102 protein-coding genes, 5 tRNA genes and 6 pseudogenes (1 of these 113 running past the window's edge) are annotated in these 113,270 nt (G+C 61.3%); 41 read left to right on the forward strand and 72 right to left on the reverse strand.

The features are described 5' to 3' along the window. Positions 1-815 precede the first annotated feature (815 nt). Positions 816-7,085, reverse strand: coding sequence for an amino acid adenylation domain-containing protein (locus ACP7B3_RS04360; RefSeq protein WP_426178116.1), 6,270 nt, complete (start codon positions 7,083-7,085; stop codon positions 816-818). Between the two features lie 490 nt (positions 7,086-7,575). Here ACP7B3_RS04360 and ACP7B3_RS04365 point away from each other — a divergent pair, with 490 nt between their 5' ends. Together ACP7B3_RS04365 and adeC are read left to right on the forward strand one after the other, a co-directional pair. Further along, a complete protein-coding gene (locus tag ACP7B3_RS04365) occupies positions 7,576-8,370 on the forward strand; it encodes a helix-turn-helix transcriptional regulator (protein ID WP_106578919.1) in 795 nt (264 codons plus the stop codon). Beyond that, positions 8,370-9,794: an AdeC/AdeK/OprM family multidrug efflux complex outer membrane factor gene (gene adeC / locus ACP7B3_RS04370; protein ID WP_426178118.1), complete on the forward strand. Its 1,425-nt coding sequence runs from the start codon at positions 8,370-8,372 to the stop codon at positions 9,792-9,794. The genes ACP7B3_RS04365 and adeC overlap by 1 nt, the downstream gene beginning before the upstream one ends. Before the next feature lie 42 nt (positions 9,795-9,836). Here adeC and ACP7B3_RS04375 read toward each other — a convergent pair. The 6 genes and pseudogenes from ACP7B3_RS04375 to ACP7B3_RS04400 all read right to left on the reverse strand — a co-directional run. After that, positions 9,837-10,457 (reverse strand): annotated as a pseudogene (locus tag ACP7B3_RS04375) (sorbosone dehydrogenase family protein); the annotation flags it as partial. After that, positions 10,355-11,290: a pyridoxamine 5'-phosphate oxidase family protein gene (locus tag ACP7B3_RS04380; RefSeq protein WP_426178120.1), complete on the reverse strand. Its 936-nt coding sequence runs from the start codon at positions 11,288-11,290 to the stop codon at positions 10,355-10,357. The gene ACP7B3_RS04380 and the pseudogene ACP7B3_RS04375, both read right to left, overlap by 103 nt. An 80-nt stretch (positions 11,291-11,370) precedes the next feature. Continuing rightward, complete coding sequence (locus tag ACP7B3_RS04385; protein ID WP_426178122.1) at positions 11,371-12,255, reverse strand: LysR family transcriptional regulator; 885 nt, start codon at positions 12,253-12,255, stop codon at positions 11,371-11,373. Next, positions 12,255-13,175: a LysR family transcriptional regulator gene (locus ACP7B3_RS04390; RefSeq protein WP_426178124.1), complete on the reverse strand. Its 921-nt coding sequence runs from the start codon at positions 13,173-13,175 to the stop codon at positions 12,255-12,257. The genes ACP7B3_RS04385 and ACP7B3_RS04390 overlap by 1 nt, the downstream gene beginning before the upstream one ends. A gap of 29 nt (positions 13,176-13,204) precedes the next feature. Then, the gene (locus ACP7B3_RS04395; RefSeq protein WP_426178126.1) at positions 13,205-13,837 is read right to left on the reverse strand and encodes a glutathione S-transferase family protein; all 633 of its coding nucleotides are present in this window, start codon (positions 13,835-13,837) and stop codon (positions 13,205-13,207) included. Between the two features lie 104 nt (positions 13,838-13,941). After that, positions 13,942-14,169 (reverse strand): annotated as a pseudogene (locus ACP7B3_RS04400) (LysR family transcriptional regulator); the annotation flags it as partial. Here ACP7B3_RS04400 and ACP7B3_RS04405 point away from each other — a divergent pair. Next, complete coding sequence (locus tag ACP7B3_RS04405) at positions 14,144-14,281, forward strand: hypothetical protein (RefSeq protein ID WP_426178653.1); 138 nt, start codon at positions 14,144-14,146, stop codon at positions 14,279-14,281. The pseudogene ACP7B3_RS04400 and the gene ACP7B3_RS04405 sit on opposite strands and share 26 nt — an antisense overlap. A 141-nt stretch (positions 14,282-14,422) precedes the next feature. On the opposite strand, the gene ACP7B3_RS04410 is transcribed toward ACP7B3_RS04405, so the two are convergent. Beyond that, entirely contained in the window at positions 14,423-15,214 is a 792-nt protein-coding gene (locus ACP7B3_RS04410) for an ABC transporter permease (protein WP_145165900.1), read from the reverse strand. Then, complete coding sequence (locus tag ACP7B3_RS04415) at positions 15,211-15,888, reverse strand: ABC transporter ATP-binding protein (RefSeq protein WP_426178128.1); 678 nt, start codon at positions 15,886-15,888, stop codon at positions 15,211-15,213. Before ACP7B3_RS04415 ends, ACP7B3_RS04410 begins: the two co-directional genes overlap by 4 nt. A 131-nt stretch (positions 15,889-16,019) precedes the next feature. On the opposite strand from ACP7B3_RS04415, the gene ACP7B3_RS04420 reads away from it, so the two are divergent. Together ACP7B3_RS04420 and ACP7B3_RS04425 are read left to right on the forward strand one after the other, a co-directional pair. Continuing rightward, on the forward strand, positions 16,020-17,096 hold the full coding sequence (locus ACP7B3_RS04420; RefSeq protein WP_242199235.1) for an aldo/keto reductase: 1,077 nt from the start codon (positions 16,020-16,022) through the stop codon (positions 17,094-17,096). A 266-nt stretch (positions 17,097-17,362) separates the two neighbouring features. Next, positions 17,363-18,568 carry a DUF1835 domain-containing protein gene (locus ACP7B3_RS04425; protein WP_426178131.1) on the forward strand — a complete coding sequence of 402 codons (1,206 nt, stop codon included), beginning with the start codon at positions 17,363-17,365 and terminating at the stop codon, positions 18,566-18,568. On the opposite strand, the gene ACP7B3_RS04430 is transcribed toward ACP7B3_RS04425, so the two are convergent. Continuing rightward, a complete protein-coding gene (locus ACP7B3_RS04430) occupies positions 18,554-19,669 on the reverse strand; it encodes a catalase family protein (protein WP_404488452.1) in 1,116 nt (371 codons plus the stop codon). The two genes, ACP7B3_RS04425 and ACP7B3_RS04430, sit on opposite strands and share 15 nt — an antisense overlap. Positions 19,670-19,903: 234 nt before the next feature. Between ACP7B3_RS04430 and ACP7B3_RS04435 the strand changes: the two genes are divergently transcribed. Then, the gene (locus tag ACP7B3_RS04435) at positions 19,904-22,261 is read left to right on the forward strand and encodes an FdhF/YdeP family oxidoreductase (RefSeq protein ID WP_426178133.1); all 2,358 of its coding nucleotides are present in this window, start codon (positions 19,904-19,906) and stop codon (positions 22,259-22,261) included. On the opposite strand, the gene ACP7B3_RS04440 is transcribed toward ACP7B3_RS04435, so the two are convergent. After that, positions 22,204-22,725, reverse strand: coding sequence for a chemotaxis protein CheY (locus ACP7B3_RS04440; RefSeq protein ID WP_145165906.1), 522 nt, complete (start codon positions 22,723-22,725; stop codon positions 22,204-22,206). The genes ACP7B3_RS04435 and ACP7B3_RS04440 overlap by 58 nt on opposite strands. A 220-nt stretch (positions 22,726-22,945) precedes the next feature. Here ACP7B3_RS04440 and ACP7B3_RS04445 point away from each other — a divergent pair, with 220 nt between their 5' ends. From ACP7B3_RS04445 to ACP7B3_RS04495, 11 genes are all read left to right on the forward strand, one after another. Continuing rightward, entirely contained in the window at positions 22,946-23,617 is a 672-nt protein-coding gene (locus tag ACP7B3_RS04445; RefSeq protein ID WP_369300975.1) for a fimbrial biogenesis chaperone, read from the forward strand. Positions 23,618-23,667: 50 nt separating this feature from the next. Continuing rightward, a complete protein-coding gene (locus tag ACP7B3_RS04450) occupies positions 23,668-24,624 on the forward strand; it encodes a fimbrial protein (RefSeq protein ID WP_256676528.1) in 957 nt (318 codons plus the stop codon). Positions 24,625-24,681: 57 nt separating this feature from the next. After that, positions 24,682-27,480 (forward strand): ATP-binding protein, encoded by a 2,799-nt coding sequence (locus ACP7B3_RS04455; protein ID WP_404483579.1) that lies wholly within the window; start codon positions 24,682-24,684, stop codon positions 27,478-27,480. Continuing rightward, the gene (locus tag ACP7B3_RS04460) at positions 27,467-28,660 is read left to right on the forward strand and encodes an EAL domain-containing response regulator (RefSeq protein WP_106578938.1); all 1,194 of its coding nucleotides are present in this window, start codon (positions 27,467-27,469) and stop codon (positions 28,658-28,660) included. The genes ACP7B3_RS04455 and ACP7B3_RS04460 overlap by 14 nt, the downstream gene beginning before the upstream one ends. An 83-nt stretch (positions 28,661-28,743) precedes the next feature. Next, entirely contained in the window at positions 28,744-31,917 is a 3,174-nt protein-coding gene (locus ACP7B3_RS04465) for a response regulator (protein ID WP_426178137.1), read from the forward strand. 23 nt (positions 31,918-31,940) lie between these two features. Continuing rightward, on the forward strand, positions 31,941-32,588 hold the full coding sequence (locus ACP7B3_RS04470) for a response regulator (protein WP_053257033.1): 648 nt from the start codon (positions 31,941-31,943) through the stop codon (positions 32,586-32,588). Positions 32,589-32,782: 194 nt separating this feature from the next. Next, positions 32,783-33,385: a fimbrial protein gene (locus ACP7B3_RS04475; RefSeq protein ID WP_145165911.1), complete on the forward strand. Its 603-nt coding sequence runs from the start codon at positions 32,783-32,785 to the stop codon at positions 33,383-33,385. 76 nt (positions 33,386-33,461) lie between these two features. Continuing rightward, positions 33,462-34,193 (forward strand): fimbrial biogenesis chaperone, encoded by a 732-nt coding sequence (locus ACP7B3_RS04480; protein WP_426178140.1) that lies wholly within the window; start codon positions 33,462-33,464, stop codon positions 34,191-34,193. Positions 34,194-34,278: 85 nt separating this feature from the next. Then, on the forward strand, positions 34,279-36,789 hold the full coding sequence (locus ACP7B3_RS04485) for a fimbria/pilus outer membrane usher protein (protein ID WP_426178142.1): 2,511 nt from the start codon (positions 34,279-34,281) through the stop codon (positions 36,787-36,789). A 191-nt stretch (positions 36,790-36,980) separates the two neighbouring features. Then, entirely contained in the window at positions 36,981-37,817 is an 837-nt protein-coding gene (locus tag ACP7B3_RS04490) for a 5'-nucleotidase, lipoprotein e(P4) family (RefSeq protein WP_416363046.1), read from the forward strand. A gap of 160 nt (positions 37,818-37,977) precedes the next feature. Then, positions 37,978-39,117: a hypothetical protein gene (locus ACP7B3_RS04495; RefSeq protein WP_416363045.1), complete on the forward strand. Its 1,140-nt coding sequence runs from the start codon at positions 37,978-37,980 to the stop codon at positions 39,115-39,117. 268 nt (positions 39,118-39,385) lie between these two features. On the opposite strand, the gene ACP7B3_RS04500 is transcribed toward ACP7B3_RS04495, so the two are convergent. The 18 genes from ACP7B3_RS04500 to ACP7B3_RS04585 form a co-directional block, all read right to left on the reverse strand. Continuing rightward, a complete protein-coding gene (locus tag ACP7B3_RS04500) occupies positions 39,386-39,820 on the reverse strand; it encodes a RidA family protein (protein ID WP_426178144.1) in 435 nt (144 codons plus the stop codon). A gap of 11 nt (positions 39,821-39,831) precedes the next feature. Next, positions 39,832-41,415, reverse strand: a complete 1,584-nt coding sequence (locus ACP7B3_RS04505) for a flavin monoamine oxidase family protein (RefSeq protein ID WP_426178146.1) — start codon at positions 41,413-41,415, stop codon at positions 39,832-39,834. 11 nt (positions 41,416-41,426) lie between these two features. Further along, positions 41,427-42,350: an ABC transporter substrate-binding protein gene (locus tag ACP7B3_RS04510; protein ID WP_426178148.1), complete on the reverse strand. Its 924-nt coding sequence runs from the start codon at positions 42,348-42,350 to the stop codon at positions 41,427-41,429. A 17-nt stretch (positions 42,351-42,367) separates the two neighbouring features. Beyond that, positions 42,368-43,141: an amino acid ABC transporter ATP-binding protein gene (locus ACP7B3_RS04515; protein ID WP_426178150.1), complete on the reverse strand. Its 774-nt coding sequence runs from the start codon at positions 43,139-43,141 to the stop codon at positions 42,368-42,370. After that, a complete protein-coding gene (locus ACP7B3_RS04520) occupies positions 43,134-44,105 on the reverse strand; it encodes an amino acid ABC transporter permease (protein ID WP_426178152.1) in 972 nt (323 codons plus the stop codon). The genes ACP7B3_RS04515 and ACP7B3_RS04520 overlap by 8 nt, the downstream gene beginning before the upstream one ends. Before the next feature lie 25 nt (positions 44,106-44,130). Then, positions 44,131-46,524, reverse strand: a complete 2,394-nt coding sequence (locus ACP7B3_RS04525) for a TonB-dependent receptor plug domain-containing protein (RefSeq protein ID WP_426178154.1) — start codon at positions 46,522-46,524, stop codon at positions 44,131-44,133. A gap of 851 nt (positions 46,525-47,375) precedes the next feature. Next, on the reverse strand, positions 47,376-49,499 hold the full coding sequence (gspD, locus tag ACP7B3_RS04530; protein ID WP_426178156.1) for a type II secretion system secretin GspD: 2,124 nt from the start codon (positions 49,497-49,499) through the stop codon (positions 47,376-47,378). Positions 49,500-49,504: 5 nt separating this feature from the next. Continuing rightward, entirely contained in the window at positions 49,505-50,023 is a 519-nt protein-coding gene (locus tag ACP7B3_RS04535) for a hypothetical protein (protein WP_426178158.1), read from the reverse strand. Further along, the gene (gspM, locus tag ACP7B3_RS04540; protein WP_242151007.1) at positions 50,020-50,619 is read right to left on the reverse strand and encodes a type II secretion system protein GspM; all 600 of its coding nucleotides are present in this window, start codon (positions 50,617-50,619) and stop codon (positions 50,020-50,022) included. Before gspM ends, ACP7B3_RS04535 begins: the two co-directional genes overlap by 4 nt. Further along, positions 50,594-51,586, reverse strand: a complete 993-nt coding sequence (locus ACP7B3_RS04545) for a type II secretion system protein GspL (protein ID WP_262210295.1) — start codon at positions 51,584-51,586, stop codon at positions 50,594-50,596. The genes gspM and ACP7B3_RS04545 overlap by 26 nt, the downstream gene beginning before the upstream one ends. Next, positions 51,583-52,284, reverse strand: coding sequence for a type II secretion system minor pseudopilin GspK (locus tag ACP7B3_RS04550; protein WP_426178161.1), 702 nt, complete (start codon positions 52,282-52,284; stop codon positions 51,583-51,585). The genes ACP7B3_RS04545 and ACP7B3_RS04550 overlap by 4 nt, the downstream gene beginning before the upstream one ends. Continuing rightward, positions 52,281-52,889 (reverse strand): prepilin-type N-terminal cleavage/methylation domain-containing protein, encoded by a 609-nt coding sequence (locus tag ACP7B3_RS04555; RefSeq protein ID WP_426178163.1) that lies wholly within the window; start codon positions 52,887-52,889, stop codon positions 52,281-52,283. The genes ACP7B3_RS04550 and ACP7B3_RS04555 overlap by 4 nt, the downstream gene beginning before the upstream one ends. Continuing rightward, a complete protein-coding gene (locus tag ACP7B3_RS04560) occupies positions 52,886-53,218 on the reverse strand; it encodes a type II secretion system protein (protein WP_426178165.1) in 333 nt (110 codons plus the stop codon). Before ACP7B3_RS04560 ends, ACP7B3_RS04555 begins: the two co-directional genes overlap by 4 nt. Then, positions 53,215-53,640 (reverse strand): prepilin-type N-terminal cleavage/methylation domain-containing protein, encoded by a 426-nt coding sequence (locus ACP7B3_RS04565; RefSeq protein WP_426178167.1) that lies wholly within the window; start codon positions 53,638-53,640, stop codon positions 53,215-53,217. Before ACP7B3_RS04565 ends, ACP7B3_RS04560 begins: the two co-directional genes overlap by 4 nt. Positions 53,641-53,647: 7 nt before the next feature. Continuing rightward, positions 53,648-54,097, reverse strand: a complete 450-nt coding sequence (gene gspG / locus ACP7B3_RS04570) for a type II secretion system major pseudopilin GspG (RefSeq protein WP_145165883.1) — start codon at positions 54,095-54,097, stop codon at positions 53,648-53,650. Beyond that, on the reverse strand, positions 54,094-55,290 hold the full coding sequence (gene gspF, locus ACP7B3_RS04575) for a type II secretion system inner membrane protein GspF (protein ID WP_426178169.1): 1,197 nt from the start codon (positions 55,288-55,290) through the stop codon (positions 54,094-54,096). The genes gspG and gspF overlap by 4 nt, the downstream gene beginning before the upstream one ends. After that, positions 55,287-56,984 carry a type II secretion system ATPase GspE gene (gene gspE, locus ACP7B3_RS04580; protein WP_426178171.1) on the reverse strand — a complete coding sequence of 566 codons (1,698 nt, stop codon included), beginning with the start codon at positions 56,982-56,984 and terminating at the stop codon, positions 55,287-55,289. The genes gspF and gspE overlap by 4 nt, the downstream gene beginning before the upstream one ends. Before the next feature lie 264 nt (positions 56,985-57,248). Then, a complete protein-coding gene (locus tag ACP7B3_RS04585) occupies positions 57,249-58,289 on the reverse strand; it encodes a LacI family DNA-binding transcriptional regulator (RefSeq protein WP_426178173.1) in 1,041 nt (346 codons plus the stop codon). Between the two features lie 205 nt (positions 58,290-58,494). Between ACP7B3_RS04585 and ACP7B3_RS04590 the strand changes: the two are divergent. The 3 genes and pseudogenes from ACP7B3_RS04590 (at position 58,495) to ACP7B3_RS04600 (ending at position 62,949) form a co-directional block, all read left to right on the forward strand. Continuing rightward, positions 58,495-60,686, forward strand: a pseudogene (locus tag ACP7B3_RS04590) (TonB-dependent receptor). A gap of 2 nt (positions 60,687-60,688) precedes the next feature. Next, positions 60,689-62,020, forward strand: coding sequence for an LLM class flavin-dependent oxidoreductase (locus ACP7B3_RS04595; protein ID WP_426178175.1), 1,332 nt, complete (start codon positions 60,689-60,691; stop codon positions 62,018-62,020). After that, positions 62,017-62,949, forward strand: coding sequence for a sulfonate ABC transporter substrate-binding protein (locus ACP7B3_RS04600; RefSeq protein ID WP_426178177.1), 933 nt, complete (start codon positions 62,017-62,019; stop codon positions 62,947-62,949). Before ACP7B3_RS04595 ends, ACP7B3_RS04600 begins: the two co-directional genes overlap by 4 nt. A gap of 163 nt (positions 62,950-63,112) precedes the next feature. Here the strand turns inward: ACP7B3_RS04600 and fecE are convergent, their stop codons facing one another. The 6 genes from fecE to ACP7B3_RS04630 all read right to left on the reverse strand — a co-directional run bounded on the left by fecE (position 63,113) and on the right by ACP7B3_RS04630 (position 69,781). Further along, positions 63,113-63,904, reverse strand: a complete 792-nt coding sequence (gene fecE / locus ACP7B3_RS04605; protein ID WP_416363029.1) for a Fe(3+) dicitrate ABC transporter ATP-binding protein FecE — start codon at positions 63,902-63,904, stop codon at positions 63,113-63,115. Between the two features lie 4 nt (positions 63,905-63,908). Continuing rightward, complete coding sequence (locus ACP7B3_RS04610; protein ID WP_145165875.1) at positions 63,909-64,877, reverse strand: FecCD family ABC transporter permease; 969 nt, start codon at positions 64,875-64,877, stop codon at positions 63,909-63,911. Beyond that, positions 64,874-65,863, reverse strand: a complete 990-nt coding sequence (fecC, locus tag ACP7B3_RS04615) for an iron-dicitrate ABC transporter permease FecC (protein ID WP_416363028.1) — start codon at positions 65,861-65,863, stop codon at positions 64,874-64,876. Before fecC ends, ACP7B3_RS04610 begins: the two co-directional genes overlap by 4 nt. A gap of 2 nt (positions 65,864-65,865) precedes the next feature. Then, the gene (locus ACP7B3_RS04620) at positions 65,866-66,780 is read right to left on the reverse strand and encodes a Fe(3+) dicitrate ABC transporter substrate-binding protein FecB (RefSeq protein ID WP_426178639.1); all 915 of its coding nucleotides are present in this window, start codon (positions 66,778-66,780) and stop codon (positions 65,866-65,868) included. 375 nt (positions 66,781-67,155) lie between these two features. Further along, complete coding sequence (locus ACP7B3_RS04625) at positions 67,156-69,561, reverse strand: TonB-dependent siderophore receptor (RefSeq protein ID WP_426178180.1); 2,406 nt, start codon at positions 69,559-69,561, stop codon at positions 67,156-67,158. Between the two features lie 97 nt (positions 69,562-69,658). Further along, positions 69,659-69,781: a hypothetical protein gene (locus tag ACP7B3_RS04630; RefSeq protein WP_426178182.1), complete on the reverse strand. Its 123-nt coding sequence runs from the start codon at positions 69,779-69,781 to the stop codon at positions 69,659-69,661. Between the two features lie 252 nt (positions 69,782-70,033). Between ACP7B3_RS04630 and ACP7B3_RS04635 the strand changes: the two genes are divergently transcribed. Continuing rightward, on the forward strand, positions 70,034-70,660 hold the full coding sequence (locus tag ACP7B3_RS04635) for a CatB-related O-acetyltransferase (RefSeq protein WP_145165871.1): 627 nt from the start codon (positions 70,034-70,036) through the stop codon (positions 70,658-70,660). 98 nt (positions 70,661-70,758) lie between these two features. On the opposite strand, the gene ACP7B3_RS04640 is transcribed toward ACP7B3_RS04635, so the two are convergent. Together ACP7B3_RS04640 and ACP7B3_RS04645 are read right to left on the reverse strand one after the other, a co-directional pair. Beyond that, positions 70,759-72,381, reverse strand: a complete 1,623-nt coding sequence (locus tag ACP7B3_RS04640; RefSeq protein ID WP_426178184.1) for a methyl-accepting chemotaxis protein — start codon at positions 72,379-72,381, stop codon at positions 70,759-70,761. A 494-nt stretch (positions 72,382-72,875) separates the two neighbouring features. Further along, positions 72,876-73,442 (reverse strand): lysis protein, encoded by a 567-nt coding sequence (locus tag ACP7B3_RS04645; RefSeq protein ID WP_426178186.1) that lies wholly within the window; start codon positions 73,440-73,442, stop codon positions 72,876-72,878. A gap of 223 nt (positions 73,443-73,665) precedes the next feature. On the opposite strand from ACP7B3_RS04645, the gene ACP7B3_RS04650 reads away from it, so the two are divergent. Continuing rightward, entirely contained in the window at positions 73,666-74,199 is a 534-nt protein-coding gene (locus ACP7B3_RS04650; RefSeq protein WP_426178188.1) for a hypothetical protein, read from the forward strand. Between the two features lie 34 nt (positions 74,200-74,233). On the opposite strand, the gene ACP7B3_RS04655 is transcribed toward ACP7B3_RS04650, so the two are convergent. From ACP7B3_RS04655 to ACP7B3_RS04670, 4 genes and pseudogenes are all read right to left on the reverse strand, one after another. After that, positions 74,234-74,422 (reverse strand): hypothetical protein, encoded by a 189-nt coding sequence (locus ACP7B3_RS04655; RefSeq protein WP_262210325.1) that lies wholly within the window; start codon positions 74,420-74,422, stop codon positions 74,234-74,236. Further along, on the reverse strand, positions 74,422-74,652 hold the full coding sequence (locus tag ACP7B3_RS04660) for a DUF7681 family protein (RefSeq protein WP_426178190.1): 231 nt from the start codon (positions 74,650-74,652) through the stop codon (positions 74,422-74,424). Before ACP7B3_RS04660 ends, ACP7B3_RS04655 begins: the two co-directional genes overlap by 1 nt. Before the next feature lie 57 nt (positions 74,653-74,709). After that, positions 74,710-75,048 carry a hypothetical protein gene (locus ACP7B3_RS04665; RefSeq protein ID WP_426178192.1) on the reverse strand — a complete coding sequence of 113 codons (339 nt, stop codon included), beginning with the start codon at positions 75,046-75,048 and terminating at the stop codon, positions 74,710-74,712. Continuing rightward, positions 75,048-75,176 (reverse strand): annotated as a pseudogene (locus ACP7B3_RS04670) (chemotaxis protein); the annotation flags it as partial. The gene ACP7B3_RS04665 and the pseudogene ACP7B3_RS04670, both read right to left, overlap by 1 nt. Here ACP7B3_RS04670 and ACP7B3_RS04675 point away from each other — a divergent pair. Then, positions 75,170-75,952, forward strand: a pseudogene (locus ACP7B3_RS04675) (tyrosine-type recombinase/integrase); the annotation flags it as partial. The pseudogenes ACP7B3_RS04670 and ACP7B3_RS04675 sit on opposite strands and share 7 nt — an antisense overlap. A gap of 69 nt (positions 75,953-76,021) precedes the next feature. Here the strand turns inward: ACP7B3_RS04675 and ACP7B3_RS04680 are convergent. The 9 genes from ACP7B3_RS04680 to thrS all read right to left on the reverse strand — a co-directional run bounded on the left by ACP7B3_RS04680 (position 76,022) and on the right by thrS (position 83,478). Then, positions 76,022-76,098, reverse strand: a tRNA-Pro gene (locus tag ACP7B3_RS04680). Between the two features lie 90 nt (positions 76,099-76,188). Beyond that, positions 76,189-76,545, reverse strand: coding sequence for a MerR family transcriptional regulator (locus ACP7B3_RS04685; RefSeq protein ID WP_003174972.1), 357 nt, complete (start codon positions 76,543-76,545; stop codon positions 76,189-76,191). Further along, entirely contained in the window at positions 76,526-76,828 is a 303-nt protein-coding gene (gene ihfA, locus ACP7B3_RS04690; protein WP_002553164.1) for an integration host factor subunit alpha, read from the reverse strand. Before ihfA ends, ACP7B3_RS04685 begins: the two co-directional genes overlap by 20 nt. A 3-nt stretch (positions 76,829-76,831) precedes the next feature. Then, positions 76,832-79,210, reverse strand: coding sequence for a phenylalanine--tRNA ligase subunit beta (gene pheT, locus ACP7B3_RS04695; RefSeq protein ID WP_426178194.1), 2,379 nt, complete (start codon positions 79,208-79,210; stop codon positions 76,832-76,834). 26 nt (positions 79,211-79,236) lie between these two features. Continuing rightward, positions 79,237-80,253 (reverse strand): phenylalanine--tRNA ligase subunit alpha, encoded by a 1,017-nt coding sequence (pheS, locus tag ACP7B3_RS04700; RefSeq protein WP_057721572.1) that lies wholly within the window; start codon positions 80,251-80,253, stop codon positions 79,237-79,239. 109 nt (positions 80,254-80,362) lie between these two features. After that, positions 80,363-80,719 (reverse strand): 50S ribosomal protein L20, encoded by a 357-nt coding sequence (gene rplT, locus ACP7B3_RS04705; protein ID WP_053257052.1) that lies wholly within the window; start codon positions 80,717-80,719, stop codon positions 80,363-80,365. A gap of 30 nt (positions 80,720-80,749) precedes the next feature. Continuing rightward, the gene (gene rpmI, locus ACP7B3_RS04710; protein ID WP_002553160.1) at positions 80,750-80,944 is read right to left on the reverse strand and encodes a 50S ribosomal protein L35; all 195 of its coding nucleotides are present in this window, start codon (positions 80,942-80,944) and stop codon (positions 80,750-80,752) included. Positions 80,945-81,004: 60 nt separating this feature from the next. Further along, positions 81,005-81,556, reverse strand: a complete 552-nt coding sequence (gene infC, locus ACP7B3_RS04715) for a translation initiation factor IF-3 (RefSeq protein WP_015884933.1) — start codon at positions 81,554-81,556, stop codon at positions 81,005-81,007. After that, entirely contained in the window at positions 81,556-83,478 is a 1,923-nt protein-coding gene (gene thrS / locus ACP7B3_RS04720; protein ID WP_119742672.1) for a threonine--tRNA ligase, read from the reverse strand. The genes infC and thrS overlap by 1 nt, the downstream gene beginning before the upstream one ends. Before the next feature lie 368 nt (positions 83,479-83,846). On the opposite strand from thrS, the gene ACP7B3_RS04725 reads away from it, so the two are divergent. Beyond that, positions 83,847-84,158: a hypothetical protein gene (locus ACP7B3_RS04725; protein WP_106580537.1), complete on the forward strand. Its 312-nt coding sequence runs from the start codon at positions 83,847-83,849 to the stop codon at positions 84,156-84,158. Between the two features lie 292 nt (positions 84,159-84,450). Further along, on the forward strand, positions 84,451-84,663 hold the full coding sequence (locus tag ACP7B3_RS04730; protein WP_003234260.1) for a cold-shock protein: 213 nt from the start codon (positions 84,451-84,453) through the stop codon (positions 84,661-84,663). Positions 84,664-84,737: 74 nt separating this feature from the next. On the opposite strand, the gene ACP7B3_RS04735 is transcribed toward ACP7B3_RS04730, so the two are convergent. Together ACP7B3_RS04735 and ACP7B3_RS04740 are read right to left on the reverse strand one after the other, a co-directional pair. Then, positions 84,738-85,058 carry an I78 family peptidase inhibitor gene (locus tag ACP7B3_RS04735; RefSeq protein ID WP_106580536.1) on the reverse strand — a complete coding sequence of 107 codons (321 nt, stop codon included), beginning with the start codon at positions 85,056-85,058 and terminating at the stop codon, positions 84,738-84,740. Positions 85,059-85,201: 143 nt separating this feature from the next. Further along, the gene (locus tag ACP7B3_RS04740; RefSeq protein ID WP_145165847.1) at positions 85,202-85,507 is read right to left on the reverse strand and encodes a hypothetical protein; all 306 of its coding nucleotides are present in this window, start codon (positions 85,505-85,507) and stop codon (positions 85,202-85,204) included. 157 nt (positions 85,508-85,664) lie between these two features. Here ACP7B3_RS04740 and ACP7B3_RS04745 point away from each other — a divergent pair, with 157 nt between their 5' ends. Continuing rightward, a complete protein-coding gene (locus ACP7B3_RS04745; RefSeq protein WP_032886978.1) occupies positions 85,665-85,877 on the forward strand; it encodes a hypothetical protein in 213 nt (70 codons plus the stop codon). 33 nt (positions 85,878-85,910) lie between these two features. Here ACP7B3_RS04745 and ACP7B3_RS04750 read toward each other — a convergent pair whose 3' ends face one another. From ACP7B3_RS04750 to ACP7B3_RS04780, 7 genes are read right to left on the reverse strand one after another with little or no spacing between them, the layout of a single operon-like run. Then, positions 85,911-86,939: a nucleoside hydrolase gene (locus tag ACP7B3_RS04750; protein WP_106580533.1), complete on the reverse strand. Its 1,029-nt coding sequence runs from the start codon at positions 86,937-86,939 to the stop codon at positions 85,911-85,913. A gap of 26 nt (positions 86,940-86,965) precedes the next feature. Further along, on the reverse strand, positions 86,966-87,370 hold the full coding sequence (gene rbsD, locus ACP7B3_RS04755) for a D-ribose pyranase (RefSeq protein ID WP_145165845.1): 405 nt from the start codon (positions 87,368-87,370) through the stop codon (positions 86,966-86,968). After that, positions 87,367-88,284, reverse strand: coding sequence for a ribokinase (rbsK, locus tag ACP7B3_RS04760; protein ID WP_426178199.1), 918 nt, complete (start codon positions 88,282-88,284; stop codon positions 87,367-87,369). Before rbsK ends, rbsD begins: the two co-directional genes overlap by 4 nt. A gap of 23 nt (positions 88,285-88,307) precedes the next feature. Next, positions 88,308-89,330, reverse strand: coding sequence for a LacI family DNA-binding transcriptional regulator (locus ACP7B3_RS04765; protein ID WP_426178201.1), 1,023 nt, complete (start codon positions 89,328-89,330; stop codon positions 88,308-88,310). 3 nt (positions 89,331-89,333) lie between these two features. After that, complete coding sequence (locus ACP7B3_RS04770) at positions 89,334-90,311, reverse strand: ABC transporter permease (protein WP_145165842.1); 978 nt, start codon at positions 90,309-90,311, stop codon at positions 89,334-89,336. Beyond that, entirely contained in the window at positions 90,308-91,861 is a 1,554-nt protein-coding gene (locus ACP7B3_RS04775) for a sugar ABC transporter ATP-binding protein (protein WP_145165841.1), read from the reverse strand. Before ACP7B3_RS04775 ends, ACP7B3_RS04770 begins: the two co-directional genes overlap by 4 nt. A 57-nt stretch (positions 91,862-91,918) precedes the next feature. After that, a complete protein-coding gene (locus ACP7B3_RS04780) occupies positions 91,919-92,878 on the reverse strand; it encodes a sugar ABC transporter substrate-binding protein (protein ID WP_145165840.1) in 960 nt (319 codons plus the stop codon). Between the two features lie 496 nt (positions 92,879-93,374). Here ACP7B3_RS04780 and ACP7B3_RS04785 point away from each other — a divergent pair, with 496 nt between their 5' ends. The 3 genes from ACP7B3_RS04785 to ACP7B3_RS04795 all read left to right on the forward strand — a co-directional run bounded on the left by ACP7B3_RS04785 (position 93,375) and on the right by ACP7B3_RS04795 (position 95,564). Next, a complete protein-coding gene (locus ACP7B3_RS04785; RefSeq protein WP_106580526.1) occupies positions 93,375-94,463 on the forward strand; it encodes an asparaginase in 1,089 nt (362 codons plus the stop codon). A gap of 155 nt (positions 94,464-94,618) precedes the next feature. Beyond that, a complete protein-coding gene (locus ACP7B3_RS04790; protein WP_369301012.1) occupies positions 94,619-94,870 on the forward strand; it encodes a DUF1654 domain-containing protein in 252 nt (83 codons plus the stop codon). Between the two features lie 4 nt (positions 94,871-94,874). Then, positions 94,875-95,564, forward strand: a complete 690-nt coding sequence (locus ACP7B3_RS04795) for an endonuclease (RefSeq protein ID WP_124418031.1) — start codon at positions 94,875-94,877, stop codon at positions 95,562-95,564. 31 nt (positions 95,565-95,595) lie between these two features. Here the strand turns inward: ACP7B3_RS04795 and ACP7B3_RS04800 are convergent, their stop codons facing one another. Further along, complete coding sequence (locus ACP7B3_RS04800; protein WP_262210394.1) at positions 95,596-95,961, reverse strand: SPOR domain-containing protein; 366 nt, start codon at positions 95,959-95,961, stop codon at positions 95,596-95,598. 262 nt (positions 95,962-96,223) lie between these two features. Here ACP7B3_RS04800 and csrA point away from each other — a divergent pair, with 262 nt between their 5' ends. The 3 genes from csrA (at position 96,224) to ACP7B3_RS04815 (ending at position 97,282) form a co-directional block, all read left to right on the forward strand. Then, a complete protein-coding gene (gene csrA, locus ACP7B3_RS04805; protein ID WP_003192511.1) occupies positions 96,224-96,418 on the forward strand; it encodes a carbon storage regulator CsrA in 195 nt (64 codons plus the stop codon). 209 nt (positions 96,419-96,627) lie between these two features. After that, a complete protein-coding gene (locus tag ACP7B3_RS04810; protein WP_145165837.1) occupies positions 96,628-96,891 on the forward strand; it encodes a hypothetical protein in 264 nt (87 codons plus the stop codon). Between the two features lie 94 nt (positions 96,892-96,985). Further along, on the forward strand, positions 96,986-97,282 hold the full coding sequence (locus ACP7B3_RS04815) for a hypothetical protein (protein WP_369301013.1): 297 nt from the start codon (positions 96,986-96,988) through the stop codon (positions 97,280-97,282). A gap of 37 nt (positions 97,283-97,319) precedes the next feature. Here the strand turns inward: ACP7B3_RS04815 and ACP7B3_RS04820 are convergent, their stop codons facing one another. Beyond that, entirely contained in the window at positions 97,320-97,997 is a 678-nt protein-coding gene (locus ACP7B3_RS04820) for an HAD-IA family hydrolase (RefSeq protein WP_426178206.1), read from the reverse strand. Positions 97,998-98,212: 215 nt separating this feature from the next. On the opposite strand from ACP7B3_RS04820, the gene ACP7B3_RS04825 reads away from it, so the two are divergent. The 5 genes from ACP7B3_RS04825 (at position 98,213) to ACP7B3_RS04845 (ending at position 101,915) form a co-directional block, all read left to right on the forward strand. Further along, on the forward strand, positions 98,213-98,983 hold the full coding sequence (locus ACP7B3_RS04825) for an alpha/beta fold hydrolase (protein ID WP_426178208.1): 771 nt from the start codon (positions 98,213-98,215) through the stop codon (positions 98,981-98,983). Between the two features lie 111 nt (positions 98,984-99,094). Next, positions 99,095-99,355, forward strand: a complete 261-nt coding sequence (locus tag ACP7B3_RS04830) for a DUF2790 domain-containing protein (RefSeq protein ID WP_426178210.1) — start codon at positions 99,095-99,097, stop codon at positions 99,353-99,355. A 42-nt stretch (positions 99,356-99,397) separates the two neighbouring features. Continuing rightward, positions 99,398-100,069, forward strand: a complete 672-nt coding sequence (locus ACP7B3_RS04835; RefSeq protein ID WP_145165833.1) for a heavy metal response regulator transcription factor — start codon at positions 99,398-99,400, stop codon at positions 100,067-100,069. Then, the gene (locus ACP7B3_RS04840; RefSeq protein WP_404483705.1) at positions 100,066-101,466 is read left to right on the forward strand and encodes a heavy metal sensor histidine kinase; all 1,401 of its coding nucleotides are present in this window, start codon (positions 100,066-100,068) and stop codon (positions 101,464-101,466) included. Before ACP7B3_RS04835 ends, ACP7B3_RS04840 begins: the two co-directional genes overlap by 4 nt. Positions 101,467-101,669: 203 nt before the next feature. Beyond that, complete coding sequence (locus tag ACP7B3_RS04845; protein WP_145165831.1) at positions 101,670-101,915, forward strand: hypothetical protein; 246 nt, start codon at positions 101,670-101,672, stop codon at positions 101,913-101,915. Positions 101,916-101,930: 15 nt separating this feature from the next. Here ACP7B3_RS04845 and pcp read toward each other — a convergent pair whose 3' ends face one another. From pcp to ACP7B3_RS04865, 4 genes are all read right to left on the reverse strand, one after another. Further along, a complete protein-coding gene (gene pcp / locus ACP7B3_RS04850) occupies positions 101,931-102,575 on the reverse strand; it encodes a pyroglutamyl-peptidase I (RefSeq protein WP_416363019.1) in 645 nt (214 codons plus the stop codon). Positions 102,576-102,583: 8 nt separating this feature from the next. Next, positions 102,584-103,534, reverse strand: a complete 951-nt coding sequence (locus tag ACP7B3_RS04855) for a DUF979 domain-containing protein (RefSeq protein ID WP_426178213.1) — start codon at positions 103,532-103,534, stop codon at positions 102,584-102,586. Beyond that, positions 103,531-104,247, reverse strand: coding sequence for a DUF969 domain-containing protein (locus ACP7B3_RS04860; RefSeq protein WP_426178215.1), 717 nt, complete (start codon positions 104,245-104,247; stop codon positions 103,531-103,533). Before ACP7B3_RS04860 ends, ACP7B3_RS04855 begins: the two co-directional genes overlap by 4 nt. Positions 104,248-104,488: 241 nt before the next feature. Beyond that, complete coding sequence (locus ACP7B3_RS04865) at positions 104,489-104,914, reverse strand: GNAT family N-acetyltransferase (protein ID WP_416363016.1); 426 nt, start codon at positions 104,912-104,914, stop codon at positions 104,489-104,491. Between the two features lie 398 nt (positions 104,915-105,312). Here ACP7B3_RS04865 and ACP7B3_RS04870 point away from each other — a divergent pair. The 3 genes and pseudogenes from ACP7B3_RS04870 to ACP7B3_RS04880 form a co-directional block, all read left to right on the forward strand. Continuing rightward, positions 105,313-105,438, forward strand: a pseudogene (locus ACP7B3_RS04870) (SIS domain-containing protein); the annotation flags it as partial. Positions 105,439-105,587: 149 nt separating this feature from the next. After that, positions 105,588-106,943, forward strand: coding sequence for an MFS transporter (locus tag ACP7B3_RS04875; protein WP_426178640.1), 1,356 nt, complete (start codon positions 105,588-105,590; stop codon positions 106,941-106,943). Next, a complete protein-coding gene (locus ACP7B3_RS04880; protein WP_145165826.1) occupies positions 106,940-107,137 on the forward strand; it encodes a hypothetical protein in 198 nt (65 codons plus the stop codon). The genes ACP7B3_RS04875 and ACP7B3_RS04880 overlap by 4 nt, the downstream gene beginning before the upstream one ends. Positions 107,138-107,570: 433 nt before the next feature. Here the strand turns inward: ACP7B3_RS04880 and ACP7B3_RS04885 are convergent. Then, positions 107,571-107,647, reverse strand: a tRNA-Val gene (locus tag ACP7B3_RS04885). A 184-nt stretch (positions 107,648-107,831) separates the two neighbouring features. Between ACP7B3_RS04885 and ACP7B3_RS04890 the strand changes: the two genes are divergently transcribed. Beyond that, positions 107,832-109,115 carry an NAD(P)/FAD-dependent oxidoreductase gene (locus ACP7B3_RS04890; RefSeq protein WP_106576691.1) on the forward strand — a complete coding sequence of 428 codons (1,284 nt, stop codon included), beginning with the start codon at positions 107,832-107,834 and terminating at the stop codon, positions 109,113-109,115. Positions 109,116-109,273: 158 nt separating this feature from the next. Here the strand turns inward: ACP7B3_RS04890 and ACP7B3_RS04895 are convergent. From ACP7B3_RS04895 to purF, 6 genes are all read right to left on the reverse strand, one after another. Continuing rightward, positions 109,274-109,350 (reverse strand) — tRNA-Asp (locus ACP7B3_RS04895). Positions 109,351-109,455: 105 nt separating this feature from the next. Beyond that, positions 109,456-109,532, reverse strand: a tRNA-Asp gene (locus ACP7B3_RS04900). 55 nt (positions 109,533-109,587) lie between these two features. Beyond that, positions 109,588-109,663 (reverse strand) — tRNA-Val (locus tag ACP7B3_RS04905). Positions 109,664-109,770: 107 nt separating this feature from the next. Beyond that, a complete protein-coding gene (locus ACP7B3_RS04910; RefSeq protein ID WP_426178218.1) occupies positions 109,771-110,535 on the reverse strand; it encodes an SDR family oxidoreductase in 765 nt (254 codons plus the stop codon). Positions 110,536-110,546: 11 nt separating this feature from the next. Then, positions 110,547-111,758: an O-succinylhomoserine sulfhydrylase gene (locus ACP7B3_RS04915; RefSeq protein WP_099583998.1), complete on the reverse strand. Its 1,212-nt coding sequence runs from the start codon at positions 111,756-111,758 to the stop codon at positions 110,547-110,549. Positions 111,759-111,823: 65 nt separating this feature from the next. Then, on the reverse strand, positions 111,824-113,270 hold the 3' portion of the coding sequence (gene purF, locus ACP7B3_RS04920; RefSeq protein ID WP_058426877.1) for an amidophosphoribosyltransferase. Its footprint extends 59 nt past the window's final position; the window shows 1,447 of its 1,506 coding nt (coding positions 60-1,506); its start codon lies beyond the right edge, outside the window — the gene reads right to left on this strand; the stop codon is at positions 111,824-111,826.

Genomic DNA, 113,270 nt, shown 5'->3' on the forward strand with positions numbered 1-113,270 from the left:
GTGGGCCGCCGCGATGGGCCATCCATGGCCCAACACGGCTAAACCGGCGTCCTGCCGGTTTACCCACGCTCCAAAACCTGCGTTCGGCCAGCGTGGTTTAACGGGGCGCCTAAGATCAAAATCAAAAGCGCGGCCGAGGCGGCCTGACAGCCGACCTGATTCTGGAAGCTGAACTCAATCAAATGTGGGAGCTGGCTTGCCTGCGATAGCATCGACTGGTTATGCCTGATACACCGAGGTGTCTGCATCGCAGGCAAGCCAGCTCCCACAGAAAAGCAAAGCAGTGCGGTGGTGGCGGGCTGCACTCGGTCAAATTGTAGGAGCGGGCTTGCTCGCGAAGGCGGTGGGTCAGTCAACTAATGTGTAGCTGACACACAGCATTCGCGGGCAAGCCCGCTCCCACATTTGGATCTCTGTGCATCAGGTTGATGTGGTGTTGTTCTGCTTTTGATCTGCTTTTGCTTCTACCACTCAGGTCGGCTTTCAGGCCGCCGTGCTTTTGCTTTTGATCTTGCTTGTGATCTGACAGGCCCCGTCAACCACGCTGGCCGAACGCAGGCTTGAATCCGTGGGTAACCCGGCAGGACGCCGGGTTAGCCGCGTTGGGCCATGGATGGCCCGTCGCGGCGGCCCACGGATTCAAGCCGGAGTGAGGGCACACCGAGCCCAGGCGAGGTGCCGAGTGGTGGGGCAAAGACCTTTTGGTTACTTTTGGGGCGTTTGCCAAAAGTGACCCGCTGTAAGAGCGGAACCGCCAGCCGCCGTTACCGCAGCAACGGATATGTACTCCCCCCCCCCCAAAAAAAACCCACCCCTCAAATCCGCCGACGCCGCCCAAGCTGCGGAATAGCCGTCTGCACAACATCCACACACTCCACCCGTGTCGCAGTGCAAGCTGCAAGCTGCGCCAAAGTCGGCTGACTGAACAACGTCCGCGCATCCACATCCAACCCCGCCTTGCGCATACGCGCCACCAAACTCACCGCCAGCAACGAATGCCCGCCCAGCTCGAAGAAATGGTCATGCCGCCCTACCCGCTCCAGCTTCAAGACCTGCGCCCAAATCCCCGCCATCAAGGTTTCCACCTCACCCACCGGCGCTTCATACGCACGGCTGACCACCGCCTCCAGCCCCGGCTCAGGCAGCGCCTTGCGGTCAAGCTTACCGGCGGGATTAAGCGGCAATACCTCAAGCTGCACAAAAGCCGCCGGCACCATGTACTCCGGCAATTGCTCCAGCACGTAGGCACGCAAGGCCTCCAGGCTCGGCGCCTGAGCGCGCAGGGTGAAGTAGGCCACCAGCCGCTCATCGCGAATCAGCACCGCCACCTCGTGCAGCGCCGGATGCGCCGCCAGGCGTGACTCGATCTCCCCCAGCTCCAGGCGCACCCCGCGCAGCTTGACCTGAAAGTCATTGCGCCCCAGAAATTCCAGATTGCCGTCCGGCAAGTAACGCACCAGATCGCCCGTGCGGTACAGCCGGTCACCCGCCACGAACGGGCTGTCGATAAAGCGCTCGGCCGTCATCTGCTCCAGCCCCAGATAACCCCGGGCTACGCCAACGCCGCCGATATGCAGCTGGCCACTGACGCCCATCGGCACCGGCGCATCGTGTTCGTCCAGCACATACAGGCGCGTGTTGTTGATCGCACGGCCAATCGGCAGCTGCAAGGCCGGCACCGGATCGCCGGGTTCCAACGTCCACGCGCTGCTGTCCACCGTGGCTTCGGTGGGCCCGTAGACGTTATGCAAACGCACCTTGGGCAGGCGCGCCTGCACGCCACGGGCCAGGGCTTCGGTGAGTTCGCCACCGCCGCAAAGCACGTCGGTGAGGCTGGTGCACAATGCCGACTCTTCCAGCTCGAGAAACTGCTGCAACATCGCCGGCACGAACTTGATCACCGTGATCTGCTGCTCGCGAATCACTTGCGCCAAATAAGCCGGTTCACGGTGGCCGTCGGGCCGCGCAAGTACCAGGCGCATGCCGTTGGCCAGTGGCCAGAACAACTCCCACACCGAGCCGTCGAAGCTGAACGGCGCACGTTGCAGCAACGCGCCGCCTTCGGCATTCGGGCACAGCCGGGAGCCCCAGTGCATCAGGTTGCCCAGGCCGCGATGTTCGATCATCACGCCTTTGGGCGTGCCGGTGGAACCCGAGGTGTACATCACGTAGGCCAGGTTGGCGACGCTCAAGCCGGGCACCGACGGATTGCCGCTGGGCGCCTGGCTCCAGACGTTCTGGTCAACGTCGATCACCGGGACAGACACCGCGCCCGGCAAGTCGCGGGTGGCGGCGTGCACCAGCAGGGCCACCGGTTGGCTGTCGTTGAGCATGTAGGCCAGGCGCTCGCGCGGATAGCCCGGGTCGAGCGGCACATAGGCGCCGCCCGCCTTGAGAATCGCCAGCAAACCCACCACCAGGTCCAGCCCGCGCTCGACACACAGCGCCACCCGCGAATCCGGCTCGACCCCGCGTTCACGCAGGTGGAAGGCCAGCTGATTCGCGCGCTCATTGAGCTCGCCGTAGGTCAGTTGCCGCTCGCCGGCCTGTACCGCGATGGCATGGGGAATGTGCCGCGCGTGGGCTTCAAACAGCGCCTGCACGGTCAGGGTTTCGGGGTAGCCGGTTTCGGTGGCGTTGAGGTCCACCAACAGCCGGTGCAGCTCGCTGGCAGGCAGCACCGGCACCGTGCGCAATGGCGTGGCCGGTGCGTGTTCGAGTGCGTCGGCCAAGCCGTGCAGGGTCGTGTCGAGGTATGCCAACAGCCGCTGGGCGCCGACCTTGCGCGGCGCCTTGGCCTTGAGCCGAAAGCCGCTGGCAACGTCGTCAACGGTGAGCATCAACGGGTAACTGAGGATGTCTTCACTGCTGAGCAACGCAATGCCCGGTACCAGGTTCAGGCGTGGGTCAGCGTCGGTGTGACGGTAGTTGAGCAGGCTGTTGAACAGCGGCGACGCACTGCTGCAACGCTGGGCCAAGGCGAGCGAGGCCTGTTCATGGGCCAACAAGGCGCTGAGCTGGGTGTGGGTGTCATTGAGCGCATCGAGCACGGTTTGCCCGGCCAGGCGCACGCGCAACGGCAAGGTATTGATGAACATGCCCAGCGCGCGATCGGCGCCCTCGCCGGCTTGCAAACGGCCGAGCAGCACGGTGCCGAACACCACGTCATCGCGGCCCGCGACACGGCTGAGCACATGCGCCCAAGCCAGATGAAACAGGCTGGCAGCGCTGACGCCAAGGGCACGCGCCTGGGCCCGCAGGCGTTGGTTGAGCGCGTCGCCGAGGGGCTGTTCGGACTCCTCGATTTCAGCGCGGTCTGCCTGCCGCTCCTGCAAGCCGAACGCCAGGGTCGGCTCGTCGACATCCGCCAGGCGCTCGCGGAAGAACGCCTCGTGGGCGGCCTGTCGTTCCGGCGCCCGGGTCTGTGCGACCACATTGCGATACGGCACCGGCACCGGCAGTTGCGCCTGCTCCCCAAGCAGGTGCGCGCGGATTTCGTCCACCAGCACGGTGGTCGAGGTGGCGTCGTTGACCAAGTGATGGAAACGCAGCTTGGCAACCCAGCGCCGGTTATGCGGCTCTTCGGCGTAATCCAGGGCCATCAGCGGCGCCTGGCGCAAGTCCAGCGGCTGATGCTGTTCGCGCAGGGGTTGAACCCGCAATTGTGCGTCGCGCCACACCACTTGCATGGGCTGTTCCAGGGCATCCCAAGCCAGGCTGGTACGCAGGATATCGTGACGGTTGATCACCTGTTGCAACGCCTGGGCAAACGCGTCGAGCTGCGCGCGACTGGCGAAACTGAACAGCGCATGTTGCTGATAGGGATCGCGTTCGTCGGTGAGGTGGTGGTAAAGCAAGCCTTCCTGCAACGGCGCCAGCGGGTAGATTTCCTGCACATTGGCCGCCCCTCCCGGAATGCCGGCGACGATGCGATCAATGCCGGGCTGATCCAGTTCGGCCAGCGCGAGCATGTCTGGCGTGATGTGCGTGCAGCCCGACGGGATGCGGTTAGCCGGCACCTGTCTGTCGCTGCCGGCACTGGCCGCCGCCAACGCTGCCAGGGTGGGCTGGCCGAACAACACCTGCACGTCGGCGCGCAACCCGGCATCACGCATGCGTTGCACCAGTTGCACCGCCAGCAGCGAGTGCCCGCCCAGCTCGAAGAAATGATCATGGCGCCCTACCTGCTGCACGTGCAGCAATTGCGTCCAGATCTGCGCCAGAGTGGTTTCCACGCCTTCGCGTGGCGCCTCAAACAACCGCGTCACAAAAGCCGCTTGTGTGGGCGCCGGCAAGGCCTTGCGGTCGAGCTTGCCGTTGGCGGTGAGGGGGAAAGCCTCCAGCTTCACGTAGGCCGCCGGCAGCATGTAGTCAGGCAACGAGGCTTGCAGGTGGGCACGCAGCGATTCGACGGTGACGCTGGCGCGTTCGACATACCACGCGAGCAATTGCCCCTCACGGAACAGCACCGCGGCTTCCATCACGGCCGGGTGCGTGGCCAGCGCGGATTCGATTTCCCCCAACTCGATACGCACGCCGCGGATTTTCACCTGATCGTCATTGCGGCCCAGGTACTCGAGATTGCCGTCGGGCAGCCAACGGGCCAGGTCGCCAGTGCGGTACATCCGGCCGTCGCTGAAGGGATCATCGAGAAAGCGTTCGCCAGTCAGTTGCGGACGGTTGAGATAACCGCGCGCCACGCCCTTGCCGCCGACGTACAACTCCCCCGCCACACCGATGGGCACCGGGCGTTGCTGCTCATCAAGCAAGTAAACGCAGGCGTTGGCGACCGGTGCGCCGATATGCAGCGGCCGGCTCACTTCGACACGCCCGGAGGTGGCGACCACCGTGGCTTCGGTGGGCCCGTAGTTGTTGATCACCTCGAACGTCTGCGTTCGGCTGAACGAGCGTAGCCGGTCGCCGCCGATCAGCAATGTACGCAATGTAGGGTGTTCCAGGCGCTGGCTGAAGGCGTACTCGGCCACCGGCGTCGGCAAAAAGCACACCTGCAACGGCTGCGCGCGCCACCAGTTGAGCAATGCATCGATGTCCTGCGCGTCATCCTGTGCCGGCGGCAGGTGCAGCGTCGCGCCCACACACAGCGCGGGCCAGACTTCCCAGGCCATCGCATCAAACCCGAAGCCGGCCACGCTGGCCGTGTGGCTGCCGGCGCGCAGGTCGAACGCCCGGCAATGCCAGTCCACCAGGTTCGCCACCGTATGGTGCTCGACCATTACGCCCTTGGGCTGCCCGGTGGAGCCGGAGGTGTAAATCACGTAGGCCAGGTTCGACGGCGCGGCGGCGACCCGCGGGCTGTCGCCCAGGTGCACGGCCGGGTACTCCAGGCGGATGACCGGCACGTCCAGCAAAGGCAGGCGATGCAGCAAATCCTGCTGGGTCAGCACCGCCACGGGCGCACTGTCGTGCAACAGGTAGTTCAGGCGTTCGGCAGGATGAGCCGGGTCCACGGGGACATAACAGGCGCCGGATTTGAGGATCGCCAACAACCCCACCAAGGTGTCCAGGCCACGCCGGGCCACAATCGCCACGCGATCGTCCAACTGCACGCCGTGTTCGAGCAACTGCCAGGCCAGCGCATTGGCCTGTTGATCGAGCTGGGCGTAAGTCAGCTGCTGGCCCTGGTGCACCGCCGCGATGGCCTGCGGCGTGCGTGCGGCTTGCGCCTCTATGCGCGCGTGCAGGGTTTGCGGTTCGGTGGCGGGTTGTGCGGTGGCATTCCAACGCAGCAATTGGGCCTGTTCGGCCGGCGTGACCAGCGACAACTCAGCCACGCTCAGCTCGGTGTCTTCCAGGCCCTGCTCCAGCAGCCAGGTAAAGCGCTGCGCCATCGCTTTCACGTCGTCGTGCTGGAAATACGCCTCGTTGTACACACAATGCAGGCACGCGGTGTCCTGGTAACGGTTGCTGCGCAGGTGGATGGCAATCGGCAGCGGCTCATGATGGTTGGAAACCTTGACCGCGCGGGCCTGGACCTGACCGTAACGCAGGTCGTGGTCGTCCTGCTCGAAAGACACCGACAGGTCGAACAACTGGCCGCGATCTGTACGCCGCAGACCCAGCTCACGGTTCATCTCGCTCAACGGGAAGCGTTGATGACGGAAATCCTGTTTGAGCTGGTCACGTATGCCACGCACCAAGGCGCTGAATGGCAACTGCTCGCTGAACTGAAAACGCACCGCACTCACCTGGGTGAACAAACCCACGGTAGACCGAAAACGCGCGTTCGAGCGGTTGAGAATCGGCACCCCCACTACCCACTCATCGCGTTGGCTGGTGCGGGTGAAATACACGTACATCGCCGCCAGCAACACATGAAAGGCCGAGGCCTGATAACGGTTGGCCACTTGTTCCATGCGGTTGAGCAGCGCCACCGGAAACGCTTGCACCAGCGTATTGCTCGGCGCCTGGGCGTTGTGCCGAGGCGTCAACAGCGGCGCGGGCAGCACCTGGTATTTGTCCAGCCAATAGGCACGGTCACGGGCATAACGCGCCGATTGCAGGTAGCGCTGGTCGGTGTCGATGAAGTCGATATAGGACGGCGCCAGTGGCTCCGGTTGCCGACCTTGCTCCAGGTCGCTGTACAGCCGCGCCAGGGATTGCAGCATCTGGCCAAAGCCCCAGCCGTCGAGGATCAGGTGGTGAGCCTGGGTTCCCAGGCGGTAGTGATCATCGTCGAGTTTGACCAGGAAAAACCGAAACAACGGTTCACCGCTCATGGCATACGGGCGGGCCATTTGCGCCTGCATCAATGCCTGGGTCGCGGCCTGCGGGTCGGGCAGCGCAGAGTAATCGTACCGTCCCACTTCCACGGCCATCGCAGGGACGAAGGTTTGCCGAGGCAGACCCTGGTCGTCGCTATGCAGCTGGGTGCGCAATGCATCGTGTTTGGCCACCAGCCGCTCGACGGCGCGCTGGATCAAATCGGGGACCACCGGCCCGGCGAAATCGACATAGCCGCCGATGTTGTACAGCGGTGAGTCGCCCACACGCAGTTGGTCGAGCCAAATGTCTTGTTGGGCAGCGGTGAGGGGGAAGCTGGCCGGCTGGCGGGTGAGATGCGTCATAAGATCCTTCTCATGGGAGGTCAGGCACTGGCCGCGCGAGGGCCCATTTCGCCGAAATTGCCGGATTTGAGCATGGGGGGTCGGGCCTGTCTGTCACCCGAAACCCGGACACCACAAAGGCGCAAAACGGCCTTGACTGAGGGTTCATTGCTGAATCGATTAAACGCTTGTAGGAAATTGGCTATTTGTGGCCGCTACCAATGCTTAAAAGAATTTTTTAAATAAACATATTTTTCATATAAATCAGCATGTTAATTAAATCTAAAAAGCATAGGCGGTTTTTCGTGGGCGGAATGAGCTGTCAGAAACGTCGAATTAATGACGTGGTTTTTATGGCAGGTTGTGTCCCTCGTTTCCGCTGCATACGTAGGACAAATCCCTATGGCTAAATAAAATCTCGAACGCCGAATTACGTTCAAGGAGCACGGACCGCGCCTCACAAACCCAGGGCGCCCCGTCGACGGTTTTCGACATCAAGGATGAGATGGCTATGAGTCTGACCCGCAGTATTGGCGACACACAGAGCCCGCATTTCTACGCCGAAATGGGTGAGTTGATTTCAAGCAGCGGCCACCAGCACTTCGCCGCCAACATGTTGCACCTCGTGGACAAGTGGGTGCCGATTCATCTGGTGGACCTCAGTGAATGGACCCTCGACGAGCTGCGCGACAGCGTGCGCGAGATCAAGCTCCTGGGCAGCGCCGGCGTTAAAAATGACCTGTCTGCGCCGCAGACCCTGCACCCCATCAAAGACCACCCGCTGCTGCGGCAAATGCTGCGCATGCAGGACCCGCTGTTGATTCAAATGAAGGCCAAGGCCAACAGCGCGCACCCGCGCGGCAGTTCACACCAGTGCAACCTGGTGTCGCGCCAGGGCAATCGACGCTGCGTGATTTCGTTCTATCGCCCGCCGACGCAGCCGGGGTTTTCCCTGGCGCAGTTGTCGTTCCTCAAGTGCCTGTCGGACACCCTGCTGCCGTTGATGGAGCGGCACGCGCAAATCCTGCGCCAGGCACCGCATACCGAGATCGAGCCGGCGCACAACCCGCTGGAGCAGTCGCAGTTGCAGCGCGAGTTCTACAAGCGTTTGTCCTTAAGCGATATCACCCTCTCAGCGCGCGAGCAGGAAGTGTGCCTGGGCCTGTTGACCGGCGGCACCGTGCCGCAAATGGCGGAAAAACTCAGCGTGAAAAACAGCTCGATCGAAACCTACCTCAAACGCGCCGCAGCCAAGTTGGGCGTCAGTGGCCGACATGGCCTGGCCAAATGGATGGTTGGCGCCTGATGAACAAAGGGATGCTCACAACGCTAGGCGTGGCCTGGATGCTCGGCGGTTGCTCGCTGATCCCCGAGTACCAGCGGCCGGCGCCGCCTGTGCCGGCGCAGTACCCGCAAAGCGGGGTCTACCGTCTGGCGCAATCGGGCACCGTGGCGATAACCCAGGACTGGCAGCAGGTGTTCCACGACCCGGCCTTGCAGCAGTTGATCGCCAACGCGCTGCTCAACAACCGCGACCTGCGCGTTGCGGCGCTGAATGTGGAGGCGTTCCAGGCGCAGTACCGCATCCAGCGTGCGGACCTGTTCCCGGCCCTATCCGCCACAGGCGCCGGCAAACGCCAGAAGTTGCCGGGCGATGTGACCGGCACCGGCAAGTCTGCGATTACCTCCAATTATTCCGCCACGTTGGGGCTCAGCGCTTATGAACTGGATTTGTTCGGCCGTGTGCGCAGCCTCAGCGAGCAGGCGATGCTCACGTACCTGGGCACCGAAGAGGCGCGACGCAGCGCGCAGTTGAGCCTGGTGGCCAACGTCGCCAATGCGTACCTGACCTGGCGCGCCGACCAGGAACTGCTGGCCCTGGCCCAGCAAACCCTGGATGCCGACGACCACAGCTGGCAGCTCACCAGCCGCAGCAAAAGCGCGGGCAAAGCCTCGGCGCTGGACGTGGTGCAAGCACGCACCGCGGTGGAGAGCACGCGTGCGAGCGTGGCCCGTTATGAACGCCAGGTTGCCCAGGACCTGAACAACCTCGCCCTGCTGGTGGGCGCGCCGGTGGATGAGCATTTGCCGGCGCGTCCGCTCGCCGATGAACTGGTGGCGCGCGTGCCCGCAGGGTTGCCGTCCGACTTGCTGCAACGGCGCCCGGATATCCTCCAGGCCGAATATCAGTTGCAGGCCGCCAATGCCAATATCGGCGCGGCGCGCGCGGCGTTCTTTCCATCGGTGACCCTCACGGCCAACGCCGGCAGCACCAGCACGCAACTGTCGGGGTTGTTCAAGGGCGGCTCGGGCACCTGGACCTTCCAGCCGCAGATCAACCTGCCGATCTTCAACGCCGGCAGCCTGCGCGCCAGTCTCGACTACGCAAAACTGCAAAAGGACATCACCGTGGCCCAGTACGAAAAGTCGATCCAGACGGCTTTTCAGGAAGTCGCCGACGGCCTCGCCGCCCGCCAGACCTTTAATGACCAGCTGGATGCACAACGCGATTTCGTCGCGTCCAACCAGGCCTATTACGACCTGGCCCAACACCGCTACCGCAGCGGCGTGGACAGCAACCTGACGTTCCTCGATGCACAGCGCTCGTTGTTCAGTTCGCAACAAGCGCTGATTGTCGACCGGCTGGCACAGTTGGTGGCGGAGGTAAATCTGTATACGGCGCTGGGTGGCGCGTGGGGGGATACGCCGGTGCTGGCGACGGCAAAATAAAGCGGGTTTGGATGTGGGCTAGCCACATCCTTCGTGCAGCGTTCAAGGGGTGCGCTGTGCCACCCGCCACACCTTGTTGCCCACATCGTCTGCCACCAGCAACGCGCCTCGTAACCGGCCTGCGGGTTGCGGTTCCACGAACCCTGTTCACCGACAAACACGCCATCGGCGAACGCCGTTGGTAATCGGGCACCTGGTGGCTGCCGATTTCGTCACGCTCGTTGACCACTGTCCACAGTTGGGTGGAGCCAGGCTTCCAGATGGCGGCGCGGCGTTCTTCGGCGTCGAGGACATTTTCACCGAGATTGCTGTTGGAGCCCACCGTCACATAGAGCCGCGTGCCGTCCGGGTTGGCCAGCAGGTTTTTGGTCCAGTAATGGTTGATCCCGGCCGGCAGCCCGGTGACCTTTACCGGCGTGGCGTCTATGTGGGTCTGGCCCGAGGTAACGCCACCTTGACCACCGCGTCAGCGTTGCCGATGTACAGCTCATCACCCACCAGCGCCATGCCGAAGCATGCGCTTGGCCGGCTTGTGACAACCACTCCGGCCGCCCTGCAAATCACAGCCAACGGCCCATCGCCAGGCTGAACGGCGAGAACTCGGCAAACTGCCAGCGCAACGCCAACGCTGCCGGGCGCCGTACCGCATGCTCCACGGTCAGCGTCCATAAACGCTGCGCACCGTCGAACATGGCCACTTCGGGGCCGCTGAGGATCAGCGCGGTGCGCCCGGCAATCTGCAGCACGTCGCCCGATTCGAAATCGATAAACAACAGCCCCGCCACAGGGTTGGCCGACAGGTTGCCCAGGGTGTTGAAGAACAGATTGCCGGCGAAGTCGGGAATGGTCAGCACATTGCCGTCGACGCGCACGAAGCCGGTGTTGCCGCCGCGATGGGAGATGTCCACCGAGCGTGCGCCCTCCTCGTCAACGTAGCTTGCGACAAAGAAGGTGTCAGCGTTACGGATCAGGTGTTGCGCGGCGTCATCCAGGCCGTTCAAGGGCTCGACCAAGGTGCCGGGTTGGCGCGCGATGCCCTCGACCGGGCGTTGTTGAATGTACTTGGGGCAGTTGCCGAACGTGTGCACCACCTCGACCGAAAAGCCAGCGTGACCAAGGCTGCCCACGCGCCCGTTCATGCGGTTGCGGCGGCGGGTAGTGAGGTCGATGCCCAGCAGGCCCACGGACGCACCGCGGTGTAACGCAGCCAGCGCCGGGTCGCCTTTGGACGGCAAGCTGTCGATCTGCAAGGTGTGCGGGTCGGGTGAATGAGCAAACCCCGGCGCGCCTTCGAGCAGCGTCGCCCAAGGGATGCCTTGCGCATCCACCACCGCGAGCATCAAGTAGGGCAACAGCGGATAAAAATCCCGATGCTGCTCCGGCAAATGGTCGCGGATCACCTTGGGCCCCACGACTGCCATGCGCTCGGCAACGCCGGCGCTTTGCTGCATCTGCCGCTCGCCGGCATGCCAGGGGGAGGGTTCGATCAGGTTCATGGCGCACACCTCAGTGTTGGATGGGTGAATGCTGCGCTCTGTCGCCCATCGAGAGAATGCCCACGCTTGGCAATCCAGCATTACGCCAACTGAAACGCCGGATGGTCACGCAGCGCTGCCACGCAGTGATCGACAAAACTGCGCACGCGCATCGGCGCGTTGCGGCCTTCGCGGTACACCACGTGCACCGCCAGCGCCGGCGGTTCAAAGGCCGGTAGCAGGCGACGCAACTGGCCGCTCGCCAACTGTTCATGCACCGGGTAGCTGAGGCAGCGAATCAGCCCCGCACCGTGTACAGCGGCATTGATCGCGCCTTGCACCGTGGTGCAACTCAAGCGTGCGCGCGCCTTCAATGAGCCGCCTTTGAAGCCCCAGTCAACCTGATCGGCACTGGCGATCAGGCGATGCTGCTTGAGGTCGTCAGGATGCGCCGGCTCGCCGTGAGCGGCCAGGTAGTCGGGGCTGGCGCAGAGAATCGGGCGCACCTGCCCTACCCTGCGGGCGATCAGTGACGAACTGGGCAGTTCACCGACCAGGATTGCCACGTCCAGCCCCTCTTCATGCAGGTTGGGGTAATAGTCGTGATAGCGGGCAACGAGACGCACGTCGGGGTAACGCTCCATATAGCCAGCCAACACCGGCGCCATGACGTAGCGGCTGAACAGAAACGGCAGAAAAACTTGCAGGTTGCCCTGAGGCTGCGCGTGCAAACCCTGGGCCGAGGCTTCGGCGGCGTCCACCGCCGCCAGCAGGCGCACGCAGTCGGCCAGGTAGGCGCTGCCCGCGTCGGTCAGGCTCACACCTCGCGTACTGCGTTGCAGCAACTGCGCGTGCAGGCGCGCCTCCACACGCGCAATCGCACGCATCAGCGTCGGGTTGGAGACATGTGCGTGACGGGCCGCCGAGGCCAGGCTCGGTTGCCCGGCGAGCGCCGCAAACAGCCGCATGTCGCTATAACGCTGCATCAGCTGCGCCGCCTTAGCACCGGGTTCAGGGCCGCATCCTGCCCGAGGCGCTGAGTGAGAAAGTCGACAAAGGTATGAATTTTGGCCGGTACCCGCGCGCTCTTCTGGAACACCACCTGGATCGGCAGCGGCGCCGGCTCGAAATCCTCCAGCACAATCTCCAGCTCCCCCGCCGCCACCGCCGCCGCGACTTGATAGGACAGCACCCGCGTCATGCCCCAACCCAACCGCGCCAGGTTGATCGCCGCGTTATTGGCCGTGACCACCAGACGCGGCTCGATAGGCACGGTCAGCGGTTGGCCGCCCTCGACAAACCGCCACTCGCTCACCAACTGGCTGGAGGACGACGTGACAATCTTCGCTTCACGCAGTTGCTCTGGCCGCGCCGGCCTGCCGTGCTGGTCGAGATACCCTGGCGCAGCACACACTACGCGGCGCACTTCACCCACCTTGATTGCCTGCTGCCCCGGCTCGTGCAGATGGCCGATGCGCACGGCCACCTCCACGCCTTCATCGACCATGTTCACCACTCGGTCGACCAGCAAAGCGTTGATGTTCACCTGCGGAAAACGGTCCAGGTAATCGCCCAGCACCGGCGCCACATACAACTCGCCAAACAGCACGGGCGCGGTGAGCGTCAGGTGACCGCGCGGGATGGAATAACTGCCTGCCGCCGCGTCCTCGGCCTCGTTCAGTTCGGCGAGGATGCGTCGGCAATCTTCCAGGTAGCGCTGGCCGGCTTCGGTCAGGTGCAGGCTGCGCGTGGTGCGCGCCAGCAGTTGCGTGCCGATGCGTTGTTCCATGGCGGCAATGGCCCGGGTCACGCTGGGCGGCGAGGTTTTCAGGCGGCGTGCGGCAGCGGCGAAGCCCGCCTCCTCGGCGACCGCGAGAAATACCTGCATTTCATGAAATCGGTCCATCGGCGCTCACTCTTCTGGCCACAGATCATTTACGGCGTTTGCAGCCCCACTGCCGTGCGCGGCATGCCGACAAAGCCTGGCAAGGCCTCGATGCTGGCGAGCCAGGCGCGTACCTGAGGGTAGTCGCCCAGCGACACATTGCCTTCCGGCGCGTGGGCGACGTAGGTGTAGAAGGCAATATCGGCAATACTCGGCTGCTCGCTGGCCAGGAAGCGGCTCTGGCCCAGTTGCTGCTCCACCAGCCTCAGCAGGGCGTGCGAGCGACTGATGGCGCTGACGGTATCGACCTCGGCGCCAAACACCACGGCCAGTCGCGCGGCCGCCGGCCCGGCGTGAAGTTGACCGGCAGCGGCCGACAGCCAGCGCTGCACGCGCGCCTGGCCGGCAGGATCACTCGGCAGCCATTGGCCGTCGCCGTAGGTGTTCGCGAGGTAGACCAGGATCGCATTGGAATCGGCCAACACCGTGCCATTGTCATCGATCACCGGCACCTGGCCGAAGTGGTTGAGGCGGGCCATAAAGTCCGGGGACTTCTGCGCGCCCTGCTTGAGGTCTACCAGAATAAACTCGCGGGGCAGCCCCAGCAGCGACAACATCAGCTCCACCCGATGGGAGTGGCCGGACAGCGGGAAACCATACAGTTTGATTGCAGGCTGGGACATGAAAGGCTCCAAGGATGAGGTATCGACGCCCCGCATGTTCCACCGCTGCGCTGATCGCGGGAATCATCAGGATTTACAATCCAGCATTTCACCGGACGAAACAATCACTGCGCGAATAATTCCATGATCAGGCTGAACAGCGTGATCTTCACCGCGCTGCCCAGCTCGGTCCAAGCCAGTCCGGTGCTGGCCTCATACGCCCCCAGTTCGAGGTGACGCGACACGCAATTGGCCGGCAGCGCGCGCGCCGCCTGTTGTGGCAACACCCCGACGCCCAACCCGGCAGACACCAGCGCGAGCATGGTGGTGAACTCGCCCAGTTTCGAGGCGATGTTCTCCCACACCGTGCCGTTCGGTGATGCGGTGCAGGCATTTGAGCTGACGGCGGACAAGACCCAGGCAATGAAGGTGGTGCTGGACTTTGGTGTGGCGGATCTGGATTGAGCCCTTCCCGCCAAATCCTGGAGGAGCTGTCGGGCTTCAGCGAGGCTGTGATAGCGGTGGTTCAGTCAGCTTATTCGGCGACTGATACACCGTTATCGCAGGCAAGCCAGCGCCCACATTTGGGCGGTGCTGGCTGCTGTGTCAGCGCTCTTGCAGCCGGTCGCGCAAAAACCGGTGGTGGGTGGAAAACAGCCGCCTATAGGTGAGCAACACCGCACCTACCGTGCCCAGCGCCGACGACGCGGCGATCAGAAACATGATCACGATCTGATACCGCACCGCGTCCACCGGGCTCTCTCCCGCCAGTACCTGGCCGGTCATCATGCCGGGCAGACTGACGATGCCAACCACCGTCATCTGGTTCAGCGTCGGGATCATCCCGGCGCGTACTGCCTGGCGGATGGCTTCCTGCGCGGCTTCCCAGCGCGAACCGCCCAACGCCAGGATCATCTCGATGGTGTTGCGCCCCGAGGTCAGTTCCTGGGTCATGCGCTCGATGCCCAGTGACACGCCGGTCAGGGTATTGCCAAGGATCATCCCCAGAATCGGGATCGCATACTGCGGCTCGTACCACGGGTGGATGCGGATCACCGCAAACAAACCCACCGCCGTGACCAGCCAGGAGCTGCCCCACACCGACAGGATGCTGTCGACCCGTTGCCCGCGATAAGTTCTGCGCCCACGCCCGGCCGCCGACAGGCCGGCGATCAAGGTCATCGCGCACATCAGCGGCAGCACCACGTACCAGTAGGCAAACTCGAACACCCAGCCCAGCAGATAACCGATGGCCAACAACTGCACCACCGTGCGCACCGCCGCCCACAGCAACTGGCGACCCAGGCCCAGGCGCAACAGCAAAGACAGCGCGCCGTTGATCAGGATCAGCGAGGCGGCGATGCCCATGTCCAGCGCGGTGAGGTTTTGATAATTCATGGTTGGGCCACTGCGCTCAGCACGCCGGCGCTCATCTGCAGGTGGATGGCGCTCATGCGTTGGGCCTGGTCGAGGTCGTGGGACACCCAGATGAAAGCACGCGAGGTGTCGCCGGCAAACCAGGCGTCGATCAGCGCTTCCACATCACGGGACGACGTAGGATCAAGGGCCGCTGTGGGTTCGTCGAGCAACAGCACCTCGGGGTTGAGTTGCAGCGTGCGGATCAACGCGACCACCTGGGCTTCACCGCCCGACAGGTCACCGGCATTTTTGTGCAGAAAGTCCGCCGTTTTCCCGGCATGCCCGAGCAGCGTGGTGACCGCCTGCAGGTCGAAGCGGCGCTTGCGCAACGTCTTGAGGCTGAACGGGAAACGCAGGTTGTCTTGCACCGTGCCCTCAAGCAGCGCAGGGCGTTGCGAGAGGTAGCTGATGTGGCTGCGGTAATGGGGAATTTCGGCATTGGCAACGGGCTGGCCATTCCACAGAATCTGCCCCGCGGTGGGCGCATCCAGCAGCGCCAGCGCACGCAGGAACACACTTTTGCCGGAGCCGGAGGAACCGGTGATCGACACGCGGTCGGCGCTGTTCAGGGTAAAGTCTGTCGGCTCAAGCAAGGCCATTTGGCGACGCTCGTCCACGCGCGTGAGGGCGCGGGTTTCTATCAGTGCGCTCATGGACGCGGTGTTCCTCTTAAATCCTGTTGGGCGCAATGGTGCGGCAGGTGCACGAAGATTTCATGAAAAAATTCAAACTATCGCCGTTCATGTCGTTCACACCTTCACGTGCAATGTAAACAGGAGGCGACATGCAATACCGACAACTGGGCCATTCAGGCCTGCTGGTGTCCGAAATCATCCTGGGCACCGTGCCCTTCGGCGGCCGCGCCGAGTTTGAAAAGTGCGGCGCGGTGGACGTGCCGCAGGCCAAGCGCATGTTCGACATCGCGTTCGACGCCGGCGTGAATATGGTCGACACCGCCGACCTCTACTCCCACGGCCTGGCCGAAGAAGTGGTGGGCAAGGCCTTGGGCGACAAGCGCCACGACATCCTGTTGGCCACCAAGGGCCGCAGCCCGGTGGACAAGAACCCGAACAACTCCGGTTCCTCGCGCTACCACTTGATCCGCGCCTGCGAAGCCAGCTTGAAGCGCCTGGGCACCGACCACATCGACCTGTACCAATTGCACAATTGGGACGGCATGACGCCCATCGAGGAAACCCTCGAAGCGCTGCGCCTGTTGGTCGGTTCGGGGAAGATCCGCTACTTCGGCACCAGCAACTTCACGGCCTGGCAAATGATGAAAACCCTGGGCAAGGCCGAGCTGCACGGCATGCTCAAGCCCATCACCCAGCAGATTTACTACACGCCGGAATCGCGCGAAGCCGAATATGAACTGCTGCCGCTGGCGCTCGACCAGTCCGTCGGCACGCTGGTATGGGGCCCGATGGGCGAAGGCCTGCTGACCGGTTCGACGCGGCGCGGGCACAAACCACCGGCCACTACCCGCCAAGGCAGTGACTGGCCGGAACCCTATGTGCATGACCAGGAACGCGCGCTGGATATCATCGAAACCCTCGCCGCCGTAGGCGACGAGCACGGTGTATCGGTGGCGCGCACTTGCCTTGCGTGGCTCAAGGATCGCCCGGGCATTACCTCGCTGATCGTCGGCGCCCGCACCGAAGCACACTTGCGCGACAACCTGGCGGCTACCGAACTGAAACTCACCGAAGAACAGTCTTCACGCATCGAGGCGGTGACGCGGCGACAGCCGTTGTATCCGTACTGGCATCGCTTCACCGCCGGGATCGACCGTTTTGATCCGGCGGAGCAGCCGTTCCTGGCCGAGCATCAAAAGACCATGGATGCGCGCAAGGACAAGTAAGAGCAACACAACAAAAAGGTGGGAGCGGGCTTGCCCGCGAAGGCGGTGGTGCCGTCAGCACATTGGCTGACTGACACCGCGCTGTCGCGGGCAGGCCCGTTCCCACACGTGCAGGGTTGCACTGAGCGCCAATGCTGCCTATATTTCCCGCCTGGCGCTCTCTACGCCACCTTCCGCGGAAAGGGCTGCGCCCAAGACACTCACGCTGCATTTCATTTCTACGACTCCCAACCTTAAAGCGGAAAAGGTATGTGCAAGGAGATCGTATGTCGCAACGCCCTGTATCCTCCAACACCGATGGCCGTCTTAACCTTGAGCAGCAGCGCAAGCGCGCCAAGGAACTGTTGCCGCGCCTGAAAAGCCAGGACCCCACCGCCACGTTGTCCCAGGCCCAATGGCACGTCGCCCGGCAACTGGGGTTCAGCAGTTGGCCCAAGCTCAAGGCGCATGTCGACGCCCTCGACTTCGCCGCCCGCCACCCCGCATTTGAGGCCAGCGATGAAGCCCGCACCACCCACTGGCGTTGCGGCAGCGACATTGCCCACACCCTGCAGGTGGCGGGGTTCAAAGGCCAGTTCCAGATGCTCACCGACCCGCTGTGCATGGGGCCGGTGCGTGACCTCCCCGGCGACGCGTTCCGTGCGATGCGCAGCGCGTTTATCAGCCAGGCGTTCGCCCTGGACCCCACCGAAGCCGCGCGGCGCATCAGTGATGAATACCACCAGCTTGAGGTCTTGGCCGACGCCGATCACAGCGTGCTGTGGTGCGAGGCGGATGCCTATGACCAGCTGTTCCTGATCCGTGCGTTGGCCGGGCTTGAGCAGGCACCGCGCAAGCTTGAGCTGATCGAAGTGCACCGCATTCCCGGCGTCGAGCGGTTTATCGGCATTGGCCAACTGGCACCCGACGTCCTCGCGTGGTTATGGCCACAGCGCCGGTTGATCGACGATAAGGCCGTGCAGCTGGCAAAGCAGGCCTGGTCGGCTTATTGCAATCCCTCGCCGGTCGACTGGGCGCAACTGGCTCACGGCAACCACCGCGCCCTGCCCTTGCTCGCGCCCGCGCTGAGGCGTCAATTGCAGGAGCTGCCAGGCATGCGAGATGGTTTGTCACTCACCGAACGCTTGTCCCTGCAGTACATCGCCGAAGCCGGGCCCGTGCCCTTTGGCCGGATGTTCGCAGAACTGATGGGCAAGCGTGAGCCGCTGCCGTTTCTGGGCGACATGATGTTCCATGCGTTGTTGCGCCCGTTGATCGATGGTGACGCGCCGTTACTGGTCGAAACTGCAACCGAGCACGATTGGCCGCGTCCCCCACTCGCACTGACCCCACTGGGGCAGGCGGTGCTGAACGCCGACGCCTATTGGCTGGACCATGCCAGCCATACGCGTTGGGTTGGCGGGGTGTGTCTGGAACCCCGCCAACCCCACTGGACGCTGGATGACGACCACCAACCTTTATGGCGTGATTGACGGCCGCGGTTCGTGGATCGGGCACCCGTTGTGCTCAGCCCTGAACCCGGACGACATCTCGTAAGCCGGTTTACGCACGCGCATTACTCCGCCCAACGGGCGATGCGCCGCCAGCCCGTGCCACGGGCTGAAGGCCATGCCGTCGTCGATTTTCTGGACGTTTTCAGGGCTCCAGGCCGCCTGGGGTTCGAGGTCGATGCGCGCCACGGTCACGTACGGGCTGAGGTCCTCGGGCCATTGCACGGAGGCATCTTCGATGGGCATTTTTTCCAGGTCAGTGGCCAATTGCACGCGCACCTCCCAGGTGCCGCCGCTCTGGGCAAAATAAGCCTCGACGGCTGCGCGCAGGCCGTCGGGGTTGTCGCCAAAGTCCACGTGCAAGTCGGTCAATGCCGTCAGGTTGGACGATACCGGCACCACAGCGACTTTGGCGTAGTAAGGGCCATAGAGCATCGGCACCACGCTGGAAAAGCTCTCGCCAAGAATATGGGTCTGCGGATGGCCGCCGAGGCTTTTCAGCGTGCCGCTTTCGCCGCCCATGGATTCAAGGGTGGCTTCCACGCCTCGCAGCAGCGCCGAGAAGGCTTTTTTCATGCCCGGCGCTTTGTCAGTGGTCTTGGCCAACAATTTCAGGGTTTTCAAAAAAGCCTTGGGCGTCGCGGCCGTGAAGGCCTTGGCGTTTTGCATGACGAAATCCTGGGTGACCTCGCCATCACTGCCCGGCAATCGCGGGCCGTCCACGCCGACGATCTTGATTGCCAGCCCGCGGGGCGTGGACACCTTGTCATCGAGAATATCGCCCGGGTTGGTCGAAAAGCGCAGGTACACCGGCAACCTCACCGGTTTAGCAAACGCGCCCTGGGCCAGTGTGGCGGGCAGGTTCTCCAGCACGCTGATGTGCCCGCGCAGCAGGCCATGGGCCTTGGCGTGGACACTGCGAGTGGCGTGGCCACTGTCGCGAAAGGTCGTTTCCATGATGCCGTGCAGCGCTTCGGCCAGCTCCTTGCTGGTCTGCGCTTCATCATCGGGAATCTGTTCGAATGACGGCTCAAAAGCCAAAGGCTGAATTGCTGGGTTGACTGCAGGTAGGTCGTTCATCAGGCGTCTCTCCGCTCGGCAAGGTATTCACGGCAGGCTTTTTTCTAATAGGCAGCGACGACTGAATAAATGCGGCCGTCTTGATTGATAGGGCCGAGGCAGAGAAACGGATGTTCAACAAATCCGCACGGCGTCGGACGAGCGGTTAGCCTGCCGCCCGGAAGCCCGCTCGAACCTTTTGCCAAGCGTACTCGTCGTAACGTTATCCCTCACCGATAAAGCCCTCAGGTGCAGCCCATGCTCATCTATCCAAAAGCCCACTTTCACCCCTACACCCACGCGAGCGGCGGCTGGGGCTCGGCGCAGTCGGTGATGAAAATCCTCTGGCGCGAACAGGCCTTTGCCAAGGCCACCAAAGCGCTGCTCAAACAGAACAAGCCCGATGGCTTCGCGTGCGTCAGTTGCGCCTGGGCCAAACCCGGCAAACCGCATGCCCTGGAGTTCTGCGAAAACGGCGCCAAGGCCACGGCCTGGGAACTGACCTCGCTCAAGACCTCACCCGCGTTCTTCGCCGAACACTCGCTCAGTGAACTGCGCCAATGGTCTGACTACGCACTGGAGCAACACGGTCGACTGACCCATCCGATGCGCTACGACGCGGCCACCGACCGCTACCGCGAAACGTCATGGGAGGAGGCTTACCGCGAGATCGGCGCGCAATTGCAAACGCTGCAACCTGACAGCGTGGTGTTTTACGCCTCGGGCCGCGCCTCGCTGGAAACCTCGTTCATGTACCAGCTGTTCGCCCGGGCCTATGGCACCAACAACCTGCCCGACAGTTCGAATATGTGCCACGAAAGCACCTCGGTCGGCCTGCAGGAAAGTATCGGCATCCCGGTCGGCAGCGTGACGCTGGAAGATTTCGAGCACACCGACTGCCTGTTTTTCTTCGGCCAGAATGTCGGCAGTAATGCCCCGCGCATGCTTCACCAGTTGCAGGATGCGCGCAAACGCGACGTGCCGATCATCACCTTCAACCCCTTGCGCGAACGCGGCCTGGAACGCTTCGTCAACCCGCAATCACCGGTAGAAATGCTCACCCCCGAATCCACCGTGATCAGTACCCAGTATCACCAGGTGGCGATCGGTGGCGACACGGCCGCCCTGCTCGGCCTGGCTAAAGTGCTGCTGGAGCTGGACGACCAGGCGCAGCGCGACGGGCATGCGTCGGTACTCGACTACGCCTTTATCGCCGAACACACCGAAGGCTTCGACGCGTTTGCGGCGATGGTTCGCGCCGCGCAGTGGCCGACCATCGAGCGCCGCTCCGGCCTGAGCCGCGGCGCCCTGGAAGCGGCCGCGCAGGTGTACGCGCGCAGTAACCGGGTCATGATGATCTACGGCATGGGCCTGACCCAGCATCGGCACGGGGTGCAAAACGTGCAGATGCTGGTGAACCTGTTGCTGATGCGCGGCAATTTCGGCAAGCCGGGCGCAGGCATCTGCCCGGTGCGCGGCCACTCCAATGTGCAGGGCCAGCGCACGGTGGGCATTACCGAAGACCCGAAAAAAGTCCCGGTCGAGCTGATCGAGCAGCAGTTCGGCTTCAAGGTGCCGGAACAAATGGGCCTGTGCACGGTGGACGCCTGCGAAGGCATTCTGGCCGGGCGTGTGCGCGGCTTCATCGGCCTGGGCGGCAACTTCCTGCGCGCGATTCCCGACACGTCGCGCATGGAGCCCGCTTGGCAAACCTTGCAACTCAACGTGCAGATCGCGACCAAACTCAATCGCACGCACTTGCTGCCCGCGCAACACCAGTGGCTGCTGCCGTGCCTGGGGCGTATCGAAATCGACCGGCAGCAGGGTGTCGAGCAAACCTGGGCCACCGAGGACAGCACCGGCTGCATCCACGGCTGGCATGGCAGCGCCGAACCGGTCAGCGCCCACGTGCGCGCCGAGGCCAGCATCGTCGCCGGCCTGGCCCAGGCCACGTTGCCAGCGGGCGGCTCGATTGACTGGCAGGGCTGGAGCGCGGACTACTCAAAAGTGCGCAGCGCCATTAGCCTCATCTACCCGCAGATCTTCCACGACATGGAAACCCGCATGGCCGAACCGGGAGGTTTTCACCGCCCCATCGCCGTTGCGCAGCGCGAATGGCTGACTGAAAGCGGCAAGGCACAGTTCGTGCTGCCCGCCACGCTCAATGAAGATGATGACGTCAACACCGATGTGCTGGCGCGTGACGTGCTGCAACTGATGACGCTGCGCAGCAACGACCAGTTCAACACCACGATCTATGGCTACGAGGATCGCTTTCGCGGCATCAGTGGCACGCGCGAGGTGATCTTCATGCACCGCAACGATATCGCGCGGCTGGGTTTCGAGAACGGTCAGGGGGTGATGTTGACCACCGCCATAGAGCCTGAGGTCAAACGCCAGGTCGGCCCGCTGGAAATCGTTGCGTACGACATCCCCGAAGGCTGCGCCGCGGCGTATTACCCCGAATGCAACCCGCTGGTGCCGCTCTGGCACCATGCCGAGCGCAGCAAGGTGCCGGCGGCCAAATCGGTGCCGATACGCCTGAGCCTGCCGGTTGATCAACGCTTGGGCGAGAGCCCGACGGCGCAGGCCACCACCGCCGGATCGCCCTGGTAGATCGCGCGTGGCACCGCTGATGGCACGCTGGTCCGGCTGTCAACAGCGCGCAGCACCGGGCGTTCGACGGTTGGCAGGCTATGGTCCGGATCGACCACTTCCATGCAGCGACGCAGCGAGTTGAAATCCGGCGATTGCGACAGCGACAAGTGCAGGGTCTGGCTGACCGATACCGACACCACCGAGCTTTGCGCACATTGCCCGTCGTAGATCAGCGTGTGGCGAATCAGCGGGTTGTCATGGCAATACTTCAACAGGTTGACCTGCCGCGAGTGCACCAGCGCGGTGTTGATGATCAACAGGTCGAACGCCACAACGCCCGAACGAGTCAGTACCTGCAGTTCGTCGAACGAGCTCAAGGGGACGATACGGTGATAGCCCAGCTGGTTGAGCATTTTCTCGATCTTGATCCGTTGCAGAATGTCTGCATCGGCAATCAGAAGGCGTAACGCTTTATTGGACATAGGTAAACCTGACAGTTGGGCATCCGCGTCGATCATTCAACGCTGACCACGTTACCTGTCAGGGGTGAAACCTGACTTTAAGGCGATTCTGAAACGGTAACCGGGTACAGCCGCGCACTTTTAAGAATCGCCTGAAAGCCCCCGCTGCGCCCTGCCCCTACCATGGGCCGCGTTCCCCCACGCTCCCATGGATTCATCTGTGCTCATGTTTTTACTCAGAATGATGATTTTAGCCTGCGGATTGCTGGCCCTTGCACCGCCGCCTGCCAGCGCCGCGCTGAAGGTCGAAGGCACGCGCCTGATCTATTTCGGCCATGACCGCGAAGCCAACATCGGCGTGGTCAACCAGGCTGCACGGGAAGTGGTGGTGCAAACCTGGATCAGCGGCGAGGACGAAGCCAGCAGCCACAGCGTGCCGTTTGCCGCCACCGAGCCGTTGGTGCAACTGGGCGCCGGCGAGCATCATCAGTTACGCATCCTGTATGCCGGTGAAGGGTTGCCCAGCGACCGTGAATCGCTGTTCTGGCTGAACATCATGGAGATCCCGCTCAAGCCGGAAGACCCCAACAGCGTGCAATTTGCGATACGCCAGCGGCTCAAGCTGTTCTATCGGCCACCCGCGCTCAAAGGCGGCTCGGCCGACGCGGTGCAGCAGTTGCAATGGCGCAGCAACGATGGGCGCACCGTCACGGTCAGCAATCCCAGCGCCTTTCACCTGTCGCTGGTGAACCTGCAAACCGACGGCCAGGTGCTCAGTGATTACCTGCTGCTCAAGCCTTTCGAGCGCAAAACCCTGACCGCGCCAGGCCCGTTGCCCAAAGGCACCACCCTCCACTTCACCGAAATCACCGATATCGGTTTGCAAGCCCGCCACAGCGCGGCGCTCAACTGATGGTTCGCGGGGTATTTGCACCAATGTCACTCACCAAACGAATGCTACCCATGCTGCTGTGGGCCTGCGCAGTCCTGCCCGCCACCAGCCATGCGCTGGCCTGCCGTGAGGACGGCAGCGACTCGATCATTACCAAGGAAGCCTTGGGCACCGCCCTGGCGGTGGCGGCCGATGCGCCAAACGGCAGCATTATCTGGGAGTCCGGCCCACGCTCCACCAATGTGATTTGCAAAGATGACTACTACTACGGCCGCGAGGAAATCTACTTCTACGTCAACCCGGCCAACGTCAGCATCGGCACGGGTATCCGCGTGGGTATTCGCTATAACAACCAGCCGATCACCCAAAGTACCGGCAAGGTTGGCACCGGGTTCTTTTCCGACCGCGGCTGCAACCTGACCAACTGCAAAGGCTGGGAAAAGGCGCGCTTCACCCTCAACTTCAGCGTATTCATCGAGAAATACGACCCGACGCCTCCCAGTGGCCAGGCCAGTACCCTGACCGAGTATCGGGTGTTCCAGCTGGACGGCGTGCGCGGGCTGAACTCAAGGCCCAACAGCAACTTCAACTACGTGGTCACCGGCATGAACGGCATCCGCTTCGTGCCCTGTACCCCCGAGCTGACGATCAGCCCCAGCGTGGTCAGCTTCCCGATGCCCTCACGCAAGTTTGCAATCGGCGAAGTCGCCAGCACCGCAAACTTCAGCTTGAACCTGCGCAAAGGCTGCGACACGCCTTATACCGTCAGCGCGCGCTTCGCCACCACGCCGGGTGGCGGCAGTGTGATCAATGGGTTGCTGGTACCGGACAACAATAAATCGGTGGGCATCGCCCTGTCCCGCGCCGAGAGCCAACAGCAATTGCCGTTCGACAATTGGTTCACGCTGCAGAACCTCATGGGCCTGGGCCAGAGCCACGACGAATTCCGCGCCGATTTGAAATGGCGCACCCTGCCGATTCCCGGCGCATTCGAGGCCGCGGTGGTGGTGGATATGTATTACAAATAGCTGATCTTTAAGGATCGTCTTATGCCACGCGACACGGCCGACGCTTAAAGTCCGCCGATGCGATTGAAAAGTTATCTGCTCCAGATCAACCCTGTCCTCTCCCGACCCGAAGCAGCCAGAAGGCTGCTTCGTATTTTCGCGACCGTGCTGCTCATCGGCATCCTCAGCGGCGTTTACACCTTTCTGCTGTCCACCTTCAACAACGATATTTCCCAACGCCGTGGCTACATGAGCAGCGCCATCGCCGAAGCCCATACGTTTTTCACCAACCGCGAGGCGCTGCTTGAAAGCCTCAGCCTCTCGGCGGTGCGCAAGCAGTCGAGGATTTACCCCTCCTCTCCCGAAGAAGAGCATGTGCAGCTGGGCGACACGCCGGGCAACCAGTGGAGCATCTGGCTGACGGCCCGTCTGCGCGACTACCTCAAGGCCAAGCAACTCAACCTGCTGTACGTGAACGCCGGCCCTACCCCGCAGGTGACACGGGTGTATGACGCGACCGCGCAAGTCCTGCCGATTTCCAAGTGCATGCTCAACCGCCTCAAGGCCTTGCAGCACAGCGATCCGTCCACCCTCAACGAGTTGTGGCTGAGCGACCGCACCGAACACCATTCGCACCTGTACATATTCATCCGTCTGGATCGCCAAGACCCCACTTCCGGCTGGCTGGGTCTGGAAATGGAAAGCCGTGAAGTGTCCTCGACCCTCAGCGACCAGAGCGCCGGCGAGTTCATGATGCTCAACTCCCAGGGCATGCTGGTATTTACCAACAGCGACGACACGCAGATGCGCCAGCAACACCTCAGGCCCAAGGAAGAAAGCTTTTTCGGCTTTGTCGGCAACGGCTTGCTGCCCGATCACCTGGTGATCCGCAAGCACCTGAAATCCTCGGACTGGCAGTTGATGTATTCCATCGACCTGCGCGCGGTGGTCACCGGCTTGTGGAAACAGCTACTGGGTTCGCTGCTGTTCTGCCTGTTCAGCCTGACGCTGATCTGGCTGGTGATGCGCCGCGTCGATCAGCGCTTCATCATTCCCTCGATCCATCGCATCCAGGCGCTGATCGAAAGCGAGGCGTTCGGCCGCGATGTGATCCAGACCGCGCCTGTCGCCCTGTGCGTACTGCGCCGCACCGACGGCCAGGTGGTGCTGGAAAACACCCTGGCCCAGCAATGGCTGGGCCACGGCCCGGAGCGCGAGGCGTTGCGCGCCGGTTGGATCGCGCAGGCCTACGCCGGTGAGCCGTCCGAACGCAGCGATTACTTTGAAACCATCGACGGCCGTCACCTGTACCTGAGCAGCGCGCCGACCCGCTACAGGGGCGAAGACGTGCTGTTTTGCGCCTTCAGCGATATCAGCGCACGCAAACAAGTGGAAGCGGCGCTGGAAGAAGCGCGGCAGTCGGCAGACGCCGCCAACGCCGCCAAGACCTTGTTCCTGGCGACCATGAGCCATGAAATCCGCACGCCGCTGTACGGCGTGCTCGGCACTTTGGAATTGCTGGCGCGCACACAACTGGACGCCCAGCAGAAAGACTATCTGCAGGCCATCGAAGGGTCTTCCTCGACCTTGCTGCAACTGATCTGCGACGTGCTTGACGTGTCGAAGATCGAAGCCGGGCAGCTGGCTCTTGAAATGAGCGAGTTTTCGCCGCTGGACCTGGTCCACGAAATCATTCAGGGCTACGCCGCGGCCGCCCAGGGCAAAGGTTTGCAGCTGTATGCCTGCTTCGACCCGAAGCTGCCGGAACGGCTGATCGGCGACGTGACACGCATCCGCCAGATCCTCAACAACCTGCTCAACAACGCCGTGAAGTTCACCGACTACGGGCGCGTGGTGCTGCGCGTCAAAGTGCTTGGCCGCGATGGCGAACGCTCCAGTGTGTTGTGGCAAGTCTCGGACACCGGCAAAGGCATCGCCCAGGAAGACCAGGCGATGATTTTCGAGCCCTTCTACCAGAGCGAAGGCAACACTAACGTGGTTGCCGGCACCGGCCTGGGCCTGCCGATCTGCCAGCGCCTCACCGAATTGATGAACGGCAATATCCGCATGGTCAGCGAACTGGGCCTGGGCAGCAGCTTCAGCCTGATCCTGCCGCTGGAAGAAGCGCCGACGCCACCGATGACACCGCTGCTGGCCGAGACGATCTACGTGGTGTCGCCCATCCCGGAACTGGCGCATTCGATCAGCGGTTGGCTGCGCCGCTGGGGTGCCCGCGCTCAGACCGGTCTGCCGACGCTGCCGGAAAGCCATCTGCTGCTGCAAGTGCATCCCGGCAGCGTCGATCCATCGCTGGCGCCCGAGTGGCCGGGCCCGGTGATTCACGTCAGCAGCCATGCCTGCACCGCGCTGGAGGCCGAGGCCGGCGCCTGGCACGTCAACCTCAACCACTTGGGCGCTGTTCATCAGGCCGTGAGCCAGGCCCAGGGGCTGTGGGTGGCCCGCGCCGGTGAGCAAACGCGTCAGCGTGACTTGAACAAACTCAACCTGCACCTGCTGGTGGCCGAGGACAACATCATCAACCAGCTGATTTTGCGTGACCAACTCGAAGAGCTCGGCTGCACCGTGGAGCTGGCGGCCGATGGTCAGGAAGCGTTGCAGCTGTACACCGCCGGCAACTTCGACGTGGTGCTGACGGACGTGAACATGCCCCACATCAACGGCTATGAACTGGCGCGCGAACTGCGTCGTCAGGGCTGCCCGTTGCCGATTATCGGGGCCACCGCCAACGCCATGCGCGGCGAGGCCGACCTGTGCCTGGCCGCCGGCATGAACCATTGCCTGGTCAAACCCTTTGCGTTGCGGGCTCTATTCAACTCCCTGGCGCCTTATGCACGGATCACCCATGAAGCCCCTTAGTATTTTGATTGTTGAGGACCATCCCCTGCAGCACATCTACCTGCAGCACCTGCTCAGTGAGTTGGGGGATTTCATGCTCGAAACCGCCGAGGACGGTAAAGAAGCGCTGGAGCGTCTGCGCCAGCGCGATTTTGACCTGGTACTGACCGACCTGCTGATGCCCGGCATGGACGGCGTGCAGTTTATCCAGTGCCTGGCCAGCCTGCGCTGCAAGCCGGCGCTGGCGATCATGAGCGCGGCGTCGCGGCGCATGCTGATGGCGGCCAGCCTGGTGGCGAAAAACCTCGATGTGGAAGTGATCGGGCTGATCTCCAAACCGGTCGCCGCCGACGCCCTGCGCAGCCTCGTCGACCAACTCAGGAACACAGTGCGCAAACCCTCTCCCGAATTGCCCGAGCACCTGGACATCGACCGCCACACCCTGGTGCACGCCATGAGCAGCGGCCAGCTGCAGGCCTGGTTTCAACCGAAAAAGTCCCTCGCCAACGGCCGCATCGTCGCCGCCGAAGCCCTGGTGCGCTGGATGCACCCCGAGCAAGGCGTGATGCTGCCCGCCGCGTTCCTGCCGGCGATCAAGGCATTCGAGCTGGAGGAGCGATTGTTGTGGGTGGTGCTCAAACAGGCGATCCACGCCCAGGAACGCTGGCGCCAGCGTGGCTACGAAATACCGGTGTCGATCAACTTGCCCACGCACCTGCTCAACAGCCATGACCTGGCCGACCGCTTGCTGGAATTCGTGCTGCACCACGACGGCATTCCGGGAATGATCTGCTTCGAACTGATGGAATGCTCGGTGCCCCAGGACATCAGCAACTTCTACGCCGGCGCCTGCCGCCTGCGCATCAAGGGCTTCGGCCTGTCCCAGGATGATTTCGGCAAGGGCTACAGCTCGTACTTGAACCTGGTCTCCACGCCGTTTACCGAATTGAAGATCGACCAGGCACTGGTGCAGGGCTGCCACGACAACGAGGGCATGGCGCAGGCCCTGGCAAGCATCATCGCGCTGGGCCGCAAACTTGGCCTCACGGTGGTGGCCGAAGGGGTGGAAACGCCGCAGCAACTGGCTCTGCTGCGCAAGGTCGACTGCAATCAGGTGCAGGGTTTCCTGATTTCACACGCGGTCTCTTCAGAACAATTTCAACAACTTCTGAACAATGATGGCCCCGCGACATCTCACTAGCTGACGGCCGCGGATTATCTGTTCGATAGTAAGGAGTCAGCTCCATCCTGTGCCGATTTATCCTGCGCCTGCGGAACCCCCTGATGAAGCACAACAACGCGGTCCTCGAAGCCTTCACCCGCAGCTCGTCGCGCCTGAACAAAGGCCTGATGGTGCTGCTCGGGATCGCGTTGCTGTTGGTGCTGACCAACTACTGGTCACTGCAACGCGGGGTCGAAACCCGTTACGGCGCCACGCGTTTTCATTTTGCGCGCCTGATGGAGAACCTGGCGGAGCAGGAGTCGTACCTCAAGAGTCTGACGCACCCGGGCATCCAGGCCGAACTGTTGCGCGCCACCAACGTTCAGGTCAGCCTCAAAAGCCGCATGGTCGACAACCACCGCACGCTGTACGAAGGCCAGAAATATTCGTTTTCGGTGCCGTTCAGCGTCAAGTTTGACGAGCAGCAGATCAGCGCTGCCGCCCGGTCGCAGATTTTTGCCCTGGGCGCGCACCTCACCAGCTATTACAGCGCCTTCTGGTCGTCATCGCCCTATGAAGCGCCACAAACCTTTCTGCTCAATCGCCAGACGCCTTACGCCATCACCGTTCCGTCGGTGGGCTACCAGCGTCGAGAAAGCGCCGAAGAAACCGGCAACCTGGTGGCGCTGGTCAACACGGTGCAACAGACCCTCGAGCAGACGCCGCAGCCGCTGGAACAGAACCGCGTGTACTGGCAGGCCGGTCCCGCACCTGCGCACCTGCTGGCCTATATCGGCCTGCCCCTCGACGGCCAGGGCCAGGCGGTGGTCGGCACCTTGCTCGACGTGGCTCAGGTTGACGATGTGCAGCGCGCCCTGGACCACTCGGCCTTTGACCGCTTCACCCTGATTGCCCCCGACGGCAGCCGGCTGGTCGGGCCAGACGTCGGTGTGCCGCTCAGCGATGGCGTGCACTTCAGGGCAGACGGCTTCGAATTCAAGATTACCCAACGCGGCGACCAGCCCTGGAGCGCAATCTATGGGCTGAACTACTCGCACTTTTTCCATTCGGCCTTGTGGCCGCTGAGCAGCCTGGCCCTGTTGCTGGGCATCCTGATTACGCTGTGCTGGGGCGGTAACCGCTGGTACCGGCGCCAGGTGATCAACCCCGCGCGCCTGGCGCACGAACGCATCGCCGAAAGCGTGGCGTTCAGCCGCGTGATCATCGACACCGCGCCCACTGGCCTGTGCGTGGTGCGGCGCAGTGACGGCAAGGTGTTGATCGAGAACCAGCGGGCCCAGCAATGGCCAGGCACCGCGCGGCTGGTCTCCGCATTGACCGGTGTGCATGACAGCGCCGACAGCGGCGAGACGCACCTGGAGATCGAAGGCCGCCACCTGCAGATCGGCTTCGTCTCCACCCGTTACCAGGCCGAAGACGTGCGCCTGTATGCATTCAACGACATCACCCGGCATATCGAAGATGCCCAGTCATTAGAGGACGCCCGCCACGCCGCCGATGCCGCCAACGAGGCCAAGACGCTGTTCCTGGCGACCATGAGCCATGAAATTCGCACGCCGTTGTATGGCGTGCTCGGCACTCTGGAACTGCTCGGCCTGACCGACCTGGACCCGCACCAGAAAACCTACCTGCAGACCATTCAGCGTTCGTCCGCGACGCTGTTCCAGCTGATCAGCGACGTGCTCGACGTGTCGAAAATCGAGTCCGGGCAAATGGCGATTGAGGCCGTGGAGTTCTGCCCGCTGGACATGCTCGAAGACACCCTGCACACCTACGCCGCCTTCGCCCAGCGCAAGGGTTTGCAGCTTTACAGTTGCATCGACCCGCAGCTGCCCGACAGCGTACTGGGCGACCCGATGCGCATTCGCCAGATTCTCAACAACCTGGTGAGCAACGCGCTCAAATTTACCGACATCGGGCGCGTGGTGATCCGCGCTCGGGTCACGGCGTGCGACGCCGAGTACGTCAACCTGGAATGGCAGGTCACCGACTCTGGCGTGGGCATCCCCGAGGCGCAGCAGGCCAAGCTGTTCGATGTGTTTTACCAGGCTCCCGACACCGCCGGCGAAGGCGGCGCCGGGCTGGGGCTGCCGATTTGCCGCTGGCTGGCGCAAATGATGGACGGCGAGATCAAAGTGGTCAGCGAGCCCGGCCTGGGCAGCAGCTTCACCCTGAAAATACGCCTGCCGCTGAGCAGCGGTGCGCTGACCAACCCGCCGCTGATCGAACCCAGCGCGACGCCTGTGTATGTGCAGGCGCCGGTGCGCGAGCTGGCGCAGTCGCTGTGTGACTGGCTCAATCGCCTGGGCATTGCCGCGGCCCTGGCGGCGCCCACGCCGGAACAGGACAGCCGCCAGGCGGTGCTGGTCGATCTGCTGCCCAGCGAGCCCGCCCGCTACTGGGCCGGGCAACGCGTGCTGTGCCTGCCCGGCGCGCACAGCCCGCCGCTGCACACGGCACAGGGCTGGGTCGTGGACGTGCACGACGTACGGGCTATCGCCACCACCGTGTCGCTGGCCCAGCATGGCAAGCATGAGCAACCGCCGGCGGCCCTGCCACAAAGCGCCGGGCAGCTTGGGTTGCGCATCCTGGTGGCCGAGGACAACCCGATCAATCAGGCGATCATCAAGGAACAACTGGAGGCGCTCGGCTGCTCGGTGACCCTGGCCGCCAACGGCGAGCAGGCGCTGCAGTTGTGGCAACCGCAAGCCTTCGACCTGGTGTTGACCGATGTGAACATGCCCTTGATGAATGGTTATGAGCTGGCCCGCACGCTCAGGGCGCATGACCCGCAATTGCCGATCATCGGCGTGACCGCCAACGCCATGCGCGAGGAAGGTGTGCGTTGCCTGGCGGTCGGCATGAACGCCTGGATCGTCAAACCCCTGAGCCTGCAAACCCTGCGCGCGCAGTTGGTCAAGCTGTGCCAGGTCAAGGCGCCGGTCGAACCGCCGCCCGCGCCATTCGACGACCACGTGCAGCTGTCGGACAAGATGCGCCCGCTGTTCATCAGCAGCGTGCAGCAAGATTTGCAGCGACTCGGCGCGGCACTGGCGCAGCGTGATGCGCGCGCGCTCGCCCAACTGCTGCATTCGGCCGCCGGCGCACTGGGCGCCGTGCAGGCGCTCCCTCTGGCCCAGGCCTGCATCGAGCTGGAAAACGCACTGAACCGCGGCAGCCTCGACACCACGCTTGAGCTCAAGGTGAAGGCGGTGATGCAACGACTGTCGGCCGTCCTGGACACTCTCCAGCCCGGGCACACTTCCCTCACTTGAACTGGCACTACGGACGGCCCTTTATGAAAAAATTCAACGTGGTTATCGCGGACGATCACCCGATCGTGCTGCTCGGGGTACGCGAACTGGTGGAGCGCGACACGCGCTTTCAAGTCGTGGGCGAAGCGGTGTGTTCGGCGGGCCTGATCGAGCTGTTGCAGCGCCAGGGCGCCGACATCGTGATCACCGATTACAACATGCCCGGCGACTCACCCTACGGCGATGGGCTGAAGCTGGTGGAGTACCTGAAACGGCATTTTCCGCAGGTGCAGATTTTGATCCTGACCATGATTTCCAACCACCTGATCCTCACGCGTCTGCAAGAGTTGGGCGTGGTCGGCATCATCCAGAAAAGCCAGTTGCACACCGAGATTCAACTGGCGCTCAAGGCGATTGCGCAACAGAGCGCCTACCGCAGCCTGGAGCCGCCCAAGACCTCGGTGATCGAGACCCTCACGGCCATCGACGAGCGCTTTACCAGCTTGTCGCCCAAAGAGTTCGAGATCTTGCGTTTGTTTATTTCCGGCATGAGCGTGAGTGATATTGCGCGCAGCCAGAACCGCAGTTCAAAGACCATCAGCGCACAAAAAATATCGGCCATGCGCAAACTTGAAGTGAGCAGCGACCAGGACCTTCTCGCCTATTGCCTGGCGCGCAATATCTTCAACTAAGCACACCGTGCAAGCCATTCCCGGGCAATGGCTTGGCCCCCTGTTTGCGGGCTCCAAAACTGCCTTGCGGTGCAACTAACCCGTCTATTGCGCGGCTTATAAGAATCGTCTTATTCGCTCGCAGCGCCTGCCCTCTTATTCTTTCCTCGCAGTTCAACAACCGCATTTTCCAACTAACACTTACGGACATCATCATGAAGAAGTTTTCCCTGGCTGTTATCGCCTCGGCCATTATCGCCGCCTCCGGCAGTGCATTTGCCGATGATCCGGCACCGACGCCTACCCTGGGCGGCAGCGGTAAAATTACCTTCACCGGCGTGATCAACAACGACGCCTGCTCGGTAGACGGCGCCAACTCCGATCGCAGTATTTCGGTGGACATGGGCAACGTTTCGATCAAAGACATGGGCACCGCGGAAAACCCAACCGCCGGCCGTGTAACTGCCAAAGACTTCAACCTGAACGTCAACTGCAACCAGGGCACCAAAGTCGCGATGATCTTTGACGCCAACAACGGCGGTTCGGGCCTGGTGACCGGCAAGAACGTACTGGCGCTGAACGCCGGTTCCGCTTCGGCTAAAAACGTCGGTATCGCCCTGCTCGACAGCAATGGCAGCTTGATCGACCTCAGCTCGCAGGCCACTGCGCGCATCGAAAGCACCATGCACGGCACCGGCACTGCCGGCGGCGACGCCACCCTGAGCTTTGCGGCTGCCTACGTCACCACCGGCGCTGCCGGTGCATCCACCGCCGGTCGCGGTGATGCCACCCTGCCGTTCATCCTGCAATACGAGTAACCCCGGCGCCCCGTGCACCGAACGCGCGAGGCCACACGGCCTCGCCATTCTTTTTTGATTACACCGGATAACCCTCATGCTGCCTCGTTCTATTGCCGCATGCCTGGGGCTGCTGGGCATGCTTATGGCTACCCAGGCCGCCGCCAGCATTTCATTGAATGCCACCCGCATCGTGTTCGATGGCGACCACAAAGAAGCCAATATCACCGTGCGCAACGGTAACCAGGATGTGTTGATTCAGTCCTGGGTCGACATGAATGACTCCAGCGGCAGCCGTGCTCCGTTTGCCGTCACCCCGCCACTGGCCCGGGTGTTCGCCAAGGAACAGCAACTGCTGCGCATCTTGTATGAAGGCACGGGCATGCCCACGGACCGCGAGTCGGTGGTGTGGTTGAACGTGCAGGAAATCCCCAAGGCCAGCGAGACCGAGAACACCTTGCAGTTGGCCATTCGCCAACGCATCAAGATTTTTTTCCGCCCTGCCGGCCTGACCGGCAGTGCGTTGCAGGCGCCTGCACAGCTGGAGTGGGCATTGGTCAAGCACGGCGCGCAAACGCTGTTGCAGGTGAAAAACCCGACGCTGTACCACGTGTCCATGGCCGACGTTAAGGTGCAGGCACAACTGGCGAGCGACTCGACCATGATCGCGCCCGGCGAGCAAAGACAGTTCGCGCTCAAGACGGCGCCAGCGCCCGGCCCGGTGCAACTGTCGTTTTCCAGCATCAATGACTACGGCGCACAGAACCATTACACCGCGCCACTTTCGGGCATCGCTGCACACGCCACCGAAGCACGCCTCAACCCCTAAGCACTTTCTCTAACCCACAGGCTCACGTTGCGTGCGTGTTCGCGTGCCCGCCTGTTCGCCAATCAGGGATGTCACAGGTCTTCGCATGTCTTTTCTTTCCAGTAACAGGCCCGCGCGTGGCGCACTGAAGTTGAAGACGCTGTCGTTCGCGATTGCCGCCGGCCTGCCGGCCTGGGCGATGGCCGAGGACACTGCGCAAACCTTCAACACCACGTTCCTGCAAGGCTCGCAGTCAACGGTCGACCTGCAGCAATTGCTCTCGGCCAACAGCGTGCTGCCGGGCAATTACCGCGTCGACCTGTACAGCAACGAAGTGCTGGTGGGCCGGCGCGATATCGACTTCAAGCGCAACCCGAAAAACGACCGGGTCGAAGCCTGCCTGACCCTCGACCTGCTCAAGCAGCTGGGCATCGACATGCACCGCCTCCAGGCCGAAGGCAAAATCGACCCGCAGCAGCCGCAGGAATGCTATGCCCTCGCCGAGATGATCGAGGAGGCCAGCGTGCGTTACGACAGCAGCCGCCTGCGCCTGATGGCGAGCATTCCGCAGGTGGCCATGCAGCGCGGCATGCGCGGTTACGTCGACCCGCAATTGTGGGACGACGGCGTGCCCGCAGCGTTTATCAACTACCAGCTCAACAGCAGCCGCACCGCCGGCGACTACAAAACGCGCCTCTCCAATAACCTCGGCCTGCGCAACGGCATCAACCTGGGCGCGTGGCGCCTGCGCAATGAATCGAACTTGAGCGGCGGCACCGGGCGCTCGAACACTTACACCAGCAACCGTACTTACCTGCAGCACGACGTGACGGCGATCAAGGGCCAGTTCAGCGCCGGTGAGATTTTCTCCGACACCGACCTGTTCGACAGCGTGCGTTATCGCGGCCTCAAACTGGCCTCCGATGACGGCATGCGCGCCGACAGCGAGCGCGGTTATGCGCCGGTGATCCGTGGCGTGGCGCAGACCAACGCGACGGTGGAAATCCGCCAGAACGACTACATCCTCTACACCGCCAACGTCGCGCCGGGGCCATTCGAGATCAACGACATCTACCCCAGCGGCTCCAACGGCGACCTGCAAATCACCGTGATCGAAGCCGACGGCACGCGCCGCGTGACGATGCAGGCGTTTTCCAGCTTGCCGATCATGGTGCGTGAAGGCCAGGTCAAGTACAGCCTCTCGGCGGGTACCTTCAAGAGCAACGCCGACGGCCTGGCGAGCCCGCGTTTTCTCAGCGGCACCCTGGCGTACGGCCTGACCAGCAACCTCAGCGGAATTGTCGGGTTGCAGGCCAGCGAGGACTACAACGCACTGTCCATTGGCGCCGGCAAGAACACCTCGTTCGGCGCTTTCTCGCTGGACACGACGCACTCCTCCAGCAAGGCGCAGGGGAAAACCACTCAGGGCAGCAGCGTGCGGGCGCTGTATGCAAAGACTTTCACTGGCACCGACACCAACTTCACCCTGGCCGCCTACCGCTACTCCACCGAGGGCTACCGCACCCTCAGCGACCATGTCGAAGACAACAGCCAGGATGTGCGTGTGCGCACCGGCCACTCAAAAACCCGCACCGACCTGACCATCAACCAGAGCATCGGGCGCAACAACGAATTTGGCAGCGTGTACGTGAATGCCAGCGACCAGCGCTACTGGAACCGCGGCGGCTCGCAGAGCTTTTCGGCCGGCTACACCAGCAACTGGGGCGACCTGAGCTACAACCTCGGCGTAACGCGCACCAAGCAGATTGTCACCTGGGGCCAGCCGAGCAGCGACACGCAATTGAACCTGTCGATTTCGTTCCCGCTGGGCAGCCAGGCCCGCGCGCCGCGCGCGTTTGTCACCACCAGCCGGCAGCACGGCGACACCACCACGCAGGCGGGCATCAATGGCTACGTTGCCGATACCAGCGACACGTTTTATTCGGTGCAGGCCGGCCACAGCGACACCAGCGGGGATTCCGGTTCGGTGAACATCAACAGCCGGACGTCCGTGGCGGATGTGAGCCTGGGCTACAGCCAGGGCCAGGGTTACAACTCGCAGAACCTCAACCTCGCCGGCTCCGTGGTCGCTCACGCAGGCGGTATCAACCTGGGGCAGACGGTCAGTGAGACGTTCGCACTGGCCGAAGTGCCAGGCATCTCCGGCGCGAAGATCAGCAGCTACAGCGGCGTAGAGACCGGCTATAACGGCTATGCAGTGATCCCCAATGCCCAGCCTTACCGGGTGAACTGGGTCAGCCTGGACACCCGCGACCTGGGCGGCAATGTGGAAATCACCAACGCCACCCAACAAGTGGTGCCGCGCCGTGGCGCGATCGTGGTGGCGCACTACAGCGGCACCACCGGGCGCCGGGTGTTGTTCGAGTTGTTTGATGCGCAGCACAAGCCTCTGTCGTTCGGGGCTTCGCTGGAAGATTCGGCCGGCAAGCAACTGGCGATTGCCGACCCGAATGGCAATGCGCTGGCGTTGGTGGAAGAGGATCAGGGCACGTTGATCATCAAGTGGGGCGATCAGCAGTGCAGCGCAAGCTATGCGTTGGCGCCGCAGAACAAGGCGCTGAACTATGAGCGCCAGGCGTTGGTGTGTGGGCCTTGAAGGGGAGTTCTCTATAACATCTAACTGATGTTTGGAGATCCAATTGTGGGAGCGGGCTTGCTCGCGAAGGCAGTGTATCAGTTGATATATCCGGCGACTGATACTCCGCCTTCGCGAGCAAGCCCGCTCCACATGGGTCATGTGTTTAGGCTAAGGTGCTGCCGATGCGCCCTCCTCTTCGAGACTTGCCCATGCGTAACCTGATTTTCGCCGGTGCCTGCCTGCTGGCCACAGCCCTCGCAGGCTGCCAGCAAACCCCACCGGCCAACGACCAACTCGACGCCGTGCTCTGGACCCAGACCTCCATCGAGCACGAGTTGATCTACCGCCAGCTGTTCGCCAACGCCACCCGCCAGCTCGACGTGGCCCTGGCCGATCCGACCTGGGACGCCCTGCCCTTGCCGCCACGCAACCTCAACGGCCTGCCCCCGGCCGTGGTGGTCGATATCGACGAAACCCTGCTCGACAACGTGCCGCTCAATGCCCGCGACATCATCAACAACCAAGTCTATTCATACGCACGCTGGAACACCTGGGTCGACCAGGCCAAGGCCCAGGCGTTGCCGGGCGCAGTGGCGTTTCTGCAAGCGGCCGAGCAAAAAGGCATCAAGGTTTACTACCTCACCAACCGCGAACACAGCCAGGTCGCGGCCACGGTCGCCAACCTGCGCCTGCGCGGCTTCCCGGTGGACAGCGACGAGCAAGTGCTGGCCGCCAGCACGCCGACCGGCCACTGCGAAAGCGCGGGCTATGGCAAGAACTGCCGCCGCCAATGGGTCGCAAACAATGCCCGCGTGCTGCTGATGGCGGGTGATTCGCTGGGGGACTTCGTGCAGGCCGAACACAACACCCTCGCGGACCAGCGCAAGGCCGTCGCTCCCTATGTGAAATGGCTGGGGCAGCGTTGGTTCCTGCTGCCCAACCCGAGTTATGGCAACTGGTACAGCGCCCCGTACGGGGATGATGAGCAATTGCCGTTCGAGCAGAAACGCAAACTCAAGCAGCAGGCGTTGCAGCTGCAGGAGTAAGACGCTGGAACGCTGGCCGCTCGCGCAGGAAAAAAGGCAGTAAGCGCCTGCCGCATGCATGTGCACCTACCTGTCCGTTCAGTCAGTGCCCATGGCCGCGCAACTTTGGCAAACTACGGCGCGACGCTGCCGCTGCGTGCAGCCCAACAAGGATGGAACAATGACTGGCATGGACTCGATCATTCGACAATTTTCTGCCGAAGGCGCCACCCATCTCTACTCCAGCCCGCCCTCGGTGTTGACACCCGCCGACCTGTACCGTGCCAAGAGCGATGGGCCTTTCCGAGAGGCTATCGCCGGCAGCAATATTTACCTGATCACCGCGCGGCGGCGGGTGCTGATCAACCCTCATGACATCTACCTGCTCGGGCGATCGGCGCACGGCAGTTTTATCGTGATGGATGAACAGGGCGTGCAGTCCATCCCCTTCCGTTATGACATCCCACGGATCGGGCCTGACGATCAGGATGAGATTGAACAGGTGTTCGTCGCGCCCAACGGCACGCACCTGACCATCCTGTCGACCTCACGGCAAATGACCACCGCCGCGCATATCGTGGTGGCCAACGCCACCAGTGCCCTGCAAGCAGACCATCGGGACATGAACGTGCTCTATGTCGGCCAGGGCATCGGCAAGATTCACGCGCGTACGGCGGTGGACCGGTTGTTGAACCACACCACCTTGCAACGCATCCTGGCAGAAACTTCGACCAACAGCCCGGAGCTGGAGGTTTCCATTCTGCTCTACCGGTTCGAGCACGGCCGGACGATGATCAGCAACGGCGGTGACTTCAACGCTGAACCGACGGCCAGCGAACAACAGGACTCGGCGCATTTCGACCGCCTGCGCAGCGTGCGTTTGAATCGCGATGAGGTCATCACGCTGGCGGAAGCGGCGCTGATCAATCACTTCAAGCCGCATTACAACACGTTGCTCAAGGCCACGAATTTCGCCGCCAGCAACAAGATCAAACCGCTGAAAAAACTGCTCGCCAAGGGCATCACCGGGCTGACCGTAGAGATCTGCAGCGCCACGCTCAACGCCCGACTGGGCACCCGCGACGCGCTGCCCATGGCATTGAACACCTTCATGCCGGCCGACGTCCTTGAGGGCTGCAACCTCGACACCGAGCAGCAAAAGCAAGCCTGGGCTGAAGAACTGCGGGTCATGGCGCACACGCACTACGCGAGTTTCCCCCTGACCACACCCCAGGAGCGCGACACCTTCATGCATGGCATGGTGTGGATGGGCGAGTCGGTGCGCGAACAGATCTGGCCACTGCCCGGCAAGGGTGCCTAGGTACCTGCCAACAAATGATGCTCCTGTAGCAAGCGGACTTGTTGTGTCTGCCGGACGTGTTGTGGCGAGCGGGGCTGTTGTGGCGAGCAGGCTTGCCCCGCGTTGGACTGCGCAGCAGCCCCAAAACCTGACGACGCGGTTTACCCGTTATACCGCGGCGGTTGGATTGGGAGCGCTTCGCACTCCAACGCGGGGCGAGCCCGCTCGGCACAGTAAGCCCGCTTGCCACAACAGCCCCGCGCGCCACAACAAGCCAGCTCACTTCAAATCAAAGGGTACGGGCCGCGATAGCTTCGACTTCCACCAACGCCCCCGGCAAGGGCAACGCCACCACTTGCAACGCCGTACGCGCCGGCTTGTTCGGCTGTTCAGGCGTGCCAAAGAACTGCGTATAACCACGCTGCAACCCGGCAAAGTCCAGCTTGCCACCGGTTTCTTCAGCGCCGACCAGAAACACCCGCAACTGCACGATATCGCCCAGGTCCAGGTCTTGTTGTTGAAGGATCTTGCGCAGCTTGTTGAACACCGACACCGTCTGCACTTCGGTGCTGCCGTACGCGGCTGGCGTGCCTGCCGGTGCCTGCGCGTCGGCAAGATCCGGTAGGGTGCCGCTGACGAAAATCAGGCTGGCAGACGCCTGCACAGTCACGGTTTGCGAGATCGGAAAATCACCGACGCTGGTACGTTGAATGCTGTCGCTCATGAGGATGCTCCTTAAGACGCGGCCAATGCCGCACGCTGTGTTTGTTGCGTCACGCGGTCCGCCAGTTGCGCAACCACATGGCGCGCCGAGTTGGCCGCCGATTCCTGCCAGATGCCCACGCCGCTTTGCACCAGACCATCCCCGGCGAAGTACACGCGGCCATGGGCCTGTTCAAGCAAGGCACTGGCGTCGGCGGGGAAGTGTTCGCGTTGCAGCCACGGGCCTTCGCTGTAGGGAATCTGTTCCCAGGACACGGCCAGCGGGTTGCGCAGGTGTTTGGCGTAACCCGGATGCAACAGCTCCACGGCCTCCCTGGAGGTGGCGTACTGCTTATCGAACGGCTGCGCGCCAAACACGTCGGCGCCCTCCCCGGTCACGTATCCGGCCACCAGCAAGCCTTCGCGGGTGTTGAGGTCGTTGCTCGGGTACCAGAGCAGGCGCGCCGGGTGTTCGATCCAGGACAGGCCGCCGTAGGTGCGGTAGTCGGTTTCCCAGAAGCGCGGCGATTGCCACGCCACTTTGGTGGCCTGGTCACTGCGGGTGCTGAGCAGCGCGGCTTTGATCGGGTCGCTGAAATCGGTGTCGAGTTTGGCCAGCAGCGGCAGCGGTAAGGTCGAGACCAGGTAATCAGCGCGCACCACCTGTTCGCGGCCGCTGTGTGTGTGGTGGTAAGTCACCGCCACGCCATGTTCCAGCTGACGGACCTGCCTGACCTGCGCGCCCAATTGCACGTGTTCGCTGACGCGCTGGTAGAAAGCGTCGGTGATGCGGTCCATGCCGCCGACCGGCTGGAACATGGTTGCCGAGAACTCAGGGAACTCGGTGTGCAATAACGCGCCCCACAGTTCGGGGTGCAGCAAGCGGTCCAGCGCCAGCGGGCTGCGGCTGGCGGGCAATGCGCCGGGATGCGCGGGCGATTCCAGGTGACCGGCGCGCAGGCTGCCCTCATAGGCCAGTTCTTGCGACAGATCGCCGTAGACCTGCAAGAAGGCCAGCAAGCGCGTGCGCTCTTCGCTGCTTAGCACATCATCGAGTGCATCACGCTGCACGGCCTTGGCCAGCAAGCCGGACAAGTGCCCGCGCGCATCGTTGATCGCCTGGCCAACGGTGAATGCCGGCTGTTGCAGGTCCGGGCGCACCTGCGCGCCATGGCTGCTGTTGACCAGCACTTCCAGCGGCACGCCCAGCTCGCTGCAGTAATCCAGAATCGTACGGTGCTGGCTGGGAATCCTGGCCGGGCCTGCGTTGAAATACAGGCCCTGATCGAGTGCCACGGTTTGCGTGCGGCCGTCCTTGTAGTCCACGCGGTCGCCATGGCGCAGGGTCCAGGTGCGCCCGCCGACGCGATCGCGCGCTTCCAGCACTTGCACACTGAACCCGGCGCGGGTCAGTTCCAACGCAGTGACCAGCCCGGCAATCCCCGCGCCCAGCACCAGCACGCGGGTGCCCTGCCCCAGGCCGGGCTTGAGTTTCAGCGGCTGCGGGCGTCGGTGCGACGACGGCCCCAGCCCCAATACCGCCAGTGCATCCTTGACGGCCGGCTCACCGCCTACCGCGGCGATGCTCGACAGCGCTTCACGTCGTGTCAGTCCCATGATCGATGCTCCTAGTCCGGCAGGCCCGGTGGGTTGATCAGCGACGTGTCGACGCGCTCGATGTCCAGGCCCCAGCGTTGCAACACCTGTTCGTATTGGCCGCCGGCAATCGCGCCTTCAAGCGCCGTGTGAATCGGCTGGACCAGACCGTTGTCCTTGCGTGTGGTCACGGCGATATCCGCTTTCAGCGGCCAGCCACCATTGACCGTGCCGACAAGCTTGATGCCACCGGTGATGGCCGCCGAATAGGCGTACACCGAGTTAGGCCCGAACAGCGCATCGCTGCGCCCCGATTGCACCGCCAGCTGCGCGGCGGCCTGGTCGTCGAAGTACTGCAACAGCGCAGGCTTGATGCCGGCCTTTTCATTCGCCTCGTTCCACGCCAGCAGGACTTTTTCCTGGTTGGTGCCAGAGCCGACAATGATCTTCAGCCCGGCAATGTCCGCGGCCTGCTTGATCGCGGTGATCTTGCTGGTGCTCTTGACGTAAAACCCCAGCACATCCTGGCGATACGTGGCGAAGTCAAAACGCTTCTTGCGCGCTTCGGTCACGGTGACGTTGCTGATCACCGCGTCGTATTTGCCTGAGCTGACGCCCAGCGGCCAATCCTCCCAACTGGTCTGCACCACGTTGAGTTGCAGGCCAAGGCTGTCGGCGATCAGCTGCGCGGTGTCGGCCTCGCTGCCGATGGTGGTCTTGTCGTCATTGGCCAGCAGCGCCAGCGGTGGCCCGGCCACGCCGGACACAGCCACGGTGAACTTGCCCGGCTGGGCGAACTTGAAGCCCGGCGGAATCTGCGCAATGGCTGCTTCGTTGCGCGGCACATGAATGCGCACGCGGTCGGGGCTGAGGTCGACCTGTTGCACGGCGAAAGCGCTTTGCGCGGTGCTGACGGCAAGCGCCAGCAGGGCCACGCGGGCGGTATGGATGAACATGGCAGTCACTCCTTGAACTAAAGCACCTTGCCGAGAAAGGCCACGGTGCGGGGATGTCGGGGTTGGCGAAAAATCTGCTCGGGCGGGCCCTCTTCGATCAGTTGGCCGTCGCATAGGAACACCACGTGGGCGGCCACCTCACGGGCGAAACCGATCTCGTGAGTGACGATCACCAGGGTCACGCCCAGTTGGGTCAGGCCCTTGATCACATCGAGCACCTCGCCCACCAGTTCCGGGTCGAGGGCTGAAGTGGGTTCGTCAAACAGCAGCACCTTGGGGTCCAGTGCCAAGGCGCGGGCGATGGCCACGCGCTGTTGCTGCCCACCGGAGAGCTGGCGCGGGTAGGCATCGACCTTGTCCGCCAAGCCAACTTTGGCCAGCAACTCGGCGGCCTTGAAGTGGGCTTCGGCTTTACGCCAGCGTTTGTGGGCCAACGGCGCTTCGGCGATGTTTTCCCAGGCGGTGAGGTGCGGGAACAGGTTGAAGTTCTGGAACACGAAGCCCACGTCGATGCGCCGCTTGAGAATCTCGCGCTCTTTCAATTCGTAGAGCAGGTCCCCCTTGCGCCGATAGCCGACGTATTCACCGTCGATGGTGATGTGCCCGCTGTCGATCTTCTCCAGGTGGTTGATGGTGCGCAGCAAGGTGGATTTGCCCGAACCGGACGGCCCGAGAATCACCGTGACCTTGCCCGGGTCAATGGTCAGGTCGATGTCGTTGAGCACCTGCTGATTGCCAAAGCGCTTGCCCACGCCCTGGATCTGGATGCGCCCCGCGCGTGCTTCACTCATGGGTTTTCTCCTTGAGCCAGCGGCGGATGCGTTGCAGCGGCGTCGGCGGCAGCACGCGCGCGGTGCCACGCGCAAAGTGGCGCTCGACATAATACTGGGCGCTGGTCAGCACGGTGGTGATGATCAGGTACCACACGGTGGCCACGATCAGCAGCGGGATCACTGCCTGGGTGCGGTTGTAGATGACCTGCACGGTGTAGAACAGCTCCGGCAAGGCCAGCACGTAGACGATGGACGTGCCCTTGACCAGGCCGATGATTTCGTTGAAACCCGAGGGCAGAATCGAACGCAGCGCCTGGGGCAGGATGATCCGGAAGATACGCCGCGAGGCCGGCAAGCCCAAAGCTGCCGCCGCTTCATGCTGGCCGGCATCCACGCCGATCAGGCCGCCGCGAATGATCTCTGCCGCGTAGGCCGCTTGCATCAGGCTCAGGCCCAACACCGCCACGGTGAATTGACTGAGCACATCCACCGTCGACCATTCGGCGAACACCACGCCGGTGAACGGCACGCCGAGTACGATGTGGTCATACAGGTAGGCAAAGTTGTAGAGGATGATCAGCACCAGCAGCGCCGGCATCGAGCGGAAAAACCAGATGTAGCCCCAGGCCAACGCCGCCAGCAGCGGCGAGCCCGACAGCCGCGCCAGGGCCAATGCCGTGCCGAGGATGATGCTGAACACGGTGCTGAGCATTGTCAGCAACAGCGTCTGGCCCAGGCCACGCAGCACCGACGGCGAGAAGAACCACTGGCCGAACACGCCCCACTCCCAACGCGGGTTGGTGGCCAGCGAATGCACGATGCCCAGCAGCACCAGCGCGGCGAAAATCGACCCGGCCCAGCGCCACGGGTGCCGGGCCGGCACCACGTGCAAGGCTTTGATCGGCGTTGCGACACGCGCCTGGCGAACCGGGTAGTCGGAGACCTCATCGATCAGGTCATAGGTTTTGGCGACAATGGGCATGGTCTATTCCTCGCGAGTTGCGGCCTTAGAAGGCGTAAGTCAGCCGGGTGTAGTAGTACCCGCCGGTAAAACCGTAGGGCGAATACGTGCCGTAGCTGGCGAGCATGGTGCTGCTCGGCACGCCTTGTTTTTTGGGGTATTGGTCGAACAGGTTCTTGGCGCCGACGGCGACGTTCAGGTCTTTGGTGAGGTTGTAGCCAAGGTCGAGGTCGGTGATCCACTTGGCGCTGTAGACCCGGTCGAGGCTGCGGTTGGCGGAAACGTTGACCTCTTTGTAAGCGCCGTAACGGGTCAAGGCCAGGTTGAGGTTGAAGCGGTCAATGCTCCAGTCACCGCCCAGGATCAGCTTGGTCTTGGGCTGCACATCGGTGATCAGGCCGCGGGCCTGGCGGTCCATCAGGTCATAGGAGGTGCCGAGGATGTCGGTGGACGCCTTGTAGTTGAGGATCTTGGTCTGGTTCCAGTTGAACGCGGCCGTCCACTTCAGCGAGCCGTACGGGCCGATGTCCTGGTTGTAGTTGCTGACCAGGTCCACGCCTTTGGTGCGGGTGTCGGCGCCGTTGATGAAGTACTGGCCGCCGGAGGTGGAGTTGATGCCGTTGTTCTGCAAGACCTGGGTGACTTCCGGGCCCAGCAGGGTGCCGGTCAGGGTGATGCGGTCACGCAGGTTGATCACGTAGGCGTCGGCGGTGAAGTTCAAGCGGTCGGTGGGCGTGAGGGTGAAACCGAGGCTGAAGTTGGTCGAACGCTCGGGTTTCAAGCCCTCGGCGCCCAAGGCCTTGGCCGCCGCCGACCCCACGGGCAACACGCCGTAGTTGATCGATTGATACACGCCGTCGACCACGCCATAGGTCGTGGAGCGCGCGCTGAACAGGCTGTTGGCCAGGGACGGCGCGCGAAAACCATTGCTGACCGTGGCGCGCACGGCGAACTGCGGGGTGAAATCGTAGCGCGTGGTCAGCTTGCCGCTGCGGGTTGTGCCGACGCCTTCGTTGTAATGCTCATAGCGCAACGCGGTGCCCACGTACCAGTCCGGCAGCGGGTTGAAGCCCACATCGACATAGCTGGCGAGGCTGTTGCGCGAGGCGCTGCTCTCTTCCGCCGGTGAAATGCCGTTGGTGACCTGCGCCCCGGACGACGCGCAATTGCCCGGCGCCACGCAGTAACCGCCATTGGCATAGGACGCGTAGTCACCGGCCTGCACCTCATAGGTGTCGCGCCGATGCTCGAAGCCGTAAGACAGGTCCAACGGCTTTTGCAGGCCAATGTCGAAGCCGCGCTTGAAGTCGAGGTTGGTGGTCAGCTCGGTGGAAATCCAGGTGCCGGAGGTGAAGCTGTTGGGCGTGTACTCGCCCAGCGACGGGTTCTGGTTGTGGGTGGTGCCCTGCTCCGCTTCGTTGCGCCCGTAGGTGGTGGACAGGTCCCAGTCCCACGCGCCGACCGTGCCCTTGCCGCCGAACGCGGCCTGGAAATCATCCTCATCGATGTACCAGGTCGGCGTGTAGCCGGCCGGGTAACCATTGGGCCCGGTAGTGATGGTGTTGGTGATGGTCGGCAAGCGGAAGTTCTGGCCTTGCTCGGCCTTGCGCCGCGAGTAGGTGGTGAAGGAATACAGGCTCAAACTGTCATCAATCGGCAGCTCGGCGTTGTAGCCCAGGGTCAGCAGGTTGGTCTTGGGCGTGCCGTAGCCGCCATAAGTGGACTTGCCCGCCAGGCCATAGGCTTGCTCGTAGGTGTAACCGTTGGCGCTGGCCTTGTTGTCGTCATTCTGGCTGCGTGCGTCCAGGGCCAACTGCACGATGCCGCCGTTGCCGATTTCGAAACCCTTGTTGAGGCTTTGCTGCACGGTCTGTTTCTTGCCGTCGTAACCCTGGCCGATGTTGGTCACAGCGGTGCCGCTGGTGTCGGCCTTGAGGATCACGTTGATCACCCCGGCAATGGCGTCCGAGCCGTATTGGGCGGCAGCGCCGTCGCGCAGCACTTCAACGTGGTCGATGGCGCTGATTGGGATCAGGTCCAAGTCAGCCGGAGCCGCGCCGGTGTTGATGCCGTTGATGTTCAGGGTGGCGCTGGTGTGACGGCGCTTGCCGTTGACCAGCACCAGCACTTCGGCGGCACTCAGGCCGCGCAGGTTCGGGGCGCGGGCAATACCGCTGGCGTCCCAACCGGTTTTTTCCGGCAGGGTCAGCGACGGGATCACCGCGCTCAAGGCTTCCATCAAACCGGGCTTGCCAGTGTTTTGCAGTTGCTTGGCGCTGACGACATCGATTGGCACCGGGCTGCTGGTGACGGTGCGCTGCTCGGCGCCACGGTTGCCGGTGACCACCACGGTGGACAGGGTGCTGTCGTCCTGGGCCTGAGCTGCACTCGCCAGCAGGGCCAGCGCCAGGGCGGTGGTGGGGTGTAAAACGTGCTTCATGGCCACTCCAGACTTTCCAGATCGCGAAGTCGGGCGCTCGCGCGGTCGGGCGCGGTGCTCGGATTTTTCGAGGGTGTTTCGGCGATTGGAAACTAGGTGTGGGGCGAGCGAGGGGTTTGAATGGGCAACATACGTTGAACTCCGTTCCAACGATTCTGCCGCAGGGTCTTTACCCGGTTATGGCGCGCAGAATCTGAATCACGCTGGGTACCATCCGAGGTCAGGGGTAGGCTGTTGCGATCAAACATAACGGAATGGATTTTAAAAATATAATGCTATTTGGGCATAAGCTAATATTCTCCAATTTCATTATTTATTAATAATTTTATTCGTATTGGTAATGTCTTCTTGAGATCAAGCGCGGGTCGCCAGCGTGGTTTAACTGAGCACCCAGGATCAAAATCTACAGCTCGGCGGGCTGACAGCCGACCTGATCCTGGAGGCTGCACTCAATCAAATGTCGGAGCTGGCTTGCCTGCGATGCAGACGACTCGGTGTATCAGGCATACCCGGTTGATGCCATCGCGGGCAAGCCCGCTCCCACATTTGGATCTCTGTGCATCAGATAGAGATGTGTTGCTGTGCTTTTGCTTCTACCACTCAGGTCGGCTACCAGGCCGCCGTGCTCTGCTTTTCCAAAGCCTGCGTGAGGGCACACCGAGCCCAGGCGAAGTGCCGAGTGGTGGGGCGAGGACCTTTTGGTTACTTTTGGGTCCGTACAGGTCCTTCCAAAAGTGACCCGCTGTAAGAGCGCAACCCATAGCGGCCGTTACCGCAGCAACGGATATCTACACGAGCTACCGCCATCTCAGGCGACCCAACTCCCACATTTTCCACCCCATTGCTTCACTTCATCTCGCCGGCCGCAGCAACTGCATCTGCTGGCGATAATCATCCGTCACCTGCCGCGCCTGGCTGCTGCTGGTAATCACCCGAGGCGTAATCAACACAATCAACTCCGTGCGATCCTTGGACTTGCTGGTGTTACCAAACAACCACCGCAACCCGGGAATCTTGCCCAGATACGGCACAGCACTGACACTCTGCGCGTTGTCCTGCTTGATCAACCCGCCCAGCAATACCGTCTGCCCACTTTGCACCGCGACCTGCGTCGACACCGACCGCGTCGATATCCGCGGATTCACCGGCGTATCACTGGTACCACTCTGAGTTTCGGCATCACTGACCTGCTGCTGAATATCCATGTACACCAACCCGCCCGGATTAATGCGCGGCACCACATCCAGAATCACCCCGGTCTGCACGTACTCGACGCTGCTCAAGGTGGAATCGGCGTTGCCGGTATTCACCGTGGTCTGACTGATAGGAATGTTATCCCCCACCTGAATCTGCGCCGGCTGGTTATTCATCACCACCAACGACGGCGCCGACAGCACCTGAGTACGCCCATTGGTCTCCAACGCATGCAACGCCACCTGCAAATTGGTGCTGACAAACGAATAAAACAACGAATCCGACGCCCCCAGCCCTGCCCCGCCGCCCCCGAGCGCCCCCTGGCTGCCCGAGGCATTCGCCACCGTATTACTTCCGGAATTCCCCGCCAGGCGCCCCAGATACCACTGCACCCCAAGGTCCAGTTCCCCGGTCAACTTGACCTCAAGAATGCGCGTCTCGATCTGCACCTGAAGCGGCGGATTATCGAGGCGTTTGATCGCCGCTTCGATCTCCTTCCACTGCGCCGGACGCGTGCGCACCAGCAGTTGGTTACTGCTCTTCTGCGCAGTAATCCGAGTTCCGGCTTCAAGACTTTTATCCGCCGCAGGCGCAGCAACGTCCGGTGCTTGCTCAGGCTCCTCGGCAGGCGGCGGCGCATCTTGCAACCCGCCGGAATTGCTGTTGAGCGACGACAACGTCGCCGTGCGCAAACCCGGCGCAACCTTCGCCGGCGCGTCGTCCTTGATCGCGTCATTGCCATAGATCTGGCGCAGGTACCTGGCCAGGTCCGAAGCCTTCATATTGCGCACATCGTAGACATACATCTGCGGCTCGTTACCGCCGCCCTCGTCGATGGTGCGGATCCAGTCACCCACCTCGCTGAGGTACTGCGGCTGTGAAGAAATCGCCACCACCGAATTGGTGCGCTCAATCGGCAAAAACCGCAGCATGCCCGCCAACGGCATGCCACTGTCCGGGCCGAACATGGCTTGCAGCTCGGGCATCAACTCGGCCACTGACGCGCGTTGCAGGCCGAACACGCCCACCGACATGCCCTTGAGCCAGTCCACATCAAAGGTGTCGATGGTCTCCTGATAGTTGGCCAGTTCCTCCGCGGTGCCGGCCAGGCTGAGGATGTTGCGCGCCGGGTCCACCAGCAAAAACGCGTTCTCGCGGGCAAACGGCTTGAGCAACTTTTGCATCTCGGTGGCGGAGATATACCGCAGTGGGAACAAACGCGCAGAGAGGCCGCTGGACGGCACAGCCACGTGCATTTGCGGCACCAGCTTGCCGGCCACGGCCTGGTCGGCGGGCAGGATCACATAGCGCTGGCCCTGGCGGATCATCGCGTTGTCGGTCCAGGACAGCAGGGTTTCCAGAATCGACAACGCCTGCTGCTTGTCCACCGGTTTGGAGGTGGAGAAGCTGACGTTGCCCTTCACGCCTTGGGCGATGCTGTAGTTTTCGTGCAGCAGGTCGCCCATCACGCTGTTGATCACCGCTTCGATGGGCTGGTCGGCGAAATTGAACACGATGTCGCCGCCCTGCTCCTTCGCGCTCGGTGTTGCGGTGGGCGGGCGCACGAATTGCTGGTTGCCACGGATCACCTGGCGCTGTGGCGCTGGCCTGGCTGCAAGCGGTGGGCTTTCAGGCGCAGGCGCCGCAGTCGGCGGCCGTTGTGAACCGGTGCCCTGCATGGCTTCGTGCAGCAGCTCGTCGTCCGCGTCGGGGCGGTCGGGGAAGGCGCCACAGCCACCCAGTGCGAGGGCGGTGGCCAGGCAAAATGTTGAAGTGCGCATGTCGATCAAGGGAGGGGCTCGCGGGGAAGAGTAATCGGGGGCCGGGTGGACGGCGGCGGCAGGCGTTTGGCATAGAGGTGCAAGGTTTGCGTGCGGCCATCCAGGGCAAAACGGGCGTATTGCGGCGTCAGGTGTTCCAGGCGCCAGCCGTTGGGCAGCGTCTGGCCCAGGCGCACGGTCAGCGGGCGGCCGTCGGCCTGCTTGAGCATCGCCATTTGCAGGTTGCCAGTGATCATGATGCCGCTGAGGGTCAGGTTGGCCAGGCTCGAGACTCGGGCTTTGCCTACCACGCTGTCGGGGCTGCGATCAGGGCTGAACAGCGGCGTTTGCCACGTGGCGGCGAGGCTGTCGAGTGTCACGCTTGGCGCCACGCGCGCACTGACCGCAGGGTGCGCACGCGCGACGGGTTCGGGCAGCCACTGCGGTTGATCGCCGATGCTGCTGAGGATGACCGCCATCAGCACGCCGAGTAACCCGGCCAAGCCGAGCAAGCCCCACTCCAGGGGGCGCAGGGCGCCGATCATCGCGCCACCTGCGGTTGCAGATAGCCGCGCACCAACAGGTGCACCAGCAGTTTTCCCGCCCCACCGCTGGCTGGCGCCTGCTGGCCGCGACGGATGCGCAGCTCATCCACAAACAAAAACGGCGGCTGGTACTCCAGCTCATGCAGCACGGCTTCCAAGGGCTCGATGGCGCAGTTCAGGGTCAGGCTGACTTTGACCTGGCGATACGGCTCGCCCTCGTCCTGCTCGGGGGTGATGGGCTTGCGTTGGGTCAGGCTGCAGCCGCCGCCGAGCGTGGCGTGGCTGTTGATCAGGTCGGCAAGACGCTGCATCAGGTCGGCGGCCACCACGTCAGGGTCATCGCCCGGCAACAGGCTGGTGCTGCTGGCCGGGTCCTGGCGGGCCTGTTGAAGTTGCTGGCGCAGCGCATCGCCCTGGCGCACCACGCCGGCGTAGCGTTGCTGCTGCTCGCGCAACTGCTCGGCCTGTTCGCCCATGTCACGCAAGGGGCCGGCGAACCAGCTGTCGATCAACAGCCAGTAGGCCGCGCCGACGACCACGGCCAGCAATAGCAAGGCCGCGCCGCGACGTTCACGGGGTGTGAGGGGTCGGCGCATCGGCGGCCTCCTGGCGTAGGTGGGCACGCAAGGCAAACTGGTCCTTGCCGGTGCGCGCATCGGGTTGAATCACCCCTTCGAACTGGGCGTTTTCCAGGCTGTGACAACCCTTGATGCGGGTGATCAGCGCGCTGGCCTTGGCGCTTTGCCCGGAGATGGAAATCTCGCCGTCCTTGACGTCCAGCTGGTCGAGCCAGGTGTCGGCGGGCAGGCAGGTGGTGAGGTCATTGAGCAACGCGGCCAAGGGCGGCTGCGCCAGTTTGCGCCGGGTCAGGTATTGCGCCGCGCCACGGGTATTGAGCAGTTGCTGGCGCAAGGCGTGCACCTCGGCAACCTGGGCTTTTTGCTGCTGCACGCTGGCGCGCATGGCGTCGAGCACGCGCTGGCGGTCGTTGAGCCACAGCAACATCGCCGCAATCAGCAAGGCGCCGCACAGCCACGGCAGGCTGCGTTGCAGGCCTTTGCCGGTGGGGCGTTGGCGCGGGCGCAGTGGCGCGGGGAGCAAGTCGATGCCCAGGTGGTTCACATCCACCCGATGAGGGTGCACGCCAAGGGCGGCGCAGTCGGTGAGGATCTGGTCCAGCTGTTCGCGCAGGATCGCCACCAGCGTGACCTGCAGGTGCGTGGCGGTGCGTTGCTCCTGGCGCGCGACGAAGTACAGCTGGTCAGCCTCGAAGGGCGTGTAGCGATCCAGCTCGTACCCGACCACGGCGGTCAGGTTGCGCGCGGCGGCCAGCGGCAGCTGCACGGTTTGCAGCAGCACCGCGTCGGGCGCGAGCATCAGCACCTGGCGCGCGCTGGCGAGTGTGACCGGTTCGCTCAGTGGCCAGTGGCAGACCTGCTCAGGCGGCTCGCTCAGGGCCAGCCATTTCGGGACACAGGCGCGCAACTCCGCGAGCCACAGGCGCCAGCCCTGTTGCAGCAGGCTGCCGCGCCAGTGCCGGGCGATGGGTTCCAGTCGATTCATTCTTGCCAACGCAGCACCCGGTAGGGTTGCGCGCTGTCCTCCGAGGGGCTCAATAAAACGGTGAGTTGCAGGCGTGCCTGGTAGCCGCCGGGGCGCTGTGCGTGGCTGTCGACCACCAGCACCACACCCGGGTCGGCGCCTTCGGCGTTCTGACGCGGCAAGTCCAGCGCCTTGCGCATCAGCGGGCTGGCGAAGGCCGGATCGGGTCGATCCAGGTCACTCCACAGGGTGATTTCCGGCAGCAATTGGCTGTACAGCGTTTGTGTCATGCCGGGCAGCTGGCGCACTTCTTCCAGCACCCGAAACGGCGGCAGGCCGTGCTTGCGGCGCGCCTCAAAGGCTTTGATCAATTGGTCGGCCTGGGCCTGGGTGGCGCCGCAGGCCAGGGCCAGGCGCATCAAGTCATCGGCCTCGGCGTTGATCAGGTAGAGCTTGCCGCGCTCGCTGCGCAGGCTGACGTGCAACTGGGCATCGTCGAAGGTCAGCGGGATGTCACGGCCGTCGGCAATCCAGCGCCGATCGGCCATAACCAGCGCGATGCCGGCTTCGGCAGCCAGCACGGTCTGGGTGTGCTGGCGCAACCACAGGGCCTGGCGGCTTTGCAGCTGTACCCAACCGGCCAGGCCGCCGAGCAACACACTGAGCAAGGCCAGCGCCCACAGCACCAGCAGCAGCGCAGCGCCGCGTTGGCGCCTCATTCCTCCAGCGCTCCGCTGGCGAGGTTAAGACGCAGGGCAATCACTTGGGTAACCCACGGCAGCGGGCCGTCGAGGCGCGCGGCAATGCGCACCGCAGCGGGCAAACGCTTGGGCCACGGCCATTGGTTGATCCATCCGGTGGCTTGGCCCAAAGGCGATACGCCGCGGTAACTGAACTGCACGTCCTGGACGTTTTTGAGCAGCACTTGCGGCTCACTGCGGGCGACGTTGGTGTGCGATTCGAGCTGAGCAAACGACACCTGCAATGCCTGTTTTTGCGCTTGCAGCGTGAACCGCTGAATGCCGCCGCCGAGCACACCCGGCAGCGTCGCCACAAACTGCAATCGCTGGGGCGTGCCGACAAAAAAACCATCGGTCTGGCTGTCATCTTCGGTGACGTCCAGCGGCAGCGCTTCACTGATCGCCGTGCGTAAAAACTGCTGGGCGGCGCGCATCTCATCCAGGCTGGTGGTGTAGCGCTGGGCCTTGGACACGGCGCGATTGGCGCCCAGCAACGCCCCGCCCACCAGCACCAGCAGCACCGCGAGCAGGCTCAGCACCACGAGGATTTCCAGCAAGGTGAAGCCCTGCTCGCGGCGCTTCACAGGCGCGCCTTCAAGGTACTGAAACGGGCCTGGTGCGGCCCTTCGCTGACGGTCAGGTCGAGGCGAAAAAGGTGCGGCTGTTGTCGGGTCTGGGTCAGTTGCCAGTGGATGCCCTGCAAGTCACCTTCACTGACACCTTCAGCCAGCGGCCCCGCCGCTTCCTGGTCGAGTACCGTCAGCGCCGCATGGGTGAGGCGGTCGCTGTGGGCGACTTTCGACAACGAGCGCGCGCTTTGGCCAAAGGCGACCAGCAACACTGTGCCGCACACCGCCATCAAGGTCAGTGCGGCGAGCATTTCAAGCAAGGTGAAACCTGTCTGGTATTTCATGGCAGCGCCCTGGACTGCACGCTGCCGGTCAGCCAGCCCACGTCGATGCGCCAGCGCCGGCTGCCATTGGCCAACAACAGATGGCCGCCGGTTGAGCTGCCGTCGGGGTAAAACTCGACAGCCGAACCGGCCTGTTCGGCAGTGTGCAAGCTCACCTGCAGCTCAACCGGCCAGCGTTGCAGCGCGCGGCCCGGCGCCTGGAAGGTCATTTTTTGCAGATCGAATTCAGTGCGCGCCGCCGTGCCGCTGACAACCGCCCCGGCCCGCGTGGTGCGCAGCGCATCGACCATCTGCCCGACCACGCGACGCTCTTGCGCCGCCTGCAAACCCTGGCGCACGCCCAGCCCCAGCAACCCGGCGGCGAGGCCGATCAACAGGATGACCACCAGCATCTCCAGCAGGGTAAAGCCGCGCTGGGCCATGGCGAGGTTATTCCCAGTTGCCCAGGTCGGCGCTGTAGCCATCGCCGCCCGGCTGGCCGTCCTGACCGTAGAAAATCAGGTCGAAGGCGCCGTGCTCGCCGGGGTAGCGATAGCCGAAGGCATGGCCGAACGGGTCCTTGAGGTCTGAGGGCTTGGCGTAGGGGCCGGCCCAGCTGGATGCGTTGGCGGGCTTGTCCACCAGCTGTCGCAGGCTGTTGGGCGGCGCGCCTACGTCGAGGGCATAGCTGTCGATTTTCATGCTCAGGCCGGCCAGTTGCGCCTTGCCTGCGCCGTATTTGCCCTTGTCCACGTTGCCGCCGACCTGGCGCACCACAATGGTCGCGACAATGCCCAGCAACACGATCACCGCGAGCATTTCGAGCAGGGTGAAACCGCTTTGGCGGCGTGTCGATCCGAGTTGGAGGTGTCGCATGGGAGTGGCTCCTTGAAGGTTCATATATTGCTGGTCAGGCTCATCAGCGGCAGCATGATCGCCAGCATGATCACCGCCACCAGCACGGCCATGACCACGGTCAGCGACGGCACCAGCGCGGCGAGCAGGCGGTCGATGCCGCGTTTGGCTTCGACGTCGAACACCTCGGCGACCTTGAGCAGCATGCTGTCCAGCTCACCGGCCTGTTCGCCGACTTCAATCATTTGCAGGGCCAGGTCTGGCAGCAGCGGTTGCGCGCCGAACGCGCTGGCGAGGGTGCCGCCGCCTTTTACCGATTCCGCCGCGTCCGCCACTTGGGCCTGCAGCGCCCGGTTGGTGCAGACTTGGCGGGCAATCACGAGTGCCTGCAGCAGGGCCACGCCGTTGCTGAGCAGGGTGCCGAGGGTGCGCGTCAGTCGGGCGGCTTCGACGCGTTGCAGCAGCGGGCCGATCACGCGAATGCCGAGCAGGCGGCGGTCGTAGCGCTGCCTGCGCAGCGGATCACGCAGGCGTGCCGCCACGATCCAGATGACCGCCACCAGAGCGCCCAGGACCCACACGCCATAGGCGCCGAGGAACTGGCCAAGCGCGAGAATGACCTCGGTGATCAGCGGAATCGGCACGCCCAGGTCCTGGAAAATCGGCACGAATTGCGGCACCACGTACGCCAGCAAAAGCGCCAGCGAACCCACCACGCCGACCACCAGGAACGCCGGGTAGATCAGCGCATTGATGACGTCGCCGCGCAGCAACTGGCTGCGTTCCAGATAGTCGCCCAGCTGGTGCAAGGTGCTTTCCAGCGCGCCACCGGCCTCACCGGCGCGCACCATGCTCAAGTACAGCGCCGAGAACGTATCGCCCTCCTCCTCCAGCGCGGCGGATAACGGCTTGCCCGCCTTGACGTGGTCGCGGATACGCTCGATCAGCGCCCGCACCTGAGGCTGGCCGGGTTGCCTGAGCAGCAGGCCCAGCGAGCGCTCAAGTGGCTGGCCGGCGCCGAGCAACGTGGCCAGTTGCTGGGTAAAGCTCACCAGGGCCGCGCCCTTCAACGGCCCGCGCGCAGTGCGCAGCAGCGGGCTGCCGGCCACTTCGATGTGCAACAGCAGTAAACCGCGTTTGTGCAGGACGGCGATAGCCGCCGCCTGGTCCTGGGCTTGCAGCGTGCCGTTGTGGGCCACGCCCTGGCTGTCCAGCGCGCGAAACCTGAACAGGCTCACGCGCCCTCTCCACGGGTGACGCGCAGCACTTCTTCCAGCGAGGTGACGCCCGCCAGCGCCTGGCGCAGGCCTTCTTCATGCAAGGTGCGCAGACCGGCGCGGCGCGCGGCCTGCTCCAGCGTGGTGGCGTCGGCGTGGCGCATCAACAGGCTGCGCAGTTCGTCGTTCATCACCAGCAATTCGGTGATTGCACTGCGACCGCGATAAGTGCCCTTGTAGAGCAGGATCGGGCGCTGGTCGGTCAAGCGATCCAGGCCATGTTCTTCGATCAGTTCCGGCGCGGCTTCGAATGCCACGCGGGTCGCCGGGTCCAGGCGCCGGACCAGGCGCTGGGCGAGAATGCCGCTGACCGTCGAGGCGATCAGGTAGCTTTCCACGCCCATGTCCAGCAAGCGCGTGATGCTCGCGGCAGCGCTGTTGGTGTGCAGGGTGGAGAGCACAAGGTGGCCGGTGAGCGAGGACTGGATGGCGATGCGGCAGGTCTCCAGGTCGCGGATTTCGCCGACCATGATCACGTCCGGGTCCTGGCGCACGATGGAGCGCAGCGCGCCGGCGAAGTCCAGGCCAATGGCGGGCTTGACCTGGATCTGATTGATGCCTTCGAGCTGGTATTCCACCGGGTCTTCAACGGTGATGATCTTGCGTTCAGCGGTGTTGAGCCGCGACAACGCGGTGTAGAGCGTGGTGGTTTTGCCTGAGCCGGTGGGCCCGGTGACCAGCAGGATGCCGTGCGGGCGTTCGAGCAGGTCGAGAAACGCCGCCAGGCGCTGGCCGTCAAAGCCCAGGCTTTGGAAGTCGAACTGCACGGTTTGCCGGTCGAGCAGGCGCATCACCACCGATTCGCCGAAGCTGGTGGGCACCGTGGACACGCGCAGGTCCAGCGCCTTGCCCTGGACGCGCAGCATGATCCGCCCGTCCTGAGGCAGGCGCCGTTCGGCGATGTCCAGGCGCGCCATGATCTTGACCCGCGAGATCACCGCCGCCGACGAACTGGCCGGCGGCGCTTCGGCGTCGTGCAGCACACCGTCGATGCGGTAACGCACCTTGAGCTGGTTTTCGAAGGGTTCGATGTGGATATCCGACGCGCGCTGTTCCACCGCACGCTGCAGGATCAAGTTGACCAGGCGAATCACCGGCGCTTCGGAGGCCATGTCCTTGAGGTGTTCGATATCTTCCAGCGCCCCGCCCTGCTCATCGAGGTTTTCGATCAGGGTGCCCATGGCGGAGCGGCCCTGGCCGTAGTAGCGCTCGATCAGCGTGTCGACTTCAGTACGCGGGCCGATGGCCAGCCACACCGGCACCTGGCAGGCGTAGGCCAGGGCTTGAAAGGGATAGAGGTGCGCCGGGTTGGCCGCCAATACGCGCAGGCCACCTTGGGCCCAGCCCATGGGCACAACCTGGTAGTGGCGCATAAAGCGCTCAGTGAGGGCGGGCAACGGGTCGAGCAGCGGCGGCGCGGCATCGGCCAGCAACAGCGGCGCGCCAAGCAGGTCCGCCCAGGCGCGGGCCAGCTCGATTTCGGAGACCAGCCCCAGACGCGCGAGCAGGCCGAGCAGGTCGCCGGCGTCCGTAGACAGGCGCCGGGCGCGCTCCAGGTCGACCGTTTTCAGCCCGGCGTGCCGCATCAGCCACGCGCACACGTGGTCGGTGTGCGGGATCTGCAGAGTGCAGGCATCGATGGGCATTGACGACATAGTGTGGGGTGTCTAGTTGCGAGAAAGTATGGCTATTTGGAACTACTGGCCAATACCGGAGAAGTGCCATTAGTTCGCCACGCCGCAGTCGGGGTTAACCGGGTTAATCGACTGAAAGTTGTAAATCTAGTTCCTGACGGCTGGAAACAAACTGAAAAGAATACGCATTGGCTGTCCCGGATTTCCGGTACAGCCCTTGATTTAGGGCCTTTGGAGTGAACCACCAGAAGTGAGCTAGTTGCAATTAGCCACTTCACTAGTTATTCAAGTGCTCTCACGCTCAATCAAGCGACACTCCAGAAGATTCAATCGCACAACTTCATCCTCCACTGGCAGAACACCCAAACTTTCAAGTACCCGCGTGGCGGCTAATATTCCGATGTCCAGGGCTGGCGGTTTTATCGTGCTCAGACTTGGCAAAAGCATTTCGGCAAAGGGGTAATCACCAAAACCGAGCACGGCGCAGTCTTGCGGGATGTTCAATCCGGCCCGCTGGCCTGCCAGCAAACCACCGGCGGCCAGGTTGTCGTTGGCAAAAAAAATCGCATCCGGCGGCGTGGCGTGGCTCATCAGCACCTGCATTGCCTGCTTGCCGGCTTCGAAAGGCGCCAGGTCCGCATCCGGAGCAAACACCCAGGGCTGCACACCCAGTTGGGCGGCGGTGGCGGCATAACCGTCGCGCCGCTCCAGCGCGCTGAAGTCGCCGGGCGCACTGTTCTGCACGAAGGCGATGCGCCGATAACCCTTGGCATACAGGTAGCGCGCAGCACTGACGCCCACCTCGTAATGGGAGAAGCCAATCTGCAAGGGTTCGCGCGCGGGCACGTAATCCCAGGTTTCCACCACCGGAATGTCTGCCTCGGCGATCATTTTTTCAGTGCCCGCGCTGTGGAAACGACTGGTCAGTACCAACGCCGCCGGCGACCACCCGAGAAACGCGCGCACCGCGCTTTCTTCCTGGTCGGCGCTGAAGTAGCTGGACGCCAATAGCAGCTGATAACCATGGCGGCTGAGCGTGTCACTGAAGCCCTGGATGGTGTTGGCGAAGATCGGCCCGGAGATGTTGGGAATCACCATGGCCACGATCCGCCCGCGCGCCGAGGCCAACCCACCGGCCACCAGATTCGGCACATAACCCAGCTCGGCCACCACCGCCGCGATGCGCTCCCGGCGCTCTGGCGAGACCTGCTCTGGCTGATTGAAATAACGCGACACGGTGATCGCCGACACCCCGGCCTGGCGCGCCACGGTATTAAGAGTGACGCGCCCGGCGCCACGGCGTTTGCGCGGTTTTTCTTCGCTCAAGAGGCAATCCTGTTAGAAACGAAAAAGCATATAGGACTAATTTTTTAGTATTTGACGCTCTAAACCAGCCCCAACAATAATGCCGATGTTAGCGCTACCAAAGCGCTTTGTCTGCTACTCGCTCGAGCGAATGCCCAAGACACGACACAGGCGCTGACGGTCGCAGAACCGCAGCGGTTCAGGGCATTTTTGGAGCGGGCACAGCATGCACAACTTTCCACGTCACACTCATTTATTGTTTCTCGCCGGGCTGACCGCCCTCCCCGCGCCGGGCGTATTTGCCGCCGATGAGCAAGAACCCACGCTCAAATCCGTCACGGTTACCGCGACGCGGCGTGAAGAGTCGCTGCAAAAAATCCCGGTGGCGGTCTCGGTACTCGATGGCGAACAACTGAGCGCGACAACCGCAACGGCGTGGCGAGCATCGTGCAGCAAGTGCCGTCGCTGAACTTTCGCACCGGCGCGTCGAACAAGGACACCTCGTTGTTCGTGCGCGGCGTGGGCACCATTTCCACCTCTCCAGGCGTTGAACCGACCGTGGCCACAGTGATCGACGGCGTGGTGTATGCGCGCCCAGGCCAGGCCACCCTCGACCTGCTGGACCTTGAGCGCATCGAAGTGCTGCGCGGCCCGCAAGGTACCCTGTTCGGCAAGAACGCCTCGGCCGGCGTACTGAACATCACCAGCAAGGCACCGACCGCCGAGACCCACGGCTATATCGATCAGTCGTATTACAGCGGCAATGAAAGCCGCACGCGTTTTGGCATTGGTGGCAGCCTGGTGCCGGGGGTGCTCAAGGGCTCGATCAGCACGCTGCTGGGCAGTTACGACGGTAATGTGGATAACAAAAACAACGGCCAGGAGGTCAACGGCTACAACCACAAAGGTATTCGCGGCAAGCTGGAATTCACCCCCAGTGATGAGGTGAAACTGACCTTGATCGCCGACTATATGCAGGCCCATGACGACGGCCCGAATGGCGTGGTGAGCAAGTCGCTGACACCCGCGTTTGCCAATGCGTTGAGCCCGGTGCGCGCGTCCAGCGACAACCGCGATATCAACACCGACACGCGCAGCCATGTCGAAGACACCAACAAAGGGTTGTCGGCGCAGCTGGACTGGAACCTGGGCGACTACACCCTGACCTCGATCACCGCCTGGCGCGGTTGGGACAACACCCAATACCAGGATGGCGACCGCCTCGGCACCGTAACCGCCGCCTTCCCCGGCACCGCCGACAAGGGCGAGCTGGCCTTCGACCAGTACTCCCAGGAACTGCGCCTGGCCTCGCCCAAGGGTGAGTTCCTGGAGTACGTCGGTGGCCTGTTCTACATGCATGGCAAAGACGAAGAGACCTACCAGCGCACGCTGACCACCCCGGCGCGCACCGACCGAGGCATTGCCGACTACAGCACCACCAGCGACAGCTACGCGGCATTCGGTGAAACCACGCTGAATTTCACCTCACGCTTTCGCGGTATCGCCGGCCTGCGCTACACCCACGACGAGCTGAAATACGATCACCGCCGCGTGTCGACCTCCGCCACCACGGTGAGTGGCATTCAACCGGCCACCCGCAGTGCCGGTTCGGTAGACGAGGACGGCTGGTCCGGGCGGCTGGGCGTGCAATACGACATCAGCGACAGCATCACCAGCTACCTGACCTACTCACGTGGCTACAAAGGCCCGGCGTACAACGTGTTTTTCAACATGCAACCGCGCGACACCAACGCGCTCAAGCCAGAAACCTCCAACACCTGGGAAGCCGGGATCAAGGCCACCAGCTGGAACAATCGCCTGACCACCAACCTTGCGGTCTTCCACAGCGACTACGACAACTACCAGGCCAACTTTTTCGACACGGTCGCCGGCCAAGTCGTGACGCGCCTGATCAACGCCGGCAGCGTCAGCACTGAGGGTGTCGAACTCGATTACGCCTTGCAGGCCACCCAGCAACTCAAGCTGTCCGGGGCCCTGGCTTACACCCGTGCGCGTATTGACGAATTCGCCTGCCCCGCCGGTGCGGCGGCAACGTGCAACGTGAATGGCAAACCACTGCCGTTCAGCCCGGACTGGAAAAGCTACGTGCGCGCCGACTACAGCATCCCGCTGGAGAACGGCCTGGACGTTGAGCTGGGCACCGACTACAGCTGGCAGAGCGAAGTGCAGTACGACATCAGCCAGAACCTCGACACCAAACAAGGCGCCTACGGCATCTGGAACGCCAGCGTGGCCCTGGCCGATTACAGCAATGGCTGGCGCGTGGCGCTGTTGGCCAAGAACCTCGCCGACAAGTCTTATTCACCGCTGCTGGCCAGCGGCGGCAACTACATCTACCGCGCCGTGCCCCGTGACGATGAACGTTACTTCGGCGTGCAACTGCGCAAGGATTTTTAAGCATGAGCCGTCAATTGAAACTCGGCGCCTTTCTCATGGCCACCGGGCACCACGTCGCCGCCTGGCGCCACCCGGACGTGCCGGCCGACGCCGGGCTGGATTTCGCCCAGTACAAACGCCTGGCGCAGATCGCCGAGGCGGCCAAGTTCGACGCGCTGTTTGTGGCCGACAGCATTGCCGCCGCCACGGGTGAGATCGCCAGCCAGATGGCGCGTTCGGATCACTTCGAGCCGCTGACGTTGCTCTCGGCGTTGAGTGCGGTAACGGCGCGAATCGGCCTGATCGCCACGGCGACCACCAGCTACAACGAGCCCTACCACGTGGCCCGCAAATTCGCCTCGCTGGACCACCTGTCCGGCGGGCGCGCCGGCTGGAACCTGGTGACCTCGGACAATGCCGCCGAGGCGCAGAACTTTGGCCGGGATGAGCACCTGGGCCATCGCGAGCGTTACAGCCGGGCGCGGGAATTTCATCAGGTGGTGACTGGCTTATGGGACAGTTGGGAAGACGACGCTTTTGTGCGCGACAAAGCCAGCGGCCACTACTATGACCCGACGAAACTGCATGTGCTGGACCACGTCGGCGAGCATTTCCGGGTCAAGGGCCCGTTGAACGTGGCCCGCTCGCCACAGGGCCAGCCGGTGGTCGTGCAGGCGGGTTCTTCCGAAGCCGGCCGGGAGCTGGCTGCGCAGACCGCCGACGTGGTGTTCACCGCGCAAACGTCGCTGGCCAATGCGCAGGCGTTTTATGCCGACCTCAAAGGGCGCCTGGGCGGCTACGGGCGTGAGGCCGACGCGCTGAAAATCATGCCCGGCGTGTTTGTGGTAGTGGGGCCAACCGAGGCTGAGGCACAGGCGAAATTCGAGGCGTTCCAGGCGTTGGTCGAGCCCGAGGTGGGCGTGGCTTTGCTGGGGCGAATGCTGGGTAATTTCGACCTGTCCAAGTACCCGTTGGACGGGCCGTTACCGCCGCTGCCATTGACCGACAGCGGGCAACGCAGCCGCCAGCAATTGCTCAGTGACCTGGCGCACCAGGAGCAACTGACGCTGGCACAACTGGGCCGGCGGATTGCCGGTGGTCGCGGGCATTACAGCCTGATCGGCACGCCGCTGCAGATTGCCGATGAGCTGCAACGCTGGTTCGAAAACGCTGCGGCCGATGGTTTCAATATCCTGGTGCCGCATTTGCCGGGAGGGCTTGAGGACTTTGCCCAGTGGGTGGTGCCCGAACTGCAGCGGCGCGGCCTGTTCCGGACCGACTACACCGGCAGCACACTCAGGGAACACCTCGGTTTAGTGCGCCCGGCGAATCGTTTCAAGGCGGCTCAGGCATGAAAATCCCTTTGCTGTTGCTGACCTTGCTGGCCGTCACCCACACCGCGCTGGCGGCCGACCCCGCCACCCTGCGCATCGGCTACCAGAAAGGCTCTATCGCCCTGGTACTCGCCAAGGAACACGGCTTGCTGGAAAAGCGCTTTGCACACACCGCGGTGAAATGGATCGAGTTTCCCGCCGGCCCGCAGATGCTTGAGGCACTGAACGTGGGCGCACTGGATGTAGGCTCTACCGGCGATATCCCGCCGCTGTTCGCGCAAGCGGCCGGTGCCGACCTGGTCTACATCGGCGCCGAACCGCCCAAGCCAACCGCCGAAACCCTCCTGGTGCGCAACGACAGCCCACTGCACTCGGTTGCCGACCTCAAGGGCAAGAAAGTGGCCTTCCAGAAGGGCTCCAGCTCCCACAACCTGATCCTGCGCGCCTTGAATAAAGCCGGCCTGCGCTATCAGGATATTCAACCGGTGTACTTGCCCCCGGCCGACGCACGCGCGGCGTTCGAGCAAGGCAGCGTGGACGCCTGGGCGATCTGGGAACCCTATTCGTCATTGGCTTTGAGCCAGAGCCCGAGCCATGTGCTGGCCAACGGCGAGGGCCTGGGTTTGTCGGGGCCGGTGTACACCGCACGGCGTGAGTATGCACAGGCGAACGGCGCGTTTATCCAAGCGCTGCTGGGTGAACTCAGTGCCGCCGAAGCGCTCACCCGCAGCGAACGTGAAGACAGCTTGAAGGTGCTGACCGCCTTTATGGGCCTGCCTGCCGAGGTGATTGCCCGCTATATGGATAACCGCCCGCCGTCGCCGATCCTGCCGATTGACGAGACGGTCATCCAGGCGCAGCAAGCGACGGCGGATCTGTTTTATCAGAACCGTTTGTTGCCCAAGGCCATTGAATTGAAGAAAGCCGTGTGGAGCGCTGAAGCCAACTGAGGCCAGGCCTTGTGGGAGCGGGATTGCTCGCGAATAGAGCGTGTCAGCCAACACATCAGGTGGCTGACCCACCGCATTCGCGAGCAAGCCCGCTCCCACAGTTTTAACTGCATTTCACATCAAGCCACGCAGGGCATGGTGGTCAGTAGCAAGTTGAGTGGCGTCAGGCTTGATTTCGGGTGCTTTTTTCCACGAGACACATCGGTGTGCCGGCCACCGGCTCGCGCATGATCTGCACCTGCACATCGAATACTTGACGCATCAGTTCGGCGCTGATCACTTCGGCGGGCGCGCCGTGCGCGACCAGTTTGCCGCCGTGCATCACCGCCAGGTGGTCGGCATAGCGGCAGGCCTGGTTGATGTCGTGGAGCACGGTGATCACGGTCTTGCCTTCGGCGGCCAGTTCGCCCATCAGGTCGAGCAGTTCGACCTGGTGACTGATGTCGAGGTAGGTGGTGGGTTCGTCGAGCAGCACCACCGGTGCGTTCTGCGCCAGCACCATCGCCAGCCACGCGCGTTGGCGCTGGCCTCCGGACAGGTCCGCCAGGGCACGGTCGGCAAGGGCGTCGAGCTCCAGGCGCTGCATGGCTTGGGTCACGTGGGCCTGGTCGTTGCCGCTCAGGCGCCCCCACAGCGAGTTATGCGGGCTGCGGCCATAAGCGATCAGTTGGCGCACGCTGACGCCTTCCGGCACCGGCAGCACCTGGGGCAAAAATGCGATCTGTTGTGCCAACTGACGAGCGGACAGGCTGGCGTAGGCTTGATCCCCCAACGTCAACTCGCCCTGGCTTGGCTTGAGGATGCGCGCGAAGGCCTTGAGCAAGGTGGACTTGCCGCAGCCATTGGGTCCGATCAACGCAGTGACACGCCCCGGTGGCGGCGCGAACGACAAACCCTGCACGATGCGCGTGGCGCCGTAGCCGATATCGAGTTGATGTGCTTTTAAAATGCTCATGTCATCAGCCCTTGAACCGTGCCAGCAACCAAAGAAAATACGGCGCGCCAATCACCGCCGTCAGCACCCCCGCAGGGATTTCGCTGGGCGCGATCAACGTGCGCCCGAGGGTGTCGGCCAGCACCAGCAACAGCGCGCCGATCAGCATCGCCGCCGGCAGCAGATACAGGTGATGCCCTCCGACCAGCCGCCGCGCCATGTGCGGCGCGACCAGGCCGATAAACCCAATCGGCCCGATCACCCCCACGCCGAGGCTGGTCAGGACCACCGCGCACGCCATCGCCAACCAACGCGTGCGGGTCAGTGCGGTGCCCAGGCTGTGGGCGGCTTCGTCACCCAGGGCGATCAGGTTCAGCGGTTTGGCCAGGCACAGGCCCAACGGAATCAGCAGCAGAAACGGCAACACCAGCGCCACGTGGTGCCAGTTGCGGCTCCACAAACTGCCGGTCAATGCGAGCAAGGCGGTGTTGATATCCAGCGGATGGGAGAGGATCAGAAATTCAGTAACGCTGGACAACGTGACCGCAATCGCCACGCCCGACAGCGCGAAACGCACCCCGGAAAAACTCACGCCGGTGTTGTACAGCGCGAGCAGCAAGGCGCCACCGGCACCGCCGAGGCAGGCCACCAGGGGCAACCAGGCAATCGGCATGTGCGGCCATCCGATGATCGCCACCGTCAGTGCCAGCCCGGCGCCCTGAGTGACGCCGAGGATTTCCGGCGAGGCCAGCGGGTTGCGAATCACACCCTGGACAATCGCCCCGGCCAGGCCGAACGCGCAGCCGGCGAGGATGGCGATCAGGCTGCGTGGCAGGCGATGGTTCCACACTTCGAAGTCGAGGGCGTTGTGGGCCAGCAGACGGTCCAGCACCGTTTCCGGGGTGAGCCACACCGTGCCGGCACTGAGGCTGACACCGGTCGCGACCAGCAACATGCCGAGCAACAGCCATAGGCGTAATCGGGGTTGGGTCATAGCGCGCGCCTGGCAAGAAAGAGGAAGAACGGCGCACCGATCAGCGCGGTCACCACACCCGCCGGGGTTTCCACCGGAAAGGCCACAGCGCGGCTGAGCAAGTCGGCGCCGAGCACGATCGCCGCGCCCAGGGCTGCACTCAGCGGGATCAGCCAGCGGTAGTCATTGCCGAGAAATTGCCGAATGATATTCGGCGCGATCAGCCCGACAAAACCGATGGGGCCGACGGCACAGACGCTGGCCCCCACCAGCAACAGGCTGGCGAAAAATACCTGCAGACGCAGGCTGGCGATGCCCACGCCCAGCGAGCGTGCAGCGTCTTCGCCCAGGTTGATCAGGTTCAGGCGCGGCGCGCACCACAGCGCCCACAGGCCGCCGATCAAGGTGCAAGGCCAGAGTAATTGCACCTGGGCCGCGCCGACGTTCGCCAGGGAGCCGGCCAGCCAGTTCAGCACGCTTTGTGCCTGAGCCTCGACCAGAATCACCGTGAGCCGCGTCAATGCTGCGCACAGCGCCGCCACGGCCACGCCGGCCAATACCAGCCGGCCTTGGGCGGTGGCGGGCGACCACGCACCGCCCAGACTGAACACGGTAATCCAGGCCAATGCGCCGCCCACGCAGGTCATCAACAATGCGCCGCCGGCAAAGGGTGGCGCGACCAAGCCGGTCGAGAACAATGCCAACCCCAGCGCCGCACCCGCCGTTACACCAAACAGCGACGGCGATGCCAGGCGGTTGCGGGTAATGCCCTGCATCAGTGCACCGGCCAGGCCCAGGCAAGCCCCGACCAAGGCCGCGCATACCGCTCGCGGCACCCGCAACTGGGCGACGATATAGGCCATATTGCCGCCCACGCTGCCCTGGTGAACCAAGCCATTCCAGGCATCCGCCGCCGTGAGGGTGAACGGCGACCAGCTGTACAAAGAGAGCCAGAACAATAAAGCGCCCAGCAGCACGATACTCGCTGCCGCGAGACTTCGGCCCATGCTTATTGGCTCAGTACGGCTTTGCCGCCTTTGAGAATGGCCAGGGCGTCTTCGGCGATCTGCTCCGAGGCCAACACACCGCGATTGCGCGCCCAGCTGTCGCCGTCGACTTCGGCCACATGGTGGTTACGCACCGCACCAAGCACTTGCCACAGCGGCTGCTTGCTCCAGGTGTCGACGATGCTTGGGCGGCGGTAGTGACCGACCAGCAACCAGCCCGGATCCAGCGCGAGCAATTGCTCCAGGCTGACAAACTCGGTGGGGGCGGCGTTGGCGCGCACCGAAGGTACTTTCAGGCCAATGGCTTGCAGCACGCTGCCGGCATAGGAGTCCGGGCCGTGCACGGAAAAGCTGTCTTCCCGGGCGACGCCGAACAGCACGCTGGCACCGGCGGGTATCTGCTTGGCAATCGCCTGCAAATGCTCGCGGTTCTGCGCAATACGCGCCTCCATCTGCGGGCTTTTGCCCAGGGCCTTGCCGATCAGTTCGGCGGATTTGAGGCTGCCCTGGTAATCCTCGCCACGCGAAGGCAACAGCAAGGTTGGCGCGATGCTCGACAGGTCGCTGTACAGCGCCTGGTGGCGATTGAGGTCGGCGACGATCAGGTCCGGCTTGAGCCGGGCGATCTCCTCGATGCTCGGCTGCGAGCGCAGGCCCACGGATGTCCATTGGCCGATGGCCTGGCGCACGCGTGGCAGCACTCGGTTGGCGTCGCCATCATCGGCAGCGCCTACGGGCGTAACGTCAACAGCGGCGAGGCTGTCGAGAAAGGAAAACTCCAGCACCACCACGCGCTTGGGCACATCCGGCAAGTGCACTGCGTGCTGACCATCATTGAGGTCGATGGGCGCAGCGCTTAACACACTGGACGAGAACGCCAGGAGGCAGGCGGCAAGGGTCGGGATGGAGCGCAGCATTCGCATGACAGGGACCTCGGCGTTGGAACACCCCGGCTGGACAGGCTGGGGAAAACGGCGGGTACTATTCCATATCGGGGCGATGCAATCAAAAAACATTCTTATTAACGCTTTTTCATTTACAGGCGCTGTACATCCTGTTGGCAGTTGGGCTGCTGTGGCGAGCGGTGGCCGTTGTGGTGAGCGGGCTTGTTGTGGCGAGCGGGCTTGCCCCGCGTTGGGCTGCGCAGCAGCCCCTATTCAGTCACCGCAGTTTTTTCAGTCAGAACTCATTGGCAGGTTTTGGGGCCGCTTCGCAGCCCAACGCGGGGCAAGCCCGCTCGCCACATCAAGCCCGCTTGCCACGACAAGCCCATTCGCCCTCAAGTTGCGCAGTTAGAAGTCGACGGTGGCCGAAAGCAAGTACGTACGCGGTGTCGACAGGGTCAGCCCCGGTTCGCTGTCATCCGAGGCCCCGGCCGAGCTCCAGTAGCGTTTATCGGCGACGTTCTCGATATTGGCGCGCAAGGTGATGTGTTTGTCATCCACCTTGAAGGCGTAACGCGCGCCAACGTCGATGCGGTTCCAGGCATCAATTTCCTTCACGTTGGACTGATCCAGGTATTGCGAGCTGGAATAAATGCCCCGGCTGGTCAGGGTCAAACCCTCGAGCGTCGGCACATCCCATTCCGCCCCCAGGTTCACGTTGTACTTGGGCGTGGCCGGTGCGCGGTTGCCGTCGTAGGTGCCGTTGGTGGTATGGGTCAGCTCGCTGTCGATGTACATCACGCCACCGAGCAGGCGAAAGCCCTTGAGCGGCTCGCCAAACACACTCAGCTCCACCCCGTCGTTCTGGCGTTTGCCGTTGGGGCCGAACACCCGCGTGGTGGCGTTGGTCTCATAGGCTGGCTGTTTGATGCGGAACACGGCGGCGGTGACGGCAAAGGCGCCCGCGTCGTATTTGGCACCGACTTCGACCTGGCGGCTGATGAACGGCGGGAAGATTTCGTCTTCGTTGATCGAGGTAGAAGGTGCGATTTTGCCCTGGCTCAGGCCTTCCATATAGTTGGCATACAGCGACAACGTGTCGGTGGCCTTGAAGAGGATGCCACCCGACGGCGAGACTTTTTCCTCGTCATAGGCAGTGTCACCTTTGACGTTGTCGGTCCAGTCATCCACCTTCACCCGCTGCCAGCGCGCGCCGAGGGTCAGCAGCAATCGGTCGTCAAAGAAACCCAGGGTGTCGGACAGCGCGACACCGCTGAACTTATTCTCTGTGTAGACCTTGGAATCGAAGCGCGTCGGCCGCGAGGGGGTCGGGGTTTGCACGGGGTCGTAAAGGTTACTTGGCGCCGCCGCGTACCGCGCCCCGCCATTTTCAAAGTCCATATAGAAGTAGCTGGCAGCCAGGTTGAGCTCATGGCTGACGGGGCCGGTGTGCAACCAACTGCGCACTCCCGCCGTGGCGGTACGCACGTTTTCGTCACGGGTGAAATCACGCGGCTGCACGCTGAAATCCCCAGCGTTGTTGGTGACGGACACTGCGTGGCGCAGGAAGTCGTGATTACTTTTCCGCGCGCCAACACCGCCGTAGAGCATCACGCTATCAGTGAGGTCGAACTCGCCGTTGACGGTGCCGAACGTATCGTTGGTGCTGGCCTTGCTCCAGGGTTGCGCGTAGTTGCGGCGCACATCGCTGGCACTCGGCACGCGGGCATTCGGGCCGATCTGGACACGCTCCTGCGGGGCATCGGTGTCACGCTCGGTGTGACCGATGTCTGTGGAAAGGCGCAGACGTTCGCCACGAAAATCCAGGCCCAGTACGGCCATCTCACGGTCGACACTCTGGTGGTCCCATTCGGTGTCGCCAGACTGCTTCACGCCGTTGAAACGGATGCCGAATTTGTTGTCCTCACCAAAGCGCCGGCCCACGTCCACCGCACCGCCAGCCTGGCTGCCGGAAGCCCAGGTGCCGGTAAACGAATTGATGTCTTTGTCGGTGGCGCGCTTGGGCACCACGTTGATTCCGCCGCCGACGCTGCCGCGTGGTGAGATGCCGTTGATCAACTGGCTCGGGCCTTTGAGGATATCGACGCGCTCGGCCATTTCCATGTCGATGGTGTACGTCGGCAACACGCCGTACAGGCCGTTGTAGGCCACATCACTGTTGAACAGACTGAATCCGCGAATGGTGAACTGCTCATAGCGCCCGCCGGCCGGGTTGGTAGCGCGCACTGAGGGGTCACTGGCGATCAGGTCGCCGAGGGTGCGCGCCTGCTGGTTCTTCACCGCTTCCTCGGTGTAGGTGGTCATGCTGAACGGCGTTTCCATGAAGTCCCGCGAACCGAGCAAGCCCTGCGAGCCACGACGCGCCACTTGCCCGCCAGCGTAGGTATCGCCGCCCTCCTGCCCCGCGCTGCCGATGATTGACGTCGGCGCCAATTGCAGGCTGCTGCCTTCGGGCGCCGGCACCAGCCTGTACGCCTGCTCACCCATCGGTTGCAACTGCAGGCCGGAGCCTTGCAACAGGTAAGCAAAGCCCTCCTCCACGCCATATTCGCCGGCCAGGCCACTGCTGCTGCGACCGCTGACCAACGCAGGATCTACCGACAGATTAACCCCCGACAACCCGGCGAAACGGGTCAGCGCCGCGCTCAGGCTGCCAGCCGGCACCTGGTAGCTGCGCCGAGCACTGCTGTCTTCGGCGTAGCTGATCGGGACGAATAATGGGCTGGCACTGAGGCTCAGCATCAGGCTCAAGTTCAATAACGGGCGCAGGCGCAAGGGTGGGACGGCGGGCATTGGCGGAAGCTCTCGATTTGATTCACTTGCCATGAATGACAGGCGAGGTGAAAAAAAGGGACAGGCATCGGCGATTTTTTTTCAGGCAATGAAGCGCTCAACTGACCGGTACTTTTAGCCCCACCTTGACCCGGTCCAGCGCCTGGTATTCCCGCAGGCTGGCGACATTCAGTATCAGCACGAAATCCACTTCGCCGATGACGGGGTAGCAATGGTGCACCTGGGACAGGATCGACCCGTCGAAACCGTCCAGGACCAGGGTGTGGAAGAAGGTCAGTGGGTGCGCCTGGCGTGCCTGATTAACGCTGCTGGTGACGTTGATGGGACTGTTGCTGCTGGCGGTGGTTGGCAGTTAAACGCTTACGTGCCAGGGTTCTCCCGGCCATTACCCTGCGCATTTTCGTCTTGCATAGAAGCCACCCATTGCTCAGGATGGCGACCTGATTTCAACCTCTGCAAGAAGGCTCGACGCATGAAACTATTGCGTAAATGGCGCGAACACCAAGCGCGCAAGGCATTGCGCGCGCTCTCCCCCCTGGAGCGTTCGACGCAGAAACTGCGCAACCGTTACCCCGACTACAGCTTTGGCATAGGGACCTACGGGGACCTGAAGGTTCACGACTGGCATGAAGGCACGACCTTGCGCGTGGGCGCCTACACGTCCATTGCCGGCAATGTCGAAGTGTACCTGGGAGGCCATCATCGCACCGATTGGCTCAGTTGCTACCCCTTCCCGGCCAAGGTCAAAAGCCTTGCGCACATCACTGATTTTGGTGGCAGCAAGGGCGACGTGATCATTGGCAATGATTGCTGGATCAGCTCGCACGCGAAGATTCTGTCCGGCGTCACCATCGGCAATGGCGCGGTCGTCGCGGCCGGCTCGATTGTGACCAAGGACGTTGCCCCTTACGCCATCGTGGGCGGCAACCCCGCCAGACATATCCGCTGGCGCTTCGATGAGCCCACCCGCCAGATCCTCGAACAGTCCGCCTGGTGGGAATGGCCGGAAACCGAGGTGCGCGCGATCGCTCATTTGCTGTGCAGCACGGATATCGACCCGTTTGTGGATTACCTCAAGCAGCGCGCCACTGGCGCCTGACGGGTGCCAACAGGCAGCCCACGGAAAAAATAGCGCGCATGAAAAAGCCCAACCTTTGCAGGTTGGGCTTGATCAAGAATATGGTTTCTGCCACTCCATTACAGACGAAACCGACCTACTTCCTGTTTAAGTCCTATCGCCAACTGATTCAAATCGTTGCTGGTGCGCAGAAGATCTTGCACAGACTGATTATTTTGCTCAGCCATCTGTGCAGATCGTTCGACGTTACGTGCGACGTCCTGACTTGCAGCTGTTTGCTCACGCAAGGCCAAAGAAATCTGTTCGACCACCTCGAGCACTTGGCCAGAGCTTTGACTAATTTCGGTAATAGCCTTGCCAGCTGACTCCGCCATTTCCACACCCTGGCTAACTTCCATCACGCCGCTGCGCATACTCTCCACAGTCTCACGGACTCCGAGTTGGATCTTGTCGATCATGCCGGCAATTTCCTGGGTAGATTTACCGGTGTTCTGCGCGAGCAACCGTACCTCGTCGGCGACTACTGCAAAGCCGCGGCCTTGTTCACCCGCTCGAGCAGCCTCAATGGCAGCGTTGAGGGCGAGGAGATTGGTTTGATCTGCGATGCCTTGAATAACACTGATAATGGTAGATATCTGCTCGGAATGGTGGCCCAACTCTGACACTTTGGTTGAGGCATGCTGCACGGTCTTCGCGATACCATTCATGCTAGTCAGTGTGTTCTGGATGACAGTGGATCCATCTATTGATTGCTGACCAGAGCGATGAGCGAGTCCGCCGGCCTCGCCTGCGTTGTTGGATACATGGTTGATACTTACCGTAAGTTCTTCAACCGTGGCCGCCATCGCGGATGCCGAGTTTGATTGTTCGTTTACCGCGCTGGAAAGCTGCTCCGAAGCTCCTGAAATCTTCTGTACGGATTCAATCAATTGACTGGCAGCTTGATTGATCTGCTGAATCATTTCCCGCAGGCGCGTTTGCATGCGATCAAATGCCCTGGGCAGTTCATCGCTGCTGCTGGTATCAATCACGGTGTCCAATCTACCTTCGGCAACCGCTGTCGCCGCGTCTATAGCCACTTGCAGGCGGGCGCGCGTGGTGCGGCCTAAAGCATAGGCGAGGATGACCGCCAAAAAGGCCGCAATCAAACCACCGGCCACCAGAATCGTAATCGCGCGATCCTTGGCGTTGTTCATCTCTTGAGTGCGGCTTGCCAACAGAACGTCTTCTGCCTGCGATAGCTCTGCAATAATGCCGCGCATGCCATCCATTTTGGCTTTGTCTGCGCCGCTGCTTATGCGCTGATTCAGCGAATCACCGGAGGTGCCGCTTTGCGTCAGCTCACGCCGTTGCGCGATGATCGAATGAACGTCTTCGTCCAGCCACCGCTTTTGTAGCTGCTCCAATGAGGCAAGCCGTTTCTGCTGCTCGGCGTTATCAATCGTCAGTTCTTTGAGCGTCGCAAGACTGCTAGAGAATTTACTTTCACCGGCAATCTGGGGCTCAAGAAAGTTGTCCTTGCCGGTGATGACGAAGCCGCGCATACCGGTCTCGATATTGATCAACTGTTCAAGGGCTATCTTGGACTGACTTAACACGCGATAACTGTGGACGTTGCTGCTGATCGCACTGTCGACCTGTCCAAACCCACGGTATGCGCTGATGACAAGGATGCCCAACAGAAACACGATGGCGGCAAAGCTGAGGTAGAGCTTTTGGGAAATACTGAGTTTGCTATACATATGTATGCTCGAATGGTGGAGCATCCTTGGCTCGGACTTTTAGATTTTTAATGCAAAGATCGAATGATGTCGTATCGACATCACTCTTTATCGACTGCTAGTGCCCTAGCTTGAGTGGCGCTCTCAACAGGCATCAAATTTACTGGAGTGCGCCTTAAGACATGAGTCTGGGCATCACGTTTAGTCAACGGAAAGCCCCCCATAGCAGGCTGCCACCCCTCACGGGAAGCGGAGCCAAAGCTGCAGAATGGTTGGAGTCCGCTCGATCACTGCTTGTCTCCCACTCATAACCTGTAGCCGCTGGTGGACCGGTGATCGAGCTTCTAGCAAAACAATGGCTCATTGACATCATCGCAACCATCCGACAACCTCTATTTAAGTGTAGGAATGTTGAAACAGCGGTTAGGAAAACCCCTACCCCAATGCGCTGGTCACAAAATCGACGGCAGCGATGAGCAAGACAAAAGCGCCAAAAAGGACTGCTTATCCATAACTTAATAACTCCTCCAGTGCGAAGTTAAAATGCTTTTCACATAACCCTGACAGGCCCGCAGCGCGATCAATCCTTGGTCGTCGGCGTCGGTGATGCCGATAATTCTTTGAACATGCGCTGGGTCAAGTTGGGCTCGACGGGCTGCATGAACCACGCCGACGGTGCCGGCGGCGGTAGGCACGTTGCAGCCACTGGCTGGATCGTCGGCAAGGAGGACTGACAGCCGCACATCAGCAGTAGCAAGACGGTCACGCAGGAGAGCCTGGTTGCGCTGAGCATCGGATAGTTCTCGAGTGTGTTGTTGGTCCTGGGCCGCGAGATCCTGCTCGATGGCCAGGCGCTTGTTCTGTTCTGCGCGGGCTTGCGCGCTGGCGGCTTTAGCTATTGCGGCCAAATCATCCTTGTGCAGGCCGGCCTGCTCGGCGAACCAATCACGCATCTGTTGCTCCATCCGGGCTTTCTGCCAACCGCCGGCGCGGAACGCTACCTGTTCGGCCTGGCCAAGAACTGTTCTGCCCTGCTTCTCGAAGCTCGATGACGCCCACATCACCCGGATGTCTGCATCCAATAGGTGGGCATGGTCTTCGTTGTGAATGCTACCGGTTCGGCAAGGATCTCGGCCTGGAGCCAGTCCCACACCTCTGGAGCTGGGGTCAGGCGAATATTGTGAGAAGACAAAATCTAAGGGATCGAGCAACGAAGCAGCAGGCATCGGCCTTTTCACGACTCCCCCATAACGTCTTTGAGATGGTAGGTTCTCGTGTGTAACGAACGACCTAGAGCTTAATGAAATGAAAGACCTGAGCCATCAAAAACCTAAGCCCCCAAGATTCAAACTTCTTAGCTTGCTAAAGGACGGGACGTGGTTTGCAAGCTTCACAGTACTGTTAATTTTTGCGATCAATGTCGTAGATGAACGAAGTCAACTTAGAAGCGACGTCAAACACCTGACTGACACGTTGGCGGAGGTGAGAAAGGACCTTGAGTCAGCTCACCTCGAAAACAAGCAGCTCAACGATTCACTGCTCCAAAGCCGAATTGATCTCGCCACGAAAGAGGTTCGTCTCGAAGAGTTCGATAAACAACTCGCCTCCATCAATCGGGACGCTTTGAACTCTAAGGCAGAAGCTGAAACCTACAAAGCACTCACGGCATCTGATAAACGCTGCGAACCCTACAGGCAAGATATTTCAAGACTGGAGAGCAAACTCGCTATATCGGCACTGGATGTATTCTCGACTCGAGGAGAGCAGCGCAAAGAGACACTGGCGGCGCTGGAACGGAGCAAAGACTCATTGGATGCTTGCATGGGGATAAAACGTTAACTGCCTGATCTCACCCCAGCTCCTTAACGGCTATTCAACTCACCATGATGTGGGTTTGTACGTGTGCGTGCCCATGCAGCTCCGCGACGATCAGCCCTTGAGGGATTCCGGCGACCCGAGCAGCGTCGACCGCCTTGGCGATGGCCACATCCAGGTCGGTCAGTGCCTTGTTGATGTCCTGGCTCATCGGCAGCGCGTGGCGCAGGCGGGTTACGTTGCTCATCAGCTGAACGGATCGGCAGGTTTAGCGATCGAGCGCACAAACCACATGAAACCCTGCTGCAGATTGGACTTTGCCAACGCTAACAGTCGCGGGTCAACGCCTTCAATCTGGCCGATCTGCTTGAACAGCTCGCCGGCGTCGGCTTCCAGAGCTTTGATCGAGTTCATGCCGTCGATCTCGGACTGACTCAGGTCGCGGTAGCCGGTGATTTTCTTGTGCTGTTTATCCATGGGGGATTCCTCATGATTGCGCGCCACGATTTGGCGCATTCGAAAACGTGGCGCGGATTACGGCGCCTGCCGCTCTACCGCTTCGCTGACCTTCTCGGCCGCCTTGCTAGCGGTATCAGCCACTTGGACTGCGGAGCGTGAAGCGTCTTGCACCTTCACTGCAGCGTCCTGGGTCTTCTCGGCCAGGGTAGTCAGTCGCAGGTCGCGCTTGCCCAGTGCGGCGTCGTAAGCGGCGCGAACCTCGGCAAGCTGTTTGGTCTGCTCGCTACTGGCGGACCACACGCCGGCTTGGTAGCCAAGTGTCAGCCCGCCGAACACCAGCAGGATCGCAATGACCCATACTTCGGCGCGCCGCCACCAATGGCGGGCGATGAAGTTGATTGCGCATCTGTCCATCAGTTGATGCCTCCCAGCTTGGTTCGCAGTCGGGCGATCTCTTCGCTCTGCGAGATGACCGTTGCCGTGAGCTGCGCGACCTGGCTTGTGAGGGATTCGATCTTCCCTTCCATGCGCCCTACTGCAGCGCGTCGTCAGGATTTTGAACCTATGCCACCGCAAGTGGCACGATGCTGAAAAGCGGCCGTGGCTGGAGAGCGTGCCGATGATATCGATGCTTGAGGAAAAGAGGTCTGCCCGGAAACCCTACCCGATGTCCTGGGAAGAGCAGGCGATTCTGTTCCCTGAACTGCCGGATCACCTGTTGAGGATGGCCCTCTACAAGGTAAACACGGGGTGCCGGGAGCAGGAAGTGTGCAAGTTGAAATGGGAATGGGAGATACGGGTGCCTGATCTGAACACCAGCGTGTTTCTGATACCTGCCGGATTCGGCGGGCGAAGTAATAAAGCAGGTGTGAAGAACGGCGATGAACGCCTGGTGATCCTGAACAGAGTGGCGATGAACATCATCGACAAGCAACGCGGCCTGCACAAAGACCTGGTGTTCCCCTACGGACAGCCAGATCAATATGGGGCCACTACCATGGACAGAATGAACGACTCCGCCTGGAGGAAGGCCAGGAAGCGCGCGGCGGACAAGTGGGAGGTAGCCAACCAGTCGCCGGCGCATCCAGGGTTCAGGGCTTTCCGCGTTCACGACTTGAAGCACACCGTCGGCAGAAGACTACGTGCAGCAGGCGTGTCAGAGGAAGATAGGAAGGCATTGTTGGGGCATAAGAACGGCAGCATCACCAGCCACTATTCTACCCCGGAGCTGCAGCACCTGATTGAGGCTGCGAACAAAGTGTCGGCAACTGACTCTAGGGGGCCAGCGCTGACTATCTTGAGAAGGAAATCGGGCTGATCCCCCGCAAAAGTCCCTACGCATGAAAAAGCCGAACTGGTTAGAGTTCGGCTAAGTCATTGAAAAATATGGTCGGGACGGAGTGATTCGAACACTCGACCCCTAGCACCCCATGCTAGTGCGCTACCGGACTGCGCTACGCCCCGACTAGGCGTGTTACTGGGTTCGCTTCGCTACGAAGCGATCCGGAATATACCGCAAGCTTTTGAAATGTGGAAGTATTTTAAAAGCCGACGTTATTTCTTCAAAACCACCAGCACATCTTCGAGTTCGGAGATCATCTGGCGGATCAGTTGCTTGTATTGGGTGGTATCGTCTTTGGCTTCATCACCGGACATGCGCTGGCGCGCGCCACTGATGGTGAACCCCTGGTCGTACAGCAACGCGCGGATCTGTCGGATCATCAGCACATCCTGGCGCTGATAATACCGACGGTTCCCGGTGCGTTTGACGGGGTTGAGTTGAGGAAACTCCTGCTCCCAATAGCGCAGCACGTGCGGCTTGACCGCACAGAGCTCGCTGACTTCACCAATGGTGAAGTAGCGTTTGCCTGGGATGACGGGTAGTTCGTCGTTATGACTTGGTTCCAGCATAAGCCTCAACTCGGGCCTTCAACTTCTGCCCTGGACGAAAGGTGACCACACGGCGAGCCGTGATCGGGATTTCTTCTCCCGTTTTTGGATTGCGGCCAGGCCGCTGGCGTTTGTCCCGCAGGTCAAAATTGCCGAAACCGGACAATTTGACCTGTTCGTTGTCTTCCAGAGCGTGCCTGATTTCTTCAAAAAACAGCTCGACCAATTCCTTGGCTTCGCGTTTGTTCAGACCCAGCTCTTCGTACAGACGTTCCGCCATCTCAGCTTTCGTCAAAGCCCCCATACGTCACTTCCTTAACGTGGCGTTCAACCTTTGTTCAAGCGAGGTGAGGATATTTTGTGTCGTGGTATTCACCTCATCGTCATTAAGAGTGCGCGATGGATGCTGCCAGGTCAAGCCAACTGCAAGGCTTTTTCTATGCGGATCAATGCCTTTACCCTGATAGACGTCAAATAGCCTGAGGTCTGTCAGCCATTCCCCTGCATTTTCACGGATTACATCCAGAACGGCAGTGGCGGCGACTTCGCGATCGGCGATCAGGGCCAGGTCACGACGCACTTCAGGGAAGCGCGACAACTCGCTGAATTTAGGCATCTTGCCCGACGCGACTTCCGCCAAGACTAGCTCAAAAACGAATACCGGACGGTCCAGACCGAGGGTTTTCGACAACTCCGGGTGGATGGCACCTACGTAGCCCACCAGGCGCCCTTCGCGTTCGATACGCGCAGTCTGGCCTGGGTGCAACGCTGGGTGGCTGCCCGGCACGAACGTGAAATCGTCGAGCGCGCCGGCAAAGCCCAAAACTGCTTCCACGTCAGCCTTGACGTCGAAAAAGTCCACGGCGTCGCGGCCTTGGGCCCAGCCCTCAGGCAGGCGGCTGCCGCACACCACGCCAGCCAGCATCGGTTCTTGTTTCAGGCCGTCGAGTTGGCCGACAAAACGCAGACCGCTTTCGAACATGCGCACGCGGTCTTGCTGACGGTTAAGGTTGTGGGACAGTGCTTTTACCAGGCCCGGCCACAACGACGAACGCATGGCCGCCATGTCGTTCGAGATCGGGTTAGCCAACAGCAGTGGCTCGACGCCCGGGTTGAACAGCTCGAACTGTTTAGGATCGATGAAGCTGTAGGTCACCGCTTCCTGGTAGCCACGGGCGACCAGCAGGCGACGCAGCTCCGGCAGGTGCGCACGGGCCTCAGCTTTAGGCTGCGGCGCCAGGCGTGCTTGCGGGTAGCGAACCGGCAGGCGGTTGTAGCCATACAGGCGGGCCAGTTCTTCGATCAGGTCAACTTCCAGGCTGATATCGAAGCGATGGCTTGGCACTTCGACGTGCCACTGCCCTTCCCCGCTCGCGGCAATGCTCAGGCCGAGGGCCGACAGCAGTTGCTCGATCTGAGCCGGCTCGATCACCAGGCCGAGCATTTGCTCGACGCTCTTGGCACGCAAGGTGATCGGTGCAACGGACGGCAGGTGCTGCTCGCTCACGGTTTCAGTGATCGGGCCAGCTTCGCCGCCGGTGATTTCCAGCAGCAGGCCAGTGGCGCGCTCCATGGCCTCACGGGCCAGCTTCCAGTCCACACCACGCTCATAGCGGTGCGAGGCATCGGTGTGCAGGCCGTAGGAACGGGCTTTGCCAGCGATGGCGATCTGATCAAAGAACGCACTTTCAAGGAAAATATCACGCGTGGTCGCGGACACGCCGCTGTGCTCGCCACCCATAACGCCGGCAATGGCCAGGGCGCGGGAATGATCGGCGATCACCAGGGTATCGGCGCGCAGGGCCACTTCCTGGCCGTCGAGCAAGACCAGTTTCTCGCCTTCTTCGGCCATGCGGACGCGAATGCCGCCGTTGATTTCGGCGAGATCGAACGCGTGCAGCGGTTGGCCCAGCTCCAGCATTACGTAGTTGGTGATGTCGACGGCAGCGTCGATGCTGCGTACATCGGCGCGGCGCAGGCGCTCAACCATCCACAGCGGGGTTGGCTTGGACAGGTCGACGTTGCGGATCACACGGCCCAGGTAACGCGGGCAAGCGTTGGGAGCCAAGACTTCGATCGGGCGCACTTCATCGTGCACAGCGGGCACGGCGGCAACCACCGGACGAGTAACCGGGACGTTATACAACGCACCCACTTCGCGTGCCAGACCGGCCAGGGACAGACAGTCGCCACGGTTCGGGGTCAGGTCGACCTCGATGCTGGCGTCTTCGAGTTCCAGGTAAACGCGGATGTCCTGGCCCACTGGCGCGTCGGCCGGCAGTTCCATCAGGCCGTCGTTGCCTTCGCCCACTTGCAGTTCAGCCTGGGAGCACAGCATGCCGTTGGATTCAACGCCACGCAGCTTGGCTTTCTTGATCTTGAAGTCACCCGGCAGTTCGGCGCCGATCATGGCAAACGGAATCTTCAGGCCCGGGCGCACGTTAGGCGCTCCGCACACGACCTGGAACGTCTGCGCGCCGTCACTGACCTGGCACACACGCAATTTGTCGGCATCCGGGTGCTGCTCGGTGCTCAGCACCTCGCCCACCACGACGCCGCTGAAAACACCGGCGGCCGGCGTGACGCTATCGACCTCAAGACCGGCCATCGACAGACGAGCAACCAGCTCGTCGCGATCTACCTGCGGGCTTACCCAGCCACGCAGCCATTGTTCACTGAATTTCATCCTGCTCTCCTAAAGATTCGTTACGACTAGCGAAATTGCGCGAGGAACCGCAAGTCGTTGTCGAAGAACAGACGCAAGTCGTTCACGCCGTAACGCAGCATGGCCAGGCGCTCAACGCCCATGCCGAAGGCAAAGCCCGAGAACTCTTCCGGGTCGATCCCGGACATGCGCAGCACGTTAGGGTGAACCATGCCGCAGCCCATCACTTCCAGCCAACCGGTCTGCTTGCAGACGCGGCAGCCTTTGCCGCTGCACATCACGCATTCCATGTCGACTTCAGCGGACGGCTCGGTGAACGGGAAGAACGAAGGACGGAATCGAACCGCCAGCTCTTTCTCGAAGAACACCCGCAGGAATTCTTCGATGGTGCCTTTGAGGTCGGCGAAATTGATGTCGCGATCAACCAGCAGGCCTTCGACCTGGTGGAACATCGGCGAGTGGGTGATATCCGAGTCGCTACGGTACACACGGCCTGGGCAGACGATGCGGATCGGCGGCTTGGTCGCTTCCATGGTGCGGACCTGTACCGGCGAGGTATGGGTGCGCAACAGCATGTTCGCGTTGAAATAGAAGGTGTCGTGCATCGACCGGGCCGGGTGATGGCCTGGGATGTTGAGCGCCTCGAAGTTGTGATAGTCGTCTTCGACCTCAGGGCCTTCGGCAATGCCGTAGCCGATGTGGGTAAAGAACTGCTCGATACGTTCCAGAGTCCGGGTGATCGGATGCAGACCGCCCGAGGCCTGGCCACGGCCAGGCAGGGTCACATCAATGGACTCGGCGGCGAGTTTGGCCGCAAGATCGGCCTCCTCGAGCGACGCCTTGCGCGCATTGAGAACCTCTGTGACACGCTCCTTGGCAACGTTGATCAGCGCACCGACTTGCGGACGCTCTTCAGCCGGCAAATTCCCCAGGGTCTTCATCACCTGAGTCAATTCACCTTTCTTGCCAAGGTAGTGAACCCGGATTTGCTCCAGGGCATTTACATCTTCAGCGCTTTGCACAGCCTCAAGGGCTTGAGCGACGAGCGCGTCCAGGTTTTCCATGTACAGACTCCAGATACAAAATAGGGGAAGAGCTTGAAGGCTCTTCCCCTATTTATGACGTTTACCACCTTGAGCTGCAGGAGCAGCCCAGGGTGACTGTCGGGGGTACTTAAGCCAAGGTGGCTTTAGCTTTCTCGACAATCGCAGCAAACACCGCTTTATCGTTCACGGCCAGTTCAGCCAGAACCTTACGGTCGATTTCGATGGACGCTTTTTTCAGGCCAGCGATGAAACGGCTGTAGGACAGACCGTTAACACGAGCACCAGCATTGATACGAGCGATCCACAGAGCGCGGAACTGACGTTTTTTCTGACGACGGTCACGGTAGGCGTATTGGCCTGCCTTGATTACCGCTTGCTTGGCAACACGGAATACGCGTGAGCGCGCGCCGTAGTAGCCTTTAGCGAGTTTCAGAATTTTTTTGTGACGTTTACGGGCAATGACGCCACGCTTTACACGAGCCATGAGTTACTTCCTCTAGTCTTGATCCAAAAATTAACGAAGGCGCAGCATGCGCTCGACTTTTGCCACGTCAGACGGATGCAGCAAGCTGCTACCGCGCAGTTGACGCTTACGCTTGGTCGACATTTTGGTCAGGATGTGGCTCTTGAAAGCGTGCTTGTGCTTGATACCGTTAGCAGTTTTCAGAAACCGCTTAGCAGCACCACTTTTAGTCTTCATCTTTGGCATGTTCGGATACTCCGCATTCAGTTGATAAACATAATCAGAAGGCCTGCCGTGCCCTGTTGATTACTTCTTCTTTTTCGGGGCGATGACCATAATCAGCTGGCGTCCTTCCATCTTAGGATGCTGCTCGACGGAACCATACTCCAGCAGGTCAGCTTCAACCCGCTTGAGGAGTTCCATCCCCAGCTCCTGGTGGGCCATCTCACGGCCGCGGAATCGCAAGGATACCTTGGCCCTGTCCCCATCACTCAGGAAACGTACCAGGTTGCGCAGTTTTACCTGGTAATCCCCTTCCTCCGTCCCTGGACGAAACTTGATTTCTTTTACTTGAATCTGCTTCTGGTTCTTCTTCGCTGCGGCAACCTGCTTCTTCTTCTCGAAGATCGACTTGCCGTAGTCCATCACCCGGCAAACGGGTGGGATTGCATCGGCGGAGATTTCCACCAGGTCCAATTTGGACTCTTCAGCAATACGAAGCGCTTCATCAATCGAGACGATGCCAATCTGCTCGCCGTCAGCGCCAATTAACCGAACCTCGCGTGCCGAGATATTCTCGTTGATCGGGGCTTTCGGTGCAGCTCGTTTATCTTGTCTCATTTCACGCTTAATAATAATTACTCCGAATCTGGGCGACCACGCCGGGAAACCGCTTGCGCGAGGAACTCAGCGAACTGGGCGACGGGCATCGAGCCCAGGTCAGCACCTTCACGAGTACGCACAGCGACAGTCTGCATCTCGACTTCCCGATCTCCGATAACCAAAAGATAGGGAACCTTGAGCAAAGTATGCTCGCGGATTTTAAAGCCGATCTTTTCATTTCTCAAGTCGGACTTGGCACGAAATCCGCTTTCGTTGAGAGTTTTTTCAACTTCAGCCGCAAAATCTGCCTGTTTATCAGTGATATTCATGATCACTGCCTGGGTCGGAGCAAGCCACGCAGGGAACGCACCCTCGTAGTGCTCGATCAGGATTCCGACAAACCGTTCGAACGAGCCAAGGATCGCTCGGTGCAACATAACCGGGTGTTTCCGGCTGTTGTCTTCGGAGACGTATTCGGCTCCCAAACGGATCGGCAGGTTAAAATCGAGCTGCAAAGTACCACATTGCCAGACACGACCAAGACAATCTTTCAGCGAGAACTCGATTTTCGGGCCGTAGAAGGCGCCCTCACCCGGCTGCAGATCGTACGCAAGGCCCGCGCTGTCTAGGGCTGCGGCCAGTGCAGCTTCGGCGCGATCCCACAGTTCGTCGGAGCCGACGCGTTTTTCCGGACGAGTGGACAGCTTCATTTCGACTTCGGTGAAGCCGAAATCGCGATAAACGTCCATGGTCAGCTTGATGAACGCGGCGGATTCAGCCTGCATCTGCTCTTCGGTGCAGAAGATGTGTGCATCGTCCTGAGTAAAGCCGCGCACGCGCATGATGCCGTGCAGCGCACCCGATGGCTCGTTACGGTGGCAGGCACCAAACTCGGCCAGACGCATCGGCAACTCGCGGTAGCTTTTCAGGCCCTGGTTGAACACCTGCACGTGGCATGGGCAGTTCATCGGCTTGATGGCGTAGTCGCGGTTTTCCGACTGAGTGGTGAACATGTTGTCGGCGTAGTTGGCCCAGTGCCCGGACTTTTCCCACAGGCTGCGGTCAACGACCTGCGGAGTCTTGATCTCCAGGTAGCCGTTTTCGCGCTGAACCTTGCGCATGTACTGCTCAAGCACCTGGTACAGGGTCCAGCCGTTCGGGTGCCAGAACACCATCCCAGGCGCTTCTTCCTGAAGGTGGAACAGGTTCAGGCGCTTGCCAATCTTGCGGTGGTCGCGTTTTTCGGCTTCTTCAATGCGCTGGATGTAGGCCGCCAGCTGCTTTTTGTCAGCCCAGGCAGTGCCGTAGATACGCTGCAGTTGCTCGTTCTTTGCATCGCCGCGCCAGTAAGCGCCGGACAGCTTGGTCAGCTTGAACGACTTGAGGAAGCGCGTATTCGGCACGTGCGGGCCACGGCACATGTCGACGTATTCTTCGTGGTAGTACAGGCCCATCGCCTGCTCGTCCGGCATGTCTTCCACCAGACGCAGCTTGTAGTCTTCGCCACGCGCGGTGAACACGTCGATCACCTCGGCGCGCGGCGTGACCTTCTTGATTACGTCGTAATCTTTTTCGATCAGCGCGTGCATGCGCGCTTCGATAGCGGCCAGGTCGTCCGGAGTGAAAGGACGCTCGTAGGCGATATCGTAATAGAAGCCTTCATCGATAACCGGACCGATCACCATTTTTGCGGTGGGGTACAGCTGTTTGACCGCATGGCCAATCAGGTGCGCGCAAGAGTGGCGAATGATCTCCAGCCCCTCTTGATCCTTGGGCGTGATGATTTGCAGGCTGGCGTCGCTGGTGATCAGGTCGCTGGCGTCAACCAGCTTGCCGTCGACTTTGCCGGCTACGGTGGCCTTGGCCAGGCCTGCACCGATAGAAGCGGCGACCTCGGCTACGGATACCGAATGATCGAATGAACGTTGACTGCCGTCGGGAAGAGTAATAGTTGGCATGGCGCCTCCTCTCCTAGTGGTGACCCCTACCAAAGGTCACGTGGGTTGGGATGAGCCAGTACAAGATCCAACACCAGGCCGTTCAATGATGAACGCCTGCCTTACAGCGGCAGGAGCCTTTCGGCCAACCGATAATCGAACCAGAGTGACTGGAGTGAGCTAAAAAGAACATGGCAAGGCGGCAATTTGGCACGCCTGGAAATAGCCAGGCCGAGGATGCTAGCACAGATGAACGGTCATCGTGCTGGCGCCGCCTTTCTGAAAGACAAATTCGAGGCTTTATAGGTGCAAAAGTGAACTTGAGCTGTACGCCATGCCTCAAACACACCGAGAATCGCTGTTCGTCCTCGACCCAAAGGAGCATCCACATGATGCGTTTCACCTCGACCCTCGCTCTCGCTGCCTCCCTGGCCTTCCTGTCGCTCGGCGCCCAGGCAGCCGCCCCATCGAACTGGCCAACCGGCGCTCGCGACAACTTCATCAAAGATTGCAGCTCGGCAGCCCAGCAAAGCGTGGACGCCAAAACTGCCAAAGACCATTGCGAATGTGGCGCTGACAAGATCAACGCCGAATTGAGCACCGCAGAGATCAAGGAGCTCATGACCAACCAGAACGCAGATCCGGCGCTTAAGAACAAAGCTGTCGCGGCTATTTCGTCCTGCAAAGTCGTGAAGAAATAATCAGAACGACCACTGATCAGACGGCCGTCGCGCTGAAAAAACAGCCTGAAAACTGCCATTTCGCACAAATTACGCAGCTTTTACAGCTTTTTTTAACAGCTGATATTTCGCACCAAAGCCCCGTAAATCGGGGCTTTCAGCCAGCCCAGGCAGCAAATGCAATGCTATTGATTAGCAAACAATGCCTTGGGGGGGCTCCCAAGTCGAACATTTCGACTATGATAGCCAAGTGTGCCCAGTTGGCCTGAGCAGCACAGCACTACTGAAAATATATGTTTCTTGGAGATACACCATGTCTAATCGCCAAACCGGCACCGTTAAATGGTTCAACGATGAAAAAGGCTTCGGCTTCATCACTCCTCAAGGTGGCGGTGACGACCTGTTCGTACACTTCAAAGCTATCGAAAGCGACGGTTTCAAAAGCCTGAAAGAAGGCCAAACCGTTTCCTTCGTGGCTGAGAAAGGCCAAAAGGGTATGCAAGCTGCACAGGTTCGCGGCGAGTAATTCTCCGCTGAGCTAAAAAAACCCCGTCCATGCGACGGGGTTTTTTATGGGCGCTACAAAAGTAGCCGAGGTTCTTAGCCGCAGTTGACTCGCGTGATCACCAGATTGTCATCGGTGTTCAGGTTCAGGCGGTCGGAGCGGTATTCCAGGGTGATCATGTCATTAGGCTTGAGGATACGTGCGTTCTGCGCACCGGCACGTGTACGCGCCTGCTCCAGCAACTGGGGCGAGGCTTTCTGGCCGATCGCGAACTCGGCGGCCTTCGCCTCACAGCGGCTATGACCGGCATCGGCCACGGCGGCGTCTTTGGCTGGCTCAGAGGTACCCGGGGTGCTGCAACCCGCCAACGCGAATGCTGCCAACAAAGTACCGAATGATGCGAGCTTCCAAGGCATGAAGCCTCCTATGATAAAAATGGACAGAGATCGTGCGACAGCGATCTGGGGGATTGGTTTCAAGACGTGAATCGCCCGCAGGCAAGTCTGCCTGACTCAGGCCGAGCATTCGCTCGGTCAATCGTCACCAGATATGAATGTATTCAGTAGATGTCGATGTAGTCGAACGGCGGCTTCGGCCAGTTCTGCTTGAGCGCGTTGAATATCTGCATGACCCAGACTTCATCACTGGCCGCTACGTTACCGACATAACCGGAGCCTTTGGCCCAGGTCTCAAGGCGAAACAGCAAGCCGGCGATATCAGTGCCGCCAACCACGCCTGACGAGATGTAGGCAATCCCGGCCTTGGTCACCCGCAGCTGGGTATGCTGGTCATCGCTGGCGCTGGCCAGCAACTGACGAACAGCCTCCAGCGTCAGGTTCTCGGGGTTGTTCAAATCGATCTGCACCTGGCGTTCCCCGGCAATTAAACAGGGCCACAGTGTCGCACAGCACATGCCTCATGCCTAAGTAGCAGTGCCAAACGCTACCCAAAAATGGTTAACTGCGCCGGTAAAAGCCGCGTTTTAGCGCACTGCCCAGTACTTCCAACTCCGCGAGACACCCATGACCACTGTTACCCTCCAAGCCGACATCAAAGCCAAGTGGCCCCAAGGACAAAGCTCCTACAGCCCCGGAAGCCCGGAGGAGTTGGCAATCATCGGAATCGACCTGCTGGTCAAGGAACTCGGCACTCAGGCTGCACAAGCCTTCATCGGCCAGGTATTCGAAAAATACCCGGCCGATCACATGGGCGCACACAACCCCGAGCGCGAATAAGAACCGGCCGACGAACGCCGACCGGCACACACATTACTTCAGACGCGCCAGACGCTCGGTCAGCAGATCGAAGAAGCCCTGAGCATCGCCGTTCTCGACCCAGAAGGCATTCTTCGGCTGCTTCAGGCCATCGTACCAATCGACGATGGTCTGACCGAAGGTCGGGCCTTCACGGCTGTCCACCACCACATTGACTTCACGGCCGCTGAACAGCTCAGGTTTGAGCAGGTAGGCAATAACGGTGGCATCGTGAACCGGGCCGCCTGGAATGCCGTAGTGCTCCATGTCGCCTTTGACGTATTCATTCAGAATATCGCCGACGACCTTGCTCGCGTTGTTGTTGATATCGGCGATTTGCTTGAGGCGCGCCTCACTGGTCAACACCTTGTGGGTGACGTCCAGTGGCAGGTAAGTCAACTTGACGCCGCTTTTGAGCACGACCTCAGCCGCGATAGGGTCGGCAAACAAGTTGAATTCGGCCACTGGCGTGATATTGCCGCCGTTGAAGTGCGCACCGCCCATCACCACCACTTCCTTGATGCCTTGGGTGATTTCCGGAGCCTGGGTCAACGCCAGCGCCAGGTTGGTCTGTGGGCCGAGCATGGCGATGGTGATGCTGTGGGGCTTGGCGGTGCTCAGGGTTTTGATCAGGTAATCAACGGCATTGCCTTCGGCCAGGCCTTTTTTCGGCTCGTGCACGGTAACGCCCGAAATACCCTCTTTACCGTGAATATTCTCGGCGTAGATCGGCGTGCGCAGCATCGGTTTTGGCGCCCCTGCGTACACCGGAATATCCTCGCGCCCTGCCCATTCGCGGGCCAGGCGCGCATTGCGGGAGGTTTTGTCGAGGCGCACGTTACCGGCGACGGTGGTCAGCGCACGGATATTCAATTCCTGTGGAGAGGCCATTGCAAACAGCAAGGCCACTACATCGTCAGCACCCGGGTCGGTGTCGATGATCAGGTCGATTTTTTCCGCCGCGTGGGCGCTGGCTGCTGTGAGCGCGGACAAAAGCAGGACACTCCGAAACAGGTTTTTCAGGGATGGAAGACCACGTTGCATGAAACACTCCTTGTCGTAGGAAATCTCTAGAAAGTTACGCCGGACACCAGCGCGATATTGCAATAAGGCTGGCACTCGCCGGTGCGCACGACGGCGCGAGCCTTGCGGCTCAGTTGCTTGAATTCTTCGTGGCTGACCAGGCGTCGCTCGCCCAGGGCTGCCTGCTCGGTCAGGGTGTTGAGCGCAGTGAGTGCAGGCGGTTGCTTGAGCAGGATTTCTTCGGCCAGCACGTGGCTTTCCACCTGCATCTCGCTGAGCACAATGCGCAGGGTGCTGATGAAGTCAGGAATACCTTGGGTCAGCGCCAGGTCGATCAGCTCGACACCCGGCGGCACGGGCAAGCCGGCATCGCCGATCACCAGGACGTCACCGTGACCGAGAGACGCAATGACACGCGACAGGGCAATATTGAGCAGCGGTGTCTTTTTCATGAGGGCACAAAACCTTGAACGTCGTGCAGCGTGGGAATAGAGGGTTGCGCACCGGCGCGAGTCACAGATAGCGCTGCGGCCACCTGACCAAAGCGGATGGCCTCGGCTTCGCTCTTGCCATTGGCGAGCGCGGCGGCAAACCCGCCGACAAAGGTGTCGCCCGCCGCCGTGGTGTCCACAGCCTTGACCTTGGGCGCCACCAGATGCTCAAAGCCTTGGCCATCGGCAAACAATGCGCCCTGGGCACCGAGGGTGATAATGACCTTGCCCGCGCCTGCCTTGATCAACTGCGTCGCAGCGACCTTGGCACTGTCGAGAGAGTCGACCGTCACGCCGCTCAAGGCGGCGGCTTCACTTTCATTGGGAATCAGGTAGTCAATCGAGGCATACCATTCGGCCGGCAAAGGGCCGCTGGCGGGTGCCGGATTGAGGATCACCGTCTTGCCCAGTTCACGTCCGCGCTTGAGGGCCTGGCCTACCGTGTCCATCGGCGATTCCAGCTGGCAGACGATGACGTCGGCGCCCTGCAACACTGCGTCAGCCCGTTGCAACGAGGCTGGCGTCAGCGCACCGTTGCCGCCGGCCACGATCACAATTGCGTTCTGGCTGCTGTCATCCACCACAATCAACGCCACGCCGCTGGAGCCGTCTACCGTGCTCACGGCCTGACAATCAATGCCCTCCACCACCAGCGCATCACGCAATTGGGCGCCGTAGGCATCAGTGCCGACACAGCCGACCATCGCCACATCAGCGCCCAGACGCGCAGCAGCCACTGCCTGGTTGGCGCCCTTGCCGCCGGAGACGGTAGAGAACGTTTGGCCGATCAGGGTTTCACCGGCACGCGGCAACCGACTGGCGCGGGTGACCAGGTCCATGTTCAAGCTGCCTATTACCACTACTTTTGCTGGCATACATCAGTACTCATCAATTCGGTTCAGCGGTATTGGGCGAACACACCGGCGACCGGCGCCGTCGACTCACGCAAAACAATACTCGGCGTCACGATACGTTGATCGATCGGCAGTTGGGGGGTTGCAATTCTTCGCAGCAAAAGCTCGGCCGCCGTTTCGCCCAGTTGCACGATCGACTGCCCGACCGTGGTCAGCGCCGGGTACACGTAACGGCCCATTTGAATATCATCGAAACCAATCACCGACAATTCGCCGGGCACGCGAATATTGCGCTCTGCCGCAGCGCGCAACACGCCGAAACCGATCATATCGTTACTGGCAAAGATCGCGCTCGGTGGATTGTCCGACAGCAACTGCACGGCTGCGGCATACCCGCCGGTGCTGGTGAAGTCGCTCTCTTGAGTGCGATTGTCCGCCACTTGCACGCCCGCCTCACGCAGCGCCCGGTGATACCCCGCCAGACGCATTTGCGCCACGCGGGTGTGGCCGGGGCCACCAATGCAGGCGATGTCGCGGTGACCGAGTTCAAGCAAGTGCCGGGTCGCCAGGTAGGCGCCCTCCTCGTGGTCGATGCGCACCAGATCGACATCGATGCCATCCAGCGCACGGTCGACGATCACCATGGGCGTGCGCACCGCGCTCAAGCCAGCGGCAAGGCCACTGTCGTCGCCCCCTACCGAGGTCACGATCAAGCCGTCGATGCGCTTTTCGAGCAACACGCGCAAGTAGCTGCGCTGTTTTTCAGCGTTGTCATCGGAGTTGCAGAGGATCACGCAATAGCCATTACGCTCGCAGTAATCCTCGATCCCGCGGGCCAACTCGGCAAAATACGGGTTGAGGCTGTTCGGCACCAACAGGCCGATGGTGGCGGTGGTCTTGGCCTTGAGCGATCGCGCGACCGCACTGGGCACATAATCGAGCTGCTTGATTGCCGCTTCGACCTTGATCCGTACAGGCTCACTCACCGGCCGCGTCTTGTTCACCACATGGGACACGGTGGTGTAGGAAATACCCGCAAGCGCTGCCACATCCTTGATCGTCGCCATGGTTCAGACTCGCCGGCTGGCGCGCTGGCTGCGGTAAGTGTCGAGGACCACGGCAATCACGATCACAGCACCGGTGATGATGCGTTTGGTGGGCTCCGTAGCACCGATCTGCGCCAGGCCAGCGGCCAGTACCGAAATGATCAACACGCCGAAAAAGGTGCTGATAACCGAACCGCGTCCGCCCATCAAGCTGGTGCCGCCGATCACCACAGCGGCGATCACCTGCAGCTCCAGGCCGGAGCCGGCATTCGGGTCCGCCGCTTCCAGGCGCGAAATCTGGAACAGTGCCGCCACACCGGCCAACAGCCCCATCAGGCTGAACACCAGGATTTTGTACGGCTTGGGATTGATACCGGCCAGGCGCACGGCCTCTTCGTTGGTGCCGATACCGATCAGGTAGCGACCAAACACCGTGCGCGTCAACACCAACTGAGCAGCAATGATCACCAGCAAGGCAATGATGAACGACGGCGAAATTCCGAAGGCAATCGGGTTCGACAGCCAGGCAAACGAATCACCAATATAGGCGGTACGCGAGCCAGTCATTTGGTACGCCACGCCGCGCGCCATCTCCAGCACGCCGAGGGACACAATAAACGAGGGGATTCGCCAGGCCACAGTAATCGAGCCGGTGATGGTGCCTGCCACTGCCGCACAGCCCATGCCCAGCAGCGCTGCCGGCAGCACGCTCCAGCCCCAGCCGAGAATCGCCACACTGACCGCCGACGCGGCCAATGCGAGCACCGAGCCAACCGACAGGTCGATGCCGCCGATAATCAGGATGAACGTCATGCCCACCGCCAATACCATCAAGTCCGGTATCTGGTTGGCCAGGGTGCTGAAGGTGTCATAGGACAGGAAGTGATCGCTCAACACTGAGAACAGCGCGATCATCGCCAGCAAGGCGCCAGCCAGACCCAGGTAAGTGCCCAGGCCGTAGAAGTTGCCGCCGGTTTTACCCGGGGAAGTTGTGGTTTTCATGGGGTATCCCTAAGCGCTGCATCGTTGAGCAGCGCGTCACGTTTTTGGTAGCCGGCAAAAGCGGCGGCGAGCAATTCGTCCTGGGTCCAGCTGTCGCGCTCGAAGGTTTCGATCAGGCGTCCGGCGGACAGCACACCGATGCGGTCACAGATCAGCATCAGCTCACGCAGGTCGCTGGACACCACCACCAGCGCTTTGCCCTGGCGCGTCAATTCGCCGAGCAAGGCATAAATGTCGAACTTGGCGCCGACGTCGATGCCTCGGGTCGGCTCATCGAACAGCATCACCGCGCAATCGCGCTCCAGCCAACGGCCGATCACGACTTTCTGCTGGTTACCGCCCGACAGCTCGGACACCAACTGCGCCGGACTGGAGCTGCGGATGCGCATGGCGTCGATCTGGCGCTTGGCCAAGGCGGTTTCGTCGCGGCTGTTCACCACGCCGCCGCCGGAAATTTCCGGCATGTTGCCCAAAGCAATGTTGGCGCTGATCGACTGGGTCAACAGCAGGCCTTCGCCCTTGCGGTCTTCGGTGATCAGGGCAATGCCATGGCCCACCGCATCCACCGGGGAACGAATGCTCACCACCTGAGCCGGCGAACCCAAGGCGACAGTGCCGCTGTCCGCCAGGTCCGCGCCGAAGATCAGGCGCAACAGCTCGGTGCGGCCGGCGCCGATCAGGCCGGAGATGCCATAGATCTCACCGGCGCGCACTTCAAAGGACACATCACGCACCTTGTCCGAGCGGGTCAGCCCTTTTACGGTCAAGGCGGGGCCGCCAATAGTGCGCGGGCCCAGGTCGATCTGTTCACCCAGCTCGCGACCGACCATCAGGGTGACCAGTTGCTCACTGTTGTAATTGGCCATCGGCTCGACGCAGACCAGTTTGCCGTCGCGCAATACCGCAATACGCTGGGCAACACGGGCCAGCTCTTCGAGCCGGTGTGAAATATAAATGATCGCCACGCCCCGAGCCTGCAGGCGAGTGATTTGTTCAAAAAGCATTTCGACTTCGCGCGCGGTAAGCATCGCCGTGGGTTCGTCGAGAATCAGTACGTGGCAGTCGCCGATCAGGTTGCGGGCGATTTCAACCATTTGTTGATGGCCAATGCCCAAGGTGCCGACCAGCGTGTCGGGGTCAATCGCATCCAGGCCGACCTGGGCCATGGCTTCGATCGCGGCTTTGCGCAGTTGCTTACGGCTGATCCAGCCACATTTGCTGGGCAGGTTATCCAGAAACAGGTTTTCGGCCACCGTCAGTGTGGGCAGCAGGTTGAGCTCCTGCATGACCATGCGCACGCCCAGCTCTTCAGCCTGGGTGCGGCTGCCGGGACGGTAGTCCTGACCATTGAACTGCATATGCCCGGTGGTCGGCGTGACCAGCCCGCCGATGATTTTCGACAGCGTACTTTTACCTGCGCCGTTTTCACCGGTCAGCGCCAGCACTTCCCCACGATTGAGCGTCAGGGTGATGTCGGACAGAACCGGTTGGGCATAGGTCTTGCCGATACCGCTGACCGAGAGGACAGCGTTCGGGGCGGAAGATGACATAGGAAAATCTCCAGGCGCCCACTCAGGACGAGCGGGCGCTGTTGGGTACTGCCAGGATTACTTCTTGAGGACGAGTTCGACCGGGGTTTCGATCACACCGTCTTTGGCATCGACTTTCTCACCCTTGACCAGCTTGAGCGCGTTCTGGATACCGAACACGGCTTGCTGGGCGGCAGCCTGGTCAGCGGTCGCAAGCACACGGCCATCTTGCAGCATTGGTTTGATGGCTTCGATGTTGTCGTAGCCTACGACCAGCACTTTGCCGGCTTTACCCGCAGCGCGCACGGCAGAGACAGCGCCCAAGGCCATGTTGTCGTTACCCGCCAACAGTGCCTTGAGGTCCGGGTATTCGCTCAACATGGCGGAGGCGACTTTCTGACCCTGGTCGATTTCCCAGTTGCCCGACTGAGTGGAGACGATCTTCATGCCGGCTGCGTCCATCGCGTCCTTGTAGCCTGCGGTACGCTGCTGCGCGTTGGTGGTGGTCGGGACACCTTCGATGATGCCGACCTTGTCACCCGCGGCCAGTTGCTTGGCCAGGTAGTCACCGACCAGCTTGGAGCCTTTACGGTTATCCGGGCCTACGAACGGAATATCGAGGTTTTTGCTTTTCAATACATCCGGATCAAGGCGGTTGTCGATGTTGACGACCTTGATGCCCGCATCGGAAGCTTTCTTCAATACGGTGACCAGTGCCTTGGAATCAGCCGGAGCAATCACGATGGCGTTTACTTTGGCGAGGATCATCTGGTTGACGATATCGATCTGCGCGCTGGTATCGGTTTCGTTCTTGATCCCGTTGGTGATCATGTCGAAATCACCGGCGTGGTCTTTTTGATACTTCTTGGCGCCGTCCTGCATGGTCACGAAGAATTCGTTGGCGAGGGACTTCATCACCAGGCCGACCTTGGGTTTGGCGGCGGCGTCATCGGCAAAAGCAGAGGAAAGGGGCAGAGCAGCGGATGCAGCGGCAAGCACAGCGACAGCAAGAAGACGTCCAGCAAATGGCAGCTTCATGGGTTCACTCCGATCTTATGATTATTGTGAGCAACGCTTGCACGGCAGACCGTCTCGCAAACGTTTGCGTTAGTCAAACTATGAGAACCTTGTCGAGATTTGTCAACGGGTGAAAAACGCCTTTCATCCAAGCCCATTGCTACCTGCCATTGCGCCCCATTCGGTGGATGCGACTAAACATCGCCCTCGCCCGCCCGTTCTCTAAAACGACAGCCTGTGACACTCATGTCATACGAAACTTGTCTATATGCCCTGATGGCTTTCGGACAACCGAACACGATATTGCCTCCCCGTTCGGAAAGCCGGACGGGTGCTTTTTCATGCCCTCTGGGATATCTGTAAATATTGTTTTAAATCAACACCTTAATTTATAAGCACGAACACAATCAGCTTGGTACAAATCCTGCTCTTTCCTGGCACCTCGTGGCGTTCAGAACCGCCCGGGTGTTCTAGATGAACCTGCGACCGCACTCATCAAAAACCAGAGAGAAAAATAATGAAATCTGCACTGAAGTCTTTTGTTCCGGGCGCACTCGCCCTCCTGCTGCTGTTCCCCGTTGCCGCTCAGGCAAAGGAAGTTGAGACCAAGACCAAACTGTCCAATGTGGTGATTCTTGCCACCGGCGGCACTATTGCCGGCGCTGGCGCCAGCGCTGCCAACAGCGCCACTTATCAGGCGGCCAAGGTCGGCATCGAGCAATTGATCGCTGGTGTTCCTGAGCTTAGCCAGATTGCCAATGTGCGCGGCGAGCAAGTGATGCAAATTGCATCCGAAAGCATCAACAATGAAAACCTGCTGCAACTGGGTCGCCGTGTTGCCGAACTGGCCGACAGCAAGGACGTCGACGGCATCGTGATTACGCACGGTACCGACACCCTCGAAGAAACCGCCTACTTCCTGAACCTGGTGGAAAAAACCGACAAGCCAATCGTGGTGGTCGGCTCGATGCGTCCAGGCACCGCCATGTCGGCGGACGGCATGCTCAACCTGTACAACGCCGTCGCCGTCGCCGGCAGCAAAGATGCACGCGGCAAGGGCGTGCTGGTCACCATGAACGATGAGATCCAGTCGGGTCGTGACGTCAGCAAGATGATCAATATCAAGACCGAAGCGTTCAAGAGCCCATGGGGCCCGTTGGGCATGGTGGTTGAAGGCAAATCCTACTGGTTCCGCCTGCCGGCCAAGCGCCACACCCTGGATTCTGAATTCGATATCAAAACCATCAAAAGCCTGCCGGACGTTGAAATCGCTTATGGCTACGGCAATGTGAGCGACACCGCCGTCAAGGCCCTGGCTCAGGCTGGCGCCAAAGCCATCATCCATGCCGGCACTGGCAATGGTTCGGTGTCTTCCAAGGTCGTCCCTGCCCTGCAGGAACTGCGCAAACAAGGCGTGCAGATCATTCGCTCGTCCCACGTGAACGCCGGCGGTTTCGTGCTGCGTAACGCCGAACAGCCTGACGACAAGTACGACTGGGTGGTTGCCCATGACCTGAACCCGCAGAAAGCGCGGATCCTGGCGATGGTTGCGTTGACCAAGACCCAAGACAGCAAAGAGTTGCAACGGATGTTCTGGGAATATTGATTTCTGATAACACTGTGGAGGCGGGTTTACTCGCCTCTATCTTCCCTTGAAACTTCCCCGCCATAACTCCCCGCGCAAGTCCTGAGTTTTAAGCAGTTGCGAAATTCCTTATAGTTAAATACTGTATACACATACAGCAAACTAAGGAATGCTCCGTGGCAAAGTCCTCTTCCGCAACCACAACCCCGCCTGACGCTTACGCACGCTTGGCCGTTCGCGTGCAAAAAATTATCAATTCGACCAATGCCCAGAAAGCCAAGGCAGCCTTGATCTTCCGTTTACCCGAAGAGCCCGAAGATGAATGGGCGCGCTTGCTGGAAGAAATTGCAGAGAACGACAACGTCACCCTCGCTTATCGGGACGACGGTGGTGTGCAGATTTTCTGGGTTGTGCCGAAGGAAGATTGATTCAATGAGTGTTCGCTTTACTGCTTTGTTTTGTCTGTTTTTTGCCATTACCGCCAACGCCCAGGCGCCTAGAACCTTCAGCGAAGCCAAGAAAGTTGCCTGGAAGCTCTATGCGCCACAATCCACAGAGTTTTACTGCGGCTGCAAATACACCGGCAACCGGGTGGATTTAAAAGCCTGCGGGTATATTCCACGCAAAAATGCCAACCGTGCCGCACGCATCGAATGGGAGCATATCGTTCCAGCCTGGCAGATCGGCCATCAGCGTCAATGCTGGCAGAACGGTGGACGCAAGAACTGTACGCGCCGCGATGATGTGTTCAAGCGTGCAGAGGCCGACTTGCACAACCTGGTGCCGAGCATCGGGGAGGTCAATGGTGATCGCAATAACTTCAGTTTTGGTTGGCTGCCGGTACAAACCGGACAGTACGGCTCATGTTTGACCCAAGTGGACTTCAAGGCAAAAAAGGTCATGCCGCGCCCGTCTATTCGCGGAATGATTGCCCGGACCTACTTTTACATGAGCAAACAATATGGCTTGCGCCTGTCGAAACAGGACCGCCAACTGTATGAAGCCTGGAACAAGACTTACCCGGTACAAACCTGGGAGCGCCAGCGCAACCAGACCGTGGCCTGCGTGATGGGGCGGGGCAACGAGTTTGTCGGCCCGGTTAACCTGAAAGCCTGCGGTTGAGGGCGGGAGGAGCTCCCGCCCGGTCTGTTGGTTACTGTGCGGCCTTGTGTTCAATCACCTGGGACTCGGTGTCATTTTTCTTGGCGCGGGCCAGTTTTTCGGTCAGTTGCGCCTGCTTGGCTTCGGCTTCGGCCTTACTGGCGAACGGCCCCAACAGGACATCGTCCTTGCCTTCTGTTTTCACGATATAAAAATTAAACCCATGTTCCAGCAACCAGGCAGTCAAGTCAGTGATTGCCTGGAGCTTGTGGTCCGGCGGGCCGACCCACACATCCCATTCCTGAGCGGCAATCGCGCCGGTGTCTGGCTGGCTTTCAGTCACGGCAGGCTTGGCCTTGGGCGCTTCGACAGGTTTGCCTTCACCGCAACCGGCCAATGCCAACACCGCAATTGCCATCGCTACTTTACGCACTGCCCTGCTCCTTTGAGGATAAAGAGGCAACTTTATCATTCACTGTCTATTCTGGCCGTCATAAACGTTGGCTTAAACAATGCGAATGATGTATCGCAGACCTGTATGATGCCGCCATGGGAATTAATGTCGCCTCTATGCGTCCTAAAAGAGGCAGTCACAGGGAAGCGCTTAGCAGTAAGCTACACACATCCGACATCTGCCCTGTCTGAAACATGTGTCCTTAAAAGTAATCAAGGAGAAGTCCATGCTTATACTCACCCGCAAAGTCGGTGAAAGCATAAACATCGGTGATGACATCACGATCACCATTCTGGGCGTCAGCGGCCAGCAAGTACGAATCGGCATCAACGCACCCAAGGACGTTGCCGTGCATCGCGAGGAGATTTACCAGCGTATCCAGGCTGGCCTGACGGCTCCGGACAAAAACCAGACTCCTTGACGCACTCTCAGTAGCCAGCCCTTTCGTTCACTGTAACGGCTGGCGAAGACCCTTCAAGCCTGCTCGCGTCTCTTGCGTGAACAGCACGTTTTGCGCCTTGCGCTTCGCCCCAAGATGAAACTGTCTTGACGACTTGAACTTGTTGCGTAATCCACAGCCGAATCTTCTGACTCTTATTCTGCCGTCCGAGTGCATTCAGGAGCACGTCGATGAGGCACGCCGCCCCCAAGCCCCTCGTTTCCAAGTCCTGGTGGATCGTCCTGCTGATAGGGCTGGTCTTCGTGACGCTGGGTTATGGCCTGAGATACGAAATTGAAAGTAGCAGTGCCTCCCATGGTAGCTCTTGGCCTGATCTGGCGCTGTTTCTGTGCGGTTACCTGTTTGCGTTCTGCCTCAAGCCTATTCAGAAGGCGATTCTGCGCAAGTTGTGTCAACGCGCCGCGCAACGAACGCACCACAAAACTGCACGATGACGCCTCCTTGCGGGCTATCAGATCACCGGCATTTACAGTGTCGCAGCAAGACCTATGCTTGGGCTTGCACGGTCAGTATTAAGGGCTGAAACAGATGGATACCCTGAGTAAATCCGAAATTGAAACTGCGCTGGCGGCCCGCCTGCCCAGTTACACAATCGCCTGCACACTGCACGCTGACGGCACATTGTCGGCTGTTCTCAGCGGCCCTGAAACCGACCACTTTGCAATCACCGGTATCGTGCGCGCGCACTATCGCGGCCCAGAAGCGATAGCCCGGCTGGCGAACGAAATCCTCAGAGAAATGGTGATGTCCCGCCAGGGCCTTCGCAGCAGCCGACTGCAGGCCCTACCGGAAAATAGCGTAAGGTCAGACCGACCCGGCAGCTGATGAAATCAGGAGCGATAACAGGTTTGGCTTTCGTGTATCAAGCCACGGCGATCGATAAACTCAGCAACCCGTCATCATTACGATGCACGCGCACGCGCTCATACCCCTGAATCGACGCATGTACCGTGACCATGGGCTGCAAGTGCGTCGAGGTCACGACTACCACGTCAGCCCCCGCCGCCTCCGCGGCGCGAATCCCCACCGTCGCATCCTCGAACACCAGGCAGTCCTGCACCGGTACGCCCAGACGCTGCGCACCCAGCACATAACAAGCCGGATCCGGTTTGCCGCTGGCGACATCCTCGGCCGTCACCAGCACTGCCGGCGGCGCAATGCCCGCCGCTTGCAGGCGGCGCAACGCCAACGCCCTGGGGGCAGACGTGACCAGCGCCCACTGACCGCCAGGCAAACTGTTCAGAAACTCGACAGCGCCTGGAATCGCGACGACACCCTCGACATCGTTGATTTCGGCCTCGGTTATCCATTGCGCTTCAACTTCAGCGTCCACGCCTGGCAATGCCTGCCGGGTGATCGTATCAATGGCTCGTGCGCCGTGAATGGTACTCAGAAAAGCCGCCACCTCCAGGCCGTGGCGTTCAGCCCAGATACTCCAGACCCGTTCGGCGGCGGCGATAGAGTTGAGCAAGGTCCCATCCATATCGAATAAAAAGGCGCGGTAGCGTTGGGTAAATGCGGCTGGACCTTGAATAGACACTGCGAGGTTTCCTTTTTATCGCTGACAAATGCTGACCCCGATGCAATCTACGGATCACGTCAACACTTGTAAACGTTGCAGAGCACTGCCCTCCCCCTTTGCATTACAAGCATGTAATGAAGCTGTAAGTCTTGTCAGCACCCTCACTTCATACAGTGGCGTCGTCAGTCACCCACACCGGGTGACACACCTGCACACTGATGAAGGGCCGCACGATGAAACCTGCAAGCACACTCTGCCTGATCGCCGCCAGCTTGTTGATGCTGGGCACCGGTACCGCCATGGCCGGCACCGTCGCACCGATCAAAGCCAACAACGTGGTCCTGGTGCACGGCTCTTGGGCGGACGGCTCGAGCTGGTCCGAGGTGATCACCCGTCTTCAGGCCGCCGGCCTGCATGTCACCGCCGTACAGAACCCGCTGACCTCGGTGGCCGATGACGTCGCCGCCACCAACCGCGTACTTGATCAACAGGACGGTCCTACCGTCCTGGTCGGCCATTCCTACGCCGGCACCGTGGTCAGCGACGCCGGCGCGAACCCCAAGGTCAGCTCTCTGGTGTATGTGGCAGCCCGCGCACCGGACGCCAATGAAGACTTCGTCGCGCTCTCCGCCAAATACCCGAGCATGCCGGTGCGAGCCGGCGTTGAAGAGCACGACGGTTACCTGACCCTGAACCAGGACGCTTTCCTGAAGTACTTCGCCGCCGACGTGCCCCGCGCCAAGGCACTGGAGCTGTACGCCGTACAACAACCGATTACCAAGACGCTGTTCAGTGGTCGCACCGTGAATGCCGCCTGGCACACCAAGCCGTCCTGGTACGCCGTGTCGAGCAATGACCAGACCATCAACCCGGACCTGGAACGCTTCCTCGCCAAGCGCATGAACGCCACCACCATCGAGCTGCCTTCGAGCCACTTGTCGTTGGTGTCCCACGCCAAGGAAATCACCGACCTGATCCTCGGAGCGTCCGGTCGCCAGCCTTGAATCCGTTGATTACGAACTTGTCATGATCCTGTTGGTTGGCTGTTTGGGGCGCCTGGTTACTGTGAACTCACTGCCAATCCCGGCAGCCGACCCTTTAAGAGAACTACTACCATGAAACTGTTTATCCTGGGCTTCGCCGCGCTGCTTGCCACCGGTTCCGCATTTGCTGCCGACACCCCTTCCGCCACCAACGTGATCCACGACAAGACCGGCTTCTTCGTGCACCTGGACGTCGACAAAGTGCTGTCGAGCACCGACACCTACGGGCAGTGCGGCATCGTCCCGGCCCGCCTCGATTACCTCGACTACCAGGGCCGTGAACATGTGCTGGACTACCAGGTACAGGGCATCGGTTGCGCCAGTGACAATTGATCGGGCTACACTTGCGCCACGCACAGAACCAGGGCACTTCCCATGAATATCCTTGTAGTCGAAGACGAACCCAAGGCCGGCAATTACCTGCTCAATGGGCTGCAGGAACTGGGTTACTCCGTGAGCCTTGCCCGTGACGGTGTGGACGGGTTGCACCAGGCGCTGGAAACGTCATTCGACGTGATCGTGCTGGATGTGATGATGCCGAAAATGGACGGTTGGGAAGTGCTGCGCCGACTGCGCAAGGAGGCCGACACGCCGGTGCTGTTTCTCACCGCCCGCGACGACATTGCCGACCGCATCAAGGGCCTGGAACTGGGTGCCGATGATTACTTGATCAAGCCGTTCTCCTTCGCCGAGCTGGTCGCGCGTTTGCGCACCTTGACCCGCCGCGGCCCGAGCCGCGAAGAAGAACAGCTGCACATCGCCGACCTGCAGATCGACGTGCTCAAACGCCGCGTCACCCGCGCCGGCACGCGCATTACCCTGACCAATAAAGAGTTCGCCCTGTTGCACCTGTTCGCGACCCATCAGGACCAGGTGCTGTCACGTTCGATGATCGCCTCGCGGGTCTGGGACATGAACTTCGACAGCGACACCAATGTAGTCGACGTCGCCGTGAGGCGCCTGCGCCTGAAAATCGACGACCCGTTCCAGCTCAAGTTGATCCACAGCGTGCGGGGCATTGGCTACCGCTTCGACACTCAGCCATGAACAACCGCCGCCACTACTCGCTGACCCTGCGCCTGGCGCTGATCTTCGCCCTGCTCGCCTTTGCCCTGCTGGCCACCCTGGGCGTGGCGCTGTACCGCGAACTTGAGCGTGAACTGATCAAGCGTGACGATGCCGCGCTGATCTATCGCGCCGACCAGTTGCGCAACCTGCTCAACGACAGCAACACCCTGGACCTGATCAAGACCAAGCCGGAGCTGTTCCGGAACATGCTGGGCAACAGCGAGTCGGTGCTGAGTATCGCGGCGCCGGGGCAGAAGCCATTATTGCTGGTCAACCCGGGCAACATTGAAATGCCGAACGTAACGCCCGTGCCAAAGGACCATGAACTGGGCTTTTCCGACGTGCACCACTTACCTGGAGTGAACGGCGTACCCTTCGCCACCGTCGCCGCTTCCATTGATTCCGGAGACCTGGGAAGCCTGCAAGTCACCACGGGACGCTTGATGACCGAACGTACCGCCATGCTTGCCAGCTATCGCCTGAGCGTATTTATCCTGGCCAGCATCGCGGCGATTATCCTCGCCCTGGTCGGTTACCTGCTGGTGTACCGAGGCCTGCTGCCGCTGCGGCGCCTGGCCACACACGCGCAAGGCATCGGCGTGGGCAACCTTGCCGAACGACTCGACAGCCACGGTGCGCCGAAAGAACTTCTGCCGATGATCGACTCTTTCAACACCATGCTCGAGCGGCTGGCCAAGGGTTTTGTGCAACTGGGCCAGGTGTCTACCGACATGGCCCACGAACTGCGCACGCCGATCAACAACCTGCTGGGCGAAACCCAGGTCGCGCTTCAGCAGAGCCGCAGCATCGAAAGCTATCAGCAATTGCTGGCCTCCAATGTCGAAGAGCTCGAACGCCTGGCACGGATGCTCGACAACATGCTATTTCTCGCCCGCACCGATCCGGCCAGCGCCTTGCGCCAGCGCCAGGAGCTGAGTGCGGCGGATGAAGTGCAACGCATGGCTGATTACTTCGAAGGGTTGGCGAACGATGTGAATATCAGCATCCTCGCGCAGGGCGAAGGCGTGATCTGGGCTGAACCGATGCTGCTGCGCCGGGCGCTGGCAAACTTGTGTGCCAATGCCATCAAATACGGCGCCCCCGGTTCGGAGCTGGTGATTCAAGCCACGCCAAATGCCGAAGGCATCCGCCTGAGCGTCAGCAATCAGGGAGAGACCATCCCCGCCGAACACCTGCCCAGGCTGTTCGAACGGTTTTATCGGGTGGACGAATCGCGGGAACGCTCGGCCCAGTCCAACGGGCTGGGTTTATCGATCGTCGCGACCATCATGCAGCTGCATAACGGCCGCTACAGCGTCACCAGTGAAGGCGCATTGACATGTTTTGAGCTGATTTTTCCGAAACGGGAACACTGAGCAGTGCGTGCCAGAACCCTGGTGTTATTTTGCAAAGTTTTGTAGGTCGCAGCCGTTCCCATCTGCCTCTACTCTTGCCCAGAGCGCTCTCTCAGATCATTCAAAACAGGTGTCACGCTTTGGAGAACAAACAGCATCAATCAGGCGGGACGAACACGCTGACTCAGGGTAGAGCCGGTGCGGGTAATAACGGAGATTCTGGTATGGAAAAACGCTTGGGTTTACTGGAAAAAGGGCTGGCTGACATGAAAGAGAAGCTGATCGCCGTTTCGAACAGGGCAGAAGCCATTGAAAGGCACTCCACCACCCATGAAAAACACTATGCAACCCGCGCGGACCTGGCAACCACAGAGCTGAACCTGATCAAATGGTATGTGGCCACTGCGTTCGCGATGACGGGGTTGGCCTGCGCCATTACCTTCGGGCTGACCCGAGCGTTGGCCGGTTGAGGCAAGCCTGGCAGGTCAACTGACCTGCCCACCGGTTTGCACGATATCCACCTGCGTATCCCACGCCGTCTGTAGCGCAACCCGCAAACCTTCAACCATTGTCACCAGTGCCATAGAGGGCTGCGCCGCACCAGAGACCTGATCCGGCAGGCTGGGGGGTACGTGGATAAAGCCACTGCGTATCGCCGTGCCGGCCAGGGCATGCTGCAACAGGTAAAACACCTGATTACACACAAAGGTCCCCGCCGTCTGTGATACCGACGCCGCGATCCCGGCCTCGCGCACAGCCTTGACCATCGCTTTGATCGGCAAGGTCGTGAAGTAGGCCGCCGGCCCCCCGACCACCACTGGGGTATCGACCGGTTGGGCCCCCAGATTGTCAGGGATGCGTGCGTCGTTCACGTTGATCGCCACACGCTCCATGGAGAAATCGCTACGGCCGGGGGCGAGGCCTGTGGCAATCACCATCACCGGGTCAAATTCGGCGATCAACCGCGTCAGGCACGCCCCCGCCGTGGCAAACGCACAGGGCAGTCGACGCGCCACAATGTGCACATCTTCACTCAGTCGCACGCCGTCCAACTGGCGCGATGCCTCCCAGGACGGGTTCATCAGGTCCTGGTCAAAGGGCTCGAAGCCCGTCAGCAACACAGTTTGCATTTTTGGCCTCACATCAACAGGTAGAGCAGCACGATATTGACCACTAGCATCATCAACGCCGTCGGCAGTTGAGCCTTGATCACCGCGTTCTTGTCCGGCAATTCCAGCAACGCCGCCGGGACGATATTGAAGTTGGCAGCCATGGGCGTCATCAACGTGCCGCAATAGCCGGAGAACATGCCGATTGCCGCCATCACCGCCGGGTTGCCGCCATACACGCCCACCAACACCGGTACGCCGACACCGCCGGTCATCACCGGAAACGCCGCAAAGCCGTTACCCATGATCACCGTGAACAGCGCCATACCCAGCACGTAGACCATCACCGCTACCAACTTGAAATCAAGGTTGATGTAGGTAGTGGTGACATGCGCAACGGCCGTGCCCACTCCGGCTTCATTAAACAATAGCCCCAGCATTGCAAGCATCTGCGGTAACACCATGGCCCAGCCGAGGGCCTCGGTCAGGCGCCGGGATTCACGCAAGGCTTGCACCGGTGTATCGCGGGTCAGCCAGCAAGCCAGGCCGAGGGCGATCAGACAGCCGATGCCCAAGGATACAAAGGTGGTGTTTTTTGGGTCCAGCAGCGGTACGCCGCTGATCTCGGTGTGTTTGAGCAACACCGAACCAATCACGGTGGTCAGGGGAATGGCCAGCGCGGGAATAAACAATTTATGCCCCAGGCGCCCGGCACTCGCGCGGGAGGCCTTGTCATGCAGTTCGGCATGCTTGCCGCGGCCGACGCCACCCAAGCCTGCGATCAGCGCCATCACCACCACGCCGACACCAATGACCACCGACGGCAAGCGCTCCCCCACCAGGAACGGCACAGCAAACAAGAGCCAGAACAGCGCGGTTGACCAGCGTTTAGGGTGGGTTCGATCCAGCAGGATCATTCCTGCAGTTATCAGCAATAGAACACCGGCAAGCCAGTACAGGTACTCAATGGAGATGATCATTGTGCAGCCTCCACCGGCGTGGCGGCGGGCGTCATCTCGCGCGCAAGCCTGCGATCAAACCGGTGCAGGCGAATGGCGTGGATGACAAAGGCGCAAATCGCCGTCGGAATGCCCCACACCGCAATGTGCAGTGGCTCCACATCAATCCCCGAACCCAGCAGGAAGGTGTGCATCAACGCGATCGCACCAAAGGCGACAAAGATGTCCTCACCGAAAAACAGCCCGACGTTATCGGTTGCCGCACACATGGCCAGCACTTTGTGGCGCAACGTGTCCGGCAGTTTGCCGTAGCGTTTTTCCGCCGCCCCTTCGGCCATGGGCGCCAGCAGCGGCCGCACCATTTGCGGATGCCCGCCCAGGCTGGTCAGGCCCATGGCGGCGGTGGACTCGCGCACAAACAGGTAAATGATCAACAGGCGCCCAACCGTGGCTCGCTCGAAACGCGCGATCCAGTTTTGTGCATGCAAGCGCAGGCCATGGCGCTCCAGCAGGCCAATAACAGCCAGGGGCAATAACAGGATCAGTTGCAGCGCGCGGGTCTGAAGGAAACCATCGCCCATGCTGGCGAGAATTTTTTCCAGCGGGAAGTGGGCAGCCAGCCCGGTGGCAATGGCGGCGGCGGTGACCACCAACAGCGGATTGAAGCGCAAGACGAAGCCAACCACGATGACAAGTACGCCGATCAACGGCCATAGGTTCACAACAGTTTGCATGGCGAAGAGGTCCTTGAATGCGCGCTGCGGCGCCATTACAGCAGGATGTGAACAAAGGGTTCACAGCATGAAAGTGGCATGCAGCCCGGCGCGGTTTTTATTGTTGACCCGATAGGTCGAGCGTCAGTGGCGGCAACTTTGCTGCCTGGGGGCGGGAGGTGTCCAACAAGAAAAATTGTTGCTGCAAACCAATAAATTTTGTGGGTGATTGGCGCCGGGCGATCCGGCGCCGTACGAAAATTCAGCCGAGGCGTTTCTGGAAAAAGTGCCGCTGGTGACCCGCCGGGTAATCAGCGATATGGCCAAATTCACTGAAGCCCAGCTTTCGATAAAACCCCGGCGCCTGGAAGCTGAAGGTGTCCAGCCAAATCCCGACACACTCCCGCTCACGGGCCAGCTCTTCAGCGGCGCGCATTAAACGCGTGCCGGTACCTTGGGTACGCATCTGATCCGGGATGCTCAACAGCTCAATGAACATCCACCCGTAGGAAATTTTTCCATAAAGGCCACCGACAACCTCTTGTGTCGCGGGGTCTCGCAACAAAATCCCGATGGTTTCGAACGCCATGTTGCCCGTGTGACCGAGGTTGTACGCCCTCAGCGGTTTGAGGATGGCCTCACGCTCCTGCGCCGTTACGTCGAACGACACTTCCATTGCCACTTCCATAGCGTGCTCCCTGGTATGAATTGAGTCGGCGACCAGTATGCAGGCTTACTGCGGCTTGAGCAGCCTCGTAATCCGGGCTGATCTGCGCCAGCATCATCAAGGCTGCCGCCCCCAATGGCACTGCGTCCTGCCCAGCGGCCCCAGGTGCTCCAACACCCTTGGTTACCCCAGGAACACGCCTTGCCACCCGGAATCACCATCATGTGCCCGATCTCACCAGCATTGTGCCAGTGGCCGGAATACCGGCGGTTACAGGTACAAACCGGCACCAAGACCGCTGCCGATAAACAGGTGCACAAAATTCGTCAGCTGGCTGGCGACGCAATAGAGGCGTTCAATTGTGATTGATCGCGGCGCGGCACGGCTTGCGAAGGCCTGTTGCCCAGCGTGCGACCGCACATGCGCTACTGGAACCCTTCACGATGATTCAAGGGTTCTATGTGAGTGCAGTGCAGCTGGCTGTGGCGCGCGGGCGCAATCCGGATCAGCCGCGGTATTTGAGGAAGGTGACGCAGACGCGGTAATTCGAGCGTGCGGGTCCAGGGCTGACCCGGTATTGTCGAGTGCGATCGACCTTCACTGAAAAAGGCCAACACCGGTGACTTCATCCGTTACACCTGTTTCAAGCGTGCAAACCCGTTTGATCGCCCTGGTGGTCGCCGTGACCTTTTTCATGGAGAACCTCGATGCCACCGTCATCGCCACCGCCTTGCCCACCATGGCGTCCGCGTTCGGGGTCACGGCGGTCGACATGAATATCGGCATCACCGCGTACATTCTTGCCGTGGCGATCTTCATCCCGCTGTCCAGTTGGATCGCCGACCGTTTTGGCGCACGCCGGGTGTTCGCCGGTGCGATCATCATCTTCACCCTGGCTTCGCTGCTTTGCGGGTTGAGCCAAAGCCTTGAGATGTTCGTGATCGCCCGGGTGCTGCAAGGCGTAGGCGGCGCGCTGATGGTGCCGGTGGGGCGCCTGGCGGTGCTGCGCAATACCGACAAAAAAGACTTGGTGAACATGATTGCGGTGATCACCTGGCCCGGCCTGATCGCGCCAATTCTAGGGCCATTGGTGGGTGGTTTGATCGTGACCCACGCAACGTGGCCGTGGATTTTTTACGTAAATCTGCCTCTGGGAGTGCTGGCCTTGGTTGCCGCATTGTGGCTTGTGCCCAAGGGGCGCGAGGCCAGCGTACGGCGATTCGATGCCAAAGGCTTTGTGCTGCTGGCAGGTGCGTGTGTGGCAGTGCTGGGCGGGCTGGAATGGCTGGGCAACCAGACCAGCGAAACGCTGATCCCGGGTTTTGTACTGGTGGCCACGGGCACGTTGCTCGCGGCATGGGCCGTGCGTCATTGCCGCCAGCATGCCGAACCGTTATTACCGCTTCAGACCCTGTCCATCGGCACCTTTCGCGTGAGTATTCTTGGCGGGTCGCTGTTCCGTCTCGCCATCAGCGCCCTGCCCTTTCTACTGCCCCTGTTGTTTCAAGTGGGTTTTGGCCTTTCTGCGGTGGATGCCGGCTTGCTGGTGCTGGCGGTGTTTGCCGGCAACCTGGTAATGAAACCCTTCACGACGCCCATCATGCAACGCTTCGGGTTCCGCCCGGTGCTGCTGGTCAATGGCGCCATTGGCGTCGCATTGGTTGCGGCCTGTGCCTTGTTCACGGTGCAAACGCCCTTACCGCTGATAGCGGCCGTGCTGTTCGTGGGTGGGCTGTCACGGTCGATGCAGTTTACTTGCTACAACTCAATCGGCTTCGCCGACGTCCCCAAGGCGCAGATGAGCGAGGCGTCGGCGCTGTTCAGCATGGCGTTCCAGCTGGCGATGGGTCTGGGGGTTTCCATGGCGGCGCTATTGTTACGGGCGTCGATGGCTGTGCAAGGGCACGCCGTGCACGCGGCTGTCGGGGACTTTCGGGTGGCTTTCGTGGGCGTGGCGCTGCTTGGGCTCGTGGGATTGATTGACGTGTATCGTTTACCGATGGGCGCCGGCGAAAACGTGCTGAATCGCGCCAAAACGACGGGACCGTGAAGAATCCTGTTCCAGACCTATACTCACTTGAGCTGTTGCGCGTTTTGCGCACCGCTCACGGCAGTATTGCCGACCAAGAGGTAGCCGCTATGTACGCAGGACAAATGAATATGACCACAACAAATGGTGAAATACGCTGCCAGATGGTTGTTCAAATCATCTGCCTTTTGTCGGTTGCCACGCTGTTCTGCTGACCCATCAGTACTGCCTGCCTTTCAACCTCCGCTGCGTATAACCGCGCGGGGGCCGCATTCGCGCTGAAGATCTTAAATAATAGGCCTCAAGGGCTTGAACCCCCCGCCAGAACATTCAAGGCCTTGGCGTATCGGGCCAGACGCGCGCCTAGCTCAACAAACAGGCGAAAGCCGAAAATAAAGCCGACAACGACAAACCAGATGGATAAATAGGTGAGCTTCTCCGCGCCGGTCGAATCGCGCCCACACCGGTATCGGCTATTTTGAGTAAACCTCAATCACATCGACGCAGCGTGTGATCAGCACCGATGCACTCAGGGCGATTCGAACAAGAAGGCGGGCGCCGAACGGGGCGTGGGTAAATCGCAGACAACAAAAAAGGGCCCACCTTTCGGTGAGCCCTTCTAGACCGCCCAGCAGAGCGGATTTTGTTTGGTAGGCGCGATTGGACTCGAACCAACGACCCCCACCATGTCAAGGTGGTGCTCTAACCAACTGAGCTACGTGCCTGCTGTGAGGCGGCATTCTACGGAATTCCGGAGGGGTGTCAACATCTTTTTTGCAGCTAACCCTATGAATATGCGAATTATTTATTTGCGCCGGGTGCACCGGTGATTTTCGGGTGGCTGGCAGGCAATTTTCAACTCAGGTAGGATCGGCGCACTCGTAAAAAATATAAAACAGAGGTTCCAGGATGGCGAACACCCCCTACCCCCAGTCGTATTACGCCGCGTCCGCGAATGCGGTTCCGCCTCGCCCGGTACTGCAAGGTGACGTCGAAACCGATGTGTGTGTGATTGGAGCCGGCTACACCGGCCTTTCCAGCGCGCTGTTTCTGCTGGAGAACGGTTTTCGCGTCACCGTGCTGGAAGCCGCCAAGGTGGGGTTTGGTGCGTCGGGCCGTAACGGCGGGCAAATCGTCAACAGCTACAGCCGCGACATCGATGTGATCGAGCGCAGCGTCGGCCCCAAGCAAGCGCAGCTGCTGGGGCAAATGGCGTTTGAGGGCGGCAGGATCATTCGCGAGCGCGTGGCAAAATATCAGATCCAGTGCGACTTGAAGGATGGCGGCGTGTTCGCCGCCCTCAACAGCAAACACATGGGCCACCTGGAATCGCAGAAACGCTTGTGGGAACGCTACGGGCATACGCAACTCGAGTTGCTGGACGAACGCCGTATCCGCGAAGTGGTGGCCTGTGACAACTATGTCGGCGGCTTGCTCGACATGAGCGGCGGGCACATTCACCCACTCAACCTCGCACTGGGCGAAGCGGCCGCCGTTGAATCCCTGGGCGGCACGATCTACGAGCAATCGGCCGCGGTGCGCATCGAGCGCGGCGCGAACCCGGTGGTGCACACCGCCGAAGGCAAGGTCAGGGCCAAGTTCATCATCGTCGCGGGCAACGCTTACCTGGGGAACCTGGTGCCGGAGCTGGCGGCCAAATCGATGCCTTGCGGCACGCAAGTCATCACCACGGCACCGCTGGGTGATGAACTGGCCAAGACGCTGCTGCCCCAGGATTATTGCGTCGAAGACTGCAACTACTTGCTCGACTACTACCGCCTCACCCGCGACAAGCGGCTGATCTTCGGCGGCGGCGTGGTGTACGGCGCACGTGACCCGGCCAACATCGAAGCGATCATCCGCCCGAAGATGCTCAAGGCCTTCCCGCAGCTCAAGGACGTGAAAATCGATTACGCCTGGACCGGCAATTTCCTGCTGACCCTGTCGCGCTTGCCGCAGGTGGGTCGTCTGGGCGACAACATCTATTACTCACAAGGCTGCAGCGGCCATGGCGTGACGTACACGCACCTGGCAGGCAAGGTGCTGGCGGAGGCACTGAGAGGTCAGGCGGAGCGTTTTGATGCGTTTGCCGACCTGCCGCACTACCCGTTCCCAGGCGGGCAACTGCTGCGCACGCCGTTTGCGGCGCTGGGCGCCTGGTATTACGGGTTGCGGGACAAACTGGGGTTCTGACCACGCAGTGGGAGCCGGCTTGCCGGCTCTTACAGCAGAAAGCCAAATCGCAGAAACAAAAAACCCCGGCCTTTCGACCAGGGTCTTTGCTATCGGATCAAAGTCAGCCAAAGGCTTTCTTTGTGCTTCAAGGCGTTCAGTGGGCCTTGAGGCAGATATGGCGCAGCGGACGGGACTCGAACCCGCGACCCCCGGCGTGACAGGCCGGTATTCTAACCGACTGAACTACCGCTGCGTATCGCTTGACCAGCTGAGCGTAAACCCTCAACCGTCTTTAAACATCTGATCGATCAGCCTGGGCTGTTCAATCTCAAGCTCGACATGTCGAACCTGGAAAATATGGCGCAGCGGACGGGACTCGAACCCGCGACCCCCGGCGTGACAGGCCGGTATTCTAACCGACTGAACTACCGCTGCGCGTCGGTGCAACCTTTAACGTTGCGTCTTGCCCTAGGGCAAAACTCTCAAGAAGTGGTGGGTGATGACGGGATCGAACCGCCGACCCTCTGCTTGTAAGGCAGATGCTCTCCCAGCTGAGCTAATCACCCTTTGCTTCGTTGAGGCCGCGAAATTTACGCAGGTAGCGGACCTAAGTCAATAGCCTGCTTGAAGTTTTTCTGAAAAAGACAAAATTGCTTCAAGACAGCGATCTGCCCTACTCGCTGTAAATCATCTTCTTGCTCATGCCACCGTCCACCACAAACTCTTGCCCGGTGACAAACCCCGCCTGGCGCGACAGCAACCACGCCACCATCGCCGCCACGTCTTCAACCGTGCCCACTCTGCCCGCCGGATGCTGGGCATGGTCGGCATCCGTCAAAGGCTCGGCACGTCGGGCCGCCGGATCACGCGCATCGATCCAGCCGGGGCTGACGGCATTGACCCGCACCTCCGGCCCCAGGCTCATGGCCAAGGCATGCGTCAGGGCCAGCAGGCCGCCCTTGCTCGCCGCATAGGCCTCGGTGTCCGGCTCCGACTGACGCGCCCGGGTCGACGCCAGGTTGACGATGGCACCGCCATGGGCACGCAGGTACGGCGCGCAGTGCTTGGCCAACAGCATCGGCCCACTGAGATTCACCGCCAACACGCGGTTCCAATAAGCCAAATCGAGGCTTTCCAGGGTGATATTGCGCGGATCGGCCACGGCCGCGTTGCACACCAACGCGTCCAGCCGCCCGAACTGCCCCAGCACTTCTGCGACACCTTGGGCCACTTGTTTCTCGTCGGCGACGTCCATGGTGATAAACCAGGCATTGTCGCCCAGCACCTTGGACACCTTGGAGCCGCGATCGCGATCAAGGTCGGTCAACACCACTTGCCAGCCTTCGCTGATCAGCCACGCCGCGATCCCGAGACCAATGCCCCGCGCCGCGCCCGTCACCAGTGCGACGCGGCCGTTACCGACCGCCGCAGCATCCATGGACCACTCGATCACAAGGCCGCCAGCCCGCGGGCCAGGTCAGCCTGCAAGTCGGCCACATCTTCCAGGCCCACCGCGATGCGGATCAGGCTGTCGCGGATGCCGGCCGCTTCACGCTCTTGCGGCGCCAGGCGACCATGGGAGGTGGTGCTCGGGTGCGTGATGGTGGTCTTGCTGTCGCCCAGGTTGGCGGTGATCGAAATCAAGCGAGTGGCGTCGATAAAGCGCCAGGCGCCCTCTTTGCCGCCCTTCACTTCGAAGCTGACCACGGCGCCGAAACCACGCTGCTGGCGCTGGGCCAATTCGTGTTGCGGGTGGCTCTTGAGGCCGGCGTAGTGCACTTTCTCGATGCCATCCTGCTGCTCCAGCCACTCGGCCAGGGCCTGGGCATTGGCGCAATGGGCCTTCATGCGCAGGCTGAGGGTTTCCAGGCCCTTGAGGAAGATCCAGGCGTTGAACGGGCTCAGGGTCGGGCCAGCAGTGCGCAAGAAACCCACCACTTCTTTCATCTGCTCGCCACGCCCAGCCACCACGCCGCCCATGCAACGGCCCTGGCCGTCGATGAACTTGGTGGCCGAGTGCACGACGATGTCTGCGCCCAGCTTCAACGGCTGCTGCAATGCAGGCGTGCAGAAGCAGTTGTCGACCACCAGCATCGCGCCCTTGGCGTGCGCCACTTCGGACAATGCGGCGATGTCCACCAACTCGGCCAGCGGGTTGGACGGCGACTCGACGAACAGCAATTTGGTATTGGCCTTGATCGCCGCGTCCCAACCGGACAGGTCTGCCAGTGGTACGTAGTCCACTTCAATACCGAAGCGCTTGAAGTACTTCTCGAACAGGCTGATGGTCGAACCGAACACGCTGCGTGAAACCAATACATGGTCACCAGCGCTGCACAAGCTCATCACAACGGCGAGGATGGCCGCCATGCCGGTCGCCGTGGCCACCGCCTGCTCAGCGCCTTCGAGGGCCGCAATACGCTCCTCGAACGCACGAACGGTCGGGTTGGTGTAGCGCGAGTAGACGTTGCCCGGCACTTCACCGGCAAAACGCGCGGCGGCGTCGGCGGCGGTGCGGAACACATAGCTGGAGGTGAAGAACATCGGGTCGCCGTGCTCACCTTCCGGGGTACGGTGCTGGCCGGCGCGCACAGCCAGGGTATCGAAAGCTACGCCATCGAGGTCGCTGTCCAACCGACCGGCATCCCATTCCTGACTCATGCTGCGACTCCTTACTCAATTCTTTATTTAAGATACAAAACCGGCCCCTCAGGGCCGGTGTTTACTCAGTTGTTATACAGATCGATGATCGCGCTGACCGCCTGGGTCTTGATCTTCGACGAGTCGTTGCGCGCCTGTTCGATCTTGTTCAGGTAAGCCTCGTCGACATCGCCGGTCACGTACTTGCCGTCGAACACGGCGCAATCGAACTGCTCGATCTTGATCTTGCCGCCGCCAACCGCTTCGATCAGGTCCGGCAGGTCCTGATAGATCAGCCAGTCGGCGCCGATCAGGTCGGCCACATCCTGGGTCGAACGGTTGTGGGCAATCAGCTCGTGGGCGCTCGGCATGTCGATACCGTACACGTTCGGGTAACGCACAGCTGGCGCAGCAGAGCAGAAGTACACGTTCTTGGCACCCGCTTCACGGGCCATCTGAATAATCTGCTTGCACGTGGTGCCGCGTACGATGGAGTCGTCCACCAGCATCACGTTCTTGCCGCGAAATTCCAGCTCGATTGCGTTGAGCTTCTGGCGGACCGACTTCTTGCGCGCCGCCTGGCCCGGCATGATGAAGGTACGGCCGATGTAGCGGTTCTTGACGAAACCTTCGCGGAACTTGACGCCCAAATGGTTGGCCAGCTCCAGCGCAGCGGTACGGCTGGTGTCCGGAATCGGGATTACCACGTCGATGTCGTGCTCAGGACGCTCGCGCAGGATTTTCTCGGCCAGCTTCTCGCCCATGCGCAGACGCGCTTTGTATACCGAAACGCCGTCGATGATCGAATCCGGACGCGCCAGGTAGACGTGTTCGAAAATGCACGGGGTCAGTTTCGGCGCAACAGCGCACTGACGGGTGTGCAGCTTGCCGTCTTCGGTGATGTACACCGCTTCGCCCGGGGCCAGGTCGCGGATCAGGGTGAAGCCCAACACGTCCAGGGACACGCTTTCGGAGGCGATCATGTACTCGACGCCTTCGTCGGTGTGACGCTGGCCGAACACGATCGGGCGGATGCCATGCGGGTCGCGGAAACCGACGATGCCGTAACCGGTGACCATGGCCACGACCGCGTAACCACCGACGCAACGGTTGTGCACGTCAGTCACGGCGGCGAACACGTCTTCTTCGGTTGGCTGCAGCTTGCCGCGCTGGGCCAGCTCGTGGGCGAACACGTTGAGCAGCACTTCCGAGTCGGAACTGGTGTTGACGTGGCGCAGGTCAGATTCGTAAATCTCCTTGGCCAGTTGTTCAACGTTGGTCAGGTTACCGTTGTGCGCCAGGGTAATGCCGTAAGGCGAGTTGACGTAAAACGGTTGAGCTTCGGCCGAGGTCGAGCTGCCCGCAGTCGGGTAACGCACATGGCCAATGCCCATGTGCCCGACGAGGCGCTGCATGTGACGCTGATGGAACACGTCACGCACCAGGCCATTGTCCTTGCGCAGGAATAACCGGCCGTCGTGGCTGGTCACAATACCGGCAGCGTCCTGGCCGCGGTGCTGGAGGACGGTTAGC

Source organism: Pseudomonas sp. TWRC1-2 (assembly GCF_049896685.1).
Taxonomy (GTDB): domain Bacteria; phylum Pseudomonadota; class Gammaproteobacteria; order Pseudomonadales; family Pseudomonadaceae; genus Aquipseudomonas.

What these genes read in the sequence shown, in the direction of transcription:
- pheT (WP_426178194.1), bottom strand. Translation starts at nt 79,210, where the DNA reads ATGAAATTCAGTGAACAATGGCTGCGTGGCTGGGTAAGCCCGCAGGTA.
- ACP7B3_RS04780 (WP_145165840.1), bottom strand. Translation starts at nt 92,878, where the DNA reads ATGAAGCTGCCATTTGCTGGACGTCTTCTTGCTGTCGCTGTGCTTGCC.
- ACP7B3_RS04535 (WP_426178158.1), bottom strand. Translation starts at nt 50,023, where the DNA reads ATGATCGGCGCCCTGCGCCCCCTGGAGTGGGGCTTGCTCGGCTTGGCC.
- thrS (WP_119742672.1), bottom strand. Translation starts at nt 83,478, where the DNA reads ATGCCAACTATTACTCTTCCCGACGGCAGTCAACGTTCATTCGATCAT.
- csrA (WP_003192511.1), top strand. Translation starts at nt 96,224, where the DNA reads ATGCTTATACTCACCCGCAAAGTCGGTGAAAGCATAAACATCGGTGAT.
- ACP7B3_RS04520 (WP_426178152.1), bottom strand. Translation starts at nt 44,105, where the DNA reads ATGCCCATTGTCGCCAAAACCTATGACCTGATCGATGAGGTCTCCGAC.
- ACP7B3_RS04890 (WP_106576691.1), top strand. Translation starts at nt 107,832, where the DNA reads ATGGCGAACACCCCCTACCCCCAGTCGTATTACGCCGCGTCCGCGAAT.
- ACP7B3_RS04380 (WP_426178120.1), bottom strand. Translation starts at nt 11,290, where the DNA reads ATGAACCTGATCGAACCCTCCCCCTGGCATGCCGGCGAGCGGCAGATG.
- ACP7B3_RS04650 (WP_426178188.1), top strand. Translation starts at nt 73,666, where the DNA reads ATGAAAGACCTGAGCCATCAAAAACCTAAGCCCCCAAGATTCAAACTT.
- ACP7B3_RS04625 (WP_426178180.1), bottom strand. Translation starts at nt 69,561, where the DNA reads ATGCCCGCCGTCCCACCCTTGCGCCTGCGCCCGTTATTGAACTTGAGC.
- ACP7B3_RS04765 (WP_426178201.1), bottom strand. Translation starts at nt 89,330, where the DNA reads ATGGCGACGATCAAGGATGTGGCAGCGCTTGCGGGTATTTCCTACACC.
- ACP7B3_RS04455 (WP_404483579.1), top strand. Translation starts at nt 24,682, where the DNA reads ATGCGATTGAAAAGTTATCTGCTCCAGATCAACCCTGTCCTCTCCCGA.
- ACP7B3_RS04495 (WP_416363045.1), top strand. Translation starts at nt 37,978, where the DNA reads ATGACTGGCATGGACTCGATCATTCGACAATTTTCTGCCGAAGGCGCC.
- gspD (WP_426178156.1), bottom strand. Translation starts at nt 49,499, where the DNA reads ATGCGCACTTCAACATTTTGCCTGGCCACCGCCCTCGCACTGGGTGGC.
- ACP7B3_RS04460 (WP_106578938.1), top strand. Translation starts at nt 27,467, where the DNA reads ATGAAGCCCCTTAGTATTTTGATTGTTGAGGACCATCCCCTGCAGCAC.
- ACP7B3_RS04770 (WP_145165842.1), bottom strand. Translation starts at nt 90,311, where the DNA reads ATGAAAACCACAACTTCCCCGGGTAAAACCGGCGGCAACTTCTACGGC.
- pcp (WP_416363019.1), bottom strand. Translation starts at nt 102,575, where the DNA reads ATGCAAACTGTGTTGCTGACGGGCTTCGAGCCCTTTGACCAGGACCTG.
- ACP7B3_RS04485 (WP_426178142.1), top strand. Translation starts at nt 34,279, where the DNA reads ATGTCTTTTCTTTCCAGTAACAGGCCCGCGCGTGGCGCACTGAAGTTG.
- ACP7B3_RS04470 (WP_053257033.1), top strand. Translation starts at nt 31,941, where the DNA reads ATGAAAAAATTCAACGTGGTTATCGCGGACGATCACCCGATCGTGCTG.
- ACP7B3_RS04365 (WP_106578919.1), top strand. Translation starts at nt 7,576, where the DNA reads ATGAGTCTGACCCGCAGTATTGGCGACACACAGAGCCCGCATTTCTAC.
- ACP7B3_RS04450 (WP_256676528.1), top strand. Translation starts at nt 23,668, where the DNA reads ATGCTGCTGTGGGCCTGCGCAGTCCTGCCCGCCACCAGCCATGCGCTG.
- ACP7B3_RS04655 (WP_262210325.1), bottom strand. Translation starts at nt 74,422, where the DNA reads ATGAGCAACGTAACCCGCCTGCGCCACGCGCTGCCGATGAGCCAGGAC.
- ACP7B3_RS04500 (WP_426178144.1), bottom strand. Translation starts at nt 39,820, where the DNA reads ATGAGCGACAGCATTCAACGTACCAGCGTCGGTGATTTTCCGATCTCG.
- adeC (WP_426178118.1), top strand. Translation starts at nt 8,370, where the DNA reads ATGAACAAAGGGATGCTCACAACGCTAGGCGTGGCCTGGATGCTCGGC.
- ACP7B3_RS04860 (WP_426178215.1), bottom strand. Translation starts at nt 104,247, where the DNA reads ATGCAAACTGTTGTGAACCTATGGCCGTTGATCGGCGTACTTGTCATC.
- ACP7B3_RS04855 (WP_426178213.1), bottom strand. Translation starts at nt 103,534, where the DNA reads ATGATCATCTCCATTGAGTACCTGTACTGGCTTGCCGGTGTTCTATTG.
- ACP7B3_RS04550 (WP_426178161.1), bottom strand. Translation starts at nt 52,284, where the DNA reads ATGAGGCGCCAACGCGGCGCTGCGCTGCTGCTGGTGCTGTGGGCGCTG.
- ACP7B3_RS04685 (WP_003174972.1), bottom strand. Translation starts at nt 76,545, where the DNA reads ATGCTGGAACCAAGTCATAACGACGAACTACCCGTCATCCCAGGCAAA.
- gspG (WP_145165883.1), bottom strand. Translation starts at nt 54,097, where the DNA reads ATGAACCTTCAAGGAGCCACTCCCATGCGACACCTCCAACTCGGATCG.
- ACP7B3_RS04730 (WP_003234260.1), top strand. Translation starts at nt 84,451, where the DNA reads ATGTCTAATCGCCAAACCGGCACCGTTAAATGGTTCAACGATGAAAAA.
- ACP7B3_RS04640 (WP_426178184.1), bottom strand. Translation starts at nt 72,381, where the DNA reads ATGTATAGCAAACTCAGTATTTCCCAAAAGCTCTACCTCAGCTTTGCC.
- ACP7B3_RS04775 (WP_145165841.1), bottom strand. Translation starts at nt 91,861, where the DNA reads ATGTCATCTTCCGCCCCGAACGCTGTCCTCTCGGTCAGCGGTATCGGC.
- ACP7B3_RS04830 (WP_426178210.1), top strand. Translation starts at nt 99,095, where the DNA reads ATGAAACTGTTTATCCTGGGCTTCGCCGCGCTGCTTGCCACCGGTTCC.
- ACP7B3_RS04735 (WP_106580536.1), bottom strand. Translation starts at nt 85,058, where the DNA reads ATGCCTTGGAAGCTCGCATCATTCGGTACTTTGTTGGCAGCATTCGCG.
- rplT (WP_053257052.1), bottom strand. Translation starts at nt 80,719, where the DNA reads ATGGCTCGTGTAAAGCGTGGCGTCATTGCCCGTAAACGTCACAAAAAA.
- ACP7B3_RS04385 (WP_426178122.1), bottom strand. Translation starts at nt 12,255, where the DNA reads ATGCAGCGTTATAGCGACATGCGGCTGTTTGCGGCGCTCGCCGGGCAA.
- ACP7B3_RS04825 (WP_426178208.1), top strand. Translation starts at nt 98,213, where the DNA reads ATGAAACCTGCAAGCACACTCTGCCTGATCGCCGCCAGCTTGTTGATG.
- ACP7B3_RS04785 (WP_106580526.1), top strand. Translation starts at nt 93,375, where the DNA reads ATGAAATCTGCACTGAAGTCTTTTGTTCCGGGCGCACTCGCCCTCCTG.
- ACP7B3_RS04845 (WP_145165831.1), top strand. Translation starts at nt 101,670, where the DNA reads ATGGAAAAACGCTTGGGTTTACTGGAAAAAGGGCTGGCTGACATGAAA.
- ACP7B3_RS04505 (WP_426178146.1), bottom strand. Translation starts at nt 41,415, where the DNA reads ATGGGACTGACACGACGTGAAGCGCTGTCGAGCATCGCCGCGGTAGGC.
- ihfA (WP_002553164.1), bottom strand. Translation starts at nt 76,828, where the DNA reads ATGGGGGCTTTGACGAAAGCTGAGATGGCGGAACGTCTGTACGAAGAG.
- ACP7B3_RS04560 (WP_426178165.1), bottom strand. Translation starts at nt 53,218, where the DNA reads ATGAAATACCAGACAGGTTTCACCTTGCTTGAAATGCTCGCCGCACTG.
- ACP7B3_RS04750 (WP_106580533.1), bottom strand. Translation starts at nt 86,939, where the DNA reads ATGCAACGTGGTCTTCCATCCCTGAAAAACCTGTTTCGGAGTGTCCTG.
- ACP7B3_RS04525 (WP_426178154.1), bottom strand. Translation starts at nt 46,524, where the DNA reads ATGAAGCACGTTTTACACCCCACCACCGCCCTGGCGCTGGCCCTGCTG.
- ACP7B3_RS04665 (WP_426178192.1), bottom strand. Translation starts at nt 75,048, where the DNA reads ATGGACAGATGCGCAATCAACTTCATCGCCCGCCATTGGTGGCGGCGC.
- ACP7B3_RS04745 (WP_032886978.1), top strand. Translation starts at nt 85,665, where the DNA reads ATGACCACTGTTACCCTCCAAGCCGACATCAAAGCCAAGTGGCCCCAA.
- ACP7B3_RS04545 (WP_262210295.1), bottom strand. Translation starts at nt 51,586, where the DNA reads ATGAATCGACTGGAACCCATCGCCCGGCACTGGCGCGGCAGCCTGCTG.
- ACP7B3_RS04415 (WP_426178128.1), bottom strand. Translation starts at nt 15,888, where the DNA reads ATGAGCGCACTGATAGAAACCCGCGCCCTCACGCGCGTGGACGAGCGT.
- ACP7B3_RS04435 (WP_426178133.1), top strand. Translation starts at nt 19,904, where the DNA reads ATGCTCATCTATCCAAAAGCCCACTTTCACCCCTACACCCACGCGAGC.
- ACP7B3_RS04420 (WP_242199235.1), top strand. Translation starts at nt 16,020, where the DNA reads ATGCAATACCGACAACTGGGCCATTCAGGCCTGCTGGTGTCCGAAATC.
- ACP7B3_RS04910 (WP_426178218.1), bottom strand. Translation starts at nt 110,535, where the DNA reads ATGGATGCTGCGGCGGTCGGTAACGGCCGCGTCGCACTGGTGACGGGC.
- ACP7B3_RS04395 (WP_426178126.1), bottom strand. Translation starts at nt 13,837, where the DNA reads ATGTCCCAGCCTGCAATCAAACTGTATGGTTTCCCGCTGTCCGGCCAC.
- ACP7B3_RS04440 (WP_145165906.1), bottom strand. Translation starts at nt 22,725, where the DNA reads ATGTCCAATAAAGCGTTACGCCTTCTGATTGCCGATGCAGACATTCTG.
- rbsK (WP_426178199.1), bottom strand. Translation starts at nt 88,284, where the DNA reads ATGCCAGCAAAAGTAGTGGTAATAGGCAGCTTGAACATGGACCTGGTC.
- ACP7B3_RS04835 (WP_145165833.1), top strand. Translation starts at nt 99,398, where the DNA reads ATGAATATCCTTGTAGTCGAAGACGAACCCAAGGCCGGCAATTACCTG.
- ACP7B3_RS04595 (WP_426178175.1), top strand. Translation starts at nt 60,689, where the DNA reads ATGAGCCGTCAATTGAAACTCGGCGCCTTTCTCATGGCCACCGGGCAC.
- ACP7B3_RS04865 (WP_416363016.1), bottom strand. Translation starts at nt 104,914, where the DNA reads ATGGAAGTGGCAATGGAAGTGTCGTTCGACGTAACGGCGCAGGAGCGT.
- ACP7B3_RS04425 (WP_426178131.1), top strand. Translation starts at nt 17,363, where the DNA reads ATGTCGCAACGCCCTGTATCCTCCAACACCGATGGCCGTCTTAACCTT.
- ACP7B3_RS04915 (WP_099583998.1), bottom strand. Translation starts at nt 111,758, where the DNA reads ATGAGTCAGGAATGGGATGCCGGTCGGTTGGACAGCGACCTCGATGGC.
- ACP7B3_RS04360 (WP_426178116.1), bottom strand. Translation starts at nt 7,085, where the DNA reads ATGACGCATCTCACCCGCCAGCCGGCCAGCTTCCCCCTCACCGCTGCC.
- ACP7B3_RS04610 (WP_145165875.1), bottom strand. Translation starts at nt 64,877, where the DNA reads ATGACCCAACCCCGATTACGCCTATGGCTGTTGCTCGGCATGTTGCTG.
- ACP7B3_RS04795 (WP_124418031.1), top strand. Translation starts at nt 94,875, where the DNA reads ATGAGTGTTCGCTTTACTGCTTTGTTTTGTCTGTTTTTTGCCATTACC.
- pheS (WP_057721572.1), bottom strand. Translation starts at nt 80,253, where the DNA reads ATGGAAAACCTGGACGCGCTCGTCGCTCAAGCCCTTGAGGCTGTGCAA.
- ACP7B3_RS04600 (WP_426178177.1), top strand. Translation starts at nt 62,017, where the DNA reads ATGAAAATCCCTTTGCTGTTGCTGACCTTGCTGGCCGTCACCCACACC.
- rpmI (WP_002553160.1), bottom strand. Translation starts at nt 80,944, where the DNA reads ATGCCAAAGATGAAGACTAAAAGTGGTGCTGCTAAGCGGTTTCTGAAA.
- ACP7B3_RS04875 (WP_426178640.1), top strand. Translation starts at nt 105,588, where the DNA reads ATGGAGAACCTCGATGCCACCGTCATCGCCACCGCCTTGCCCACCATG.
- ACP7B3_RS04490 (WP_416363046.1), top strand. Translation starts at nt 36,981, where the DNA reads ATGCGTAACCTGATTTTCGCCGGTGCCTGCCTGCTGGCCACAGCCCTC.
- ACP7B3_RS04475 (WP_145165911.1), top strand. Translation starts at nt 32,783, where the DNA reads ATGAAGAAGTTTTCCCTGGCTGTTATCGCCTCGGCCATTATCGCCGCC.
- fecE (WP_416363029.1), bottom strand. Translation starts at nt 63,904, where the DNA reads ATGAGCATTTTAAAAGCACATCAACTCGATATCGGCTACGGCGCCACG.
- ACP7B3_RS04565 (WP_426178167.1), bottom strand. Translation starts at nt 53,640, where the DNA reads ATGGCCCAGCGCGGCTTTACCCTGCTGGAGATGCTGGTGGTCATCCTG.
- fecC (WP_416363028.1), bottom strand. Translation starts at nt 65,863, where the DNA reads ATGGGCCGAAGTCTCGCGGCAGCGAGTATCGTGCTGCTGGGCGCTTTA.
- ACP7B3_RS04510 (WP_426178148.1), bottom strand. Translation starts at nt 42,350, where the DNA reads ATGTTCATCCATACCGCCCGCGTGGCCCTGCTGGCGCTTGCCGTCAGC.
- gspM (WP_242151007.1), bottom strand. Translation starts at nt 50,619, where the DNA reads ATGCGCCGACCCCTCACACCCCGTGAACGTCGCGGCGCGGCCTTGCTA.
- gspE (WP_426178171.1), bottom strand. Translation starts at nt 56,984, where the DNA reads ATGTCGTCAATGCCCATCGATGCCTGCACTCTGCAGATCCCGCACACC.
- ACP7B3_RS04800 (WP_262210394.1), bottom strand. Translation starts at nt 95,961, where the DNA reads ATGGCAATTGCGGTGTTGGCATTGGCCGGTTGCGGTGAAGGCAAACCT.
- ACP7B3_RS04840 (WP_404483705.1), top strand. Translation starts at nt 100,066, where the DNA reads ATGAACAACCGCCGCCACTACTCGCTGACCCTGCGCCTGGCGCTGATC.
- ACP7B3_RS04515 (WP_426178150.1), bottom strand. Translation starts at nt 43,141, where the DNA reads ATGAGTGAAGCACGCGCGGGGCGCATCCAGATCCAGGGCGTGGGCAAG.
- ACP7B3_RS04390 (WP_426178124.1), bottom strand. Translation starts at nt 13,175, where the DNA reads ATGGACCGATTTCATGAAATGCAGGTATTTCTCGCGGTCGCCGAGGAG.
- ACP7B3_RS04725 (WP_106580537.1), top strand. Translation starts at nt 83,847, where the DNA reads ATGATGCGTTTCACCTCGACCCTCGCTCTCGCTGCCTCCCTGGCCTTC.
- ACP7B3_RS04620 (WP_426178639.1), bottom strand. Translation starts at nt 66,780, where the DNA reads ATGCTGCGCTCCATCCCGACCCTTGCCGCCTGCCTCCTGGCGTTCTCG.
- ACP7B3_RS04660 (WP_426178190.1), bottom strand. Translation starts at nt 74,652, where the DNA reads ATGGATAAACAGCACAAGAAAATCACCGGCTACCGCGACCTGAGTCAG.
- ACP7B3_RS04815 (WP_369301013.1), top strand. Translation starts at nt 96,986, where the DNA reads ATGGATACCCTGAGTAAATCCGAAATTGAAACTGCGCTGGCGGCCCGC.
- ACP7B3_RS04410 (WP_145165900.1), bottom strand. Translation starts at nt 15,214, where the DNA reads ATGAATTATCAAAACCTCACCGCGCTGGACATGGGCATCGCCGCCTCG.
- ACP7B3_RS04465 (WP_426178137.1), top strand. Translation starts at nt 28,744, where the DNA reads ATGAAGCACAACAACGCGGTCCTCGAAGCCTTCACCCGCAGCTCGTCG.
- ACP7B3_RS04445 (WP_369300975.1), top strand. Translation starts at nt 22,946, where the DNA reads ATGATGATTTTAGCCTGCGGATTGCTGGCCCTTGCACCGCCGCCTGCC.
- rbsD (WP_145165845.1), bottom strand. Translation starts at nt 87,370, where the DNA reads ATGAAAAAGACACCGCTGCTCAATATTGCCCTGTCGCGTGTCATTGCG.
- ACP7B3_RS04635 (WP_145165871.1), top strand. Translation starts at nt 70,034, where the DNA reads ATGAAACTATTGCGTAAATGGCGCGAACACCAAGCGCGCAAGGCATTG.
- ACP7B3_RS04810 (WP_145165837.1), top strand. Translation starts at nt 96,628, where the DNA reads ATGAGGCACGCCGCCCCCAAGCCCCTCGTTTCCAAGTCCTGGTGGATC.
- ACP7B3_RS04480 (WP_426178140.1), top strand. Translation starts at nt 33,462, where the DNA reads ATGCTGCCTCGTTCTATTGCCGCATGCCTGGGGCTGCTGGGCATGCTT.